The sequence below is a fragment of the Roseovarius sp. AK1035 genome (assembly GCF_003288315.1).
GTDB lineage: Bacteria > Pseudomonadota > Alphaproteobacteria > Rhodobacterales > Rhodobacteraceae > Roseovarius > Roseovarius mucosus_A.
Genome location: NZ_CP030099.1, coordinates 2,840,884 through 2,956,226, shown reverse-complemented (window position 1 = coordinate 2,956,226; position 115,343 = coordinate 2,840,884). Strand labels below are relative to the sequence as shown.

The following is a 115,343-nucleotide window of genomic DNA, read 5'->3' as shown; positions in this document are numbered from 1 at the left end:
GTGTCGGCAATCACCGTGCGCACCTGATCATAGGGAATACCCAGCTCTTCGGCGGCCATCATCGTCATCGACGCACGCGACCCGCCAATGTCGGGATTGCCCTCTGACACCGTCACCGTTCCATCCGGCGTTACATTCAGGCTGACGCACGTATCGCCACCAAAGTTGAACCAAAATCCGCAAGCCACACCGCGCCCTTGGTTTTCGCCCAAGGGGGCCGTCCAATGCGGATGCGTATGGGCCGCCTCCAAGGTCGCGATCAGGCCAATCGCCGGATAGGTCGGGCCGTAAGAGGCGCGCGTGCCCTCTTTCGCCCCATTCATCAACCGCACCGCCAGCGGATCAAGGCCAAAACCCTTGGCCAATTCGTCAATCGCGCTTTCCACCGCAAAGGCCGCCATTGGCGCGCCGGGCGCACGATAGGCCGCCGCCTTGGGCCGGTTCGTGACCACGTCCCAGCCAACGGTTTTGACATTTTCCAGATCATAAGGCGCAAAGGCCGACATCGAGCCCATATCCACCGGCGACCCCGGATAGGCCCCGCCCTGATAGCGCAATTCGGCAAAACCAGCGGTGATCCGGCCATCTTTCTTCATGCCGATGCGCACATCAATCGAGGTAGACGAGGTCGGCCCCGTGGCACGCAGCACCTCAGACCGGCTCATCACCATCTTGACCGGGCGGCCCGATTTCTTGGCCAGCATCAACGCGACCGGCTCAAGGAAAACCACCGTCTTGCCACCAAAACCGCCGCCGATTTCGCTGGCCGTCACCCGCAATTGCCCCTGCTCCATCCCAAGGATCGCGGCACAGACATTGCGCACCATGTAATGCCCTTGTGTGCAGACCCAAAGATCGGCCTGCCCATCCGCGCTCATCGTCGCCAGACAGGCGTGCGGCTCGATATAGCCCTGATGCGTGGCCCCGGTGCGATAGGTCCGCTCGACGACGCGGTCAGCCTTGGCCAAACCGGCCTCGATATCGCCATGTCCGAACTCAACCCGCGAGATGACATTGCCCGAATATCCCTCGGGCACCGTTTCCTGCTGCGCGCCCTCATGCAGCACCGGCGCGCCGGGCTTCATGGCCGCGTCCACATCCGTCACATGCGGCAGAACCTCATACTCCACCTCGATAAGCTTGAGCGCCTTTCGCGCCACCGCCGCGGAATTGGCGGCAATCGCGGCCACCGCGTGCCCATCATAAAGCGCCTTGTCGCCCGCCATGCAATTGTCGATCACATCGGCCACATGATCCGGCACATCACCGAAATCGGCGCGCGTCACCACTGCCTTGACTCCCGGCAGCGCCTCGGCCTTGCTCGTGTCAATCCGCAGAATGCGTGCATGGGCATGCGGGCTGCGCAGAACGCGCCCCGTCAACATCCCCGGTGCCACCATATCCGCGCCAAAGCGCGCCCGCCCGGTGACCTTATCAATGCCGTCAGGCCGGTTGGGCCGCGTGCCCACAACCTTGAAATCCTTGGTTTTCTTGGTGTCATCCAAAGCCATTACGACGCCCTCCGCATGTCCGCCGCCGTTTCCATCACAGCGCGGATGATCTTGTCATAGCCGGTGCAGCGGCACAGATTGCCCGCCAGCCAATAGCGCACTTCCTCTTCGCTTGGGTCCGGGTTGCGCTCCAGCAGCGATTTCGCCGCGACAAGGATGCCCGGCGTACAGATGCCACATTGCAGCGCTGCCATCTCGATGAACTTCTTTTGCAACGGGTGCAGCACCTCGCCTGCCGCCATACCCTCGATCGTGGTGATCTCGCAGCCCTCGGCCTCGGCCCCCAGCATCAGGCACGAACACACAAGCCGCCCATCCACCGTCACCGAACAGGCGCCGCAATCACCAGTGCCACAGCCCTCTTTGGTGCCCGTCAGGCCCAGTTCGTCGCGCAGCACATCCAGCAGCGTCGCCTCTGCATCACAGAGAAACTCGGTCTCGTCGCCATTGACCTTTGTCGTCACATGTATCCGGCTCATGCCTTGTCTCCTTTCGCGCGCGTCTCGGCGATCACCGCCGCCCGGCGGGCCAGAACCCCCGCCACATGGCGGCGAAACTCAACCGTGCCGCGCTTGTCCTCTATCGGGTTGGCCGCCTCGGAACAGGCCGCCGCCAAATCTGTCAGCGCCGCCTCATCAAGCGCCCGGCCGATGATGGCCTCTGCCGCCGCGTCAACCAGCATCACCTTGGGGCCAACCGCCCCCAAGGCCACCCGCGCGGCAGACACTTTGCCCTCGTCATCGAAACTCAGCGACACGCCACAGCCCACCACTGCGATATCCATCTCGGTGCGCGGGATGAACCGCAGATAGGCATCACCCGACCGCGCGCCGCGCGCAGGCAGAAAGACCGAGGCGATGAATTCGCCCGCCGCCAGCGTGGTCTTGCCCGGTGACTTCGGAATATCAATCACCGCCACGTCGCGCGGGCCCTTGGGGCCCACAACCCGCACCACAGCCCCCGCTGCCACCATAGCTGGCACCGAATCCGCCGCAGGCGAGGCGTTGCAGAGATTGCCCGCCAAAGTGGCCCGCCCCTGCACTTGGGTCGAGCCGATAAGCCCCGCCGCCTCGACCACACCGGGCCAATCCGCGACCAGCCCCGCATGCTCGCCCATCTCGGCCCCTGAAACAGCCGCGCCAATGCGCCAGCCGCCCGCCTCAGCCGTGATCGCCTTCATGCCCGCAATGCGCTTGATGTCGACCACCAGTTCCGGCTCGACCATCTCAGAGCGCAGCTTGACCAACAGGTCCGTGCCCCCCGCCAGCACATATGCCCCCTGCTCCGCCGCGAGCAGCCGCACTGCGGCCTCGACATCCTGAGGTGCCTCATAACGCATTTCGGCCATCCTTTCCTGTTCACTCTTGATCAGACCTCGGCCTGACTCGATCCCATTTGCCTCGACTATCCCGCAACTCGCGCCCAGACGCAAACCGCTTGCCGACCTTTGAGCGCCGGCGCGCGCCACATCGGCCTTGATCGAAAAGCGCCTTATCAGCGCACAATTCCCGCGCTAAAATCGCCGTAATCCTTTTGCAATCTTATCGCCGTTACAGAGTACACGCATTCACAAGAGGTTATTCATGTCCGACACCGATAAGCGCCCCAAGCTCGACCGCGCCCGCCATGCGCTTTTGTTCGAATTGATCCGGCAACGCGGCATGGCACATTCTGTCTCGCACAGACACATCAGCCAGCCGGAAACCGATCCCTCCGACCTGCACCTCTTTGTTCAGGCCGCCAGCCGCTCCATCGCGCCCGAAGACGGGAAAACCCACTGACCGCTCAGCCGCGAAACCCTGTGGCCACCACGAATTTCTCGGAACTGTCCGCACGGGACGCGGGCGGCTTGACATTGGCCACCTTGTCAAACCGCTTTTTCAGCAGCGTCTGCAACTCGCCCTCGGCCCCACCTGCCAGCACCTTGGAGACGAACGTGCCACCCACCTCCAGCACGTCAAAGGCCAGATAGGCCGCCGCCTCACACAGCGCGATGATGCGCAAATGGTCCGTCTGCTTGTGACCAGAGCTTGAGGCCGCCATGTCCGACATCACCACATCGGCCTTGCCCCCCAGCCAGTCCTTGACCTGCTGATCGGCATCATCCGCCATGAAATCCAGCTGATGGATCTCGCAGCCCATGATCGGCTCGACCTCTTGCAGGTCAACCCCGACAATGCGCCCAATCGCCTTGCCCTGTTTCTCGCCAAGCGCATTGACACGCGGCACCGCCACCTGACACCAGCCCCCCGGCGCACAGCCCAGATCAAGCACCCGCGCGCCCGGCACCAGAAACCGGAACTTGTCGTCCAATTCCATGATCTTGAACGCCGCGCGTCCGCGATAGCCCTCAACCTGCGCGCGCTTCACATAGGGATCGTTCAATTGCCGCTGCAACCAACGCGTCGACGACGATGTACGCCCGCGCGCGGTCTTGACCTTGACCGTCAGATCACGCTGGCCCCGCCCCGAGGTGTTTTTCCCATCCGGTGTCTTGGCCATCTAGCCTGCCTCACACATTTTCAATTGTCAGTCCTTCATGGGCGATCTCAATCGATTCAATCGCCACCTCATTGCCCTTGGCCTTCAGATCGGCGGCTGTCAGCTTGACCGGAAAGGCGTTTTTGACCCGCCAGATCATCGTCGGAGCACCGCTTTGATCCAGCAAGGCGATCGTCATATCTTTGCGCTTGATCACGTTCATATTGATCTCGGCGAACCAGTCAAAGATTGAGTTATCCTTGATAAGGATTCCCTTTTTCATGGTGATATTGCTCGGTTTTACTATACCCGGCATTTTTACCTGCGAAAACACGGGCGAATTGCCCGCGCGATAGGCAATCGTCTGATTGTCCGGATCCAGCCCAGAGACCTCTTGGAAATTCAGCTCCGCGGTATCCCATGTCACCCGGAAATAAAACTTCGGCAAAGGCCAGATGTTTTGCGATTGCGCCGATCCGTCATCCCCCATCTATCCGTCCCTTTCCGTCAACACGCCATCCGCCGCCATCTGGGCATACAGCATGCCTTCGCGCAGGCCCCGGTCTGCCACGCTCAACCGATCCGTAGGCCAGCACCGCAGCAGCGCCTGCAAGATCGCCGCCCCCGACATGATCAGCGCTTGGCGGTCCTGACCGATACGCGGATCACGACGCCGCCCCGCAGGCCCAAGCGCCAGATAGGACCGGATCACCCGATCAATCTCGTCGCTGGTCATGGTCAAGCCATCCACCTTGTTCCGGTCATAGCGCTTGAGGCCCAGATGACTGGCCGCAACGGTCGTCACTGTGCCAGAGGTGCCAACAATCTGAAACCCGTCCCGCGATTGCTCGTCCTTATAGGGGGCGAACTCGGCAAGGTTCTCTTCAAAGAACCAACTCATCAACGCAAACCGCGCCGCGTCATCCTCGACATCGCGAAACTGATCGCGCAAGGTCGCCACGCCTAGCGGAACACTGATCCAATCCACGACCCGCGCCGCTGGCAGGCCAACGGGGCTGGCGTGAAACCCCAGATGCATGCGCATGATCGCGCGCCGCCGCTCGGAATGCGGCACCGCCGTCAGGTCGATCCACACCAGTTCCGTGGACCCGCCGCCAATATCCACCACCAGCAATTGATCGGTGCGCTGATTGACCAGCGGCGCACAAGAGACAACCGCCAATTGCGCCTCTTCTTGCGGCGCGATGATATCCAGCCTCAGCCCCGTTTCGCGCTCCACGCGCTGCATGAAATCGGCCCCGTTGCTGGCACGCCTGCAGGCTTCGGTTGCAACCAGCCGCATCCGCGTCACCCCGTGACGCTTCAACTTTTGCTTGCAAACCCGGAGCGCCTGAATCGTCCGGTAAATCGACGCCCGCGACAAGCGGCCAGAGCCTTCCAGCCCTGCGCCCAACTGCACCGATTTCGAAAAGCTGTCCACGACTTTGAACTGATGACCCTCGGGTTGGGCAATCAGCATGCGGCAACTGTTTGTTCCCAGATCAAGTGCCGCATAGAGCGGCCCCCGATCCGGACGGGTCAGTGCGGGGCTCTCAACCGTGTTCGGGACCGCGCCCGCACTTTCGGGACGCTTGGGCGTCATCGCAACACGCCCTCCATTTCAAGTTATCCCCAAACTAGTCCGAAGCGCAGGCGCACGCAAGCGTTGCGAGGGGTCATGATGATGATGAGTATTTTTCGCAATTGCCCCCATGGCCCCTCTGGCGACGCGCCGCTACTGTGCGCAGGTCGCATGACGCGCCCGTTCTGTCGAAATCCGACCCTGCGCAACGTCGCACCTGCATTACGTAGGGACCACGAAGGAAAAAGGAATCAGCCATGGTTGACGTCACCATCGTTTACTGGCGGGACATCCCCGCTCAGGTCATCGTCGGCAAAGGCCGTCGCGGCAGCAAGGTTCAGCTGCCCGAACGGTTTGAGCAGGCCATCGACCGTGCAGCGATGAAATGCGGCGCAGCAGGCACCGATGCCTATCTCGCTGAATGGCGCAAGGCTGATCCCTATCCCATCGAAGGCGAACCCGACGCCGTCGCCCAATCCGAGGCGGCCCGGATCGACGCAGAATTCGATCAGGAGCGTATCAAGGCCCTGATCGCGAATGATGGCTGGGCGTGAATGCGCTCTGGAACTCTATGGGAGGCCGCGATGGCTCTGTTCAATTTCAAGAAGCGTGAGAAGTTCACCCCCGCCAATGGTCAGCTCGAGGCTTTCCTTGAGGGCTATTCCATAGAGGTGATGCCGCGCACCGCCGAAAAAGTCGAGAATTTCCGCGACCTGCTGCCCGCAGGCACCCGCGTCTACATCGCCCATATCGAAGGCACCCCGATCGAGGATATGGTCGCCACCGCCAAGCGTCTGGCCACCGATGGCTATCCCGTGATGCCGCACTTCCCGGCCCGCATCATCAAGGACCGCGCCACCCTCGCCGATTGGATCGCCCGCTACCAAGGCGAGGCAGGCGTCGACCAAGCACTCCTGCTCGCCGGTGGCGTCACCACCCCGCATGGCGATTTCGACAGCTCCATGCAGCTCATGGAATCCGGTGAATTCGACCGCGCAGGCTTCAAGCGCCTGCATGTCGCTGGCCACCCCGAAGGCAACAAAGATATCGACCCCGACGGCAGCATGAAGAATGTCGAGGATGCCCTTCGCTGGAAACAGAAATTCTCGGAAACCACCGACGCCAAAATGGCGCTCGCCACCCAATTCGCCTTCGAGGCCAAGCCGATCATCGCATGGGCCGACAACCTCAAGGCCGCCGGCATCAACCTGCCCATCCATATCGGCATCGCTGGCCCCGCCAAGCTGCAAACCCTGATCAAATTCGCCATCGCCTGCGGTGTCGGCCCCTCGCTCAAGGTTCTGCAGAAACGCGCCATGGATGTCTCGAAACTGCTCCTGCCCTATGAGCCGACCGAGGTTTTGACCGAACTCGCCGCCCACAAGGCCGCCAACCCCGATTTCAACATCGAGCATGTGCATTTCTTCCCGCTTGGCGGGATCAAGGCCAATGCCGAATGGGCCATCGACAACGGCGGGGCCTCCGCCACGCCCGCCAACCAGCAAGGATAAGACCAAACCATGACCCGCACCATCGTCGAGAGCAAAACCAAAACCGCCGTCATCGGCTTTGACGAGCCCTTCTGCGTCATTGGCGAACGCATCAACCCCACGGGCCGCAAGAAACTCGCCGCCGAACTTGAGGCGGGCGATTTCTCCACCGTCGAATCCGATGCGCTCGCACAGGCCGCAGCCGGGGCCACCGTGCTCGATATCAACGCAGGTGTGGTCTACAACTCCAACCCCAACCCGAACGAGACCGAACCGCCCCTCATGACCAAGATGATCGAGCTGGTTCAGGGCCTCGTTGATCTGCCCCTCTGCATCGACTCATCCGTGCCCGCCGCCCTCGAGGCCGGTCTTATGGCCGCCCATGGCCGCCCGCTCCTCAATTCGGTGACGGGCGAAGAAGACCGTCTCGAATACGTCCTGCCGCTGGTCAAGAAATACAACGTGCCGGTCGTCGCCATCTCGAACGATGACACCGGCATTTCCGAAGACCCCGATGTGCGCTTTGCCGTCGCCAAGAAAATCGTCGAACGGGCCGCCGATTTCGGCATCCCCGCCTATGACATCGTCGTCGATCCGCTGGTGATGCCCGTGGGTGCCATGGCCACGGCGGGCCGTCAGGTCTTTACCCTTGTGCGCCGCCTGCGCGAGGAATTGGGCGTCAACACCACCTGTGGCGCGTCGAACATCTCCTTTGGCCTGCCCAACCGCCACGGCATCAACAACGCCTTTCTGCCCATGGCGATGCAGTCGGGCATGACCTCTGCGATCATGAACCCGATTGCCCTGCCGGTGAAACAATCCGAGATCGAGGCGAAAAAGGCCGAAGTCGCCGCCTCTGGCCTGATCCTCCCCGATGACATGGATGACGAGACCTTCTGCCAACTCTTTGGTCTCGGCTCCACCAAGGCGCGTCCGGGCAAGGAGATGGAGGCGATCATGGCCGCCAACTTCCTGATGAACGCCGATCCGCATGGCGGCAACTGGATCAAGTTCAACAAAGCCCCGCCCAAACCCGGCGAAGAAGTCCGCGCCGGTGGCCGCGCCGGAAGCCGCAGCCGCCGCCGGGGCTAACCCCCCGCCCCGGCCCCGAGCCGGGGCCTCCCACACCATCCGCCCCGGGCTTGACCCGGGGCCCCTCCCCCCAATCACCAAAGCGCGGGCCCAAGGCGCGCAGCGCCGCCGCGCAGCAGTCATGCCAAAGGCATGCCTCCGGCATCACCCGCCCTCACAACCGTCACCCTGGGCTTGACCCGGCGTCTCTTGAGGTTTCCTTGGTCAAGGCCAGAGCAGCGTAATGCATAATGACTTCCACTCGAAGGTCATGCAAATTACCCCTAAGTTATCACGAAGGGTGCGAAGAAGGTGCGGGTAAAATCTATAGAGTTCCGAGACTACAAAACATTTTCGCGCTTTGTGATATCAGCGCGCTCAAAGAACGTTCTCGTTGGCCCCAACAACGCAGGCAAGTCCACCACCTTAGATGCATTCAGAATTGCATTTGATGCGCTGAGATATGCAGGCCGTCGTTCAGCAACCTTCCGAAGCCAAGAAAAAGATGGTGTTTGTTCGACATACGAAGTACCTCAGTCCGTTATTCAAACAGATTTAAGGTATTGCATTCACAACTTTGGTGACGGTTTCGCTCGCATCGAGATCTCAGCCGATAACGGAAATTCAGTTGTCTTGAAGATTCCCCAAGGTGGCGACATTCAACTTTATCTAAAATCTGACGTATCACCGCAGAAAAACTCGTCTTTTCTAAGAAACCAATTTCCTCTTGATATAGTAATCGTTCCAACACTTAGTCCGCTTGAGCAAAATGAAGAGCTTGTTCAGCAGGCGACAGTAGAGAAGAATAGATACAGCAGACTGGCCAGTCGAAATTTTCGGAACTTCTGGCTTCACAAAACAAACGATGAATTTCAGGATTTTGCCGATTTGGTTGAGATCGGATGGCCTGGAATCAGGCTAATGAAGCCAGAGATTGAAAGAGGTGGAGCGCGACCTGTCGTCAGAATGTATTTCCGAGATGGGCCACACGTTCGTGAAGTGCAGTGGGCAGGGTTTGGGTTTCAAGTTTGGATGCAAACTATGATGCACTTACTCCAAGCGGACCATATGGAGTAGCCCCCTGAAAGTGGTCCACCAACTGGGATAGATTGTCCCGTGAATTGGAGGATCAGCGATGGCTGGAAAACGAGAGAAGCCCGAAGAGATCGTATCGAAGCTTCGGCAGGTTGAAGTTCTGCAAGGACAAGGCGCGACGATCGCCGAGGCGGTGCGCCAGATCGGCGTGACACAGCAGACGTTCTACAGGTGGCGTAAGCTCTATGGCGGGATGGGGAGGTCTCAGCTCGCACGCCTGAAGGAGCTTGAGAAAGAGAACCAGCGATTGCGGCGGGCTGTGTCCGACCTCACCCTGGACAAGCTGATCCTGACCGAGGCAGCAAAGGGAAACTTCTGAGCCCTTCGCGTCGCCGGAAATGCATCGACCATGTGCGGCGGGAACTTGGCGTATCAGAGCGCCGGGCCTGTCGCACACTGGGGCAGCACCGATCCACGCAGCGTAAGATGCCGCAAGGCCGTGCTGACGAGCAGCGTCTGACCGACGACATCATTGAATTGGCTGATCAGTACGGGCGCTATGGATATCGCATGGTCACTGGCCTGCTCAACAATGCAGGTTGGTGTGTGAACCATAAGCGGGTCGAACGCATCTGGCGGCGTGAAGGGCTGAAGGTCCCTCAAAAGCAGAAGAGAAAGGGGCGGCTCTGGCTGAACGACGGGTCGTGCGTGCGTCTGCGGCCCGAGCGCCCCAACCATGTCTGGTCCTATGACTTCGTCCAGGATCGCACCGCAGATGGCCGTGTCTACCGGACACTGAACATTATCGACGAATACACCAGGGAGGCGCTCATGATCCGCGTCGATCGCAAGCTCAACTCAACGGACGTGCTGGATGCACTGACCGATCTGTTCATCCTCCGCGGCCCGCCTGAATACATCAGATCCGACAATGGCCCGGAATTTATCGCTCAGAAGGTGCGGGACTGGATCGCCGCCGTCGGAGCGAAGACGGCCTATATCGAGCCGGGATCACCCTGGGAGAACGGATACTGCGAAAGCTTCAACGCCCGGTTCCGTGACGAGCTGTTGAACGGCGAAATCTTTTACAGCTTGAAGGAAGCCCAAATCCTGATCGAGCAATGGCGGGTTCACTACAACACGGTCAGGCCGCACAGCGCATTGGGCTATCGCCCACCCGCGCCCGAAAGCATCGTTCCGCTGGATCAAAGGCCCACAATGCACTAACAATCAAATCGGACCACCCGATGGGGGCAGACCACGAACCTTGGAAGCTAAGCGTTCAAGGTTCGCTCATACCACGAAGACCTGAGCGCAGACATCCGAACACGTGCTCTAAAGCGCCGCGTTGTCCCGCTCTGCGGAGAGCGGTCACCTCATCCGCAGAGGCCTGCAGTGCCGCGCCTTCCCGCGGCCTTCAACGCTGCGATAAAGCGTAGAAGAGCGGCCATTCGTGTAAAGGGCGGCAATGTCGATGGTTCACAAGCGGCAAAAAAGAACCTGCGCGCGCAAGCAGGCCTCACATCGGTCGACCACTCGCGTCGCGCGTCACCCCCGGCCATCATTCTGCAGTTGGCCGAAGTGGTAGTCATAGCTCCGAGGTTCAGAGCTATTCTTACCGCCATTCAACCATCGTGCGTGTCGCCACCATGCGCGTGACTGGCAAATTGGCGAAAGTCCAAGCAACGCAGCAAGACAGCCCTGTCCGCCACGTTGCGAAACTTGCCGGCTGACAAAGGTGGTGGGCATTCGCAGTACAATCAACGCACATTCAAACACTGTGGCGACGGCTCTAGAGGCTGAGAGCGCAATACACTTGATGTGGCAGCAATATAAGACAAAAATGACACTAAGCAGCAAGTCACTTGAGCAAAGTCGGGTCGGTTGTGAAGCAATGAGTCTGAAGCCTACGGGAGCAATTTAATGTCGATATCGGATCAGCTGATCACCCAACGCCGCGCAGAACCCGCAAAAATGCGCGAAGAAATGCGCCAAGTATTGACCGAAAAGGAACAACAGACGCTAGGGATCAATATGGGTGCCGGGTCCGACCATCCCCGTGCTTGGGTCGGCCCCCCGTTTATTTACGATCTGCTGGGGGCGATGCAGTTCCAGCTGCTGATCGATCTGGGCATGCGCGAAAACCATAAGTTTCTGGATGTAGGTTGCGGCAGCCTGCGGTTGGGCCGTCTGGCGATTAACTACCTGCTTGAAAACCGGTATTTTGGTCTGGAACCCAACGTCGACATTCTGAACCGCGGATGCGAGATGCACTTTGGCGCGGATATCGAGAAATCGCAGGTCATCGCAAAGAAAAAGGCGACTTTCGCCCATAACACAGACTTTGATTTTTCGCTGACAGGTGGGCCGGTGGATTTCGTTTTTGCGCAATCCATCGCGTCGCACACTGGACCAGCCATGACCGTGAAACTGCTCAAGGCGATTGCCGACGTGTCACACGACGATACCGTCAGCATGGTGACCTATATCCGCTGCGGAATGCCTTCCAAGTCGAATACCGAAGAAGGCTGGTTCTATCCCGAATGCGTGACCTATACTGATCAGGCGTTCGGCGCCTTCGCACGGCAGGCTGGGCTGCACGCCTATCGCACGGTATGGCCCGCGACAAATATCCGCGAGGACGGTCTGGTCACCACACAGCACCCGACGATCCTAACGAAACGGCCGTGGAAACCACGCCTAAACCAACGCATGACCGCGTCGCTGTTTGAGGGCATCCAGAAAATCAACTGACCAAAGCCCCCGCCTCACAAGGTGTGGAAAATCCGGGTTAGCGAGTGTTCCGGAGACCCGCGCGTTGATCATGGTTACTGGGCGTCATTCGCAGACCACGCAACTGAGTCTTCGACCAGTTTCGATCAAACTTACCTAGCGCTCGGTTGTGTGGATCTGAAAAGCCACTTATCTCAAATCGACGGAACATCCGAACGCGTGCACAAACGACCCCGCCTCACCCCTCACGAAAATCCGCCCCGAGGTTTCACCCATTCCGGGCCCCGATCCCAAGCAGGTCGGAACCACCGGCGAACGGCCCCCCAGACCTTACAAAACCCACGTACAGACCTTACCGACCTTACACGCGAACTCTTATGTCAGCCCCATGTCTCGGGCGATCATCGCCGCGTGGGTGCGGTTTTTGGCGCCGAGTTTGCGGGATAGGGTTTTGAGGTGCAGCTTGACTGTAACCTCTTGAATATCAAGGTCTCTTGCGATTTCCTTGTTGGATTTTCCGTGCAGGATGCCGACCAACACATCGGTCTCTCTGGGCGTCAGGCGCACCGGCCCCTCCGCCTCCGACTCTCCGGTCTCCAGAAAATCTAGCGGTGTGTAGGTTTCACCCAACAACATATGGTGTACCGCGGCCACCAAAGACTGCGGATCAAGCGTCTTGGGCAAGAACCCCGCCGCCCCCGATCTCAGCGCCCTGCGCCCGATCTCCGCCGTCGCCGTCCCCGACAAAATCGCCACCGGGCATTTCGCCCGCGCTTTCATCACCCCAAGGCCTGTCAGGGAATCCATGCCCGGCATCATAAGGTCGAGCAGAACCAATTGAAAAGGCCCGTTTTTTTCTTGAACATCCAGCGCCGCCCCAAGGCTCTCTGCGACGTGCACCTCAAACCCACCCTGCGCGCGCAGGTAGGCGGCGATCATTTCCCGGACCAGATCATGGTCGTCGGCCAACAAGAGCTTGGTCATCGGCGCGTCCTTCCTTCTGCCACCTCAAAATTCCTTTTTTTCTCATTTTTCAACACGTAAGCAAGCTGCCGAACCATGACAATCCTTTGATAACCCTAAGCGGGTATGTCCCGCCTACCCTATAACCGGCAAGTTCCGTGCCAAGCCGTCAACTCCCCTATCTTTAGGGATAGGGGGGTGGTCAAACGGTGGAAAAGAAGCAAATACCAAAGATGGTATAAGAATGTGGCCTGTCCTGATGACCCCGCGTGACAAGGAACTCCTCCGGTTGATATACTCTACACACGCAAAAGCTGAAGATCACTCGGAAACTGTCTCAGCCGCGCCGCGCCGAAGGATCAGATCCACCCAAACTGCCTTTTGTCCAAGTATTCCAGTGTAAGGCCCGACATGCACGTCCCCTCCTCCCGCAGGTTCCCCCGTCTGAACAGACTGCTTGTGATCCTGCTGGGCCTGTTTGCAGTGGGGTGCATGCTGGCTGCGGTGCTTTTGACAAGCCGCGTCTATGTGCAACTGGACGAGTATCGCAGCGCCAGCCAAGACAACCTGCATTGGACCACCTCACGGCTGGAGGTAGACCAGCTTAAATTCCTCGCCTCTCTCTATGCGCTCACCGGACCCGAAGAAAATCTGGTCGACCAAGTGCGCCGCCAGTTCGATATCCTCTACAGCCGCGCAACCGCCCTCCGGGATGGCCGCGTATACCGCGAGGTGCTGGAACTGGATATTGCACATGCAGACCTTGATCGCGTGTCCGAACTCTTGGCCAGTATGGTGCCTATCATTGACGGTGATCCGGGCGATATCTTCAAGGAACGGGCACGTTTGATCCAGCTTGGAAGCCGGATGGCAGATCCGATCCGCAACATTGCCGCGCGGGGTCTTGCGGCGGATGCGCAGCGCTCGGATTCCGAACGCGCGGCGCTGACCGCCAAGATCCTGAGCCTTGCCGTTCTGATCCTGATGATGCTGGCTGCGCTGTCCTCTCTCTTGCTTTTGGTGTGGCGCGTCTACCGCAGCTACCGTATGCAGGCAGAGCAAAACATAAGCAAATCCAATAGACTAACAACCATTCTTAACACGTCACAGGATGCCGTGCTTGTGGTTGGGGTCGACGGCTGGATCGAAGACACGAATGCGCGTGCGGATGATCTTTTGGCGCTGACGGATCGGCTGACGGCACGCATAGACTTGGGCGACGTGCTGTTCTGCAAGGGAGAAGATGGGACGTTGAAGCCCCTTTCCGGTAAACTCTTGCGTGACACCTGCGCCAGTGGCCCGTCGCGGCGCGAGGACGTGATCGTACGCAATCTGGAAGGGCGAGAATTTGCGGCGGAACTTTCGGCTGATTTCGCGCGACAGGGTGAGGGCGATATCTGCATACTCTTCATCCGGGACATCTCGGAACGTCTGGCTGCCGAGGCGGAAATAGATCGCTCCCGCGAAAAGGCCCTAGCGGGAGAGCGGGCCAAGGCGCGGTTTCTGGCCATGATCAGCCACGAAATGCGCACGCCACTGAACGGCATCCTGGGCGCGCTAGAACTCTTGGGGGATACCGGGCTTACCCCGGAACAAGAGAAATTCACCCGCATCATGCGCTCCTCGGGCCAGCTCTTGCTGACGCAGATCACCGATGCGCTCGACCTGACACAGGCCGCCGCGCGTCAAATCGTGTTGCGCCCCGCCGCCTTTGACCTCGACCAACTTTTGGCAGAGCTGACGGAAACCCAACAAGGTCCAGCGCAGGCACGCGGCAACAGCCTGCGTCTGCTGGCCCCCCAAGACGGCTTCGGGCGTGTCACCGGGGACAGAGCGCGGATTTATCAGGTTCTACTCAATCTTGTCTCGAATGCGATCAAGTTCACGCGGGATGGGGAAATCACCCTAGACGTGAGCCGCCTGTCATCCAAAGACACCGAACCAGACATGATCGAGTTTCAGGTGATTGACACGGGCATCGGCATAAGCGCCGACAATCTACCAAATGTGTTTGAAGATTTTATGCGGGTTCAGGACACAACAGGCGACCGACCAGAGGGGACGGGGCTGGGTCTTGGCATCGCGCGCCAACTCGTCAAGCTGATGAAAGGCACCATTGGCGTTGAGAGCGAACTTGGCGAAGGCAGCCTTTTTTGGGTCCGCCTGCCGCTGCCCGCCGCATCGGCCGTCGTCGGACCCAAGCCCAGGGCAATCGTTGCCCCTGCCCCCGTTTCCGCCCCCCTGCGCGCGCTCGACGTTCTGGTGGTCGAGGATAATGCCACCAATCGCGTTGTGCTGGAAGGCATGCTGACAGGCGATGGCCACAAGGTGCATCTGGCCTGCGATGGGATCGAAGGTGTGGATTGCGCCCAAATAAGGCGTTTTGACCTGATTTTGATGGATATCAGCATGCCACGCATGGACGGGCGCGAAGCGACGCTCCACATCCGCGCAAGTCAGGGGCCGAATGCGCGCACGCCCATCGTGGCGCTCACAGCCCATGTGCGCGCAGAGGATCGCGGCGACCTCAAGAACATGGGCTTTGACCGGGTCGAGACCAAACCCCTGCGCCGCGAGGCGCTGCGCGCCCTGCTGATGCAGATTGGATCAGCCCCGTCGGCCCCCGTGGACCAACCCTGCCATGTTGATCCGAGTTACATGGAACAACTGCGCGTCGCCTTGCCGCAAGACCGCATCGACCGCCTCTTGGTAGAATTTGAAGCCGAAGGCGAGGCCATTCTGGACGGTCTGAACCGCGATGCTCCGCTAAGCGGAACGGATCTTGCGGATCGCATCCACAAGCTGGCGGGCACGGCGGCGGCGACGGGCGGGCTTGCCTTGCAGGCCCTTCTGGGGCGCGCGGAATCCGCCCTGCGCGGCGGCGATACAGCCGAGGCGCAGACAGCCATTCTGGCCCTGCCCGACCTCTTGCAAGAGACGCTCCGCCAACTGAACGGCCACAATCGCGCGGGCTGAAACGCGCACAATGAATTGCCTTTTTGCGGACTTACTATACGTTTGCACCAAGTCAGCCCGCGCCCACAACCCACGCGCGCCTTGGTGCCCTCTGAAAACGGATTGCCGCATACAATGCAGATATGGAAACAACTGCTTTTGCTCTGCCTCATAGTCGGCACAGCGTATGGTGGCTATTACGGCTATCAGACTTATCTCGTGACCGCGCCCGAAGCAGCAGCCGAGGCGCAGGCTGAGCGCCCTGTCACGGTTGAGATCGCTCTTGCAGAAGAGCGCACGCTGCAACAGACAATCGAAGCGGTCGGCACAACCCGCGCATTGCAATCCATCGACATCGTCCCCGAGGCGGACGGGCGGCTGACCAGCCTCAGGATCACGCCCGGCACGCGGGTCGAACAGGGCGATGTGCTGGCGCGGCTTGACGATACGATCCAGCGTGCCGACCTGAGCGAGGCCGAGGCTGTGCTGGTTGAACAGCGGCAAACCGTTGAACGCACGCGCCAATTGCGCCAAACCGCCGCCGTGTCGCAGGCCACTGAAGAAGAGGCCGTGGCGCGCCTGGCCGAAGCCGAGGCCGAAGTCGAGCGCGCACGCCGCAGGCTTGAGGATCGCACCATCACCGCGCCCTTCGGGGGCGTGGTGGGGCTTACCAACTATGACGTTGGTGCGCGCGTGATCGAAGGTCAGGTGCTTACCCGGCTGGATGACCTAAGCGAGGTCGAGGTGGAATTCTCGCTGCCTGAAACGGTGTTTTCCCAAGTGCGCCCCGGCCAGACCCTGATCGCCCGCAGCGCGGCCTTTGCAGACCGGATTTTTGAGGGCACGCTGGATGTGGTGGACAGCCGGATTGATCCGGTCGGGCGCGCCTTTCGAACCCGCGGGCGGATACCGAACACCGATGGCACACTGGCCTCGGGTATGTTTCTGGCGCTGACATTGGTGCTCTCTGAAAGCGCGCATGTCACCGTTCCCGAAGAGGCGCTGATCTTTCAAGCCGCCGAAACCTACGTCTTTGTCGTCGCTGACGGCAAAGCCAATCGCCGCATCGTGACCTCTGGGCAGCGCAAGGATGGGCAAGTTGCCATCCTGTCGGGGCTTGAGGCGGGCGAAGAGGTGATCATTCGCGGGCTGCAGCGGGTGCGTGACGGGAGCGTGGTCAAAGTTCTGGGGGCAGACGCAGACGCGACGGCGAAAACCGACCTTGCCAAGCCGGAGAGCGCGACGTGACCCTCTCGGACATCTCGATCAGACGTCCAGTTCTGGCCGCCGTGGCAAGCCTTTTGATCGTGATCTTTGGTGTGGCGGCTTTGCGCTCTATCCCCGTGCGCGAATTGCCCGATGTGGACAATGCCGTCGTGACCGTGACCACCACCTATCGCGGTGCCGCCCCCGAAGTGATAGACACCGATATTACCGAGACGGTCGAGGGGGCCATTGCCTCGATCTCGGGCATTCGAACCATCAGTTCCGAGAGCCGACAGGGCCGAAGCCGCGTCACTATCGAATTTGAAACCAGCGTTGATATTGACGTGGCCGCCAATGACGTGCGCGATGCCGTAGGCCGGGTGCGCGGCGACCTGCCGGAAGAGGCCGACGAACCGCAGGTGGTCAAGAGCGATGCCGATGCCGATCCCGTGATGCGCGTCGCCGTCACCTCGGACCGCATGACAACAGCCGAAATCACGGATTATATCGACCGGTTCGTGGTGGATCGGTTTTCAACCCTCGACGGGGTGGCCAATGTTGATGTGATCGGTGCGCAGCCCTTTGCGGTGCGGATCTGGATTGACCGCCGCGCGCTCGCCGCGCGCAACCTCACCGTCTCGGATGTCGAGGCGGCGCTCTTGCGCAACAACCTTGAACTGCCCGCAGGCGAGGTGGAATCGATCAACCGGCAAATGACCGTGCGGCTGAACAGCCGATTGCGCAGCATCGAGGATTTCCGCGACATCGTGATCGACCGCGTGGCAGGCTATCCGGTTCGGTTGGGCGATGTGGCGCGGGTCGTGCCGGGGGTGGCGGACGATTCCACAATTGTGCGCACCAATGGCACAGAGGCGGTGGGCATGTGGATCTTGCGGCAGAGCCAGTCCAACACGCTGGAAATTTCCAATGCCGTGCGCGCCGAGATCAAGACGCTGGAACCGAACTTGCCGGAAGGCATGAAGATCATCGTCGGCTCTGATGATGCGCTCTTTGTCGGGGCGTCGATCCGCGAGGTGGTGATCGCGCTCTTTATTTCTCTGGCGCTTGTCGTCGCGGTGATCCTGCTTTTCCTGCGCAGTATCCGCGCCACGCTTGTTCCTTTCATCACAATTCCTGTGTCGTTGATCGGCAGTTTCCTGTTGATCGGCATGTGGGGCTTTTCGCTCAACACGCTGACATTGCTTGCGCTTTTGCTGGCGATTGGCCTGGTGGTGGACGATGCGATTGTGGTGTTGGAAAACATCCAACGTCGGATCGAGGATGGGGAATCTCCGCTCGTGGCCAGCGTGCATGGCGCACGCCAAGTAACCTTTGCGGTCATTGCCACGTCCATCACGTTGATTGCAGTTTTTGTACCGCTGTCGTTCATGCCCGGTCAGGTGGGCCGACTTTTTGTGGAGTTTGGCTGGGTCATGGCCGGCACCGTCGCCATCTCGACCTTTGTCGCCCTTTCCGCCTGCCCGGCGCTTGCCTCCAAGGTGCTGAGCGCCCGCAAACTGCGCGCCAATGCCCCATCCGGCCCACGCCCGCCCTCATGGATTCAGCGCGCCTATCGCGCACTCCTGACCCGCGCGATTGGCATGCCACTGGTGATCCTGCCCGTGACACTCGCCATCACCGCAGGAGCAGCACTTTTCTACGTGGACCTGCCCCGCGAGCTTGCGCCGCGCGAAGATCGCGGCGTTGGGTTTGTGCCACTTACCGCGCCTCAGGGATCGACCGTCGCGCATTCCGACATGGCGGCCCGACAGGTCGAGGCCATCCTTGATCCGCTGGTGCAATCGGGTGAGGTCGAAACCGTGTTCAGCTTCACCGGCTGGGGGGGGCGTTCGTGGCGCTCTTTCGTCGTGTTCCGCCTTGCGCCATGGGAAGAGCGGGACCGCCCGGTATCCGAGATTGTCAGCGAAATCGCACCGCAGATGGGGCAAGTCACCATTGCGCGCGGCTTTCCCGTAACCCCGGCGGGTCTTGGCCTGCGCGGCAGTTCCACGCCCGTGCAGGTGGTGATCGGCGGGCCTGACTTTGAGAGTGTCAAGGAATGGGCCATAACCCTTCTAGAGCGTGCCGAAGGGGTTGAGGGGCTCGTCAATCCCGAGATCAATTTTGAACAGAACCTGCCGCAGCTTGACATCGAAATAGACCGTGCGCGCGCCGATGATCTGGGCATCTCTGCCGATGTGATCGCGGCCACGCTGCAAACGATGCTCGCGTCGCGCGAGGTCACGACCTTTGTCAGCCGGGGTCGCGAATATCCCGTGCTGGTTCAGGCCGAGGATGCGGACCGCCGCTCGCCCACGGATATCGAAAACATCTTTCTGCGGGCGGGCGACGGGGAAACGCTGGTGCCGCTTGGCGCGCTCGTGACCCTGAACGAGAATGCCGCAACCCCGTCGCTACGCCGCTTTGACCGGCTGCCGTCCATTCAACTCTCGGGCGCGCTTGCCCCGGATGCGGAATTGGGCGACGTTCTGGAACAACTCCAAGAGATCGCCGCCGACATCCTGCCGCCCGAGGCCAAGCTGGGCTATGATGGTCAATCGCGCACCTATATCGACACCTCCGCCGGGGTGGGTGTGGTGTTTCTGCTGGCGCTGCTGATCGTCTATCTCGTGCTTGCTGCGCAATTCGAGAGTTTCGTGCATCCGCTTGTCATCATGCTAACCGTGCCGATAGGGGTCGCCGGGGCGATTTATGCCATGGCGGCGGGGGGATTGTCGCTGAATGTCTACAGCCAGATCGGCATTATTCTACTGATCGGGCTCATCTCTAAAAACGGTATCCTGATCGTCGAATTTGCCAACCAGTTACGTGACGAAGGCTATGCCGTGCGTGACGCGGTGATCGAGGCCTCGGTCCTGCGCCTGCGTCCGATCATGATGACTGCCGTCTCGACCGTGTTGGGCGCGGTGCCGCTTGTCACCGCCTCTGGCGCGGGCGCCGAGAGCCGGATCGCTGTGGGCACTGTGATCATCGCAGGGCTGGCCATGGCCACGGCGCTCATGCTCTTTGTCACACCCATCCTGTATGACTTGATGGCGCGGTTCACCCGCCCGCGCGGAGCAATTGAGAAAACGCTCGACGCAGCCCTCGGCAAAAACGGCCAGCCCGCTGAGTAAGCTCTTGCCGATGACACCGCCTGACCCCGCTTTTGTAGCCCCACAAGGGTGGCATTCCCGTGATCGGGATGGCATAAAAGACCAGCAGTCTGGGAGGGTCGTTGCGGTGTTGAAATCCAGTGTCAGGGTCGCCTCGCTTGCCGCGCTGTGCCTCTGGATTCTGCCCGATCTGGCGCAGGCGGCTGAGGTCCGGCTGACCGCGCCTGACGCGAGGGATGGGTTTACAGACCGCTTGCGCAGCGCCTCGCTCACGATCACCACTGCCGCCCAACAAGAGGCCACCGCACAAGACCTATTGGCTGCGGCCCAATCGGATTACGGGCGTCTGATCGGTGTGCTTTATGCCGAGGGGTTTTATGGCGGCGTGATCCGCATCCTCGTGGATGGCCAAGAGGCCGCCAGCATCCCGCCCCTGCGCGCGCCAAGTGACATCAGACAGATTGACATCACCGTCGAGCGCAACGCGCCTTTCGTCTTTTCAACCGCGCGCGTCGCACCGCTTGCCCCAAAAACCAAGCTGCCGCCTGAATTTGTCACCGGCAACCGGGCCAAGGGCGATCTTATCGGCGATGCGACGCGCAGCAGCATCGCCGCATGGCGCACCACCGGACACGCCAAGGCGCTTGTGTCAGAGCAAACCATTATTGCCGATCACGCGGCCTCGACCTTGTCCGCTGACATCCAGCTTGATCCCGGACCGCGTCTGCACTTTGGAGAGCTGTTGCTGGCCGAAGAAAGCCGCGAAAGCCGTGTGCGCCCGGACCGTATCCGCGACATTGCGGGCCTGCCGACGGGCCGCAAATTCTCGCCCGAAGAATTGGACAACGCCGCCACCCGCCTGCGCCGCAGCGGTGCCTTTCGCTCGGTTGTGATGATCGAGGCAGACAGGCCCAATCCCGATGGCAGCCTTGATATCACGGCCCGCGTCACCGATGCCCCGCCCCGGCGTCTTGGCTTTGGCGTGGAACTGGCCTCGCTCGAAGGGCTGACACTTTCAGGCTTTTGGCTGCATCGCAACCTCTTTGGCGGTGCCGAGCGACTGCGGCTTGATGCCATGATCGGTGGTATCGGCGGGGATTCAGGGGGCGAGGATTATCGCCTTGGCGCGCGCTATGACCGGCCCGCAACCTTTCACCCCGACACCGGGCTGTTTCTTGAGGCCCGGATCGAGGGAAATGACGAGCCAGATTATACGGAATCAAAGGTCGAAATCGGCGGCGGCTTTACCCGGGTATTCTCGGACGAGCTGCGCGGCGAGGCGGGCATTGCCTATCGCTATTCCGACATCGACGACGATCTTGGACGGCGCGAATTGCAGCATCTGCTGTTTCCGGCCAGCCTGACTTGGGACAAGCGCGATGATGCGCTCAACGCAACCTCGGGTCTTTTCCTTGAGGTGTCGCTCACGCCCTTTATCGGCCTCGACCAAAGATCGGGGGACGGCGCGCGCATTTTTGCCGATGCTCGGCACTACCGTAGCTTCGGCGCGGGCGACCGTTACACCCTTGCAGGGCGCGCGCAGATCGGATCGGTTGCGGGCCCCTCAATCGGCGAAATCCCGGCTGACATGCTGTTTTATTCCGGGGGAGCAGGCACTGTGCGCGGACAGGATTATCAATCTTTGGGCGTTGATATCGCCCCCGGCGTGCGCGTGGGCGGGCGTGCCTTTGTCGGATTCTCGGGCGAATTCCGCACCAGCGTCACAGACAAGATCCAAGGCGTAGCCTTTGTCGACACAGGCTTTGTCGGTCAGGATGCGCTTGGCACAGGACGCGGAGATTGGCACAGCGGTGCCGGGATCGGTGCCCGCTACTTCACCCCTGTGGGCCCGATCCGCGTGGATATAGCCACCCCCTTGGGTGACAGGGCCGGGGAAGACCTCGAACTTTACATCGGTATTGGGCAGGCATTCTGATGGCCCGGCTGGTCCTTTTCCTGTCGTTGCTGCTGACGACGCTTGCAACGCCACTCTTGGCGCAAACCACGGATGAGGATCGCGGCTATCTGCAAGCCTTGCTTGAAGATAACCTCTCTGGTGCTGGACGCGAGGTGCGGATCACAGGCTTTGCCGGGGCGCTCTCGTCACAGGCGACTATCGCAGAACTGACCATCGCTGATCGCGACGGCATCTGGCTCACGCTGCGCGATGTAACGCTCGATTGGACGCGCACGGCGCTTTTGCGGGGCCGGGTCGAAGTCAATCGCCTGACCGCGCGAGAAATCACGGTGGCGCGTGCGCCAATTGCCGAAGAACCGCTTTCGCCAGACATGGCAGAGGCCACGCCCTTTCGCCTGCCAGAGCTGCCAGTCTCCGTCAACATCGGCGAGATCAGCGCCGAGACACTTACTCTTGGCGCCCCGCTTTTGGGTGAGGAGGTCGCTCTTCGCCTGCTTGGGCGGCTGTCACTTGGAAGTGGTGAAGGGGCGGCAGAGATCGAGGTGACCCGCCTTGACGGGCGCGGTGCCGTATCGCTGAACGCAAGTTTTGTGAATGCGACCCAGGTTCTCGCCCTTGATCTGTCACTTCAAGAGGACGCGGGCGGCATCGCCGCCACTTTGCTGCAACTGCCAGATCGGCCCGCTCTTTCGCTCGGGATCAGCGGTACGGCCCCCTTGAACGACTATACGGCCGACATTCGCCTTGCCTCGGACGGCACCCCCCGCCTGACCGGAGAGGTTACGATCCGCGACGCGGAGGCCGAGGGCGTTACGTCAAAAGCCTTTGGCGCGACGATTTCGGGCGATCTCACACCGCTTTTTGCTGCTGACTACCGCCCCTTCTTTGGGACAGAAAGCGCGCTCAAACTGACCGGCACGCGCCAGCCAAACGGGGCCTTGGACATCGCGGATTTCACACTTTCGGCGGCACAGGTCACGCTGTCCGGCGCGTTGTCGCTCGATGCGGCGGGGTGGCCTCAGCGATTTAGGCTGACCGGCGAATTGGGCGATGGTGACAGCCGCGTGCGTTTGCCCATCAGCGGCCCCGCAACCCACATTCGTGGCGCTACGATTGACGCTGCCTTTGATGCCGCGCGCGGCGATCGTTGGCGCACACAGCTGGGCCTGACCGGGTTCGAGCGCCCTGATATCGGCCTTGCCACGGCCACGCTCTCGGGGCGTGGGGCGTTAGAACGCACCGCACCGCGCGGTGTGACGGCGCTTGTTGAATTTGACCTTGCCGGGCTGCGCGTTGACGATCCGGCACTGGCTGAGGCCGTCGGAACAGAACTGTCCGGCCTTGCCTCGCTCGATTTCACCGAAGATCGCCCACTTGTCCTGAGGGCCCTACGGCTTGTGTCCGGCGCTGCGCAGCTTTCGGGCAATGGACGGATCGCGGCCTTGGCCGAAGGGTTTCCTGTCTCTGGCACCGCAACGCTGGAGGCACCCAACCTCGCACGCTTTGCCGCGCTCTCCGGGCAGAGCATTGCAGGGGCAGCCAAGGCGACCATCGCAGGCTCTGGCAGCCTGCTTGGGGGCGATTTCGACATCACACTTGATGCGGAAACGGATCAACTTGCGGTCGGCATTGCCCAGGTTGATCCCCTGATCGCAAGCGCGGGCACGCTCTCGATGGCTGCACGCCGCGATACCACCGGCATCGCGCTCGACCGCCTTCAGATCGAAAATGACGTGATCCGCGCCACTGCTTCGGGGCGCCTCAGCGGCGAGAGCGGCGCGCTCAGCCTTGCGGCGCGGTTGACCGATCTGGCGCTTTCAGATCCGCGCCTCTCCGGTCCGGCAGAAATCAGCAGCAACGTGGCGTGGCAAACCGGGGGCGATGTCACCCTGACGGGACTGGATGCAGCGCTCATGGGAAGCCGCCTGCGCGCCAATGCAACCCTCTCGCCCGAGGTCGAGGGCCTGCCCCTGAGCGGGGAACTCAGGGCAGAGATCAGCGATCTGGCACGGTTCAGCGCCCTGGCGGGCCTTCCCCTGCGCGGTGCCCTTGACCTGACGCTTGACGGCAAAGCCAAGGATCGTGGACAGGATGTAGAGATCAGCGCCACGCTCGATGGGCGCAATCTTGGAACCGGGATCGCCGATCTCGACAAGCTCATCGCCGGGCAACTCTCTCTCAGGGCAGACGTTGCGCGCCGCCTTGACGGGATCGAGATTGGTACGCTCCGGCTTGAGACACCACAACTCGCGCTCTCCGCAGGGTCGCCCAACCCGGATGCTCCCGTAGATTTCAACATACGTCTGGCCAATTTGGGCCTGTTCGCCCCTGATTTCGCGGGCCCCGTGACCGCAACGGGCCGCGCCACCCTGTCGGGCGCTCTTGCTGAACGGGTGGCCGTGACGCTTTCAGCTGAGGGCCCGGGGGGCACCACGGCGCAGGTCTCGGGCGATATCGTGGATCACGGCGCGCGCCTTGATCTTAGTGCCAGTGGCGCGCTGCCGCTGGCGCTTGCCAACAGCTATATCCGACCAAACGCAATTCAGGGAACGGCGCGCTACGACCTGCGGATCAACGGTGCCCCCGCCCTGCCCGCCGTCTCGGGCACGATCAGCACCTCTGACACACGCATTGCCCTGCCCGCAACCGGCCTCACGGTCGAAACCCTGAGCGGCACGGCAACGCTCGGTCAAAGCCGCGTGCAGACAGATTTCACCGCGCAGATGCGCGATGGCGGACAGATACGGGTGACCGGGCCGGTTGGCCTGACCCCCGGCTTCACAGGCGATCTGTCGGTGGGGCTTGATGGCCTCGTGCTGAGCGACCAGTTGATCTATACCACGACGGTGAACGGCAACATTGGCGTCAACGGCCCGTTGACAGGCGGCGCGCGGATCAGCGGGGCGCTGACACTCGAGGAAACCAATATCCGCATCCCCTCGGGCTTGGGCGCGGCATCGGTCTCGTTGCCAGATCTTCAGCATCGCAACGAACCCGCCGCAGTGCGCACCACCCGAGAGCGCGCAGGCCTGATCCAGACCGAAACAGCCGGGCGCGCGCGGCCCTACGCGCTCAACCTGTCGATCAATGCCCCAAACCGGATATTCGTTCGTGGGCGGGGGCTTGATGCCGAACTGGGCGGCAGCCTGCGCCTTGCCGGAACCACCGATGCCGTTGCCCCGGACGGGTTTTTTGAATTGATCCGGGGACGGATCGACATTCTGGGTCAAAGGCTTACTATGACCGAAGGCCGCATCACGATGCAGGGCTCTCTTGATCCCTACCTGCGCTTTGTGGCCACCACCGATGCGGGCGACGTCGCTGTGCAAGTGATCGTAGAAGGCGTGGCAAGCGCCCCCGAAGTGCGCTTTGCCTCTGATCCTGATCTTCCGCAAGAAGAGGTGGTCTCTCGGCTTATCTTTGGGCGCGGCTTGGATAACATCTCTGCCTTTCAGGCCGCGCAAATGGCCTCGGCGGTGGCGACGCTGTCCGGCAATAGCAACGGCGATGTGGTTGGTAAGCTGCGGGGTGCCATCGGCCTTTCGGATCTCGACGTCACACAAACCGAGGATGGCGGCACCGAGGTGAGTGCCGGTGCCTATATCTCGGACAAGGTCTATACCGAAGTCACAGCCGACAGCGAAGGCAAGCAACGCATCAATCTGAACTTTGATCTTAGCGACAGTGTCACGCTCAAGGGCGGGGCCTCTAACGATGGCTCCTCTGGGGTTGGCGTGTTTTTTGAACGCGATTATTGAGGGAATCGCGAAAACTTTTACAGGTTGCTCAGAATTCGGGCATAAAAGACTGACCTAACGCTCTGCTGCTTGGAATGATTTGTGCAGGCACAGAGCAAAAGGGAGGATCGCATGCGTTATATTCCATGGTTGATCAGTATTCTGCTCGTGCCCATTGGTGGGGCGATTGCCATTTGGCTGCCATTCTGGGGCGGGATGCTGGCGGGGCTTGCGGGCTTGGCCGCAACCATCGGGCTCTACGATGTTTACCAAAGCAAGCGCGCAGTTCTCAAAAACTATCCGCTCTCTGCCCGTCTGCGATTTCTCTTTGAACATTTCCGCCCCGAGATACGGCAATACTTCCTCGAAAGTGATCATGACGAGACCCCCTTTTCGCGCGAACAGCGCGCGCTTGTCTATCGCAGGTCCAAGGGGATCGAGGGCTTGCGCCCTTTTGGCACGTTGCGCAATGTCAATGCCGTCGGGCATGAGTGGATCAATCACTCCATTTCGCCAAGCCACCTGGGTGACATCGCATTTCGCCAGCCCATCGGTGGCCCGGACTGCACACAGCCCTACGACAGTTCTGCGCTCAACATTTCGGGCATGTCCTATGGCGCGCTGTCGCCAACGGCGATTGAGGCGCTGAACTGGGGCGCAAAACTGGGCGGCTTTGCCCATACCACCGGCGAAGGCTCGATCTCGCGGTTTCATCGCAAACACGGTGGCGATCTGATCTGGCAGATCGGATCAGGCTATTTTGGCTGCCGCACCGCCACAGGCGCATTTGACCCAGAGATGTTCGTCACCAATGCCTCTGACCCTCAGGTCAAGATGATTGAGATTAAGCTCAGCCAAGGGGCCAAGCCCGGACACGGCGGCATCCTGCCCGGCGCAAAGGTGACAGAGGCGATTGCAGAGGCGCGCGGCGTTCTGGTGGGTCAGGATTGCATCAGCCCTGCCGCCCATTCTGAATTTTCCTCGCCCGATGGCCTTTGCCGCTTTATCGCCCGCCTGCGGCATCTCTCGGGCGGGAAACCTGTGGGGCTCAAACTCTGCGTGGGTCACCCGTGGGAGGTGTTCGCCATGGTCAAAGCCTTTCATGAAACCGGCATCACGCCAGATTTCATCACCATCGACGGGGCCGAAGGCGGCACCGGCGCGGCCCCGGTGGAATTCGCCGATCACAAAGGTGCCCCCATCCGCGAGGGGCTCATGCTTGTGCATAACAGCCTCGTTGGCATGGGGCTGCGCGACCGCGTTCGCCTGATTGCCTCGGGCAAGATTATCAGCGCCTTCGATATGTGCCGCATGTTCGCCCTTGGTGCCGATGGCTGCAATATCGCGCGCGGTTTCATGTTCGCGGTTGGCTGCATTCAGGCGCAAGTCTGTCACTCGGGCAAATGCCCAACTGGCGTCACCTCGCAGGATCCCGGCCGTTACCGCGCGATCGTGGTTGCGGAAAAGCATCTGCGCGTGGCCAGTTATCACCGCAACACGCTCTTCGCCCTCAAGGAAGCGGTGGAATCCTCTGGCCTTCAGCGACCACAGGAATTCACGCCACATCACCTGATGATCCGCGTCAACAGCCGCGAAGTGCGTTCCGCCGCAAGCCAGTATCTCTGGCTCGAACCCGGCGAATTGCTCGGCGGTCATGTCAGCCATCCCGCCTTTGCCAAATACTGGGATCACGCCCGCCCAGACACATTCGCCTTCGCCCCCTGACCAAGGACCGCGAAGAACCGGGATAAGCCGGTTCTGATCAGAGGAAAACAAATGGTGCCCAAGGTGGGATTCGAACCCACACACCCGTAAAGGCGGCGGATTTTGAATCCGCTGCGTCTACCGTTCCGCCACTTGGGCACTGTTCTTTCTCTAGCCAAGCACGCGACCGACGTCCAGTGCCGAAACGGCGTATTGTGGCGGAATTTGTATGTGGCCGCGCTCGAGACTTGACCCCAGCCATCGGGCGTGGTGTCTCGCGTCAGGCAACGTAAGAGACCCGCAATGATCCGCGCCCTTTATGACTGGACGATCCGAATGGCCGACCATCGCCATGCGCTTTGGGTTCTGGCCGCGGTGTCCTTTGTCGAAAGCTCGGTGTTTCCGATTCCCCCAGATGTTTTGATGATCCCGATGATCCTCGCGCGGCCTTCGCGGGCGTGGTTGATCGCGCTTGTGGCGCTTGTATCTTCGGTTCTCGGTGGGTTGCTGGGCTATGCCATTGGGGCCTTTGCGTTTCAGGAAATTGGCCAACCCATCCTCGCAGCCCTTGGCAAGGGCGACGCAATGACCGAATTCAGCACAAGGTTCAACGATTTCGGGTTCTGGGCGGTGCTGACCGCTGGCATCACGCCCTTTCCCTACAAGGTCATCACCATCATGTCGGGCTGGACGGCCATGCCGCTGGGGGTGTTCATCGCCAGCTCCATTCTGGCGCGCGGCATCCGGTTCTTTCTTGTTGCGGCATTGCTCTGGAAATACGGGCCCTCGGTGCGCGATTTCATCGAACGCCGTCTCGGGCTTGTAACCATCGTCTTCGTAGTTCTGCTTTTTGGTGGCTTTTACGCAACGAGGTTCTTTTGATGCAGCTGAGCCAGAAACATCTCATCCTCCTTGCGGCGGGCGGTTCTGCCGCGCTGATGCTGGGGGCGCTCGGGTTTCAGCACTTGGGCGGCATGGCCCCCTGCAAGCTCTGCATCTGGCAGCGTTGGCCACATGTAATCGCGATAGCCTTTGGCGCTGCTGCGCTCGTCGCCCTGCCCCGCCTGCTCTGCCTCGGGGGTCTTTTGGCTGCGCTCACCACGGCCGGTATCGGCGGATATCACACCGGGGTCGAGCGTGGCTGGTGGCAAGGTCCGACCAGTTGCTCGTCGTCCGGCACGGATGGGATCAGCGCCGACGCACTCTTTGAACAGATCATGGCGGCGCCCCTTGTGCGCTGCGATCAGGTGCCATGGGAGATGCTGGGCCTGTCGATGGCCAGTTGGAACATGCTGGCCTCTCTGGGCCTTGCCACACTCTGGCTGATGGCATTGCGCAAGCGCTGAACCATTGCTTAGGCCCCCGATTTCCACGTGTTGAGCAACAGGCTCGTCTCGGATTGCGCTATCCCCTCGAACCGCCGGATCTGCGCCAGCACCTTGTCCAGCTCTTCAAGCGTTTCGGTCCCAATCTCGACAATCACATCCCACCGGCCATTGGTGGTATGGGTCGCGCGCACGGCGCTCAGACCGTTGAGTTGGCGCAATATCCGGTCTGTGCCGCGCCCTTCAATCCCCAGCATCATGAGGCCCCGCACCGGATCACGGGCCGCGTCCCCGCGCAACACCACGGTAAAGCCAACAATCGCGCCACTTGCCCGCAACCGCTCAATCCGCGCCCGCACCGTGGTGCGCGACATGCCAAGCCCGATCGCCAGATCTGACAGAGAGGCGCGCGCATCATGCCGCAGCATGGAAAACAACCTCTGATCGGCATCGTCCATTTCGCAGCTTCCTTGATCCAATTTGCACAAATACTACCCTATTTGCGCAAAATAGCCGCTTCATTTCAACTCAATTCGGCGGCATCCTGATCCCAAAGCGCAAACGTGAGAGCCTCTGATGACCCCACAAACCATCCTTCTGATCGGTGCCCCGGTTGATAGCGGCAAGGACAGGCGCGGCTGTCTGATGGGCCCTGACGCCTATCGTACCGCCGGCTTGGCAGAGGCGCTTGGCGATCTTGGGCATGGCTTGCGCGACCTTGGCAATCTCTGCCCTGCCCCGGCGACGGTCGATCCCGCCCTGCCCGCGCATCTGCACGCGCCTGCCGAAACGGCCGGCTGGACGGCAACCTTGATGCAGGCCGCAGAGGAAGCCATGCAAGAGGGGCTGCCGATCTTTTTGGGGGGCGACCACAGCCTTTCGCTTGGGTCCGTCGCAGGCGTGGCCAATCATGCCGCTGCCATGAGGCGCCCGCAATTCGTGCTCTGGCTTGATGCCCATAGCGATTTTCACACACCGCAAACCACTGCGTCGGGCAATCTGCACGGCACGCCGCTCGGCTATGTCACGGGCCGCGCCGGATTTCACGGCTTTCCAGAGGTTGCCAATCCGGTGCCCGAAGAAAACATCTGCATTCTCGGCCTGCGGTCCGTAGACCGTGCGGAACGCGAGGCGCTGCAATCCAGCCGCATCCGCTATCACGATATGCGCGTGATCGACGAACAGGGGATTTCCCGCCCTCTTGCCGCCTTTCTGGATCGCGTGGCCGCTGCGGGTGGCGCGCTGCATGTCAGCCTTGATGTCGATTTCATCGACCCGCTCTTTGCCCCCGCCGTGGGCACGACCGTGCCCGGCGGCGTCACGATCCGCGAGGCGCATCTGACGATGGAAATGATCTGCGACAGTGGTCTTATGACCTCGCTCGATCTGGTGGAACTGAACCCTTTTCTAGATGAACGCGGGCGCACCGCGCAGGTGATGGTCGATCTCGCGGCCTCTGCCCTTGGCCGCCGCGTGTTTGATCGCCCCACCCAGGCCTATAGCTGAGGACCCAAAGATGACGCTTGCCCCCTCCCACAAGGCGCTGGTGCCTTTTGTATCTGTCGATAACATGATGAAACTGGTGCATCACATCGGGATCGAGCCGATGTTGCGCGGGCTGGCCGACTATATCGAGGCCGATTTCCGCCGGTGGGAGCTGTTCGACAAGACCCCGCGCATCGCCAGCCATTCCGAGGAAGGCGTGATCGAGCTCATGCCCACTTCGGATGGCGAGGTTTATGGCTTCAAATATGTCAACGGCCACCCCAAGAATACCCGTCAGGGGTTGCAAACCGTCACCGCCTTTGGCCTCTTGGCGAATGTGGGGAACGGCTATCCTGTGCTCTTGTCCGAAATGACCGTGCTCACGGCGCTGCGCACGGCGGCCACCTCGGCGATGGTGGCCAAGTATCTTGCCCCCAAAGGCGCACACACGATGGCGATGATCGGCAATGGCGCGCAATCAGAGTTTCAAACGCTGGCGATGAAGGCGATTTGTGACCTCAAATCCGTGCGCCTCTACGACATTGACCCCGCCGCAACCGCCAAGGCCGCCCGCAATCTGCGCGGTCTGGGGCTGGAGGTGGTCAGTTGCTCCACCCCCGAGGAAAGCATGGAAGGCGCGCAGATCATCACCACCTGCACAGCGGACAAGCAATATGCGACGATCCTGAGCGACAACATGGTTGGGGCCGGCGTGCATATCAACGCCATCGGTGGCGATTGCCCGGGCAAGACAGAGCTGGCACCCGGCGTGCTTCAGCGCTCGACCATCTTTGTAGAATATCCCGAGCAAACCCGGATTGAGGGCGAAATACAGCAACTTTCGCCCGATCACCCCGTGACCGAGATGTGGCAGGTGATCAACGGCACCGCCAAGGGGCGCAGCCACGCTGATGAAATTACGCTTTTTGACAGCGTGGGCTTTGCCATCGAGGATTTTTCGGCCCTTCGCTATGTCCGCGACCATATCGCGGGCACCGACCTTTTCCTTGATCTCGACCTATTGGCCGACCCGGACGATCCCCGCGACCTGTTCGGGATGCTGCAACGTGCGAGCACCCCATAGCCGCCCCCGTTTAACGCCCTTTAAACAGCCCGCCCAAGATGCCACGCACGATGCGGCGGCCCGTGGTGCCGGTCAATTCCTTCATCACGGCTGAGGCAAGCGCGTCGCCAAAGCCCTCGGGTTCGCGCGCGCGGCGGCTCTGCCCCGAGGTGGCCCCACCTGAATACCGCCGTGCCGCTTTGAATTCGCGGGCGCGCTCGGCTTCGGCCTCTTCGGCGGCGGCCTCTGCGGCACTCTTGGCCTCGGCGTCTTCGGCCTCTTTCGCCGCAGCGGCGGCGCGGGCGGCCAAAATCTCATGAGCGGACTGCCGATCAATCGCCGTCTCGTATTTCCCCGCAACGGGCGAGCCTGCGATGACCGCGCGCCGGGTGGCCGCATCGCAAGGGCCAAGCTGTGTCGCGGGCGGGCGTACAAGCGTGCGTTCAACCACCCCCGGCACACCTTTGTTTTGCAGCATCGACGTCACCGCCTCGCCCACGCCCACATCCCGGATCGCCTCTACCGTGTCAAAGCGCGGATTGGGGCGATAGGTCTCGGCGGCGCGGCTCAGCGCCTTTTGATCCCGCGCGGTAAAGGCGCGCAGCGCGTGCTGAAACCGGTTGCCAAGCTGGCCCAGAATATCCTCGGGCACGTCATCCGGGTTCTGAGTGATGAAATAAACACCAACCCCCTTGGACCGGATCAGGCGCGCCACCTGCTCGACCTTGTCGACCAGAGCCTTGGGCGCATCCTCAAACAGCAAATGCGCCTCGTCAAAGAAGAACACCAGCTTGGGTTTATCGACATCGCCCACTTCGGGGAGTGTCTCAAAGAGCTCGCTCAAAAGCCACAAGAGGAAAGTCGCATAGAGGCGCGGCGAATTGATCAGCCGGTCGGCGGCAAGGATATTGACATAGCCACGCCCCTCGGGCGTTACGCGCATCAAATCCTCTAGCGCCAAGGCTGGCTCGCCAAAGAAATGCGCGCCCCCCTGATTTTCCAGCACCAAGAGCGCACGTTGAATGGCCCCGACCGAGGATACACCCACATTGCCATAGCGCAGCGACAGATCGGCGCTGTTCTGGCCCACCCATGTCAGCAGCGCTTGCAGATCCTTGAGGTCGAGTAGCGGCAGCCCCTCTTCATCCGACACGCGAAACGCGATGTTGAGCACACCCTCTTGTGCATCCGAAAGCCCCATCAGCCGCGACAGCAAGAGCGGCCCCATCTCGGCCAGCGTGGTGCGCACCGGGTGCCCTTGCTCGCCAAAGAGATCCCAAAAAATCACCGGAAAAGTATCATAGCGAAAGGCGTCAAAGCCAATTTTCTGGGCACGCTCGGTGAAGGGTCCGTGCAGCTTGTTTTCGGGGCTGCCTGCGACGGCCATGCCCGATACATCGCCCTTGATGTCCGACAGGATCACAGGCACGCCCGCATCCGAGAACCCCTCGGCCAATACTTGCAACGTCACCGTCTTGCCGGTGCCTGTGGCCCCCGCGACAAGACCATGCCGATTGCCGTATTTGAGCAAGAGTTCCTGAGGCTCGGAATAATCCGCACCGCCGCCGCCCACGAAAATCGAAGTCTGCACCCCAACACCCCCTATCCAGAAAAGGTCACGGGCTGACCATACTTAATTAACCCTTTCATGCCAGTCTGAATTCATGCCCGGAACCGATTGTCCTCTGGTTGCGGGTGACTTCCTCCCTGTCAGACTGGCCGCGCCCCTCGGGTGCGGCCTTTTTTCGCGATTTTGCGACCTTCCCTGTTGACGGGTGCGCGCATCTGTCCTAGCGTCCGTTTCAATAACTAAGTCGGCCAGTCCGACGGGGAGAAACGTAGGAAGAGGCCGAAAGGCCTCTTTCTTTTTTGCTGACCTCATAATCACAGCGTATTACAAGATGGCGTAAAGCTGCTGGCGACGCGACATTGCGACGTATTTCATCCTGACTCTCCCGGCACACCATGCTAAAGCGCGGCGGAAACATAGACCGATATGGGGAAATGATGCCTAGACTCCTTACAAGCCTTTCGATTGTGGCGCTTCTCGCAATGGGCGGAGCCCTCAGCGCACAGGAAGCAACACAGCCGGCCCCCGAAGCCCCGGTAGAGGCCGCAGAACCGGACGCCGAGACCCCGGCGATCGGTCTCGACACCGGACGCCCTGTGCAAGAGGATCCGTCCTATATCAAATCCACCCATGACGATTGGCAGATCAAATGCTTTCGCACCGGGGTGGAAGGGCAAGAAGACCTCTGCCAGATGTATCAGCTGATGACCGAGAGCGCCGGGAATCCGGTGGCGGAATTCACCATTTACCGCCTGCCCGAAGGTGGTCCGGTGATCGCAGGCGCCACGATTGCTGCCCCTCTGGGCACGCTTTTGACCGAAGAAATCAAGCTCTCGGTCGATGGCGCCAATGCCAAGAGTTATGCCTATTCGTTCTGCACCATGGCGGGCTGTTTCGCGCGCATCGGTCTGACGCAACAGGACATCGACACGATGAAGCGCGGCGTGAAGGTGACGCTTGAAATTGTCCCGGCTCAGGCGCCGGATCAAAAGGTAAAGATTGACGCCTCGCTCAAGGGCTTTACCGCTGCCTTCGAAGAAGCCTCAATTCTTCAGCAGTAATTAAAGTATCACTCCTAATGCCAACGCCGCCCTATGGGGCGGCGTTTTGCGTTCCAACCTCAGGCAAAGCGCTTGAGCGCCAGCACAGCGTTGAGCCCACCAAAGGCAAAGGCATTGCTCAGCGCCACATTCACTCGCGCCTCGCGCGCCACGTTCGGCACCACGTCCAGTGCGCATTCCGGGTCCGGTTCCTCATAGCCGATTGTGGGCGCAATGATCCCGTCGCGCAGCGCCATGATACAGGCCAAAAGCTCGACCGCGCCAGTTCCACCGATCAGATGCGCATGCATGGATTTGGTCGAGGAAATCATCAGACGATCCGCGTGATGCCCGAACACATCCGCCACCGCCGCACTCTCGGTCTTATCATTCGCCGCAGTGCCAGTGCCATGCGCGTTGATATAGCCCACCTCTTCGCGGTTGATCCGCGCATCATTGAGCGCGCCGGTGATGGCACGTGCGGCCCCCTGTTTGGAGGGCATGACAATGTCGGAGGCATCCGACGTCATGGCAAAGCCTGCGACCTCGGCCAAAATCTCGGCTCCGCGCCTTTTGGCATGCTCCATCTCTTCAAAGACGAAAATCGCGGCCCCCTCGCCCTGAACCATACCGTTGCGATTGGCCGAGAATGGGCGGCAGGCATCCCGGCTCATGACCCGCAACCCCTCCCACGCCTTGACGCCGCCAAAACACAGCATCGATTCAGATCCCCCCGTGACCATCACCGGGGTAATGCCGCCATGCACCATCTGAAATGCCTGCGCCATCGCGTGATTGGACGACGCGCAAGCGGTCGAGACGGTAAAGGTCGGCCCCTTGAGATTGAATTCCATCGACAGATGCGAAGCAGCGGCGTTATTCATCAGCTTGGGCACGACAAAGGGATGCACCCGGTTCTTGCCCTCTTCGTAGACAGAGCGGTAATTCTCGTCGAGCGTGGTCATGCCCCCGCCTGAATTGCCAAGAATCACGCCCGCCCGCGCGGCCAACTCGCCCGAAAACTCCAACCCGGCCTGCGCCATGGCCTGCCGCGCCGCGATCAGTGTGAATTGGGTAAACCGGTCATAGAGCGCCAGTTGCTGACGGTTGAACTGCGCCTCGGGATCGTAGTTCTTGACCTGGCCACCAATGCGAATCGACAACCGCTCGACGTCCTGAAATTCCAGATCGGAAATGCCGCAACGCCCTTCGCGCATCGCCTCAAGCGTGCTGGGCACATCGGCCCCAAGCGCGTTGATCGTGCCCGCGCCAGTAATGACCACCCGTTTCACGACTGCGCGGCCACCAGCCGCTCGATGCCGGCGATGATCGAACGCACAGTGGAAATGTCGAAATCGCTCTCTGACGGGTTGTTGGCGTTGAAGGGCACGGAAATGTCAAACGCCTCTTCGATGGCAAAGATACTCTCGACCAATCCGAGACTGTCGATACCCAGATCTTCGGGCGTGCTGTCAAGAGTGACATCCGCAGGTTCGAGCACGGCCTGTTCGGCGATGATGGCGATGACACGGTCCTGAATGGTGCTCATGGCAAGGTCTTTCATTCTGACGCCCGGGGGCCGGGCGGATGCTGGTCTTCTGCGTCGGTTTGGTAACAGTTTATTTAAGATCGGTCCCGCGCGCAGACAATCTTTTCAAGACAGCCGCGCAGTGTGCCGCACCTGAAACCCTGCGCTATCACAGGCAGGCGCATGGCAAAAGGCCCGCACCTCGCGGCACGGGCCCTGAACCGACGAAAAACTCAAATCTCAGCCCCGTGGCGTATCCAATGACACCCCGGCCTTTTCCAGCGCTTCCCAGATCCGCGCATCGCGCCCGTAGACATCGCCACGATACTGCGGACGCCCCTGTGCTTGGGTAAAGGCCGTGCGATAGATGATATGCACCGGCACATGCTGCTCCAGTTGCACATAGGTTTCGCGCCCTGTGCCCAGCACGGAATGAAAGAAGGCCTTGGGATCGCTTTCCTGCCGCCCCAAGAGCGCATAGGCGAAATCGAACGGTTGATGCAGGCGGATACAGCCATGGCTGAAATCGCGCTTCTCCAGATCGAACAGCGCTTTTTGCGGCGTGTCGTGCAGGTAGATATTGTACTTGTTGGGGAACATGAACTTGACCAGCCCAAGCGCGTTGCGCTCTGACGGTGGTTGCTTGATCGCAAAAGGGAAATTGCGCGCATTATACGCGCCGAAATTGACCGCCCCCCGGCTCACCTCGCGGCCATTGCGATTGTAAAGCTTGAGATGCGACGCCGCACCCGGATTGCGCTGCATCTGCGGCAGGTATTCGTTGACTGCGATCGAATAGGGCACATGCCATGTCGGATTGATGACCATATACTCCATCTCATCCGAGAATTCGGGGCTCCGGCGGTTCTGGTCATTCTTGCCAATCACGGCTCTGGTTGCAAAGGTCACCGAGTCATTGTCGAGAATGCGCGCGCTGAAATCGGTCAGGTTAACAAGTATGTGGCGCTGTCCGCGCTCCTCGCTTAGCCAGCGCTCCCGCTCCATCGCGACAATCACCGATTTGAGCCGCTCTGTCGCAGGGGTATTCACCGCCGCAAGCGTCGTCGACCCCGCAATGCCGTCGGTCTCAAGCCCGTGATCCCCTTGAAAGGCCTGAACCGCCTGTTGCAGCCTCATATCATAGGTCTGCGCCGCACTCCGATCCAGATAGCCCATTGCAATCAGCCGGTTGCGCAGGGCGATTACAGCCGGGCCGCTGTCGCCGGGCCGCAGCTTTTCAGCAGAAACCGCAGCCCCCCATCCGCCTTCTGCGACCAACTGCTCTAGCCGCAGTTTTTGTTTGAGGAGGCGCGCGTATTCATTGCTTCGCGGCGCAAGGTTCCGCATCACACGGCTAGGTTCTTTTGCAAGAATCTCATTCAAGAGCGCGCCAGATTCCTGCCGCACAACCTCACGCTTGATGTCACCAATAACCTTTGAGGGCACCAAAACCCCAGATTGCACATCATGCGCATAGCGCAGATAGGTGCGGCTGAGTGCGACCTCTACCTGCCCCAGATCGCGCTGTGACCGCGCGGCGGTCATCGACGCAATCAACCCGTCAAGATCATAACGCTCCGCAGGCAGGCCATGCACCCCGGCCCGCGCCAGCACCTGAACCAAGGCCTGACGGCGCGCGAGATGCTCGGCCCCCGCACCGGTCCAGACCGGACGATAGCTCTGATCCTGATAAAAGGCCGCAAGGTCACGATCCTCGGCTGCGGCCTCGGCCACCGCTTGCCGAAACGCCGCCTCTTGCGCCGCGGCTGGCATGATCCATGCAAACAGAACAAGTGCGGCGGTCAGCATGACCGGGACAATTCGGAGCAAATCGCGAGAGCGCGGGTGGCAAGACGCCAAAATCATTCTTTTACCTCTAAGTCACGGGGTCGCTTTGAGAAACTATATGCGGGATTTCCCATCGTTCTCAATTTTTTACTAAGGATTCCGTGTCAGTTTCGACGACAAGCGCATGACTGCGACGAAAATGCAGCGGCGGATGCGTATTCTGGCCACATCAGGAAAATTATGCGCGAAATCCCGCCGAAAGGACTTGAATATTGAACGACACAGCAAATCAGGGCTTGGTCATTGATTCCCGCTGTGCCATAAATTCCGCACATCTGGGGATGATTGAGAATGTTGCGGGACAGCAACAACAGGTAGGCTACGGGACAGGCGATTGAAACAATGACAGAAATCAGTTCAACTGGCATCTCGCGGCGTGGCGTATTGCTTGCGTTCGCGGCAACAGCTGTGGCAGCAGCCCCGACATTTTCCAATGCAGCTGGCTTTCTACGCGGTGCTGGCGATATCCGCCGCATTCGTCTTGTTTCGCCGCGCACCGGTGAACGGCTCGACACAATCTATTGGATCGAAGGCGATTACCTCAAGGAAGCCGTGCGCGAGATATCGTTGTTTATGCGCGACTGGCGTACCAATCAGGTGAAAAACATTGATATTCGCACCATCGACATCATGGCCGCCAGCCATAACCTGCTCGACGTATCCGAGCCCTACACGCTTTTGAGCGGCTACCGAAGCGCCCAGACCAACGCGATGCTGCGCAGCCGCTCCAATGGTGTTGCCCGCAATTCCCTTCACATGGTCGGCGAGGCCGCCGACCTGCGTCTTGGAAGCCGCTCTGTCAGCCAGATTTACCGTGCCGGCGTGGCCTGTGGCGGCGGTGGCGTTGGGCGCTATTCCGGCAGCAACTTCGTACATATGGATTGCGGCCCGGTGCGGACCTGGGGGCGTTAACCCTCAATCACTCACAGTACCAAGAAACCAAAAAACCGGCCCATTGGCCGGTTTTTCTTTACATCATGACCTGTCAAAGCGCACCCAAGGCACGATCAGGCGAATTTTGCATTCCGTGCCGCCTGCAACCGCGCGAAATCATCGCCCGCATGATAGCTGGACCGCGTCAGCGGGCTGGCAGAGACCATCAAAAAGCCCTTGCCATAGGCCGCCTTTTCATAGGCTGCGAACTCATCAGGATGCACAAAACGATCAACCGCGTGATGTTTCGGCGTGGGTTGCAAGTATTGGCCAATAGTCAGGAAATCTATTCCGGCGGCGCGCATATCATCCATCACCTGATGCACGGCCTGCCGATCCTCGCCCAAGCCCACCATAATGCCCGATTTTGTGAACATCGTCGGATCAAGTTCCTTGACCCGCTGCAAAAGCCGCAGGGAATGGAAATACCGCGCGCCGGGGCGCACGGTGGGATAGAGTCCGGGCACAGTTTCAAGGTTATGATTGAACACATCCGGCTTGGCCGCCACCACGGTTTCCAGCGCACCATCCTCGCAATGCAGGAAATCCGGCGTCAAAATCTCGATCGTGGTTCCGGGTGCCCGGTGGCGAATGGCGCGAATGGTCTGCGCAAAATGCTCAGCCCCGCCATCCGACAGATCATCGCGATCCACGCTCGTCACAACCACATGCTTCAAGCCCAGCTTGGACACAGCATCAGCCACGCGCCCCGGCTCGAACGCATCAAGGGTTTGCGGCTTGCCGGTGGCCACGTTGCAAAAGGTGCAGCCGCGCGTGCAAATCTCGCCCATGATCATCATGGTCGCGTGTCCCTGGCTCCAGCATTCGCCGGCATTCGGGCAACCCGCCTCTTCACAGACCGTTACCAGCTTGTGCTCGCGCATGATCCGATGGGTTTCGAAATAGGCCTTGCTCGTCGGGGCCTTGACCCGAATCCAGTCAGGCTTGCGTGGTTGGGCGTTATCGGGGCGATGCGCCTTTTCAGGATGACGTTGGTCCGGCAGTTTGAGATCGCGCACGAATTTTTCCCCGCGAATGATTTGGTAAGGCTTGGATAGTATAAATCATAGCGATGGAGAGTGCCAGTCACGCAGCGTTACATCCTGACGACTGCACCATGGGTAACGAGTGTCCATCGCGCTTAGTGAGTGTCCCTGTAAATGTCGACCTGCGCTGCGTGCGGCGCAGGTCGCATCGCGGCTGTGGGTTCCGGCACCTGCGCGCGCGCAAGAGCGATAAGCGCGGCACCGGCAGTTTCCAACACCTCGGCCAGTTTCTCGAACCACACCTCGTCTTGCGTGCTCTGACGACGCACCAGAACGATCTGGCGGGCGGGCTCTGGCGGGCCAAACCGGCGCAGGTTTATCCCCGGTGCCGCCCTCACTTCGGTCGCCGCCGCAATCTCGGGCATGAGGGTCAGGCCGAATCCCGCCGCCACCAGCCGCGACAGCGTGCCAAGCGAAGAGGCGCCCATATCAATCTGTGCGTGCCCACGCCCACGTCCGCAAACCTCAAGCGCTTGATCCGTCAGGCAATGCCCCTCTTCCAGCAACAACAGCGGGCTATGCACCAGCGAGGTCGGGCGCAGCGCCTCTGCCCCTTGCCCAAGCGCCGCCAACCGAACCGAGGTGCCCGCCAACAAGAACCGATCCTCGAACAGCAGTCGCTCGCGCAGCCCCTCAGCCCCGACCGGCCGCGCCAGTATCGCGGCGTCCAGTTGACCGCCTTGAATGTCGGCGATCAATTGGTCAGTCTTGGCCTCGCGCACTTGCACATCAAGCGAGATATCGCGGCTGCGCAGCGCCTCTAGCACGCCGGGTAGAATATAGGGCGCAATGGTTGGGATAATCCCAAGCGATAGCCGCCCCGCCAGCCCGCCTTGCCACCGCGCCGCCTCGCTCAGCGCCTGCATCTCGTCCAAAACCCGCAGGGCATGCGCCAGAATCAGGCGGCCAAACGGGGTCAGCACCACATCCCGCGCACGCCGCTCGACCAGCTTTTGGCCAAGCGTTGTCTCCATCTCTTTGATTTGAACAGAGAGCGCCGGTTGCGAAATATTGACCACCTCTGCCGCACGCCCGAAATTGCGCTGTTCGGCAAGCGCCTTGAAATAGCCAAGCTGTCGAAGGGTGATGTTCATATCCATAGCTTATGGGTCACCACCTAAATGACAAGCCTGAATTATAGCATGGCGGCTTTGCAGCCTGCGCGTTCAACCGATCAAGCTGCCCGCTTCTCCCAACCCCTCGTAATGCCGTTTGAGCCGTTGCAGGGCGATGCGTAACACGATCTTGCCCGACCGCGCCGACCAGCCCATTTTCTTCTCGGCGCGTTCCAGCCCCTCCATGTAACAGCAGCAGCGCAGCACCACATCGCCCAAGCCCGGCCCAAGATCCCGCAACGCCGCCAAGACCCGCAGGCGTGCCGCCTCGGCATCATACCCACGAGAGACCACGGGGCTGCTATGCTCATCGACATGACTGAGAAAATGGTCCCAGTTCTGCGCGACACGCGGGGCCATCTGGGCCAGTTCGAAATCCTCGCGCAGCCGTTCGCCCGCGCGCACAAGATCCGAGGTCAGAAACCGGCTGCCGTCCTTGTCACGTCGTCGGGCCAGCGCCACAAGGGGCGAGTCCACCAGACCGTAGCGTGCGCGTCGTCCGCTGGCATCTGGCGTGGGGTGGGATGCGGCCTGCTCCGACAAAAACGGCCCGTCTCTAAGACCGCTTGCCTGATTTTCGGCCTCAGCCAACATCAGGCTAAGCGCGTTGCGCCCTGTGGCGGTGATATGATACCGCGCGATGCGCCCCGGTCCGTCACAGGCCACCCATCCCTTGAGCGCCATAGCCTCGGCCACTTCGCGCTCGACGACCGCCGTGCGCAGGGTCTGGCCGCTACCGGTGTCACGCACCACTACGGCCTTGTCCATATCGGCAGAGACGGCCAACAGGGCCCCCGGCTCACAGAGGCGGCGCAAAACGCGCCGTGCCTCTGATTTCAAGCGGTTTTCCGTCAATTCAGGCGTCTGATTGTGTCGCGTGATGGTGTGGGATGTCATCGCAGCCTCCTTGGCAGGAGAACCGGAAATCTTGTCATGGTTAACCCTTTGTCCAAGCCGCCGCAGCGCCTCGTCCACCAAAAGATCATCGCGGCGGGTCTCATAGGCACGGATTTGGCGCATCACGGTCGAAGCGTGCCGCCCCGCATGCCGCGCCAAGGCCCTGATCGGCGTGCCGGATTCGGTATGGGCCAGATAGTGCAGCGCCGCCTCGGGCACCCAAGAGGGTACGTCATGCAAAATGGTCTTGAATGCATACCCCTCGTGCATCGCCCGTCCCCCAAATTTTCGGCCTTCCGGCACCAGATCGCAACCTGGCAACTTACCCACAGAGTTATCCACAACTTAAGAGTGCAAAGATTACCGGTTCGTTAATTGTTTCCAGAAATGCAACCTTCATTGACAAATCGTAAACAAATCCAAAGCCCTGCGCGCGGCGCAGCGCCTGAAAACGCAACAGCCACCGAACCTGTGCGACGAAGCATTTGCACGATCACAGGAGCCTCTTATGCACGATATACTTGGAACTCTGCGGGCGTTACGCCGCCCCCCACTTTTGATCCGCGCGGCGCGGATTGGTCTGCAAGACTACCGCCGCGAGGTGCATTTGCGGCGGCTACTGCGCGATGGCCCCCTACCCCAGAGCCCTACCGCGCTTGTGCGCCTGCTTGAAACCGAGGCTGCCTTGGATCAGGAACGCCGCCTTGCGTCCACAGGTTACTCACCGGCCCGCCATGTCGAGGTATTGATCGCCATGATGGCAGAGGCACGGGACATAACCCCGTCATTGCTCGAGACCTGACATAAAAAAGCGCGCCGCAAGTCGGTGCGGCGCGCGTTCTTTAGGCAAGTCTCGATGATCTTAGCTAAAGGCATCCGGCATTTCAGCCTTGCGCTTGGCGACATAGGCGGCAAGTGCCTCGGCAATTTCCGGATCAAGCGGCGGCTGCTGATAATCCGCCAAAAGCTTGTGAACCCGCGCATTGGCCAGAACCATCGTGTCGCGCTCGCCCTCATCTGCCCACGTCTCGAACGGCTTGTAGTCGAACAGGTCAGAGCGCCAAAAGGCGGATTTGAAATTCGCCTGCGTATGCGCACAGCCAAGATAATGGCCACCCGGCCCAACCTCACGAATGGCGTCCATCGCCTGCGCCTCTTCATCCACCTGCACGCCGCGCGCCAAATGGTGAAGCGTGCCCAGTTGATCGGCATCCATGACGAATTTCTCAAAGGATGACACAAGCCCGCCTTCAAGCCAGCCACAAGAGTGCAACATAAAGTTCACCCCTGCCAGAAGCCCGACGTTCAGGCTATTTGCCGTCTCATACGCCGCCTGCGCATCCGGCAGTTTGGAACCGTTGAACGACCCGGAAGACCGGAACGGCAGCCCCATCCGCCGCGCCAACTGACCCGCCCCATAGGTGATATGTGCGGCCTCCGGAGTGCCAAAGGTCGGCGCGCCCGAGTTCATGTCGATCGAGGTAACGAAGGCCCCAAAGATCATCGGCGCGCCGGGGCGCACAAGCTGACTATAGGCAATGCCCGCCAGAACCTCGGCCAGAACCTGCGTCAGCGTACCCGCCACAGACACCGGTGCCATCGCACCGCCAACGATAAAGGGCGACAGGATACAGGCCTGATTGTTCGCGGCATAGATTTCCAGCGACCCCATCATGACATCGTCAAACGTCATCGGCGAGTTCACGTTGATGAGCGATGTCATGACAGTGTTGTTCTGCACGAACTCCTCTCCAAAGAGGATGTTGCACATATCAACGCTGTCTTGCGCGCGGCTAGGCTCTGTCACCGATCCCATAAAGGGCTTGTCCGACAGGGTCATATGCGCCAGCAGCATATCAAGATGGCGTTTGTTCACCGGAATATCGGTGGGTTCACACACCGTGCCGCCGGAATGGTGCAACCATTTCGACATATAGCCCAGCTTCACGAATTTTCGGAAATCCTCCATCGTTGCATAGCGGCGGCCGCCTTCCATGTCGCGCACGAAGGGCGGGCCATAGACCGGTGCCAGAACAAGGGACTTGCCGCCGATTTCCACCGTGCGCTCGGGATTGCGGGCATGCTGGATGATCCGCGACGGGGCGGTGGCACAGAGTTGCCGCGCCAAACCACGCGGAATGCGCACCCGCTCGCCCTGCACATCGGCCCCGGCCTGGCGCCAGCGTTCCAGCGCGGCTGGATTCTGGACAAAATTCACGCCCACCTCGGCCAGCACCGTTTCGGCATTGGCCTCGATGATTTCAAGCGCCTCTTCTGTCAGAACCTCGAAATTCGGAATGTTGCGCTCGATATAGCGCGCGGTCTCGATGCTGACGGCGGTGCGTTCGGCACGGCGTGCTGCCCCGCCGCCGCCACGGGACCGTCTGCTGCTCAGTGCTGCTTCTGACATGGATGCACCCTTCGTATATGGTCAATTGCAATAGCCAAGGCTCCCGCCACAGGGCAGGTCTGCTCTGGTCATACCTGTTTGTCGGCGTGTATCAGGCGAAGATTCCGGCGATTGCGGGGAAAAAGCGACACGCGCCCCTTGTTGATTTCAGGACAGGATAAAATGAATGACAAAATATATTCAAAAACCATAATGCTTTGATCTCGGCCTGATCTATTTACCATGATGAGCGTCAGTCTCTAAAAGCGCAGGACAAACTGACAGATCTGGGCTAACCGCACCGCAGTAAGAGGTATGTTACGATGAAGACGTGTTTGCGCCACTTGGCGAAACTATCTGCGCTGATGAGTGCCCTCGCGCTGGCAGGCCCCGCAACAGCCACAAATGGCTATTTCTCCAATGGCTATGGTGGCCAGTCCAAGGGCATGGCGGGCGCAGGTGTTGCGGTGCCAACGGGTGTCCTCGGCATGGCGCAAAATCCGGCCACGGGCGTCAAGCTGGGCAATCAAGCGGGCCTTTGTCTAACCACCTTTGCCCCGAACCGCGACGTGGAAATCGCCCCCGGCGGGCCACTGACCCCCGGCACCCACAAAAGCCAGAATGACGTGTTCTTCATTCCCTGCGGCGGTGCCAACTGGAAACTCGATGACCGCTCATCGCTTGGCGCCTTTGTCTTTGGCAATGGCGGCATGAACACCGAGTTTGACACCAATTTCTTTGCCGGGCTTGGCGCGGGCTCCGCCCCGGTCGGGGTCAATCTCGAACAGGCCTTCATTACGCTGAACTATGCCCGCAAGGTGAATGATCGCCTGACCTTGGGCGTATCTCCTATTCTTGCGGTGCAGCGGTTCAAGGCACAGGGGCTGCAAGCCTTCTCTGCCCTGTCGATCAGTCCCGGCGATGTCACCAACCGCGGCCACGATTGGTCCACCGGCTTTGGCGTAAACCTTGGCCTGCTGTATGAGGCCAATCCGGAATGGACCTTTGGCGCGGCCTATCGCAACGAAATCCAGATGTCCAAGTTCAGCCGCTACAAGGGCCTCTTTGCCGACGGCGAATTCGACGTGCCCGCAATGCTGACCCTTGGGGCGGCCTATACCCCCGCCGCTGCCCCCCAGTGGACACTCACGGGCGAGTATCAACGCATCTTCTACGGCAATGTAAAATCCATCGCCAATTCCAGCGCACCTCCGGGCGGCCCGCTGGGGGCGTCCAATGGCGTAGGATTCGGCTGGCAGGATGTCGATGTCTGGCGTCTGGCCGCCATCTGGCAGAAGTCTGACAAGCTGACGTTGCGCACCGGCGTTAGCTATTCGACCGAGTTCATCAAGAACGACGGCAACGTGGTGATCAACACCATCGCCCCCGGCACGCCCCAATGGCATCTCTCGGCGGGCGGCACCTATGAGATCAACGACCGCTGGGCCTTTACCTTTGCCTACACCCATGCCTTCTCCAACAGCTTTTCGGGGTCCAACCCGGCGCTTACCGGCGTGGCACAACCGGTGAAAATCCGCATGCATCAACACGAGATCGCAACCGGCATCAGCTATCGCTGGTAAGGCGCGCTGCTTTCTCTTGCGCCGGAGCGGGACGCCAATTACTAGGCGAGATATGAGCCAGATATCCCATGACCGCCTCCTGATCATCGACTTTGGCAGCCAGGTAACGCAGCTTATTGCGCGTCGCCTGCGCGAGCTGAATGTTTATTGCGAAATCCATCCCTACCAAAAGGTGACGGACGCATTCCTGCAAGAGATGGCGCCGCGCGCGATCATCTTTTCGGGTGGCCCCGATAGCGTGATGCGCGAGGGCAGCCCAAGGCCGCCTCAGGCCGCCTATGATCTGGGCGTGCCGATCTTGGGCATCTGCTATGGCCAGCAGGTCATGATGCAGGACTTGGGCGGTCGCGTCGAGGCGGGCGAACATGCCACCGCCGAATTCGGCCGCGCCTACGTGACGTCGACGGGTGTTGCAAGCGGCTTTGTCGATGGCTGGTTCGCCGGGGATTCGCGCGAACAGGTCTGGATGAGCCACGGCGATCATGTCTCTGAAATCGCACCTGGATTCGAGGTTCTGGGCACCTCGCCCGGCGCGCCCTTTGCCATCACGGCAGACCGCGCCCGCAACTTCTACGCCGTGCAATTCCACCCCGAGGTGCATCACACGCCGAACGGGGCGCGGCTCTATGAGAATTTCATCCGGCAGGCGGGCTTCAAGGGCGACTGGACCATGGGCGCCTACCGGGAAGAGGCGATTGCCAAGATCCGCGCTCAAGTGGGCGACAAACAGGTGATTTGCGGCCTCTCGGGGGGTGTCGATTCCTCTGTCGCCGCCGTGCTGATCCATGAGGCCATTGGCGACCAACTGACGTGCGTCTTTGTCGATCATGGCCTCTTGCGTCAGGGCGAGGCCGACGAGGTCGTGGCCATGTTCCGCGACAATTACAACATCCCCCTCATTCATGCCGATGAGGCAGAGCTGTTTCTAGGTGAGCTTGAGGGCGTAAGTGACCCTGAAACAAAGAGAAAAACCATTGGCCGCCTGTTCATCGACGTGTTCCAGAAATACGCGAGCCAGATTGAAGGGGCCGAGTTTCTCGCCCAAGGCACGCTCTACCCCGACGTGATCGAGAGCGTCAGCTTTTCGGGTGGCCCCTCTGTCACCATCAAGTCGCATCACAATGTCGGCGGCCTGCCCGAGAAAATGGGCCTCAAACTGGTCGAACCCCTGCGCGAACTCTTCAAGGACGAGGTGCGCGCTTTGGGGCGCGAACTGGGCCTTCCCCAGAGCTTTATCGGGCGTCATCCCTTTCCCGGCCCCGGTCTTGCCATCCGTTGCCCCGGCGAGATCACCCGCGAAAAACTCGACATCCTACGCAAGGCCGATACCGTCTATATCGACCAGATTCGCCGCCACGGGCTCTATGATGACATCTGGCAGGCGTTCGTTGCCATCCTGCCGGTACGAACCGTGGGGGTCATGGGCGATGGGCGGACCTATGATTTTGCCTGCGCCCTTCGCGCCGTGACGAGCGTTGATGGCATGACCGCCGATTACTATCCCTTTACCCACGAGTTTCTCGGTGAAACCGCGACGCGCATCATCAACGAGGTCAAAGGCATCAACCGCGTGACCTATGACATCACCTCGAAGCCGCCGGGAACGATCGAGTGGGAATGATTTCTCTCACCGGCCAAATGATTTGTCCCTCCGAAGACCTCGAGGTCACGCGCGCCGCCCTGACGGAGCATATCCGCCTTAGCCGTGCCGAACAGGGCTGTCTGTCGTTTGACGTGACCGAAACCGCGCCCGGAGAATTCAGCGTGTCAGAGCGCTTTGTTGACCGTGCCGCCTTTGATGCGCATCAGACCCGGACGCGCGCCAGCGAATGGTGGCGTGTCACCTCTCATATGCCCCGTCACTTCGAGATCACCGAGGAATGAGCCTGGCGGCCCCCGCCCCGGCCCCACAGACCTTGCGCGCAGGGCTCTGGATGCTGGGCGCGGTCGCCTCTTTCTCATCTATGGCGGTAGCGGGGCGCGCGGTCAGCTTTGAACTCGATACGTTCGAGATCATGATGTATCGCAGCATTGTGGGCTTTATCCTTGTGCTCAGCGTGGCCCGCCTGACCGGCCAGATTGCCACCGTCACCACGCGCAGCCCCGGCACGCATCTTGTCCGCAACCTCTGCCATTTTACCGGCCAAAACCTATGGTTCTATGCGATCACCGTCATTCCGCTGGCACAGGTCTTTGCCCTCGAATTCACGGCCCCGCTCTGGGTTCTGATCCTGTCACCGCTGGTGTTGGGCGAGCGGTTGACAGGCACTCGCGCCCTCGCCGCCGTAATCGGCTTTGCCGGCATCCTCATCGTCGCGCGCCCCAGTCCCGAGACAATCAACCTGGGCACAATCGCTGCGGCGGCAGCCGCCATCGGCTTTGCCGGTTCAATCCTGATGACCAAGCGCCTGACACGCACGGAATCCCTGACTTGCATCCTCTTCTGGATGACACTGCTGCAAATCGGTTTTGGCCTGGCCTGCGCAGGGTATGATGGCGACATCGCCCTCCCCTCGCTCACCTCTGCCCCATGGCTCGTGCTGATCGGATGCGCGGGGCTTTTGGCCCATTTCTGCCTCACCACCGCGCTCTCGCTGGCTCCGGCCACCTTGGTCACTCCGGTTGATTTTTTACGACTGCCCGTAATCGCCATTGTCGGCCTTTTGGTTTATGGTGAGGCAGTTGACGTGTTTGTACTCGTGGGCGCGGCTGTGATCTTTGGTGCGAATTACCTGAATCTTTGGCGCGAAACGCGCAAAAGTGTATGAATTTACACTTTTTTCCTTAGAAAGTGTGTCCGCTGCGCCACCTGCCGCCACGTCGCAATTTGTGACGCCGCGTCAAAGATTGACCGGTTTCGGCGTAAAGGTAATGTGATCCAAATATTTCTGGAGGAGAGGGACACATGAAGAAAACTTGGCTCGCAGCGACCGTGATCGCCGCAACGGCATCGTCAGCCTTTGGTGGTGAAATCGAACGACGGGGCGACCCTTCGATGATCCTGTTCGAAAAAGGCAAGAACTATCTCGAGTTCTCGGCCGCAACCGTGGACCCATCCGTCTCGGGCGTTGCGCGCCCCGGCGTGCCCACGGCCCCCACTGGCAACATCCAGAACCGCTATCAATCCTTTGCAGGCGGCTACAAGCATGAACTGAATGATCGTGTGGCGCTCGCGTTTGTCATCGACGAACCGGTTGGCGCTTCGGTCAATTATCGCACGCCCCCGGCGGCCTTGGGTGGCGCGTTCTTTGGCGGATCAAGCGCCGAAGTCAGCTCTGTCGCGTTCACTGCCCTTGCAAAATACAAGGCAACTGATCGCTTCAGCATCTATGGTGGTCTGCGCTATGTCGGCCTGTCGGGCAATATCACGGTGATTTCGCCCGCCACCCTTGGCAGCGCGGTTCCTGCACCCAACTCACCCTATACTCTGGGCGTAAACAAGGATTTCCAAGTCGGCTACCTGTTGGGTGCCGCCTATGAAATTCCCGACATCGCCCTGCGCGTTGCCCTGACCTATGAGTCCAAAACAGAGCACGATTTCAAGGACAACACCGGCGCAGGTTTCAAAGTGGAAATCCCGCAGGCGTTCACCCTTCATGCCCAATCAGGTATTGCCAAAGACACCTTGCTCTTTGGCTCTGTGAAATGGCGGGAATGGTCGAAATTCGCCGTTCAGCCCGGCGACTTCTTCTCTGTCGCCACGGGTGTTCCGGTCAACGTTCCTATCGCCAGCGGCCCAAGCGACATCTGGACCTATGAGCTGGGCATCGGTCGCCGGTTCAACGAAAACTGGAGCGGCGCTGTCCTCCTTGGCTATGAAAAGGATGAAGGGGACGTCGTTGGCAACCTTTCGGGCAAAGACGGTTACTTCAGCTACGGTCTGGCCGCCACATACGAAACCGAGGCATGGGAAATCACCGCTGGTATCAAGTATTTCGATGTCGGCGACGCGAACTCGAACGTCACGGCCTTCTCTGGCAGCGATGCCATCGCCATCGGCACCAAGGTCGCCTTCCGCTTCTAAGCGGTCCTAGAACCAAAAATAAGGCCCCGCCCCTCACCCGGGCGGGGCTTTTGCATGATTGCATTTGACCCCGCGCCGCGCGCTTTGTACCAAACCCGCGAGAGGGAGCAGCGATGATCTACACTTCGGCACAAGACTGGCGCGAGGCCACACATAAACGGGTGCTGTTCTACGGCATGTCAGGCTTGGGCAAGACGCATGTGTCGAACACGCTGCGGGATGCCGGGAACTGGTTTCACTACTCGATAGATTACCGCATCGGCACGCGCTACATGGGCGAACTTATCGCCGACAATGCCAAGGCGCATGCAATGCAGGTGCCCTTCCTGCGTGACCTTCTGCTAAGCGACTCGATCTATATCGGCTCCAACATCACGTTTCACAACCTCACCCCGGTTTCGACCTATCTGGGCAAGCCGGGCAATCCCGCCAAAGGCGGGCTGCCGATCGAAGAATACCGCATCCGACAAGAACAGTTTCGGCAAGCCGAGATCCACGCGCTGATGGATACGGCCTATTTCATCCGCCGCGCAGACGCACTTTATGGATATCCACATTTCATCTGCGACACCGGTGGGTCGATCTGTGAATGGGTAGACGGCGACGATCCCGAGGACACGATCCTAAAGGAACTTTCGGCACATTGTCTGCTGATCTATATTGAAGGCTCCGAGGCGCATACGGCTGAATTGATCCGCCGCTTTGATCGCGCGCCCAAGCCGATGGCGTATCAGCCTGCCTTTCTCGATGCGGCATGGGCCGAATACCTCAAAGAAAACAACTGCGAAGAGGACGAAGTTGATCCAGACAGCTTTATCCGCTGGACCTATGCCCGCGCCCTTGCGCACCGTCAGCCCCGCTATGAGGCGATGGTAAAATGGGGCGTCAGCGTCACCGCCAACGAGGTGGCGACCGTCAAAACGGCACAGGAGTTTGAGGCGTTGATCGCCACCGCCCTTGAGCGCCGCGCCGCCACGCCTATCTAAGGCCCGACAGCCAAGGAACCCCACCTGATGCCCATCAAGATCCCAGCCGACCTGCCAGCCTATGACGTGCTTACGCGCGAAGGGGTGATGGTGGTGGACCCGGATCAAGCCGCGCGGCAGGATATCCGCCCCTTGCGCATCGGCCTTCTCAACCTCATGCCGAAAAAGATCCAGACCGAGAACCAGTTTGCCCGGCTGATCGGGGCAACCCCGTTGCAGATCGACTTTGACCTGATCCGCATGAGCGAACATCAGACCAAGAACACCGCCGCCGAACATATGGAGAGCTTTTACCGTCCCTTTGAAGAGGTTGCCGCCTCGGGTGACAAATACGATGGCCTCATCATCACCGGCGCGCCGATTGAGCATCTCGATTTCGACGCCGTGACCTATTGGGCAGAGTTGGCGCGCGTCTTTGACTGGACCCAAACCCATGTGCATTCGACCTTTGGCGTCTGCTGGGGCGGGATGGCGATGATCAATCATTTCCACGGGGTGCAGAAACACATGTTGCCCGCCAAGGCCTTTGGCTGCTTTCGGCATCGCAACATGGTCCCCGCGTCACCCTATCTGCGCGGATTTTCCGATGATTGCGTGATCCCCGTCAGCCGCTGGACCGAGATGAAGCGCGCCGAGATCGAGGCGGTCGAGGGGCTTACGATCCTTCTGGACAGCGATGATGTCGGACCCTGTCTGGTCGAGGATACCGCGCGTCGTGCGCTCTACATCTTCAACCATTTTGAATATGACAGCGACACGCTGAAACAGGAATATGACCGCGATATAGCCAACGGCACGCCGATCAATGTGCCCTGCAACTACTATCCCGGCGATGATCCGTCGCGCCCGCCGCAGAACCGCTGGCGCAGTCACGCGCATCTTCTTTATGGCAACTGGGTGAACCAGATCTATCAGACGACCCCGTTCGATATGAATGCCATTGGCTGTTAAATCCCTGATCCTTGTTGCGGTATGTCTGGTCGCTTTTTGGGGCTGGACCCAGCAACGTGCCCGCACCCACGAGGCGCGCGCCGAAGCCTCCTTTCCCCCAGAGGGCCAGATCATCGACGTGAGCGGCCACCGCGTGCATGCCGTCGTGATGGGCAATGGGCCTGATCTGGTGCTGATCCACGGGGCCTCGGGCAATACCCGCGATCTGACCTTTGAACTCGCCCCGCGATTGGCAGAGCGCTACCGTGTCATCGTGATTGATCGCCCCGGTCTGGGTTATACCGCCCGCATCAACCGCACCGGGGCCACGATCACCCAACAAGCGGCGCTGCTGCAAGAGGCGGCAGCCCAGCTTGGGGCCGACAAGCCTATCGTGCTCGGCCATAGCTATGGCGGCGCGGTAGCGCTTGCTTGGGCGGTGACGCGACCTGATCATATCGCAGCCCTCGTGGATGTGGCCGGTGCCGCCAAACCCTGGGATACCGGCCTCTCGACCTATTACCGCGTGCTCTCGCATCCGGTGCTTGGCCCGCTCGTGATCCCGCTGCTTACCGCCTTTGTCCATGACACCCGCGTCGAACAGGCGGTGCGGGAAATTTTCACGCCGCAAGAACCACCCGAAGGTTATCTCGAACATATTGGTGCCGGCCTCACGCTGCGCCGCCATTCTTTGCGGGCCAATGCCTTGCAGCGCGCCAATCTACTGGCCGAGATCGAGGCACTGCACACCCTTTACGGCACCATCACCGTGCCGGTCGAAATCGTACACGGCACGGCTGATACCACCGTGGGCGTCTCGATCCATTCCGAACCGCTGGCGGCCCAAATTCCCGGTGCCCATCTGGCCGTGCTCGACGGCGTCGGGCACATGCCCCACCACAGCGATCCAGAGGCGGTGATTGCAGCCATAGATCGCGCCGCTACCCGCGCCGGATTGCGCCCCGTCGATTGAGCCGCCATACTGACGGAAACCATAGCGAGAGGCCCCATGGACCTGCCCTTTGACGGCGCGATCAGCGCCTTTTTCGAGACGGAAGCCCCCGAAGCCATCCGCAAGGAAATCCGCCGCGCCGATAAGGATGATATCTTGGGGGCAGATTTCCCCTATTCCGAAGGCCTGTCAAAAAAGACCTATGAGAAAGATATCGAAAAGCTGCAAATCGAACTGGTCAAGCTCCAGCATTGGGCCAAGGAAAGCGGTGCGCGCATCGCCATCGTCTTTGAGGGGCGCGATGCGGCGGGTAAGGGCGGCACGATCAAGCGGTTCCGCGAGTATCTGAATCCGCGCGGCGCGCGGGTTGTCGCGCTTAGCAAACCGTCGGATGTCGAGGCAACACAATGGTATTTCCAGCGCTATATCGACTATCTGCCCGCCGGGGGCGAGATCGTATTCTATGACCGCAGTTGGTATAACCGCGCGGTTGTGGAAAAAGTGTTCGGCTTTTGCACCGACGCGCAGCGCGAGCATTTCTTTGCCCAAGTCCCGGATTTCGAGCGGATGATCGTCGACGAGGGTATCCATCTCTTCAAAGTCTGGCTCAATGTTGGCCGTGCCGAGCAACTCCGCCGCTTTCTCGACCGCGAGCAAGATCCCCTCAAGCAATGGAAACTCAGCTGGATCGATGTCGAGGGTCTCAAGAAATGGGACAGTTACACCGCCGCCATCGCCGAAACTCTCACACGCAGCCATAGCGACCATGCGCCGTGGACTGTCGTGCGCTCGGACGACAAGCGGCGCGCGCGGATTGAAACCATCCGTCATGTCCTCAGCCAACTGGATTATGCCCGCAAGGATGCCCGCGCGGTGGGCAGCGCTGATCCCGGCATAGTCGGCGGCCCTGAAATTTGGCATGGGTAAGCAGGGCTATCACCACGGCAATTTGCGGCAGGCTCTGGTCGAGGCCACGCTGACCCTGATTGCCGAAAAGGGGCCGCAGGGCTTTACCATGGCCGAGGCCGCAAAATTGGCCGGTGTCTCGACCGCCGCGCCCTACCGGCATTTTTCAGGCCGCGAGGCGCTGATTGCCGAGGCCGCGCGCCAAGGATTTGAAATCTTTGTCACCCGGATGGAAGCCGCGTTCAATGACGCACGCCCCAATCCCTTGACGGCGTTTATGGCAACGGGGCGCGCCTATTTGGCCTTTGCCCGCTCGAATGCCGGGCATTACGTGGCGATGTTCGAATCTGGCCTCTCGGTAAACTCCAACCCGGAATTGGCCGATGCCGCCGCGCGGGCCCAAGCGATCCTCACCCGCGCCGCCGCCGCGCTCTCGGCGCATTTGCCGCCTGACCGCCGCCCACCTGCGGCGATGTTCGCCGCCCATGTCTGGGCGATGAGCCATGGGGTGGTCGAACTTTACGCGCGTGGCACCCCCGGTGCCCGCGCCCCCTTTCCGCCCGAAGACCTGCTTGAATCCGGCATAAGCGTCTATCTGCGCGGTCTGGGCCTCATCCCGCCCGACAGCACCCCCTGACCCGAAAATTCAAAGCACACCTCTTGCGTGCAGCACTGGGCATCTTACATATGTAAATGTAAGTAACATTCACACACGACAAGGAGACGTCATGTCCGCCATTACCACCTGGCCCGCACAGGCCGAATCTTGGCTCGACCGCCAAGGCAAGCCCGCTTGGATCATCGCCATGGTCTTGGGTCTTATCGTTTTTTGGCCCCTCGGCCTCGCCCTACTGGCCTATATGATCTGGAGCAATCGCATGACCGTACGCAGCCTTCCCTCTCGCTTTCACCGCCAAAACGCCACGCGCAGCACTGGCAATGCCGCCTTTGACGCCTACAAGGCCGACACGCTGCGCCGTCTCGAGGAAGAGCAGGAACAATTCGAAGCCTTCCTTCAGCGCCTGCGCGACGCGCGCGACAAGGCCGAATTCGACCAATTCATCGACGAACGCCGCAAACCCACACAGGCGCAAACCACCGCCTGAGCCCTACCGCAAAACCAAAAAGGGCCGCCCTCTGGGCGGCCCTTTGACTGTGTAATCCGAAATGGATCAGCGCTTGGAGAACTGGAAGCTGCGGCGCGCTTTGCGCTTACCATATTTCTTCCGCTCAACGACGCGGCTGTCACGGGTCAGGAACCCTGCAGCCTTGAGCGCGCCACGCAGGCTGGGATCGTAAAGCTGCAGCGCCTTCGACACGCCGTGCTTGACCGCACCGGCCTGACCCGACAGACCACCACCGGCGACTGTTGCCATCACATCGAACTGGCCTTCGGTGCCAGAAATCGTGAACGGCTGTTTCAGGATCATCTGAAGCACGGGACGCGCGAAATACTCGTTCATCGGCTTGCCATTGACCACGACCTTACCCGAACCGGGCTTGATCCAGACGCGGGCAACCGCATCCTTCCGCTTGCCGGTTGCATAAGAGCGACCAAGCGCATCACGCTCGGGCTCACGCGGGGCTTTGATGGCCACGGCTGCAGCGCTGACACCGCCAGCGACGGCTTCGAGACCTTCGAGGGATTTGATTTCGTCAGCCATCAGTGAGCCACCCGCGTATTCTTGGAGTTCATGGATTTGACGTCCAACACCTCAGGGCTCTGCGCCTCATGAGGATGCTCGCCGCCAGCATAGACGCGCAGGTTGGTCATCTGCGTGCGGCTCAGGCGGTTGCCCGGCAGCATGCGCTTGACCGCCTGCATCACGACGCGCTCAGGGTACTTGCCCTCGAGGATCTCGCCGGTGGTGCGCGATTTGATGCCGCCCGGATGGCCGGTGTGCCAGTAGTTGGGCTTGTTGCGCTTGTTGCCGGTCAGCTGCACCTTGTCGGCATTGATGACAATCACGTTGTCGCCCATGTCCATGTGGGGGGTAAAGCTGGCCTTGTGCTTGCCGCGCAGGCGCATGGCGATGATCGACGCAAGACGGCCCAGAACCACGCCTTCGGCGTCGATCAGGATCCATTTCTTGTCGATATCTGCCGGGGTAGCAGAGAATGTTTTCATTTCAGGCAGAACCTTGTGCTTGGTCTTTGGTCTTGATCAGTTTGGGCCACCCTACGGGCGGCTCTGATGCGATGGGCGGGTTATAATCAGTTCAATGCGCAGGTCAACTGCCATATGTTCAAAATAAGCAAGCTAAATCAGTGACTTAAAAAATAGGTATTATTTTACCCCAAATAATCCACCCCGTCACCGTTCTTGAAATACGCCCGGGGGGTCCGGGGAGTGAACAGCGCCCCGTCTAGGGCTTCATTTGGGGGGGATCGAATAGGTCAGGCTCGCGCGCGCCACCGGCGCGCTCATCCCTTCGGAATAGATCAGAACATCCCCCACCGCCAGCACCCGCCCCAGCTTGAGCAACCGACACTCCGCGATCAAATCCACCCCTGCCATGGGCTTGCGCATGAAATCAATGCTGCAATTTGTCGTCACGGCCAGCCCCTCAGGCCCGATCATCGCCAGAATGCCCAAGTAAACCGACACATCCGCAAGCGCAAAGATCGACGGGCCAGACACCGTGCCGCCGGGCCGCAAATGCCGCTCTCCCACCAAGAGCCGCGTGCGGATGTGCATCTCGCCCACCTCCTCGATGGCAAACTCCCCCGAGACTTGTGGAAACTCCCGGTCGAGAAAACTCATCAAATCCGCCGCCGTCATCTTGACGCTCATGCTTTGCCCCCCGCGCTGTTCCGCGCTAGAATGGCCATAACGCACAAGGGGTTACAAGATGGCAATTCTCGACCGCACCGACCAGGGCGCAATCGCGCGGCTTACTCTCAATTCGCCCGGCAATCTCAACGCGCTTTCGGATGCCATGCTGGCTGCGCTTCAGTCCGAGTTTGACAGGCTGGCACAGGATCGCCACATCCGCGTGATCACCCTCATGGGTGCTGGCAAAGCGTTTTGCGCCGGGCATGATCTCAAGGAAATGACCGCCGGACGACAGGCCGAAGATGGCGGGCGCGCCTATTTCGCCGATCTCTTTGCACGTTGCGCCCAGATGATGACCACTATCCTTACCCTGCCCCAACCGGTGATTGCCGCACCGCATGGCATCGCCACCGCGGCAGGCTGTCAATTGGTGGCAAGCTGCGACATGGCCGTGGCCGCGCATGGCACGCGCTTTGGCGTAAATGGCGTCAATATCGGTCTGTTTTGTTCTACCCCGATGGTGGCGCTCAGCCGCAATATCCCGCGCAAACAGGCGTTCGAGATGCTGACCACCGGCCAGTTCATCGACACCGCCCGCGCCGCAGAGCTTGGCCTGATCAACCGCGCCGTGCCGCCCGAGGATCTGGAGTCTGAGACCATGGCCCTTGCCGAAACCGTCGCCAGCAAACTTGGCTCTGCCGTGCGCATCGGCAAACGCGCCTTTTACGACCAACTCGACATGGGGTTAGAGGCCGCCTATGCCCATACTGGCGCGGTGATGGTCGAAAATATGCTCGACCGCGACACCGCCGAAGGCATCGCCGCCTTCATCGACAAACGCGCCCCCGATTGGGATCAGTGACGCCCCTTTCCAAACACCCCTCAATGGCCTAAATCGCAGCCCATGGATAACGTATTACACATCATCGGCGGCGGCATGGCCGGGTCAGAGGCAGCATGGCAAGCCGCGAATATGGGCGTGCATGTGGTCATCCACGAAATGCGCCCAAGCGTCAAAACCTTTGCCCATCGAACGGGTGATCTGGCCGAAATGGTCTGTTCCAACTCGTTCCGTTCGGATGATGATGAACAAAACGCCGTGGGCCTCCTGCATTGGGAAATGCGCGCGGCGAATGGCCTGATCATGGCCATGGCCCACGAAAACCGCCTGCCTGCGGGCGGTGCCTTGGCGGTGGATCGCGATCGCTTTGCCCAATCGGTCACGGCGCGGCTGTTGGATCACCCGAATATCACCGTGCAACATGATGAAATCACGCAACTTCCTGACAGTGGCCATTGGATCATCGCCACCGGCCCGCTAACCTCTGAGGGGCTGGGACAGGCCATTGCCGCCGAGACCGGCACCGAGGCGCTCGCCTTTTTTGACGCCATCGCGCCGATTGTCTATCACGACAGCATCGACATGTCGCGCGCCTGGATGCAATCGCGCTATGACAAGGGCGAAACCGAGGCCGAGCGCACCGCCTACCTCAATTGCCCGATGGACCGCGATCAATACGAGGCGTTCATCGACGCGCTGCTGGCCGCCGACAAGACCGAATTTCACGAAGGCGAAGCAGAGTCTTCCCCCAACCCCACCCCTTATTTCGACGGCTGCCTGCCTATCGAGGTCATGGCCGAACGCGGCCGCGAGACCCTGCGCCACGGCCCGATGAAGCCTGTGGGCCTGACCAACCCACATGCGCCGGATGTCAAACCGCATGCCGTGGTGCAACTGCGCCGCGACAATGCGCTAGGCACGCTCTACAATATCGTGGGATTCCAGACCAAGATGAAGTATGGCGCACAAGCCACTGTTTTCAAAATGATTCCCGGCCTTGAGAACGCGCAGTTTGCCCGCCTTGGCGGCATCCATCGCAACACGTTCCTCAATTCCCCTACGCTGCTTGATGCGCAGATGCGCCTGCGCTCGCGCCCGCACATCCGCTTTTCCGGGCAGATCACCGGGGTCGAGGGCTATGTCGAATCCGCCGCCATGGGCCTTTTGGCCGGGCGTCTGGCGGCAGCGGAAATCCTGGGCCAGAGCCTGCCCCCCGTGCCACAGGACAGTGCCATGGGCGCGCTTATCCATCACATCACCGGCGGGGCCGAGGCGAAAACCTTTCAGCCGATGAATGTCAATTTCGGGCTCTTTCGCCCGATTGATGGGTTCAAGGGCGGCCGGCGTGGGCGCATCGACCGCTACAAGGGCTATACCGACCGCGCCAAGGCAGCTTGGGGCGAATGGCTGGCGGCTCAAAACATGAGCATTGCCTCATAACGCATTGAATATATGTTCATAACGCGCTTCGCCCCCTCGCCGACTGGCCCGCTCCATCTGGGGCATGCCTATTCTGCGCTGCTGGCCCATGACCGGGCGCGGGCTGAGGGCGGAACCTTTCTTTTGCGCATCGACGATCTGGATCACAGCCGCTGCCGCCCGGAATGGGAGGCGCAGATTTTTGATGATCTGACATGGCTGGGGCTCGACTGGCCCCGCCCCGTGTTGCGCCAATCAACCCACCTCTCCCGCTATCGCGCGGCCTTGAATATACTTTGGGATCAAGGGCTTTTGTACCACTGTTCCTGTAGCCGTGCCGATATTCGCGCCGCCGCCTCTGCCCCGCAAGAAGGCGCGCCGCTCTTGGGGCCAGATGGCGTGATCTATCCCGGCACCTGCCGCCCCACAGCCCCGCCAAACGGGCCGATGCCCGAGGGCTGCGCGCTGCGCCTTGATATGGCCCGCGCCTGCGCAACGCTCAACACCCGTCTGATTTATCGGGAAAAAGACGAACTCGTTGCCCCCCATGATTTGCCTCACACCGTCGGCGACGTGGTGCTGGCCCGCCGCGAGATGGGGGCCTCTTATCATCTGTCGGTTGTTGTGGACGATGCCGATCAGGGCATCACCCATGTCATTCGCGGCGAAGACCTGCAAGAGGCCACGCAAATCCACGTGCTCTTGCAACACCTCTTGGGCCTGCCCACGCCTGCCTATCACCATCATGCGCTGATCCGCGATGACGCTGGCAAGCGGCTGGCCAAACGCGATGACGCACGTGCTATCGCCACCTACCGCGCCCAAGGGGCGAGCCCGCAAGACATCCGGGCCATGGTCGGGCTCTAGCCTTACAGCGTTCCGAAAATGCTCAATCCAATGGTGCCATAGGGGCCATGATCTCGGTCTCTTCCCCGGCACGCACCGCCGTGTAAAAGCACGACCGCCGGTTGGTGTGACAGGCGGGGCCACTCTGGCGCACCTGCACCAACAGGCAGTCACGGTCGCAATCGACACGCATCTCAACCAACTCTTGCACATGCCCCGAGGTTTCGCCCTTGATCCAGAACGCCTGCCGCGAGCGGCTCCAATAGGTCACACGGCCCGTGTCGAGCGTGCGCGCGACCGACTCGGCGTTCATCCAGGCCATCATCAGCACCTCGCCGGTCTCGGCCTCTTGGGCGATGGCTGGGATCAACCCGTTCGCGTCATACTTTAGTGTCGCCGGATCGAAGGGCATGGCGGATTTCCTTTTGCATCTGCGCGCTCCACGCCTATTTATGGGGCAACACACGAAAGGGAAAGCCATGAGCGGCGAAACCGACCTGATCAAGCTTTATTCAGCGCGCATTCTGGAACTGGCCGCGGACATCCCGCATCACGGGCGCTTGGCCAGCCCACAGGCCAGCGTCAAGCGGCGCGCACCGCTTTGTGGCTCGACCGTGACCGTCGATATTCGCTGCGAGGGTGGCCGGATCACCGACTACGCCGCCGAGGTTAAGGCCTGCGCGCTTGGTCAGGCCGCCGCCAGCGTCGTGGGGCGCGCCATCATCGGTTGCGATCTGGCACAGGTGACAGCAGCGCGCGACGCGCTGCGCGAGATGCTGAAATCCGACGGCCCCACACCGCCCGCGCCCTTTGACGGGCTCGAGGTGCTGCGCCCCGCGCGGGATTACAAGAACCGCCACGCCTCTATCCTACTCACGATTGAGGCCGCGGTTGAGGCAATGGAAACCGTGCGCGCCCAAACGTCCTGCGCCTGACGGTGCTGTCGCGGCAAAGCGACAGCTTGTGAACAGGCCGCCCCTTACCTTCGGTAAATTGCGCGCTATCTCTCTCAGAGATATCCGGGGACAGCGCCATGACAGGGCAGAAACTCGACCAGAATAGCCCGCTGATCGGGCGATTTGATCAGTCCTTTTTGATCCATATGATCCGTGACTTTTTCATCATCCTATTGATGGTGACGGTGCTGGAATTCGCGCTCAAGGCGGGGATGGTCTATTACAAATTCCGCGTGCATGGTGCCACTGATGCCACCGAGGCGGCTCAGGATCTCGCCGATAATGTGCGCTCCATCATGCGCAACGAAGGCGGGCCGGTCGCCGCGCGCACGGTCTATCCGATCCTTCAGGACAATTGGGACGGGCTTGGTTACCGCATCGCGATCATCCCCTCCGATGTCACGATCCGTTCCATTGAACAGGGGTTCGATTTTACCCCCGAGGGCTTGCCCCGCGGCGATTGGCCCGACACCGCCCATGCAAGCGCCACCCTGCCCATCACCGCCGAGCCTTTTTGCCTTGCCTGTCACTCCGAGGCGCAGGTGGGGGATGTGCTGGGCGAGGTGACGGTGCGGCGGGATCTTGCGACGGATTTCGCACAATGGATCGAGGATATGCGCCTAACCGGCCTTTTGGCTCTGGCCAAAATCGTGCTGCATTCGGTGCTCTTGTTTCTGATCCTGCGCGCGCGGCTTGAACCGCTGTTGGGCCTGCGCACGGTGGTCAGCAATCTTGCCCGCGCCTATGGCGGGCTGAACCACCGCGCCGAAATTCGCAGTGCCGATGAGTTCGGTGTGCTGGCACGCGATCTCAACCTCTTTCTAGACCGCATCACCCGGCTGATGGGCGAACTCGATGAGGTGCTGCAACGGGTGGTCACGGTCAATGATGACATCGTCACCATCCAAGCCGATCTTCGCGACCGGATCGACACCCTGACCGGACGCATCCGGCGACTGGAGCGCGCCGCGATGCTCAGCGCTAAGTCAGAGCCGCGCCTCTCGAAAGCGTGGTTTGATACGGCACGCCGCGCTGTCTCTGACCTGCGCAGCCAGACCCCTGAGGATGCAGGGGCTCTGATCGAGGATCTACGCGCCGTCGTCGCCAATGCCGAGGCGCAGATTGCCGGAAGCGAAGCGCTCTTTGCTGATCTGGGTGCTTTGGGCGATGAAAGCGAACGCCTGCGCCATGTCATGTCCGAGATGATCCGCCTTGAGGAGCGGATGAAGGGCATCGTCGACACCGGCAGCGTTCTGGTGCAGCGCCTGCGCCCCGGCCCTGTGCCCTCGGAATGAAAAAACCGCCGCACGCTCGGATGAGCGGCGGCGGCAGAGTTGAGCGGGTCACAGGCCCCGGACATTCGGGAGGATTGAGGCAAATCCCGAAAACCGGATGGGACAGGTGGTGTGGCGCATCCCCAAAGTTGGGACAGGAGGGATGCAGCCAAAGCCGGGGCAAACCCGCAGGCAGAAACTCAGGCAGAAATCAGAGAAAACCGGGCAGATAAAGCGCACCGACCAGCGTCACCATCAGCGCAAGCGCGCCAACCGCATCGCCGACAATCGTATCCTGCGCACGGGTCGCAGTCGTCTTGATCTGGTGCAACATCTGGGGGCTCCTTCTGAAAACCTCTGTGTTGCTACTTTGTTCTCATATCGCAAACACCAAGTAAAGAACTTTTTAAGAACATATGTGAACAAAAATTCTAACCCACGGAAATTAAACGAATTGCCTGATCCTGCTCCATCAACCACAAGAGCACGCGCGCCGCACGTCCCCGCTCTGACACAAGGTCCGGATCGTCGTGAAGCAGTTTGCGCGCATCCGATTGCGCCACTGCCATCAGCGCCGATTGCGATTCGAGATCGGCAATGCGAAATCGCGGCAGGCCAGATTGCGCCGTTCCGATCAGATCGCCCGCGCCGCGCATCTCCAGATCAACCTCGCTGATGCGAAACCCGTCCTCTGTGTCACGCATCGTGGTCAATCGTCGCTCGCCGCTCTCACTCAGCGGGGCCTGATACATCAAGAGACAGGTCGACGCCGCCTGCCCCCGTCCAACGCGCCCGCGCAACTGATGCAATTGCGCCAGCCCGAAACTCTCGGCGCGCTCGATCACCATGATCGAGGCATTGGGCACATCCACCCCAACCTCAATCACCGTGGTCGAGACCAGAACGCTTGTGTCGCCCCGTTGAAACGCGGCCATCGCGGCATCCTTGTCCTCGGGCGGCATCTGTCCGTGCACCAGCCCCACAACGCCCTCCCCAAGGGCTGCGCGCAACCGCTTGAACCGCTCCTCGGCGCTGCTCAGGTCTACCACCTCGCTTTCCTCGACCAGTGGGCAAACCCAATAGGCCTGACGCCCCTCGGCCAAGGCGCGGCGCAGGTGATCGACCACCTCATCAATCCGCCCCATACTGATCAGCGCCGTCTTGATTGGCTGGCGGCCGGGCGGCTTTTCATCCAGCACCGACACATCCATATCGCCATATTGCGCCAAGGCCAGTGAGCGCGGGATTGGCGTGGCGGTCATCACCAGCACATCGGCCTGTGCGCCCTTTTTGCCCAGTTCAAGACGTTGACGCACACCAAAACGGTGTTGCTCATCGACAATGGCCAGACGCAAATCGGAAAACTCCACATCCTTTTGAAACACCGCATGGGTGCCCACGAGGATCTGAATATCGCCCCGCGCAAGCGCCGCCAGCTTGGCGCGTCGCTCGGTGCCCTTGTCGCGGCCCGTCAGGATTTCGAGCACCACGCCAGCACTCTCGGCCAAGGGGCGCAAGCCCTGCAAATGTTGCCGCGCGAGGATTTCGGTGGGGGCCATCATCACCCCTTGCCCGCCCGCTTCGACCGCGATGAGCAGCGCCTTGAACGCCACCAGCGTCTTGCCCGCGCCGACATCGCCCTGAAGCAGCCGGTTCATCCGTTGTGGGGCGGCCATATCGGCGGCAATCTCGGCAATGGCCCGCGTTTGCGCCCCGGTCAGCGCATAGGGCAGCGCCATGAGCACCCGTGCCTGCAAAACCCCTGTTCCCACGGTCGCGCGCCCCTTGGCGCGGCGCAGTTTTGAGCGGGCCAAGGCCAATGTCATCTGATGCGCCATCAACTCATCATAGGCCAAGCGCTCGCGTGCCGGATGCGCAGGCGAAAGATCCCGCGCCTCTTGCGGCCTATGGGCGGCACGCACCGCAGCGGCCCAATCGGGCCAGCCGGCCTGCGCCTTTTGCACCGGGTCGATCCATTCGGTAAGGTCTGGCAGGCGCATCAACGCCGAGTGCACCCCTTTGGTCATCACGCGCTGCGTGACGCCTGCGGTCAACGGATAGACCGGTTCAAAATCAGGGATGTCCGATGCCTCCTCAAGAGGCAACATATGATCGGGATGCACGATTTGCGCGATTCCGTCGAAAAGCTCTGCCTTGCCCGACACGATCCGCCGCGCGCCGGTGGGCAGCATTTTGCGCAGATACTCATCGCGGGCATGAAAGAAGACGAGATGAAAGCTGGTGGCAGCATCCTCGACCACCACGCGATACGGCCCGCCTTTGCGCGAGGGCGGACGGTGCTGTCCCACAGTCACCTCGACCGTCACGATCCCGGGCATCTCTGCCCCCTGCACCGTGGCGCGGCGGCGGCGATCCACGCCGGAATGCGGCAGTGTCAGGATCAGGTCGCGCGGTCGCGTGATCTCGAGCGCAGCGAGGGCTTGCGCGGTCTTCGGCCCGATCCCCTCGAGCGTTTCCAGCCCGGCAAAAAGCGGAAATAGGATTTCCGGCCGCCCGCTCATGCGTCCCCGATCAGGGTCAGCCAACCATCCTCGTCAATTGTCTCGATCCCCAAGTCTTGTGCCTTCTTGGCCTTGGACCCGGCCCCCGGCCCTGCCACCAAAAGGTCGGTCTTGGCACTGACCGATCCCGCAACCTTGGCCCCCAGCCCTTCGGCCCGCGCCTTGGCCTCGGCCCGCGTCATCTTTTCGAGACTGCCGGTGAAGACGACGGTCTTACCCGCAACCGGGCTGCCATCGGTTCTGGGGCGCGCGGCCTCTTGCACGGTCAGATACTCGGTCAGCCGGTCAATGCTGCCGCGTTCATGCGGCTCTGCAAAGGCCCCGACAAGGGCGCGCGCCATGACCGTGCCCACCCCGTCGATCCCCAACAGACGCTCCCACTCCGGCCCTTCATAATCCTTGGCCCCGTCCATCGCCGCGATGAACTCATCCCAAGTGCCGTAATTGCGCGCAATCAGGGTACTGGCCTGCTCGCCCACATGCCGGATCCCAAGCGCAAAGAGCAACCGACCAAAGGGTATTTTTCTTTTTTCTTCAATAGCTTCAAAGAGGTTCTTCGCGCTCTTTTCGCCCCAGCCCTCGCGGTTCTTCAACTGCTGCAGGCCAGAGCCATAGCGCTCTTGCAGCAGGAAAATATCTGCCGGTTCCTTGATCCAGCCATCGCGGTAGAATTGCTCTACCTGCTTGGCCCCCAGCCCTTCGATGTCAAAGGCGGCGCGGGATACGAAATGCTTGAGCTTTTCCACCGCCTGCGCCGGACAGATAAGACCGCCCACACAGCGCCGCACTGCATCGCCTTCTTCGCGCACCGCATCCGATCCACATTCGGGACAAGTCGCGGGAAAGACATAGGGTGTGGCCCCCTCCGCCCGCTTGCTCAGGTCTACATCGGCCACTTTTGGGATCACATCGCCCGCGCGGTAAACCTGCACCCAGTCGCCCACGCGAATATCCTTGCCGCCGCGAATGACCTCGCCTTTGCTGTCACGCCCGGCGATGTAATCCTCATTATGCAGCGTGGCATTGCTGACCACCACGCCGCCCACCGTGACCGGCGTCAGCCGTGCGACGGGGCTCAGCGCGCCGGTGCGCCCAACCTGAATGTCGATCGCCTCCAGCCGTGTCCAGGCCAGTTCGGCGGGAAACTTATGCGCAATCGCCCAACGCGGCGTGGTCGAGCGAAAGCCAAGACGCGCCTGCAGGCCCAGATCATCGACCTTGTAGACCACGCCGTCGATGTCATAGCCCAAGGTCGCGCGCGCCTGTTCGATCCGCGCGTAATGCTCAAGCAGCGCCTCCACCCCATCACAGAGCACTGTCAGCGGGTTGGTCTGAAACCCGAGCGCCTTCAGACGCGCAATCGCGCCCATCTGCGTCTCGGCCAAGGGCGCGCTCACCTCGCCCCAGCTATAGGCAAAGAACCGCAGCGGCCGCGCGGCCGTGATCTTGGCATCCAGCTGCCGCAACGATCCCGCCGCGGCATTGCGCGGATTGGCAAATTGTTTGTCCGATTTCTCGGCTTGCCGCGCGTTCAGTGCGGCGAAATCGGCATGGCTCATATAGACTTCGCCGCGCACTTCCAGAATTTCGGGCGCACCGGTCAAACTCTCGGGAATATCGGTGATGGTGCGGGCGTTGGCGGTGACATTCTCACCCACCTCGCCATCGCCGCGCGTCGCGGCCTGCACCAACCGGCCCTGCACATATCGCAAGCTCAGGCTTAGCCCGTCGATCTTTGGCTCAGCGGTATAGGCCAGCGGCGCATCGTCCGGCAGGCCCAGATAGCGGCGAATACGGCTGTCGAACTCGGCCACATCCTCTGGCTCGAACGCATTGCCCAGGCTCAGCATGCGGATGCTGTGCGCCACCTTGGCAAAGCCATCCAGCGGCGCGGCGCCTACCTGATCCGATGCGCTGTCGTCGCGCTTGAGCGTAGGAAAGCGCGCCTCGATCGCCGCATTGCGCGCCTTGAGCGCGTCATAGGCCGCGTCGGTGATTTCGGGCGCATCCTCGGTGTGATAGGCCCGGTTTGCCGCCGCCAAGAGCGCCGCAAGCCGCCCCAATTCGGCCTGCGCCTCGCTTTCGGTCAGATCCTCAACGGCAAGTTTGTCGGTCATCGGCCCCTCGCTGATCCTGGATGCGGCGGCCATTCCCTGCCCGCCTCTCCCTGATCAGAGTGATAGTGCCCGACCCGCCCAGCGTCCAGAGCCTGTGCTGCCCTCAGGCCCCAATGGCCAGAGGCCGCCCGCCCAGCGTCGCTTGCTCAGGATCCCGCAGCACATAGCCGCGCCCCCAGACCGTCTCGATGTAATTGACACCATCGGTGGCCTCGCAGAGTTTCTTGCGCAGCTTGCAGATAAACACGTCGATGATCTTGAGTTCCGGTTCATCCATGCCGCCGTAGAGGTGGTTCAGGAACATCTCTTTGGTCAGGGTTGTGCCTTTGCGCAGGCTCAACAGCTCCAGCATCTGGTATTCCTTGCCGGTCAGATGCACCGGCTTGCCGCCCGCATCCACCGTCTTGGCATCAAGGTTCACATTGATCTTGCCGGTGCGGATCACCGATTGCGAATGCCCCTTGGACCGCCGGATGATGGCGTGGATACGCGCCACCAACTCATCGCGGTGGAATGGCTTGGTCAGATAATCATCCGCGCCAAATCCGAACCCTTTGATCTTGCTTTCGGTGTCATCCGCCCCTGACAGGATCAGGATCGGCGTGGCAATGCGCGCCAGCCGCAATTGGCGCAACACCTCGTGCCCGTTCATATCCGGCAGGCCCAGATCCAGCAAGATCAGGTCGTAATCATAGAGCTTTGCCAGATCTATGCCCTCTTCCCCCAGATCGGTGGTGTAGACATTGAGATTGGCATGGGTGAGCATCAACTCGATGCTTTTCGAGGTTGTCGGATCATCCTCGACCAAAAGTACGCGCATTGGGGACTCCATGGATCATTGTTTTGATACCGATCACACTGCTCAAAAATGGTTAACTACCCGTTACCATTGTTTCAACATCTCAAATGCTCAACCTGCAGTTATCGATACACCCCCAATGCCGTGACCTTGAGCGCACCCTCCCCATGCTTGGCCACCGCGGCAATCCAGCCGTCAAACTCCTCTTCGCTCAGCCCATAGGTTTCAAGCGCCTCACGCCGCGAGATCAGCCCATAGGCGACCCCGCGCACCACCGCCAACTTGCGCGATGCAACCCATCGCGCCGTATCGGCGGGCGGCAAATCCGCCCGGCTGAACACCGTTCCATCCGCCAAGGTAACAGCCCTTGGCCCTTCCACTTTCTTGAGATACATGACGCTCACCCCTTTGGTCTGGTGCACCCAGAATGGCGCTTTCAGGCTTAATGCGGTGTGAAACCGGGTCTTGAGAGTGTTTAGGATTTTCCTATATTCTGAAACACCCGAGCGGAGGCCGCCATGGCATTGGACATAAATAAACCATTGAACTCCCTTGGGTTTCCGAAATCCCCGGCCGAAACCCGTGTGGTTGTCGCCATGTCGGGCGGCGTTGACAGCTCGGTTGTGGCCGCACATCTGGCCGCCGAGGGCTATGATGTGGTGGGCGTCACCCTGCAACTTTACGACCATGGCGCGGCTCTGGCCAAGAAGGGCGCCTGCTGTGCCGGGGTGGATATCCACGACGCCCGCCGCGTTGCCGAGGAAATGGGCTTTCCGCATTACGTGCTGGATTACGAGAATATCTTTCGCGATGCCGTGATCGACGAATTCGCTGATAGCTATCTTGCCGGGGCCACGCCCGTGCCCTGCATCCGCTGCAATGAACGGGTCAAGTTCAAGGACCTCTTGGAAACCGCCCGCGATCTTGAGGCGGATTGCATGGCGACCGGCCATTATATTCAGCGCAAGATGGGCGTGCAGGGGCCGGAATTGCACAGCGCCACTGATTCGGCGCGCGACCAGTCCTATTTTCTGTTCTCGACCACGCCCGAGCAGCTCGAATTCCTGCGCTTCCCGCTGGGGCATCTGCCCTCGAAACAGGCGACGCGTGAATTGGCTGCGCAATATGGCCTGCAAGTCGCGGACAAACCCGACAGTCAGGACATCTGCTTTGTCCCCAACGGCAATTACGCCAGCGTGATCGAAAAACTGCGCCCCGGTGCCGCCGAACCCGGTGAGATTGTCCATGCCGATGGCCGCATCCTTGGCACGCATGAGGGCGTCATCCATTACACCATCGGTCAGCGTCGCGGCCTTGGCATCGGCGGGCTGGAAGAGCCGCTCTATGTCGTGCGCCTTGACGTCGACACGCGCCGTGTGATCGTCGGCCCCAAGGACATGCTCTCGACCCGCACCGTACCGCTGCGCGAAATCAACTGGCTGGGTGATGCCCCCCTCACCTCTCAGGCGGAATGGCATATCTCGGTCAAGGTCCGCTCCACCCGCCCCCCGCGCGAGGCGGTGCTGCGCCCCATTTCCGCCACCGAGGCGACGGTTGAATTGCTGACACCAGAGGAAGGCGTCTCGCCCGGTCAGGCCTGCGTTTTCTATGAAACCACCGGCACCCGCGTTCTGGGCGGCGGCTGGATCTGGCGCGGCGCGACAGTCTGAGGCGTTAAAACGCCCCGCTCAGGTGTTGAAGAGAAAGTGCAAAACGTCGCCATCCTTGACGACATAGCTCTTGCCCTCAGACCGCATCTTGCCCGCGTCCTTGGCCTTTTGCTCGCCGCCAAGTGTCACGAAATCGTCATAGGCAATCGTCTCGGCCCGGATGAATCCGCGCTCAAAATCGCCGTGGATCACGCCCGCCGCCTTGGGCGCGGGCGTGCCTGCCGGAATGGTCCAGGCGCGCGCCTCTTTGGGCCCGACAGTGAAATACGTCTCAAGATGCAAGAGACCATAGCCCGCCCGGATCAGCCGATCCAGCCCTGCCTCTTCCAGCCCCATCTCGGTTAGAAACATCTCCGCTTCTTCCGGCTCGAGCTTGGAGATTTCCTCTTCGATCTGCGCAGAAATCACGACTGAGGCCGCGCCCTGTTCAGCAGCCATCTTTGCCACCGCCTCAGAATGGGTATTGCCGGTCGCGGCATTCCCCTCATCCACGTTGCAGACATAGAGCACCGGCTTGGCGGTCAAAAGTTGCAGCATTTTCCATGCTTTAATGTCTTCGGCATCCACCTCAACCGTGCGCGCTGGGCGTCCCTCTTCCAGCGCGGCCTGCGCTGCGGCCAAGAGCCGCTCGGCCTGTGCCGCCTCTTTATCGCCGCCCTTGAGCTTGCGTTGCAGGCCTGCGCGCCGCTTTTCAACCGACTCAAGATCAGACAGCATCAATTCGGTCTCGATCGTATCGGCATCCGCCACCGGATCAACGCGCCCCTCGACATGGGTCACATCGCCATCCTCAAAGCAGCGCAGCACATGCGCAATCGCATCCGTCTCGCGGATATTGGCCAGAAACTGATTGCCCAGGCCCTCGCCCTTAGACGCCCCTTTGACCAGCCCGGCAATGTCGACAAAGGTCATGCGCGTCGGGATGATCTGCTTGGATCCGGCAATCTGCGCCAATTTGTCCAGCCGCGCATCGGGCACGGCCACCTCGCCCACATTCGGCTCGATCGTGCAAAAAGGAAAGTTCGCCGCCTGCGCCGCAGCCGTGCGGGTGAGCGCATTAAAGAGCGTGGATTTGCCAACATTGGGCAGGCCCACGATTCCCATTTTAAAGCCCATCTCAGACCCTCCATGCGGTGAATTGCGCGCATCTACGGGTTTGCGCCCCCCAAGGTCAAGCCGGGCATTGATTTCCCGCGCGCTTTGCGCCAAACCCGCACGGACCCATTCGAAGGACAGACCAACATGACACGTATCGACGCCAAATTCGCAGAGTTGAAGGCCGCCGGTAAAAAGGCGTTCGTTTCCTACATCATGGCGGGCGATCCGGATTATGACACCTCGCTCGCGGTGATGCAGGGGCTGCCTGCTGCGGGGGTGGATATCATCGAATTGGGCGTGCCCTTTACCGATCCGATGGCGGACGGGCCGACCATCCAACTGGCCGGTCAGAGGGCGCTGGCGGCGGGCATGACGCTCGAAAAAACGCTGGCCATGGCGCGCGAGTTTCGTAAAGGCGATGACAGCACGCCCATCGTGCTCATGGGCTATTACAACCCGATCTACAATCGTGGCGTGGACAAGTTCCTGACCGATGCCAAGGCCGCCGGGATCGACGGGCTGATCGTGGTTGATCTGCCTCCCGAAGAGGATGACGAACTCTGCATTCCGGCCAGCAAGGCGGGGATGAACTTCATCCGCCTCGCCACCCCCACCACCGATGACAAACGCCTGCCCAAGGTGCTCGAAAACACCTCTGGCTTTGTTTATTACGTCTCGATCACCGGCATCACCGGGGCAGCGGCGGCAGAGGCGGCGGATGTCGCCCCCGAGGTGGCACGCATCAAGGCTCAGACCGATCTACCGGTGATCGTGGGCTTTGGCATCCGCACGCCGGAAACTGCGCAGACGATTGCCAGCGTTGCCGATGGCTGCGTCGTGGGCTCGGCCATCGTGGGCGAGATTGCCAAGGGCAAAGCGGTCACAGAGGTTTTGGCCTTTGTAAAAGGTCTGGCCGACGGGGCACACCGCGCCTGAGTGCCATGCCGAATAGTTAATAAAACGTAAATATAACGGATAGTTGCGGGTCGAAGCTATAGCGCTCTGACTTGACTCACCGCGCGGCCTCACGTATAGGTTGTGACATGCTGGACGAAATGGGCAACGGCCCCGGGGGAAACCTCGGAGGCCGTTTTTTCATGTCGAGCAGACAGAGGGGCCCACCGAAACACACCACTCATGAGGCAAGAGCACGCATGGTTTTGATCACCCCCGACGAGGGGCCCACCGGCCTGACCACCTCGATCAACGCGCTGGAACAGCAATTGGCCGACATGCGCGTCGATCTGGCAGAGATCTATCAACGGATCAGAGCCGGTGATCTGGATGAATTGAAAAACGCGACCAAGGCCACCGCCGAGATCCGGCAATGGCTCAAAATCGCTCTGGAAGCGGAGGCACAACTTGAACGACGCAGAAAAGAAGACCTTGGTATTGTCCATGGATACGCCCTCGATTTCGACGACGCCCGGCATCAGATCGGGTGCCGATTGGATCGTCTCAAACGGGCAAGCTGTCCGGGACGACTTTCTCGATGCCCTGAGTGATGGCGAGCTCATGGCCCTGCCCTATCTCTTCGAGTTCTGGGCGTTGCCGCATCAACTGCCGCCCTCGGGCGACTGGCGGACATGGGTGATCATGGGCGGGCGGGGTGCGGGCAAGACGCGCGCTGGGGCAGAATGGGTGCGGTCCGAGGTCGAAGGCGCGCGCCCCATGGATTCAGGCCGCTGCAAGCGGATCGCCCTTGTGGGCGAGACCATTGATCAGGTGCGCGAAGTGATGATCTTTGGCGAAAGCGGCATTCTCGCCTGTTCGCCCCCCGACCGCCGCCCCGAATGGCAGGCTACACGCAAGCGGCTGATCTGGCCCAATGGCGCGGTGGCACAGGCCTTTTCCGCCCATGATCCCGAGGGGCTGCGCGGCCCGCAATTCGACGGGGCCTGGGTGGATGAGCTGGCCAAGTGGAAACGCGCGCGCGAAACTTGGGACATGCTGCAATTCGGTCTGCGGTTGGGCGAAGCGCCGCGCGTCTGCGTCACCACCACGCCGCGCAATGTGGGCGTGCTCAAGGATATCCTTGCCACCCCCAGCACTGTGACCAGCTCCGCCCCCACCGAGGCCAACCGCGCCCATCTCGCCGAGAGCTTCCTTGACGAGGTGCGCGCACGCTATGCAGGCACGCGACTTGGGCGGCAGGAACTGGATGGCCTGCTGATTGACGAGGCCGAGGATGCGCTCTGGAGCCCCGCCATGCTAGAGGCCGCGCGCGTCGACACCTTGCCCGAATTTGATCGCGTTGTGGTGGCGGTTGATCCGCCGGTTTCGGGCCATGCCGCATCGGATGAATGCGGGATCATTGTGGTCGGGGCCATCACGCGCGGCCCGGTGCAGGACTGGCGCGCCTATGTTCTGGCCGATGCCAGCGTCAGCGCCGCCAGTCCCGCCCGCTGGGCCCGCGCCGTGATCCGCGCACGCGAGCTTTGGGGGGCAGAACGGGTGGTGGCCGAGGTCAATCAGGGCGGCGATCTGGTGGAACAGGTGATCCGGCAGGTCGACCCCCTCGTGCCCCTGCGCAAGGTCCACGCCAGCCGGGGCAAGGTGGCACGGGCAGAGCCGGTGGCAGCGCTTTATGAACAGGGCCGGGTGCATCACGCGCGCGGGCTTGGCACGTTGGAGGATCAGATGTGCGCCATGACCGCGCGCGGCTATGAGGGCCGTGGCAGCCCCGACCGCGTCGATGCGTTGGTTTGGGCGCTCACCGATCTCATCGTGGAACCCGCCTCGAAATGGGTCCGCCCAAGGGTGCGCGGGGTCTAAAGCGCACCGCCGACGGGGGCCTAACGTCCCGGGCCTGACCCGGGACATCGGCGCCGCCCCCCGTGCTATGCCGGGCACGATAGCTTAACGCTGCCATGGGTCTTTTGATCCATGCGGGGGGCATGCAGGCTCAATTCAACGGATACAGGCGCAAGATACACGGCTCTGTGCAATGTTCAGACGTAGACGATATCGCTGACCCAAGTCCGGTTCGGCATGTCTGGCGCAAAGACCCGGTTCACCTTGTCATCGGCTTAGGGTGCTGAATGGTCATAAGGCCCCGATTTCCAATAATCGACAGGAGCCCAAAGATCCGGTAGTGCGGCCCTGACATTTTGTTTTTAAGGGATTTCTTGGCATGGGCTGATTGGTAGATGCTAAATCCAAAGCATCATCCCAGTCTGAACCATCGGGCCAAGCGTAGATTCCAAAAGCAGAGATAAAGAGACAGACAAACCCACATTCAGTTGAAAAATATAGCCCTTTTTCTTGACAATACCTCCTCTGGACGCCCAAGTCTCTTCCGCGTACCGCCCAACCCAAGGACCCTGCCATGATCCCCACCACCTACCCGCCCAAGGATGAGATCGCCCGTCTGACCGCCCGCATGCTGCTGGAAATCGGCGCAGTGCATTTCAACGCGGACACGCCCTTTACGCTGGCCTCTGGCCTGCCCTCACCCACCTATATCGACTGCCGCAAGTTGATCTCCTATCCGCGCATCCGCAGCACCCTTATGGATTTTCTCTCGATCACCGTGATGCGGGAAGCCGGGTTTGAGGCGTTCGACAATATCGCGGGCGGCGAAACCGCGGGTATTCCCTTTGCGGCCCTTGTCGCCGAGCGTATGGCCCTGCCCATGACCTATGTGCGCAAGAAACCGAAAGGCTATGGGCGCAACGCTCGCATCGAAGGGGCCATGACCGAGGGGCAGCGCGTGCTCTTGGTTGAGGATCTCACCACGGATGGCGGCTCAAAGCTCAGCTTTGTGGATGCCATCCGCGAAACCGGGGCCACCTGCGGCCATACGGCGGTGATCTTTTACTACGGCATTTTCCCCGAGACCGAGAAAACCCTTGGCGATCACGGCGTGGCCCTGCATCACCTCTGCACGTGGTGGGATGTGTTGGCCGAGGCGCGCACGCAAGCGATTTTCGAGACCGCTACCCTTGACGCGGTCGAAGATTTCTTGCGCGATCCCCGTAAGTGGCAGGCGGCACACAAGAAATAAATTTGTCCTCAGGGGATGGGGATAAACCACCTCTCGAATCGTAAAATGCTTCGATATGTGGTAGGCTAGGAAAATCCTAATACAGGATATGGGCGGCGCTTCTCTGGCGCGGCCCTATCCACCGACTTATCCCGCCAAATGCCCACAGGTTTATACAAGTGGCGAGCGCGCAAGGATTGGCCTAGAACTCTCGAACCAAGACTACCGACACGATACCGATAAAACACCGAACACACGGGGACCGCAGGCATGAACGAGATCAGCGCTTTCAATCCGACTGGGGCAGAGATTCAATCCGCTGAAAGCGTGCCGCATTCGATCGAGGCTGAGCAGCAACTCCTCGGTGCGATCCTGACAAATAACGATGTCTATGACCGCATCGCCGCCATTATCGGCCCACAGCATTTCTACGACCCCGTCCATGCCCGTATTTTCGAAACCGCCGCCGCCCGCATCGCCAAGAACAACCTCGCCTCGCCCGTAACCTTGCGCGCGTTCCTCGAAAATGATGAGGGGTTAAAAGAGCTTGGCGGGCCTGCGTATCTTGCCAAACTGGCCGGTGCCGCGATCTCGACCTTCGCCGTGCGCGACTATGCGCAAATGATCTATGATCTGGCGATCCGCCGCGCGCTTATTGCCTTGGGTCATGACATCGCCGGCAAGGCGGCCCGCGTCAATGTCGATAGCGAACCCAAGGATCAAATCGTCGAGGCCGAACAAAAGCTCTACCAATTGGCTGAGCAAGGTCAGTCCGAGAGCGGATTTCAAAGCTTTCTCAAGGCTGTAACAGACGCTGTTAATGTGGCCAACGCCGCCTATCAGCGCGAAGGCGGGTTGGCAGGCATCTCAACCGGGCTGGTCGATCTTGATGGGAAACTGGGCGGGCTGCACAAATCCGACCTTCTGATCCTTGCGGGTCGCCCCTCGATGGGCAAAACCTCGCTCGCGACCAATATCGCCTTTAACGTAGCCAAGGCCTATCGCCGAGGCACGCTGCCCGATGGGTCAGAGGGGGCTGTGGATGGCGGCGTCGTGGGCTTCTTCTCGCTTGAAATGAGCGCCGAACAATTGGCCGGTCGGGTGCTGGCCGAAGCCTCGGAAATCTCTTCGCACAAGATCCGTCAGGGCGACATGGACGAAAGCGAGTTCCGCCGCTTTGTCGAAGCCGCCAAGACACTGGAATCCTGTCCGCTCTATATCGACGATACTGCCGCGATCCCGATTTCACAACTTGCCGCGCGCGCGCGGCGGTTAAAGCGCACGCATGGTCTTGATCTCTTGATCGTCGACTACCTGCAGCTTGTGCGCGGGTCCTCTGACAACCGGGTGCAGGAGATTGGCGAAATTTCCATGGGGCTCAAGGCAATAGCCAAGGAACTTAACATCCCCGTCGTGGCCCTTTCGCAGTTGTCGCGCCAAGTCGAAAGCCGCGAGGACAAGCGCCCGCAACTCTCGGACCTGCGCGAATCCGGCTCGATCGAACAGGACGCCGATGTCGTGATGTTCGTGTTCCGCGAAGAGTATTACAAGGAACGCGAAAAGCCGGGCGATCACGAGATGGATAAGATGGCCGAATGGCAAGAGGCGATGTCGCGCCTGCATGGCAAGGCCGAAGTCATCATCGGCAAACAGCGCCACGGCCCCATCGGTACGGTTGAATTGAGCTTTGAGGCGCAGTTCACCCGCTTTGGCAATCTGGTCAAGCCCTGGCAACAAGGCGGAAACGCCGACTACTGAAACCTGCAATGGACGGGGGCGCTGCCCCCGAACCCCCGAGGTATTTCGGGCCAGATGAACCGCAATTGATAGCAAGACACGCCGACCATGCCCCGATATGCCCTCCGGATCGAATATGATGGCGCGCCCTTTGCCGGATGGCAGCGGCAGGTCGATCACCCCTCTGTGCAAGGTGCCGTCGAGGCGGCGCTCGCGCGGATTGAACCGGGGTCCCATACCATCGCCGCCGCCGGGCGCACGGATGCAGGCGTGCACGCGATTGCCCAGGTGGCGCATTGCGACCTGACACGGGAATGGGGCACGTTTCGCCTGTCAGAGGCGCTCAACTATCACCTCAAACCTTTGCCCGTGGCGATTACGGCCTGCGTGCGTGTCGCTGAAGACTGGCACGCAAGGTTTTCCGCAAACGAGCGGCGCTATCTTTTTCGCGTCATGTCGCGGCGCGCCCCTGTTACGTTGGACCGAGGCCGGGTTTGGCATGTGCGCCCAAAGCTCGATATCGACGCGATGCGCGCAGGTGCACAACATCTGATCGGGATGCATGATTTCACCACTTTCCGCTCGACCATTTGTCAGGCGGCAAGCCCAATCAAGACATTGGACGCCATTGAGATCTCAGAGCACGAGAGCGCCATGGGCCCCGAGATCCATTTCCGCCTGCGCGCCCGGTCGTTTCTGCACAATCAAGTCCGCAGTATCGTGGGCACGTTGGAGCGTGTGGGCGCGGGGTCTTGGCATCCCGATGAGGTGCGCGCCGCACTGAACGCACGCGACCGCGCCGCCTGTGGCCCGGTGTGCCCCCCTCATGGCCTCTATCTGGCTGGGGTCAGCTATCCGCAAGACCCGTTCGCCGCGCAAGATTAGGCTTTGATCTTGCGTCCTTGCCACGCTAAGACCCTGCCCAGCGGTCCCGTAGCTCAACCGGATAGAGCACCTGACTTCTAATCAGGATGTTGGGGGTTCGAGTCCTCCCGGGATCGCCAGATATTGTGAATCCGCTGTCTTATATGCGCCGGCCACCTGTGTTTGTGCGCGATGCAGGCGATAACGCAAATCTGACTTGGCCTCTTGCCACGCCAGTAGTTAGCGCGTTGACGCCCGTTTCAGGATATCCGCCGCATTCGGGTGATTGAGCAGCGCTTGCCCCACCTCGAATTGCAGGTGGCTGGGGGCGTTCTGGCCTGCAATCTGTCGGCTCAGCGCCTCTTTGAGATCGGCGGGCAGTGCAGCAGAGGTGCGCGGATCGACCAGCAGGGTTTCGGCAGCAATCCCTTCGGCATAGATGATTTGATGCCGGTCAAAGAGCAGTTGCACGTAATCTATGAAACCGCCGCTCTCGCGGCGCACGGTATCCCCGTTGACCAGATGCCGGGCGCGCACCAATACTTCGGCCCGGCCAGCACCAAGGGCATCCGAGCGCTGGTAGATAAAGAGCCGGTGATCGGGGCTGACCAACAGGTCGTTTTCATTGTGCAACGCCCCCGCAGAAATCCGAATGGGGGCGAAATCCCCGACCGCGCGAACGGTCGAATGCCCGACCCACCGAATTGGCCGCACCCCGTCATCGCGGGTAAGGACCATATCGCCGCGCACCAAGGTTTCGACCGGGCGCTGTTCCCCCGTTGCCATGGTGATGTGGGTGCCCCGCGAGAACGACACGCACGCCACCTGAGCAAAACGTTGAAGCACGTTCTCCGTGTCAATGCCCACAAGCGCATAGCCGGTCTTGGGCCGCATCTGCGCCAGCGGCATGGCAAAAATCTCGACCATGTTTCCGGCATCATCCACCTCGACCAGCACGATCATTTCGGTTGTGCGCCCGGTGCCCGACATCAACGTCAGGCAACAGTCGAGATGGATTTGCGCACCGGGTCGACCAACCTCGGAGCCGCGAGCGATTTTAAATGGTGCCCCCCCTGCCAGAGAAAGCGAGAGGCGAAGCTGCCGCGCTTGCGGCTGCAACTCATAGACATCGTCGAGGTCGAGCTCTGCCGCAAAAGACAGCGCATCCCCCATGTTCGCCCCGTTGACGACGCGAAAATCCAATCCCGTATACACGGGCAGGATGTGGTCGGACGGGGCAAGATCAGAGGTCATGGGTGCAGTTGGTCCTGATATGGCTGGGGTCACAATTCTCTATCGGGCAGCGTAGTTTAGAATTGTGGTATCATGGCGTCAATGTGATGGACATGACCTCGTGGACGAGGCCCGCCACACGCCCGCTTGCAATCATCTGGCCATTCTTGCCGACAGCGTGTTAATTTCGCGTTGATTAAGCAGGAGAGTGGATGATGGATCTGGGGATCAAGGGGAAACGGGCGTTGGTCTGCGCCGCGTCCAAAGGCTTGGGATTGGGCTCTGCGCGCGCATTGGCCGAGGCAGGGGTCGATCTCGTGATCAACGCACGCGGCGGCGAGGCGCTCGAGGCGGCAGCAACGGCCATTCGTGCGGATTTCGACGTTACCGTTCAGACGGTCGCGGCCGACATTACCTCAGAGGCCGGTCGCGCAGCAGTGCTTGCCGTGGCGCAAGACGTGGACATTCTCGTCAACAATGCCGGAGGACCGCCGCCGGGTCTGTGGTCTGATTGGGACCGCGAGGATTTTATCCGAGCACTCGACGCCAATATGCTGACCCCTATCGCGCTGATAAAAGCCTTGGTCCCCGGAATGATGGCGCGCGGCTGGGGCCGTGTGGTCAACATCACCTCGCAATCGGTCAAGGCGCCGATCCCGGCGCTAGGTCTTAGCAATTCGGCGCGCGCAGGCCTGACAGGCTATGTCGCGGGCACGTCACGGCAAGTGGCTGGCAGCGGCGTCACGATCAACAACCTGCTACCGGGTATCCATGCCACGGATCGCGCCACAGTACTGGATGAAGGCGTGGCCAAAGCACAAGGGATCAGCATGGAGGAGGCAAAGGCGCGCCGCTGTGCCAGCATTCCCGCTGGGCGCTATGGCACGGCGCAGGAATTTGGCGCGGCTTGTGCCTTTCTCTGTAGCCAGCATGCGGGTTTTATCGTGGGACAAAACATCCTGCTGGATGGCGGCGGCGTCAACGCAACGCTCTGATCGCGGGCATCACGAAAGCGGGATCAGGCTACATAAACTCTGGTGCTGGAACGCTCCGGTCATTAGCACTGAAGCAACCATTCCACGGAGGAAACACACGTCATGCAAGCATTGGCAATTATTGGCCTTTTTGGCCTCGTCATTCTGGGCAGCCTGTTCGTCGCACCGCGTCGCGCCACGATTGAAGGTTTTTTCAACGGCACCGGCACGGATGGCCGAGCGCCAGGTCTTTGGGTGCTGGTCCTAAGCCAGGTCACTACCTGGATTTTCGCTCGTTCTTTGATGAATTCGGCCATTCTGGGGTATTTCTTCGGGATTTGGGGCACGCTGGCCTATGCTGCTTACTACGGCTCTTTCCTGAGCGGCGGCTATATCGTAGGCCGATTGCGTGCAGGTGGCGCGGGCTCTGTGCAGGATTGGCTGGGCACACATTTTGGCGCAATGGGCAAGGCCTGCTACAACTTCGTCATTGCTCTGCGGCTCTTGTCCGAGGTTTTTGCCAATCTGCTGGTGGTGGGGCTGATCTTTGCCGCAGCCCTGCCTGAAATGGGCATCGCGCGCGACGCCTCTATCCTGATCGTCGCGGTGCTTGGGTTGGCCTATAGCGCTTGGGGCGGGCTAAGCGCGGCGCTGCGCACCGATGTGTTGCAGATGGTGGTATTCTTGGGCGTTTTCGCGGTTGCCTTTGTAGCGCTCGTGATCAGCCCCGGCTTTGACCTTGGGGCCGTGCTGACCGCGCCGGGCACTTCCGGTGCCTGGAGTGGCCAAGTTCTTTTGCTGGTGGCGCTGTTGCAGGTGTTCTCTTACCCCGCACATGACCCGGTGATGATGGATCGTGGCTTTATCGCCGATCCCGAGACAACGCGCCGCTCTTTCCTGCATGCCTTCTGGATCTCTACGCTCTGCATCATTGGCTTTGGCTTTTTCGGCATTCAGGCTGGATTGGTCGGGGCGGAATATGAGGGCGAGTTGATTGGCACTTGGGCCACGATGTTCCCGGCATGGCTTTTTGTGGCGTTGCTCGTGTCACTGCTTATTTCAGCTCTCAGCACGCTCGATTCCGCACTGGCCAGTGCCGCGCGGCTTGTGGTGGACGAGCTGAAACTGGGGCAGCGGTCGCTTGCGGGTGGGCGCATGGCAATGATCGCGTTCATGGTGGTTGGCACCGGTCTGACCCTATGGGGCAATCAGACGCTGTTCGACGCTGTGGCCATCAGCGGCACGGCCAGCATGTTTCTGACACCTATTCTGATCATTGGGCTGGTGATGGGGCGTGACATCGCACTCTGGTCCTATCTGGTGGCCTTTGGTGCGGCGATGTTCGGTGCCGTGCTCTACTTCGCGCGCGAAGCCGACTGGGCCGTTGCGCTACTGCCAGAGGCCCATAAATACGAGCAGCTGTTGGTCATCTGCGTGGGGGTGTTGATCGCTGGCTTTGCCGCGGTGATGATGGGCGCTCGACGCAGCTGAGCAGGGCGTGTTCCAAAAGAACAGGGGGCAGGCCAACACCGGCCTGCCCCCTTTTTCGTTTTCAGTGCTCTTGCCCGTTCAGGCGCGCTCGGAATATTCCATCGTCTCGGTGTTGACGACGATATCCTCGTCAGGTCCGACAAAGGGCGGCACCATGACCTTGACCCCATTATCGAGGATCGCAGGCTTAAAGCTATTGGCCGCCGTCTGTCCCTTCACGACGGGCTCAGTCTCGACGATGCGGCAAATCACCTTTTGCGGCAGCGCGGCGTGCAGCGCCTCGCTCTCGTGGAATTCAACCGTGATGGTCATACCGTCCTGAAGAAACGGACGACGTTCCCCCAAAAGGTCAGCGGGCAATTCGATCTGCTCATAGGTCTCGGCATCCATGAACACCAGCTTGCCATTCTCTTCATAGAGAAACTGCTGATCCTTTTGCTCAAGGCGCACACGCTCGACCTTGTCGGCGCTGCGAAAGCGTTCGTTCAGTTTGGAGCCGTTGCGCAGGTTCTTCATTTCGACCTGAGCAAAGGCACCGCCCTTGCCGGGCTTTACGTGATCGACCTTCACCGCGGCCCAGAGGTGGCCATTATGCTCCAGCACATTACCGGGGCGAATTTCGTTTCCATTGATCTTGGGCATTGCGTTCAAACCGTGACAAAAGGTTGATGTGAGATTGATGCTTCCTATATCTGGAGGGATGATGGGTGGCAAGACAACGAAATGTCGTTATGCATCGTGGCGAGGTATGCAAAATTCGCATAGAAGTTATGCAACTGTGCTCTATCCGAATCGCAAAAACTCCGCCATAAGGTCCGTCACGCCCAAAACGCAAGAGCAATAAGAACAAGGACGAATGATGAAGGATTTCGTTGACGGTACGGCTTTCAACGCCGAACAGGGCAACCGTGCTCGTAAACTCTTTGCGGCCGTTGTGCTGGCCGCTCTGGATGACGCCATTTCCGATGACAAGAAATATGGCAATGGCCCCGAGCAGATCGCCCGCTGGGCGCGGTCGCGTGATGGCCGCGAAGTATTGTCCTGCGCCGGGATCGACCCGAATGAGCGGGTTGTTGCCGGCCTGATGGATTTCGTATCCAAGGGCGTGCGCACCTCTGTGGCCCTCTCGCGCGAAGAAAGTGAACGCCGCAATGCTGCGGCGCAGGCCGAAGCCGCCTGAGCACTGCTGCCTGACCACGTATCAAAGCCCTGCCCTTGCGGCAGGGCTTTTGCGTTGCGGTCGGGAAAACAGGCCTTTGTGACGGAAACCGGCCTTTCCCCCTGCACGCTCAGACGGTATCAGCACAGAGCGGCAAAAGGGGCATCGCAATGACACGCGCGATCATGATTCAGGGGGCAGGCTCGAATGTGGGCAAGTCCATGCTCGTGGCAGGTATGGCGCGCGCCTATGCCCGACGTGGCCTGTCAGTGGCCCCGTTCAAGCCGCAAAACATGTCAAACAATGCCGCTGTCACCGTGGATGGCGGCGAAATCGGTCGCGCGCAGGCGCTTCAGGCGCTGGCCGCGTACCGCGCGCCACACACCGATATGAATCCCGTACTGCTCAAACCCGAGAGCGATATTGGCGCCCAAGTGATCGTGCAGGGCCGCCGCTTTGCCACGCTGCGCGCCCGCGACTATGCCCGCGCCAAACCGCAGTTGCTGGCCCCCACGCTTGAGAGTTTTCACCGCCTTGCCGCCACCGCAGATCTCGTGCTGGTCGAGGGGGCGGGCAGCCCCGCGGAAATCAACCTTCGCGCCGGAGACATCGCCAATATGGGCTTTGCCGAGGCCGCAGGCGTGCCCGTGATCCTTGTGGGTGATATCGACCGGGGTGGGGTCATCGCGCAGGTTGTCGGCACCCAAGCGGTGTTGCCGCCCCAAGATGCCGCCCGGATCAAGGCTTTTGCCATCAACAAGTTTCGTGGCGATGTCAGCCTCTTTGACGACGGCTTGCGCGAAATTGTGGCGCGCACAGGCTGGCCCTCTTTGGGCGTCGTGCCATGGTTTTCAGACGCATGGCGCCTTCCGGCTGAGGATGTGATGGATATCGCCTCGACCAAGGGCGGCGCTTTCAAGGTGGTCGTGCCGCGTCTTGGCAGGATTGCCAATTTCGACGATCTTGATCCCCTCAGCAACGAACCGGATCTGAGTGTCGAGATCATCGGGGCAGGCAGCCCCCTGCCCGGCGATGCCGATTTGGTGCTTATCCCCGGAAGCAAATCCACTATCGCCGATCTGGCACATTTCCGCGCGCAAGGATGGGATATTGACCTTGCCGCCCACATCCGGCGCGGCGGGCATGTGCTGGGCATCTGTGGCGGCTATCAGATGCTGGGGCAGCGGATCGAAGACCCGGACGGCATCGAGGGCCCTCCCGCTTCGGTGCCCGGCCTGGGGCATCTCGACGTCGTGACGGTGATGAAGCCGGAAAAGCGACTTGCCCTGACACAGGCCACCTATCTCGAAACTGGCGATGCCGTAGAAGGATATGAAATCCATTTGGGTGAAACCATCGGCCCGGATTGCGCGCACGCATGGCTGCGTGTCGGGGATCGCCCTGAGGGGGCCGCTTCGGCCAGTGGCCGGGTGCGCGGCGCTTATCTGCACGGGCTCTTCGCGTCCGACGCGTTTCGTGCGGCGTTTCTGGCGGGGCTAGGTGCGCGATCAGACCTGAGCTATGGGGCAGATGTCGAGGCCACGCTCGACGCTCTCGCGGCGCATCTGGAAGCGTATATGGATTTAGATCTGCTCTTTTCGCTCAGTGCAGACATTCCGACTCAGTCGAAATCCTGACTGGTCAGCGCGCGGTGAATCTCGCGGCGCACAAGTTTGCGCACGTTGCGGGTGATCCGCTCGCCCAAGGCACCTTGCAATTCTTGCCGAACAATCTCGGCCACCAAATCACGCAGGGCCTCTTCATCCAGCACGGCGTCATCCATCAGCAGACCCTCACCGCGATCCGCATCGGCATCCGGTGCCGGGCGCAAATCCGCCGCATCCGCATCCTGCCAATCCTGAACATGGCGTTCCGAGGCCAGATCGTCCGACTCATCCCAGTCGGGATCAACTGAGGGGGCCGTCTCGGCCTCGTCCAGCTCTGCCTCTTCGTCACCCTCTGGCTCATCCGTCTCGGACCAACTCAGCACCGATTCAGCGGCTCCCCCGGCGTAATCGTCGTCAGAGGCGCCATCCGGCTCCCACTGATCGTCGCGCCCGGCGATCATCGCTTCAAATTCTGCAGCCTGCGCGCTCAGTTCCGACGGAAGATCAGGCGTCTGATCGGTTTCACTGAACTCTGTCTCTATCCCCTCAGGCGCACTTTCGTCCTGAATATCTGTCTCATGCTCAGACAGATCCATGCCTGTCCAAACGCTATGCGCATCCGGATCTTCGGCATCCACAGCCTCGGCAGGCGGCTCTGCTACGGGTTCATCCACCCGCAAGGCCGGTGTCAGGACAAGCCGGTCCGCCGCCGGCATCCCAGCCTCGCGCGGCGCGGCCACGGTTGTGCTCAGGCGTTCGGCTTGGCCATTCGAGACCAGCCGCCTTATCGACGACAGGACATCCTCGATTTCCACATTGGTCACGGGGTCGGACATGCTCTTGTACCATTCTTGCCTATGCAGAGCTTACCGCTGCAGGCGGTGCCACACAACCGTTTCAAAAACTTTTCAGTTTTTTCCCAAAGCCCGCAACACCCGGTCGAGCTTCTGGCCCTGCGGACTGCTTTCGATCGGCGCATCTTTGACCAGTTCGTAATAGGCGGCCGGATCATAGGTCTGCACCCCAAGGTTCAGATCCCGCGCCGTCAACTCGCCAATCGACGCCAGCACCGAATAGGCGGCAATCACCACATCGGCATTGGCCGAGATCAGATTGGCCCGCGCATCAAGCAGGTCCTGTTCGGCATCCAAGACATCCAGCGTGGTGCGAGCGCCCAGTGTCGCCTCTTCGCGGGTGCCGTCAAAGGCAACTTGGGCAGCACGCACCGCCTCGCGGCTGGCCGTGCGGCTGGCGCGGGCGGCGCGCAGATTGGCATAGGAATCGCCCACATCCTGCTTGACCTGAAGCCCCGCCAGATGCAGCAGCGCCAATTGCGCATCGCGCTGCGCCATGGCTTGGCGTTGCTGCGACGTGAGGCGGCCACCGCGATAAATCGGGCCGCGCATTTCGACGCCCAGACTGCCGGTGCGCGACATGTCTGACCCGTCGAGTTCTTCGGATGCCCCGACGCGCGCCGTCAGATTCAGGGTGGGCAACAGCGCTGCCTCAGCGGCGCGGATGTTCAACTCGGCGGCGGCAACATTGTGCTGCGCCTGCAAAAGATCCGGGTGACGCCGCAGAGCTGCGGCTTTGGCGGCATCGACATTCTCACCCAGTTGCGGCAATTCGCTCGGTGTCTGCAAACTGCCCGGATCACGTCCGATTGCCTCGCGGAACTCCTCGATTGCGCGCGTAAGGTCGCCCTGCGCCGCAGCCAATCCGCTTTGCGCCAATGCCACAGCGGATTCCGCCTGCGCCACATCGGTGCGGGTCACCTCGCCTACCTCGAACCGGTCCTGCGCCGCGCGCAGTTCCTCGCGCAGCAAACGCAGGTTGTTCTGCCGCAGATCCACGAATTCCTGATTGCGGATCACGTTCATATAGGCCTGCACGCCCGTCAGCAGCACGAATTGCTCAACACTGATCAGGGTCTGGCGCGTGGCCAACACGGTCTCTTTGGCGGATTCGGTCAAAAAATCGCTGCGCCCGAAATCATAGACCAGCAGGCTTCCGGTAATCCCAAGATTGAGCGATGTTGACGTGTTGTTACGATTGGCCCCTTGGGACCGCGTATCCGATGAATCGAGGGTGATCCCCGAAGTCCAATCAATGATTGGCCGAAGACTGGCCACCGCCTGCGCCACATTCTCATCAGCCGAGCGCAGCAAGGCGCGGTTCTGTTCCAGAAGGCCACTGTTGACATAGGCGCTCTTGAGCGCATCGGCGAGTGTTTCAGCCTTGGCTGTAACCGGCGCAAGGCCCAGAATTGCCAGCCCGAAAACACCGCCCAAGGTCCGCAACTTGTTCGTTCTCATGCGCTCGCCATCCCTCTTTTGCCGCGCCGCTCCCCTCACAGGGTAAAGGCCGCGTGCCGTTCAAATCCGCGCAGCACCGGCGCACCCGCATTAAATGCGTAGCGCCAATTGATCCGCCCGTCGATCTTGTAACCGATCCGCACCACCCCAAGCGCACCCTCCATGAAAAGGCAAGCCATGCGGCCCCCTTCCTTGAGTTGCGCCGCCAGAACCTCGGGCAGATGCTCGACCGCGCCCTGCACCGTTATTACGTCATAGGGCCCGTGTTCCGGCGCACCGTCGGCCAAAGGCCCCTCGTGCAGAACCACATTGTCAGCCCCCTGCTCAGACAGGGTGCGCTGCGCCTCAGCGACCACAGATGCCTTATCCTCGACCGCAACGACCGCTTCGGCCATGCGCGCGATCACAGCCGCAGAATATCCATAGCCCGAACCGATATCGAGCACGAGATCGTCATTCTCGATCTCAAGCGCGTCAAGCATCTTGGCCAATGTGCGCGGATCAAGCATCACCCGCCCTTCGCCCAGATCAAGGTTTTCGCCCATATAGGCCGCCTCGCGCAGGCCGGTGGGAACAAACGCCTCACGCGGGACCGACAGCATGGCGTCGATGATCGGAAATTTGGTCACATCGGACGGGCGAACTTGCGTGTCCACCATCATCGTGCGCCGCGCGGCATAGTCTGTCATGATCGAAGCTCTTACGTTCGGAATCCTATCGATTGCGGTTTTCGCACAGAACCCGTTCCGCGGCAACGGCTATAGGTCCCAGAGGCGCGGGACAATTCGACCTTGCAAATTGACCCTGCTCAGCCTGCATTGCCCACTTGCACCACCCGGCCCGATCAGATAATTCATCCCAACCACACGGAATGGCGAGTTGGCGGAGTGGTGACGCAGCGGATTGCAAATCCGTGTACAGGAGTTCGATTCTCCTACTCGCCTCCATTTAAAATCAATCGCAGATATGATTTATGACGAACAGAGCTTCGCGTGTCTGAACACCGTGTTTTTGTTCAGTTCGCAAATCTCTGTCGCAGATCAGGCAAACGGCTGTCTCGACACGCCTGAAATCAGCGTTGGCGGGTGGTCAGCATGCCTCGGTCTTTGCTCTGCCCTCGCACCCGATCACCGCAATAGCCGGTCAAAACCGCGCCCCCGCTGGCGGTGGCGCGCCATTGGACGGTCAGGGCAACGTCAGACGCGCTTGACTGACGCGCGCGAATTTTGGCGCGGGCGCGAGGCCATCCCTCGCGTCTTCACTGCCTAATCGATCATCCTTGCGGCCTTGAGCGCGATATCATCGAGCCCCTCGCCGCCGGTGGCAACAAACTCGCGCAGTTGCTGGCGCATGCGCGGCTCCCAGAAATCCCGGATATGCGCAGCAACGCGGGCCGCTTGATCAGTGCCCGGCTGTGTTTTGAAAAACGTAGCGATCTGGTTGACCATATGGACCATTTTCTCAGGCGACATCGGGAACCTCATGGGGAATGCGATGGGGATGGGAATACAGATCGAAGCCGCCGCCGCGTGCAAAGGCGGCAAGGGTAAGCCCTGCGCTCTCGGCTAACCGTAGCGCATGGGCCGTGGGCGCAGAGACCGCGACCAGCAGGCCGCAACCCGCGACCGCGCATTTCTGCACAAGCTCAACAGACAGGCGGCTGGTCATCACGATGCCACCCTCTGCCGGGTCGATGCCCGCCCGCCAGAGAGCGCCAATGAGTTTGTCGAGCGCATTGTGCCGCCCCACGTCCTCGCGCGCCATGACCACACCGGCACCGGGCAGGATAAACCCCGCAGCATGAGTAGCGCGGGTCAGATCATGAAGCGGCTGGCACGCACTCAGGGCATCGGTCGCGCGGGCAATCTCTTGCGCGGTAAACGCAGGAGAGACATGGGCAACCGACGGCACCGGGCGCACCGCCTGTTCAAGGCTGTCGATACCGCACAGCCCACAGCCCACCGGCCCGGCCATATAGCGCCGCCGCGCTGCAAGCGCCTCTTGCCGGTCTCCTCGCAACCAGAACCGGGCCTCGATCCCGTTACCATGCTCGGCGATTTCAAAGCCTTCGATGTCCGCCTGAGTGGTCACGATCCCCTCGGTTACCGCGAAGCCATAGGCGAAATCGGCGATATCGGCAGGCGTCGCCATCATCACGGCTTGTGTCGTGCCATCGAATACAAAGGCCACCGGCACCTCATCGGGCAGAGCGCGGATGACGCGACGCGCCCCCTCGCCCTGCACCGAGAGGCCCGGACGGCTTTGGGTGGGAGAAAAGCCCATCGCCGTCACTCCGCCGCAGGCAGGATGCGCCGCGCCTGTGCGGCCTGCGCGGCGTAATCCTCTTGCCAATCACTTGGCCCGTTCGACAGGCTGACCTGAACCGCCGTCACCTTGTATTCCGGACAGTTGGTGGCCCAGTCCGAGTAATCGGTGGTTATGACATTGGCCTGCGTATCCGGATGGTGAAAGGTGGTGTAGACCACGCCGGGGCTGACGCGATCTGTCAGCATGGCCCGCAGGGTGGTTTCGCCTGCGCGACTGGCCAATCGAACCCAATCGCCCTCTTTCAAACCCCGCACCTCGGCATCATGCGGATGGATTTCCAAGAGATCCTCTTCGTGCCAGACCACATTCGCGGTGCGCCGTGTCTGCGCGCCGACGTTATACTGACTGAGGATGCGCCCGGTGGTCAGCAACAGCGGAAACCGCGGGCCGGTTTTCTCATCAGTCGCCACATATTCGGTGACGATGAACCGCCCCTTGCCGCGCATGAACCCATCTACATGCATCAGCGGCGTGCCCTCGGGATGTGCTTCGTTACAGGGCCATTGCACGCTGCCCTTTTCTTCTAGCAGGGCATAGTCGACCCCGGCAAAGCTTGGCGTCGTTGCAGCGATTTCCTCCATGATCCGCGCCGGGTGGCTATACGTCCACCCTGCCCCCATGGCGTTTGCAAGCATTTGGGTAATTTCCCAATCCGCATAGCCGTTGAGTGGCGGGATCACCTTGCGCACGCGGTTGATGCGGCGCTCGGCATTGGTGAAGGTGCCGTCTTTCTCCAAGAAGGTCGAACCGGGCAGGAAGACATGCGCGTAATTGGCAGTCTCGTTGAGGAAGAGGTCATGCACGATGACACAGTCCATCGCAGCCAGACCCGCCGCCACATGCTTGGTGTCGGGGTCCGATTGCAGGATATCCTCGCCTTGGCAATACAGCCCCTTGAACGTCCCATCGACGGCAGCATCGAGCATGTTGGGAATGCGCAAACCCGGCTCGGCGTCAATCTCTACGCCCCAAGCCTCTTCAAAGACTGCGCGCACTTCTGGCCCTTTGACATGGCGATAGCCGGGCAATTCATGCGGGAAAGACCCCATGTCGCAAGAGCCCTGCACGTTGTTTTGCCCGCGCAGAGGGTTCACGCCCACGCCGGGCCGCCCGATATTGCCAGTCAGCATCGCGAGGTTGGCAATGCCCATGACCGTGGTCGAACCTTGGGAATGTTCGGTTACGCCAAGACCATAGTAAATCGCCCCGTTCCCACCATGCGCGAAAAGCCGGGCCGCGGCGCGCAGTTCCGCCGGGTCGACCCCGGTCAACATCGCTGTCGCTTCTGGCGAATGGCGCGGGTTGCTGATGAATTCGGCGTAATGCTGAAATTCATCCCAATCACACCGCGCGCGGATGAAGTCCTCATCCATCAGCCCCTCGGTCACGATGACATGCGCAAGTGCGCTGACCACCGCCACATTGGTGCCGGGGCGAAGCGGCAGGTGATGCGCCGCCGAAATATGCGGTGATTTCACAAGGTCAATCCGGCGCGGGTCAATCACGATCAGCTTGGCACCGGCACGCAACCGCTTTTTGAGGCGGCTTGCAAAAACCGGGTGCCCATCGGTCGGATTTGCGCCGATCACAACCACCACATCGGTATGTTCGACAGAGTCGAAATCCTGCGTGCCGGCAGAGGTGCCAAACGTCTGGCCCAAGCCATATCCTGTAGGGGAATGACAAACGCGCGCGCAGGTGTCGGTATTGTTGTTACCAAAGACTGCGCGCGCCAGTTTCTGCACCAAATAGGTTTCTTCGTTGGTGCAGCGGCTTGAGGTAATCACGCCGATAGATTTCTTGCCATATTGCGCCTGCAAGCTGCGCAGACGGGTGGCTGCAAAGCTGAGCGCCTCGTCCCAACTGACCTCTTGCCAGGGATCAGTGATCCGCTCGCGGATCATAGGCTTTAGGATGCGGTCGTTGTGATGGGCATACCCATAGGCAAATCGCCCTTTGACGCAGGAATGCCCGCGATTGGCCTTGCCGTGTTTATATGGCACCATACGCACCAGCGTGTCGCCGTTCATCTCGGCCTTGAACGAACAGCCAACGCCGCAATAGGCACAGGTCGTGACAACCGAGCGATCAGGCGTGCCCAGCTCGATGATGGATTTCTCCTGCAAAGTCGCCGTCGGGCAGGCCTGCACGCAGGCCCCGCAACTCACACAGTCAGAGGCGAGGAAATCATCATCCGCATTACCCGCCGATACGCGGCTGTCAAAGCCACGGCCCTGAATGGTCAGGGCAAATGTGCCCTGCACTTCTTCGCAGGCACGCACACAGCGGTTACAGACGATGCATTTGCTGGGGTCATAGCTGAAATACGGGTTACTGTCGTCCTTTGGCAACCATTCCGGATTGGCCTCGCCACTCGTGTTCCGAGCCTCGAAATGGTTGACCATGCCGCCATCCTTGGGGGCCTCGTAGCGCACATCACGCAGACCGACCGCACCGGCCATATCCTGCAACTCGCAATCGCCATTGGCAGAGCAAGTCAGGCAATCGAGAGGGTGATCAGAGATATAGAGCTCCATCACCCCTTTGCGGATCTTGCGCACCTTTGACGATCCGGTATGCACCACCATGCCCGGCGTCACAGGCGTTGTGCAGGACGCAGGCGTGCCACGCCGCCCCTCGATTTCCACCACACAGAGGCGGCAAGAACCAAAAGCTTCAAGATTATCAGAGGCGCAGAGCTTGGGGATGGAAATCCCCGCCTCGGCCGCTGCGCGCAACACCGATGTGCCCTCGGGTACGGTTACGGCAACACCGTCGATCTCCAACGTCACCGGGGCTCCCACTTTGGCGGGCGTGCCCATGTCGCGGTCTTTGGGAATAATGAAATCTTTCATTCGGCGGCCTCCTGCTGGGTGGCGAAGTCATTCGGAAAATGCGTGAGTGCGGACATGACCGGAAAGGGTGTGAACCCGCCAAGTGCGCAAAGCGAGCCGTCTTTCATCGTCTCGCACAGATCGGTCAAAAGCGGGATCGCCGTTCCGTCGCCCGCCGCGATACGGTCGATGGTCTCTACGCCCCGCACGGCCCCAATCCGGCAAGGGGTGCATTTGCCGCAGCTTTCCACAGCGCAGAATTCCATCGCGAAGCGGGCCATTTGCAGCATGTCGGCGCTATCGTCGAACACAACCAGCCCGGCATGCCCCAAGAGGCCGCCTTTTGCGTCTAACTCTTCATAGCCAAGCGGGGCATCAAAATTGCTGACCGGGATATAGGCGCCAAGCGGCCCGCCCACCTGCACCGCCTTGACCGGACGGCCCGTCATGGTGCCGCCGCCCAAGTCATTGACCACCTCACCCAAGGTGATGCCAAAGGCGGTTTCGAATAGCCCCCCGCGCGCCACATTGCCCGCGATTTGCAGGGTCACAGTGCCACGCGACCGGCCAAGCCCGAAATCGGCATAATGCTGCGCGCCCCTCTCGAAGATCACCGGCACAGTGGCCAGGCTGATGACATTGTTCACCACCGTGGGCCGCCCCAGGAACCCTTCAAGCGCGGGCAGTGGCGGCTTGGCGCGCACCACGCCGCGCTTACCTTCGAGCGAGTTCAACAGCGCGGTTTCCTCGCCACAGACATAGGCCCCGGCCCCAACTCGGATTTCCATGTCAAACGCGTGGCCAGACCCCAGCACATCAGAACCAAGCACCCCTGCCCCACGCGCAATCTCGACCGCACGGCACATCACCGCGATGGCATCGGGATATTCCGACCTCAGGTAGACATAGCCGCGTGTGGCCCCCACACCGATCCCCGCAATCGCCATGCCTTCGACAAGGCTGAACGGGTCTCCTTCCATGATCATCCGGTCGGCAAATGTGCCGCTGTCACCTTCGTCGGCATTGCAGACGATGTATTTCTGCGGCGCTTGCGCCTCCTGCACCGTTTTCCATTTGATCCCGGTCGGAAAGCCCGCTCCGCCGCGTCCACGCAGGCCGGATTTTGTGACTTCGGCGACGATGTCATGGGCGTCCATCGCGATAGCCCGGCGCAGACCAACCAAGCCCCCATGGGCCGCGTAATCCTCCAGATCGAGCGGGTCGATCACCCCTGTGCGGGCAAAGGTCAGCCGCGTCTGACGTTTCATCCAGTCGAGGTGTTCGACCGGGCCAAGAGCTTTGGGGCTCGTCCCATCAAGAATACCTCCAACATCGCCAACTGTCGCCGGGCCATAGCCATGGCGCACGCCATCAATCTCGATCTCGACAAGTGGCTCTAGCCAGATCATGCCACGCGTGCCGGTGCGAATGATTTGCGCCTCGGGCGCTGTAGCGCGCAGCGCGGCGACCACGTCTTCGGCACCAAGCGCCTTGGCGGCGCTATCCATCGGAACATAAATCTTCATGCGCCCGCCTCCGCCAAAAGGGCATCGATCCGGGCGGCATCCACCCGGCCCACCACGCGGTCATCCAGCATGGCCGCAGGTGCGCAGGCACAAAGGCCAAGGCAATACACCGGCTCGACCGTGACTGCGCCATTGGCCGTAGTGCCATGCCACGCAAGCCCCAGCTTGGCCAAGGTCGCCTCGGCCAGCACAGCACCACCCACCGCCTGACAGGCCTCGGCGCGGCAGATTTTCAGCACATGCCGTCCAGCGGGGTTGGCACGGAAATCGTGGTAGAAACTGATCACACCATGCAGCTCTGCGCGGCTGATGTTCAGCGCTTCGGCGATTGGGCGATGCGCCGCCTCGGGGATATATCCAAAGGCAGCCTGCATCGCATGCAGGATCGGCAAAAGCGGCCCTTCCAGATCACGATGCGCGGCTAGGATCGAGGTGATGTCGTCGGGGGCGGGTGTGGTCATGGCTGGCCTCTTTCGATTGCTGATGCCAGTCAATCAGGTTTCACCATGCCATATCAATATCGTTATACGGTGGATTGATAGCTATTGCCTATCAAGAATCCCCTCCTAACCGCCGCGCCTCGCGCAATAGGCTTTCCAGAACGGGCGTATGCGGTTCGCGCCATGGCGCAACGAGACCAACCGAATGCGCCGGTTCCGAGCCGATCAATGGGATCAAGTCCACGTTTTTTCCGCTGGCATGGAAGCGTGCGGCATCCTCGGGCAAGACTGTCATCCAGCCGCCCGCCTCGACCGTTGCCATCAGAACAACGGTGGAATTCGACTCGATCCACGCCTCGGGTGTCACCTCGACCGCCGCGAAATTGCGGTTGATGATGCGGCGGTTTTGCATGTCGGGCGTCAGCAGACAGAGCGGCTCTCCCGCCAGTTCAGCCCAGCCCACATGCTCGCGCCCGGCAAGACGTGCGCCTTTGGCACAGACCAAAAGGTAACGCTCTTCATAGAGCGGTTCCATGCTGACCCGCCCCATCGGCTCGTTGTCGAGATAGGAAATGCCCGCGTCGATCTCGAGATTATCTAGCATCGACAGGATCTCGATCGAGGTACGCGACAGGATCGTGAACCGCACCTTGGGATGCTTGGCATTGAACCGATGACAGAGCCGCGCCGCCCATGTCAGCGCAGTGGGAATGGCCGCAATCCGCAACTGGCCGGACAAGCCATGCCGCTTGGCGCGCATCTCTTCGCGCAATTGTCGGGCGTCGCCAACGATCCGGCGCGCCCAGACCAGCGTGGCTTGCCCCTCTGGCGTCAGCCCACCATAGCGTGAGCCCCGAAAAATGAGCTGCACGCCCAATTGTTCCTCAAGCTGCTTGATCCCGGCTGAGAGCGACGGTTGTGTGATCCCGATCCGAACCGCCGCACGGCCGAAATGCCCCTCTTGCGCGACCGCGATGAACATTTCCAGCTTGTCGATCATGATTGCCCCAGCGAATGAAATGCAGGAGATTCGATAGAAACCACAAATGGACGCACACCCGCAAGCCTGCACTAGCGGCCTGTGATCCCTCCTGGCAGAAGGCCAGCCGGGGCTAAAGATGCGCATGGGAAGCACTTCGGCAACGTCATCAAAGTCGCGCCGCAGATTGCGTTCAGAAAAAACCCGCCAGCTTGGGCTGGCGGGTTTGTATAGTCGTCATAGGAACGTGAAATCATCCACCGTCAGTTGCGCGGCGGTGACCCCTTCGACGAGGATCGTGTTGCCATTCACCGTCATCTGCGCGCCGCCCGTCACGTCGACGATATTCATCGCCGTGACGAACCCCGCCAGACCGTTGCCGCCGTTGTTGATGTTTTCAACGCCAGTATCGGGATCGAAACGGCGGATGAAGAAGCTATCCAAACCGTCCTCGAAATCGGTGATGACATCGGCCTCGCCGTCGAAGAAGGCGCTAAACACGAACTGATCAGCCCCCGTTCCGCCGGTGATCACGTCATTGCCAGCGCCTGCATTGATCGTGTCATTGCCCGCGCCACCGTCGATCGTATCGTTACGCCCGCCGCCCGCGAGGAAATCATTGCCCTCGCCGCCAAGGATGCTGTCGTCGCCTTCACCGCCGCCGACGCTGTCATTGCCCGCACCTGCGTCAATCGTGTCGCGCCCGGTGCCGCCGCCGATATCGTCCGCGCCCTCACCACCGTCGATGAGGTCATTGCCAAAGCTGCCCGACATGCTGTCGTTGCCGTCGCCGCCTTCGAGCGTGTCGTCGCCCGCACCGCCTGCGACCACGTCATTGCCTGCGCCGCCGGTCACGGAGTCGTCTCCGAACCCGGCCCCGATGATGTCATCGCCCTCACCGCCATCAATGGTATCATTGCCAAGGCCACCGCCGATGTTGTCGTTGCCAAGGCCGCCCGAAATTAGGTCATTGCCATCCGCCCCGGCGATCGAGTCATTGCCCGCCCCGCCGTCGAGAATGTCATTGCCTGACTGTCCGAAGACACCGTCATCGCCGCCCTCACCGCGTAGCACGTCATCGCCCGAATTCCCGATCAAGGTATCCGCCAATTCTGTGCCGACGCTGGCCAAAGGCACATCCAGCGCTGAGGTCAGGAAACTTTCGTCATTGGTCAGCGCGAAATCCAGCACGGCATTCTCGAAGGCTTCGCTGCCCTCTTGCAATCCCGCAGCCAGTGCCGCCTCGCGCGCGGTGGCAAGCACCTCCGGATCAAGCGTATCGAGCGAAACAATCGCGCCGGGGAAATCCGATTGGTAAAACCCATTCGGGCTCTCGCCGGACTCGTAAGAAAAAAGGGTATCCCCAAGACTGCTGATCCGCCAATCATCGCGATACGCGCCATAGAGCTCTGAAAAGACCAAAGGCCGCGCCAAGACGGTGCCATCGGCCCGCGCAATATCATTGTCCGGGTTGCCATCCCCATCCCCAAGCAGCCCCTCAAGCGATCCGAGCAGTTCGGCGTTCAGGCGCACATCAAGGTCAAGCCGCCCTTCTCGCACCCGCACGACAACCTGACTGTCGCCATTGCCGATCGCACCATCCGCGCCGGGATAAACAATGGTGTAAACATCGCCGCGCCGGTAAATGCGCCCCTCGCCCACATCAAGAGAGGACCCATCCGCAAGCGCCACAACCGCACCATTCACGTGCAACGGATCAGGATCTGCAGCGTCAATCATCACTGCCGTGCCGTCGAGATTGGTGGCAATGGCCTGATTGACGCTGACATTCGCGGCCACCGGCACCATGCGCGCCTGCAAGGCAAAGCCCTGCGCATCGGTCGATTGCAACAGGACGAACTCACCTGCTGCCTGAAAATCGTAATCCACGCCATCCAAAGTCTTGAGATGCGGATCGCCAGAGACCCAAGCCGGGAAAGCATCGGTTGAGAACTGAGGCAAGAGATCCAAAAAGGCGTCAATGATATCAGGATTGCCCGGCCCCGTGAAACCGAACGCATCCAGCAGCAAGGTTTCGGGCGGCACCCCCTCGAGCGCCGTACGGATCGCGTCAAAGCCAACAGTCAGCAGGCCAAAATCGCCTGCCGCGATGTCTTCCAGAACTCCAATGGACTGGTCGATCACCTGCTGCACGCTCAGCCCATCCGGCACATTATCTGGCGTCAGGATCGCCTCGAGTTGCGCGCGGATTGTCGGAATTGAGAACGCAAGAAAGCTGAAGTCGGTTGTGATCAAGCTCGCCTCGGCCGCGTCGATCAAGGCAAGGTAGTCTCCGACCGTGATGGCCTCGGGGTTGATGGTGAAGGCGTTGTTCAGATCCTGATCGCCGAGAAAGGTCAGTGCCGTTAGCAATTGTCCGTTCAGCGCTGTCAGATCGTCGACGCTGGTTATGTCAAATGTGTCGGGAAACATTCATAGCTCCATTTCAATACTTGGGCATTATTGCAAAATCTTGTTCAGAGAGGCCCATAAGAGGGCCAAGCCGAACATACACACTCCACCAATCAACCAGCGGGCGCTCGATACCATCCCATTTATGTCTGCGTTCACTGCAGGCAGCCGGGAGGATGGCGTGAAACAACTCACAAAAGCACCCGGTGAGATGCTGGTTGATCTTATGAGAAAATCTTAGTCTTCACGAAACCGTGAAATCAAGAGGCGCGTGTCCAAACCTGGTGTGAAAATTCCGCCACCTGCCCCCCGGGTGATGCCGGTCGCGCTGCCAACCCGCACCGGGGTGTTGACCCCGTATTAGCGGCGTGAGCGCGCGCTTGGCGTCACCTGCGCGCCGCTTCGTAATCCCGCGTATGCTGATGCGTCCGAAACGGCTGTAATTTGGGGCTTTTATCCTAAAATCGCAAAATTCACGTGGCACAGAAAATCAGCAAGGATTTGTCTCATGTGCTTTGCAAATACCCGCGCGGGTTGTTTTTTTTGAGTTTTAGTGTAGGTAGACATCCTTCACACCAGCAAGGAGTTAGGATGACCGATAAAAATTCGGACAAAGGGTTTGTTGCAATTTTAGGTTGGAGTTTGCGTTACATTGACGCGCTCGAAAAATTTGATCGTAGGTATGTAATCGTCGCTCCCGCTTGGGCTGAGTCCTATGCAGTCGAGCATGACTTACCGTTTGTTTCCTGGGATTTTGAGCGGCTCAACGACCGTTCCTTCGAACTTGCCACGACACTGAAAGACATGGGGGTCGACGTGGCGATTCCCCTTTTCGAGGAAACGGTCGAGTGGGCAGGTGCTGTCAACTCCGTGTTGATGAAAAACCCGCGCTTGTTGGGTCAATCCATGTTGTTCCGCGATAAATCACTTATGAAACGCCGCGCGCAGTTGGGTGGCATCCGTGTTGGCATCTTTGAGGAAGCCATGGATCAGACGGATGTGATCCGCTTTCTCAGACGCGTGAACCAGACACTGCTGAAACTGGATGGCGACCCGAATGATCCGATCCATTTCAAGGCATTCGACAAGGCGGGGTGTCTGGGGCACCGCGTGATCCGCACTGCTGACGATGTGGCCTCCATCTCGGACGATGAATTTCCGGCGCTTCTGGAAAGCCATCTGGATGGTTGGGAATTCGCAGTCGAGGCGTGGATCAAGGATGGTAAGATCCAGTTTTTGAACATTTCAGAGTATGTCACCCTGGGCTATTCCGTTTTCGTCCCGGCAACCCCTGAATTGGAGCAGTGGCGCGGTCGTATCACGCAGGAAATTGAAAAACTAATTGACGTGTTCGATATCGATTTCGGTTTCATCCACCCAGAGTATTTCGTCACCTCTGACGGCACCATGTACTTCGGCGAAGTGGCCTATCGCCCGCCGGGCTTCAACGTGTTCGAACTGCTCGAACGCGCCTACGGGTTCAACGCCTATCAGGCGCTGGTTCTGGTGTTCGATCCCAAGACAACGCAGGACGAGCTTGATGCCTTCTTTCCGACCCCAGTCACGGATGCGACAGGCCATGCCGGGTGCTTTGGCGTCTATCCCCGCCGCCGTGTGGTCAGCAATCTGGAAATCCCCCCACAGACCGAGAGCCATCCCTATTTTGACTTTCACGAACTCAACCCGCCACATGCGCAAAAGGTAACCAAGCGGACGGCGTTCGGCACGCATTGGGGCCTTGTGTATTTTTATGGCGAGGATGCTGTCGAAATGCGTGACTTGCTAAAGGCGCAAGAAGAGCTGGATTACTATCTGTGACGATCGCTGCGGGCCCCGCCGACGGCTGTGGCACCCATGATGTCGCGCATTTTCGTTGTTGACCCCTTGGGGTTGCCGCATCCTTGAAGTGACGGTTGGCAGCATAAACAGTGCCCCGGCCAATTGAATAAGGGCGACGCTATGGTCGAAGCCGATATGACAGCCCATTTGAACGCCGCTGGACAGCTTGCAACGCTTCTTGACCGGCTCGACCGGCAGATTTGTGGTCTGCAAAGCGCGTCGCGTATTGGCAAGAACAACCATGCGCTGCGCGTGTTGGATGCGGCGCGCCCGGTGCTGCAGCATGAGGACGGATTGCCAGCCTTGCGGCAGCGCGCCGGCCTCATGGACCAGGCTGGGCTGTTCTCTGGCACGGATTGGGGACGTCCGACGCACCTGCTGCCGAACCTTGTCAAACATACCCTGACACAGGCCAGCCAGCAGACGATCACATTAGAAGCGATGAGCCTGCTACGCTTTCTTGTGGTTGCCACAGGCGAACATGCGACGCCTGATCTGTCGCCTGCGCAGGCCGAACAATTTCTTACGCAGGTTCTGTCGTTCAATCTCGACCGGCTGCTCGGACAGGGCCTGAACGAGGCGCAACGCCACGCGCAAAATGCGCTCACACCGGCTATTGACCGGCTGATGCGGTATCTGTTGCAAGAGGTTGGGACTGACGGTGTCTTGGATCACCTGACAGACGAGATCTGGCGCATCATGGCGCAGCGACCTTTGCAGGTTGATCACGTCAAGGCGATGATCCTGCAGATCGCAAGCGCCCTACAAACCGGAACCGCCCTCACCGCCGACGCCCATCGGGGGGCCGACAGGTTGATCAGCGCCTTATTTGGTCCGACCGCCCTGAACCGAGAGGACCCGGGCATTCCAGCTTATATCGACAGACTGTCACGAGCGGACGAGCGCACGGTTCAGGAAGAGGCCTATGCCTTTGCCCGCGCCATGCACGACACGGGGTTGGTATCAGATTATCACGCCAGCTTCTTGCGTTGGGCAATTGAGGCCGATCAGACCAAGGTGCTCCCCGATGCCTTGGGCCTGTCGAGCACCGGGCTTGATGCCCTGCGCTGCTATGAGCCGCTGGTGCGCGCCTTGGTCGATGTCGCCATTCAGCCCGGTACAGCGCAGGCGGTCTATGGGCTGGCGCTTATGTTGGAACGGGGCATTCTGTATTCCCCTCCCGTTGCGCCGTCCCTGTGGCGCCTGTTGGAAACACCACTAACCGAAGAGTGCATCTGCGCATTGGAGGCAACCTGCGGTACGGCGCTCCCTGCGCGAACGCATCTGATTGCAGGGCTCATCATGTTCTTGGGCCAACCCCTTGGTGTCGGTCAGGGCAACAATCCGACCTGCCAATCTGCCCGGGCCTTGTCGATGTGGGCGTTGAACGATCCTGATTACCTGCTCTGGCTGATCGCACAGGTGGCACGCAGGGACAGGCTGGTGCTGCATTTCGAGGGCGAACCACTCGACACCGCGACCCTACCGCCCGGCCTTGCGACGTCGGCGCTGCTGGATGCCGATCCCATCTCTGTCCTGCTGGTACCGCATCTGGACCGCGCCTATGCCGAAATGGGCCGCCGATGTCTCGGCCGCCCCGAAGACCCACATCGCTGGATCAATCCCGGACTGCACGGCTGGTGGGTTGGGCGCGAGTTTCACATAGCCGTCGATGTCGCCACAGGCGCATTGAAACACTATGAGGATTTCCTGCGCCACTTTCACGCCTGTTACCACCCGCAATACAATGGCAACCAACCAGTCATCCACCCGCAACCTGCCGGGATCGCCGTGACAGACTCGGGCGCGACCTTTGTAGGCTGGCACGCGATCACACTAATCCGGGTAGGTCTGGACCCAACAGGGCAGATGCGCGTTTACTTCTTCAATCCCAACAATGACAGCGGACAAGATTGGGGCCACGGTCTCGTTGTCTCGACACAGGGCAGCGGAGAGCGGTTCGGTGAAGGTTCACTACCTTTCGAGGATTTCGCCGCGCGGCTCTACTTGTTCCACGATGACGGGCTGACGCCCCGTCCAACAGTGCCGGTGCCGGACGATCAGATTGCGAGTATCGCAGCCAAAGGCCGGAAAAGCTGGGCCGCTGGCCGTGGCGATCTGTGTCCCACACCGCCAGACTGAAGGGCCAGAAAGGCCCAAGTTTGCGCTGCGCGCTGGCTCGATGAAATCCCCCACGTTATTGCCCGCACCAGCCTGAACCCCCCTGACGTCCGATGGAGTTTTCGAGGGCGTCGCGCTCGAACGAGCCATTCCTTGGCGTTGAAAGCGACCTGAACCTTGTTACGGACAAGAACGTCGTTGCTTGCCCGGTTGGCTTAAAAGGTGTGTTCTTTGAGGACCCGGAGATTTTACAAAATCGCCGAGCCTAGCTTGGACCGACGGAACCGCAGTGAACCTATTGTGCTTTTCAGGTCCATCCAGTTGCAGTGGTTCGGCAGGTGACAAAGGCGATTTACCTCCCGCACGCCAGCGCATTAGCAAGCACGCGACCACATATAGGCGTGCATCTCGACATTCCCGCCAGCCGAAACCGGCGGGGTTTATCCATTACAGGAACTGAAAATCCTCTACCGTCAGTTGCGCCGCCGTGATGCCTTCGACGAGGATCGTGTTGCCATTCACCGTCATCTGCGCGCCACCCGCCACGTCGACGATGTTCATCGCTGCCACGAACCCAGCAAGCCCATTACCGCCGTTGCTGATATTCTCAACGCCGGTATCGGGATCGAAACGGCGGATGAAGAAGCTGTCCAAACCGTCCTCGAAATCGGTGATCACATCTGCCTCACCGTCGAAGAAGGCGCTGAACACGAACTGATCCGCATCTGCACCCCCGGTCATCACGTCATTGCCTGCGCCGCCGTTGATCGTGTCATTACCCGTGCCGCCGTCGATGATGTCGTCCCGTCCACCACCGGCAAGAAAGTCATTGCCGTTGCCACCCGAGATAGTGTCATCCCCCTCGCCGCCGCCCACACGGTCATTGCCCGCACCGGCGTTGATGGCATCGCGACCGGTGCCGCCGCCGATGTCATCCGCCCCCGAACCTGCGTCGATCAGATCGTTGCCAAAGCTCCCGGACATGCTGTCATTTCCGTCGCCGCCCGAGAGCGTGTCGTTCCCGGCGCCGCCTGCCAGCACATCATTGCCAAGGCCGCCTGAGACGCTGTCGTCGCCAAAACCGGCCCCCATCACATCATCGCCATCGCCGCCGTCGATGGTGTCATTTCCGACCCCTCCGCCGATGTTGTCATTGCCAGAACCACCCAGCACAACGTCATCGCCATCCGAGGCAGAGATACGGTCATTCCCGGCGCCACCGTCAATCGTATCGTTGCCCGCATCACCGGCGAGCGTGTCGTCGGTGTCACCGCCAGTAATCGTGTCACCGCCCTCAGGCACCTCTGGTGATGAGTCAGAAAGTGTCGCCGCACGGGCAAAGTCGATTTCTCTTGAATCGTCAGAAGTTGAAATCCAGCCGGTAGGATTAGAGTAGAAATCAACCAGCCGAATGCTGGATTGACCAAGAGTGCCGATCACAAGGTCATTCCCAAGCCGTTCCAGCAAATTTGTGTTGAAGTCAACGCTCATCCATGGAGCGAATTCCAGGATACCGCCAGTATCAACAATGAGCTTATCCCCAAAGCTGCGAGAGACATCCGATCCCTCAAATCCGCCGTTTCCAACGCTCATTGAATAAGTATCAAGACCCGCCCCGCCATGGACAACGTCATCCCCAAGAAGAGGCAAGATATAGTCGTCTCCATCACCTCCATGGAGAGTGTCAGCACCGTTGCCGCCAAAGAGGGTGTCATTGCCCGCGTCACCATGAAACAGGTTTGCGACGTCGGAGTAAATGTTTGCGCCCAGTGAGAAGTTGAAGAATGACCCTGCACCGATGTTGTCATCACCGGCCCCGCCGTGGATCGTATCCGCGGAGTCAAATCCACCTATCAACAGATCATTATCATTTCCGCCAAAGAACAGATTTGCACCGTTATTAAGCCCTTGGAATTGATCTTCGCCATCTCCGCCATGCGCTTCGAAAAAGGCGGCAAGACCGTCTGAAGGACTGGACCCGAAGATCGTGTCATTGCCTGCGCCCCCATCAACAAATCCAGAGACCTTTACGACAAAGGAGATACTGTCGTTGCCCTCGCCGCCGTCAACGGACACAATCGACGGCACTGTCAGGGCGAAGGGCAAGACACCGCTCGTCGCGTCGCCTCTCATGTCGATGATGTCATCGCCCCCGCCAGCGTTGATCATGACGCGCCGCGCGGCAAAACCTCCGCCTGCGTCACTAAGAGAATCGTCGAAATCCGTCAGAATAACTTCAACATCCTCATTTGAGAAAAGGCTGCGCGTATCAACAAGCTGCGCGCCATAGGCATCGTTAAAGCCCGATGGATCTAGTCCGATCCAATCGGCAAAGGTCAGGCTGGTGGTCACATCGGGTGTATAGACGAGGCGGACAGTCCCCGCAGCCGGGTCGGGGCCGAAATTCTCTGCAACAATCCGTATGGCCGTGGCTAATGACGCGGGTTGCAACGCCTGCAAGCTCGCGAGATGTTCCGCATTTGCCAGCGTCGCCGCTGAGACAGCAAATGCTGTCGCATCGTTAAAATCCGCAAACGGCGCTGAGGGCAGCGGCCCAAAACTCCGCTCAAGTGTCGGCAACCCTTCGAAGCGCAAATAGCTCTGGCTGCTCAAACCAAAGAGCGTCAACTGTGCCTCTCCGGTGAAAAAATCTTCGGACGCGAAAAACTCGGGATCGTCGGCGTAGAAAATGGGGGAAAAAACATCCCCAGAACCAGACACTTGCTGTGAAAATGTTCCGAACGCATCGATGTTAAATCGGAAACTGCCGGTTCTTACTTCATCGAACTCCACGAAATTGTAGCTTAACACACCTGAAAGAGCGCCCAGAGGGTCCCAGAACTCAGCAGGCAGAAAAGTGCCATCAACGGTGCCAAACAAGTTACTTATGCTATAGCCCGTGAACTGATCGATCCCGACAGAGGACGAGGAATAGTCAAACACATGCGTCATAATGTTTCCTCTCGGGCATAAAATTCAAATTCCGGAACGCCTTGGAGTGAGTTTAGATTTACAAATTCTCTGGTCAATCTTTGCCTGCTGAAGTCGGGCGAAAACAATGACCTGCCAGTGAAAAGCTTTGCCGCTCAGAAACGGTTCTTCAAAATGAGCAGTCTGATCTTGATCAACGCGGTGGGAGAATACCAAGACTGCTCCCCCCGCAGATGCCGCAAAATCGGCATCAAAAATGGTGGCTCGGGTGGTTAAAAGATGGCATCGCGCTTAGCCCGAATTATTCCTCCAGCTTTGATGGGGCTTCTTGCTTCCCTTGTAAGCCAAGCTCTTACTTAGGGCAGCAAAGCGCCTATTTTTCGCGCAACCGAAGACGTGAACGGTGGTGGTGGCATTCATTCACGACACTCAAGAATATATCTAAAATGCAATCACAAGAAAATGAAATGGCCGAGCCAATGCAAACCGAAAACTGGATCAACGGCAATATAAATTATTAATAATCAATCGCTTATTAATTCCCTTTGGGGCTGCTTATGTAGTAAAAACAGTGCAGTATTTTCAAAGTAAGTTGGTTGCGGGAGCTCGCTTTCAGAAATACTTGCTTTTGTATTCCACGCCTAAGGTAGATCATTTTCACTACGCCACTTCTTAACTGGGGACACGCAGAATGGCGGACTCCAGACTTTCGTTGCGGCCGCGAGTGCATATTTGCGCAAATCAAAGAACAGGCATTCATCCGCCGCTCAAGGAAGGTCGGCGGTGTGCGGGCAAACTGCCGCCGATTTTCTAACCCGGCAGAGCATGCAGCCGCTCACATTCGCGCAATTGCAGCAATAAACATTCCGAAGGCCGGGATGTGACTGGCCAAGGGCTCCGTATACATTTCAAATACGGCGGATTCCCGAATGACAGCACCTCTTCAGATAGACGCAACAACCCTTCTGACGCCGGGCGATCCGGCACCCAGCTTTATTCAGCGCAGCGTCGCCAACCCGCGCTATTCCTTTGACAGCGCGGCGGGGCGCTATCTGGTTCTGTGCTTCTTTGGCAGCGCGGCGGATGGCCATGCGCAGGCGGCCCTCAAGGCTGCATATGAACGGGCTGACATCTTCAACGATGATCAAGCCTGCTTTTTTGGTGTCACCATCGACCCAGAGGACGAGGCGATTGGCCGGGTCAAGAACCGTCTGCCAGGCTATCGCCATTTCTGGGACATGGACCTGCTGATCTCGCGCCTCTACGGCGTGGCGGCTAAGGATAGGTCTCCGGGCAGCGGTCCGGCCGCAATGGCTCGGCAATGGGTGGTCATCGATCCAACAATGCGCGTCTTGGCGGCGATTCCGTTCCGGCCGGATCGGGGCGATCTTGGCGAGGTCATGGCGCTTTTGGACAGCCTGCCGCCACCGGGCCGGCATGCCGGGATCGATGTCATGGCGCCGATCCTGTTCCTGCCGCGCGTGTTCGAGCCAGAGCTCTGTCGTCACCTGATCGGGCTGTATGAAGCGCAAGGTGGGGAAGAGAGCGGCTTCATGCGCGAGATCGGGGGCAAGACGATGGGAATTACCGATCCGGGCTTCAAACGTCGCAAGGATTACAACATCGAAGATCGCGATCTGATCTCGGCGTTGCAGGCGCGGTTCCTGCGGCGGGTCGTGCCCGAAATTGCCAAGGTCCACCAGTTCAAGGTGACGCGGATGGAGCGCTACATCGTCTCCTGTTACGCGGCTGAGGATGGTGGGCATTTTTCGGCACACCGCGACAACACGACAAAGGGCACGGCGCATCGGCGCTTTGCCGTATCGGTCAATCTCAACGACGATTTCGAAGGTGGAGAGGTGAACTTTCCGGAATACGGGCCGCGCAGTTTCAAGGCACCGCCGGGCGGGGCGGTGGTGTTCTCTTGCTCGCTTTTACACAAGGTCAGCAAAGTCACGAAGGGCCGGCGCTTTGCCTTTCTTCCATTTCTATATGACGATGCAGCGGCACGCCTACGCCAAGAGAATGCGCGCTATATTGGCGAGACTGGCTCGAATTACCGTGCGAGCGACCAGACTTCGGCAGAACAAAGCGCATGACCCCTGCCCGAAAGGAGACGTGAATCGCCATGGCCCATCACAACCTCGAGATTGTCGGGCAACTTGAGCCCCTTCGACGCTATGCAAGAGTTCTCACGCGTGACGCAGAGGCGGCCGACGACCTTGTTCAAGCAACCTTTCTGCGGGCGCAGGAGCGGCGCGGGACCTTTCGCGACGGTGCGGATGTGCGGGTCTGGCTGATGGCGATATTGCACAATCTTTTCATCGATGGCCGTCGCAGTGCGCAGGCTTCCGAAGCGCGCGAACAGGCCTGGGCGGAAAGTCGGCCAACCTTCGTTGAGGCGTCCGGCGAGATAGCGGCGCGGCTGGCGCAGCTGCGCACCGCCTTTCTGTCGCTCAACGCCGAGCAGCGCGAAGCCCTGCACCTTGTGGCGGTGGAGGGGCTCGGTCCGGCCGAGGCGGCGCAGGTTCTGGGCGTGCCGGTGGGCACAGTGATGTCGCGCGTGGGCCGGGCGCGTGCGGCACTCCGGGCATTTGAAGACGGGCGGGGAGAGGTGGCGACCGTGAAACCACTCAGGATCGTAGGAGGATGCGATGAGCGACAAGACTGAGACCGATCCGGAGCTTGAGGCTGATCTTCTTGCGCTTCTCGAGGGGCGCCTTGACCCCGACCGAACTCTTGCGATTGCGGATCACCTCGCAGAACGGCCAGAGCGGGTGGCGGACCTCCTTGCCGATGCGCGAAACACTGCCGCGCTGCGGATGGCCCTTTCCGGATCAGACGATACCGCGCCGCCCGGTCTTGTGGCAGAGGCGCGCCGCTTGCAGGACCGTCTGCGCGGACAGCGTCTGCTGCGCCGCGCCGCCCCTTTCGTAGCCGCTGTTGTTCTGTTCACGGCGGGCTGGACTGGCCATGTCGCGTGGCAAGCAGCCGGACACAAAAGCGCGCCCCCGCTTGTCGAAGCAGCGCTCGATGCGCAGGCGGCGTTAGAGCTTCGGCATTGGATGGTGTCCCAGCCCGAAAGCGCGGAACTGAACGCGCAGGAAGTCGTTGCCGCGCTCGGAGTGGACCTGCCGGTCTTGCCGAAGGACTGGATCGTGCGCGATGTGCAAATCGTTGCAACACCTGACCGACCTGCAATTGCCATTGTGGTGGACGCGCCAGAACTCGGGCGGCTCATGCTTTTGGCTGTCGCCCGCAACGCCGGAGACTCCAAGGATCCGCCGACCGCTTTCGAGTATCGGGGACGCACAATCGCACTCTTCGAGCGTGGTCGATCCTCCTTCGTCCTCGTCGATGAGTCTGGGCATCCCGAGCAGTTGGCGCTCAGCGCAGAGAGGTTACTGTCGCCAAGCAACTGAGCCGACGCAGCTTAAGCGCAATGAGATGCCGATGCGGATTGAAACATCAGAGTCAACTCCGTCATGATGCACTCGAGAAACGAAAAGAAGGATCACATGTCTTCACCGACACGGCCCAACGATGTCACACCGAAATCCGAGCGCCGGCATACCTCAAAACCAGTGCGACTTGGCAAACCACTGCCAAGCATGCTGGTGCGTGGCAGACGCCGCAACTCGAACGCATCAATCTGGATTCTCGCGATCTGCATTGCGATTGCCCTGATTTTGCGCACCATCCCAGAGGCGGATTCACGGGAGGTTCCGCAGAGCTACTTGCCCGGGATGATCGAGTATCTGGAGGATGCGGACATCGTCGAGTATCGCGCCATTGGCGCTCCAGCGTTTGCGTTTTCTGGCGAGCGGCTCTGAGGGGTTTATGGTGTATCACCGGCTTGGCAGAGCGTTTGAAGGGCTCCCTGGTCCTCTTCAAAACTATGGTTTGGAGACAACAGGAGAACCAGCTCTATCCCATATTGTGTAAATTAGGTTGTTGATTTTCGTCTCGGATTGACCCACTTTTCCATTTGGTGCTGCCCCCTCTGAAACATGATAGTCTCATGAAAAGTCAGCGGAATTCTTGATACAAGTAGGTCACCGCATTTCGGAAAACTGGGTCAATTCCGCGCAGAATTCAACACGCGCGAGCCTATACACAAGTAAAACGATCTGGGCTTAAGTATTTGTTTTATTTTTTTTGGTTGCGGGAGGGCGCAGCCGCCGTAACCTACCTGTTTTGACCTGTGCGGTCTGACCAAAAAAATCGCAATCGGGGCGGACAGCGGCCGCTCGCGGGTAGAGCGGCACCAAGGCGAAGTCGGCAGAACCCGCAAGTCGATGGTGTCACATTGTTGACAGAAACACCACATAAGTTCCCCGTTCATGTTGGAATGCAGTGTCCGAAAATGATCCATATCCTTGTATCTGGCCTTGTGCTATTCATCTCGATCTTTCTTTCATGGGCTCTTTTCCTAACACTGCGCCAATCGAAGGCGGAGGCGGTGCTTAAGCGCGAGCTGAAATCTCTTGAATTGGCGCCGCGTCAGATCTACGCCGACAGCGTGATTGTTATAACAAATAGAATTCCGGTATTCGCAGGCGGTCGCCTGAAGACGAGGGTCGGATCTGAAACGAGCCTGGAAGCGGACCCTCTGGTGGCGCTCTTCTTGTTTGTGAACGAGTTGGGGGCCGATGCTCTTGATGGACTGACACTGGATGTGTTCCTGCGCGACCACATGAAGTCCCTGACGATCAAAAAACTGGGTCGCTTGGAGTTTTTCGTGGCAGCTGCCGAATTCGGGGACGTCGAATTCCAAAAAGCACGCCGCATCATGATCCGCAAACAGCGGGAGGCGGCCGATGCAATCCGGTCGAACTGGCGAGGGCGGCTTTCTCGGCGAGTCGAGACGGTTGCGCAAGCCGCCACAGAACGGGACAGCATGATAGATCAGAAGCAAAGATGGTCGCAAGAGCGCGTTAGCCCGGTGGCAGATGCCGCTTTGACGGATTGGCTGCGCGTGCAAGGCCCTGACATGTGGCATGAGGTCTGCATCACTGTCGTGTGGTCGGAAAGCGGCGCGGCCGGGCTTGTGCCGTTTGTGGAATGGCTTGTGGAACAACCCGACCTTGACCGCGCGTCAGCGCTTTTGCTGCTGGCCAAGGCGGTTCTCGATGCGATCGATAGCGAAACCTATGAACAACATAACTGCGCGCGGAACCAAGCCTGGATGAAGATAATTCACGATAGGATTCTAGCGCAAAGCGACAGCCCCATGCGTTTTTCAATACCCCAAGCGGCAAAAGCTGATGTGGAGGCATTTTTCAGTTGTGGGACTAAGCTCGGATGGCCAGTCCCGGAGACCGATCTCGCCCCGGCCGGGGTAACAGCGCATCAAGCCGCATATACGCTTGTCAAAAATAGGCCGGTAGAGAGCTTTGCAGCATGGAAGGCGCGCGTTTTGACTTGAAGTGAAACAACTGTCCTGCTGCCGCATAGGTGAAGAGCGGAGTTAGTCAGAATAACGTCGGCTATTGACGCGCGATACTGTGGAAAACCTGGGCGCCAGTAGCCAGTTCAGTGGCGCTGCAATGCGACATGCTACCGGCGATGAACGGCCGCTCAGGGCCGGGCACGTCGAACCACAGGTCGCCTTCACAAGGGGCGGAAACTGGTCATTCGCTACGTCAGACACGAACGGCAGAGAAGCGCGAAGGGTGGATTGCAGTCGTGCGCTTGAATCGCAATCTAACATTGGACGGCGGGAAGAGCGGCCCTTGACGCAGCAACAGTGAAAAGCCTTGAACCACGACCGCGATCATTTGGGATTTGCCGGGGCGGAGTGCAGGCTAGATATGCGCCATCGGAATTCTACGCTCATGCCTGAACGGCGCTCAATCAGCGTTAGCATTTCTAACGTAGCAGCAATTCCTTCGCCAATTCCGCTGCCCGCGCATAACCGATCTCTGGAACCATTGCGGTCACGCGGGCCGTCGACCGGTCAAGATGGGCGCGGCAAGTTTCGGGGTTGGCTGTCAGTCCATCGACACAAAGCTGGGCCAGCGCCGTGGCACCCCGGGGAAGAAGGGTCAGCGCCGTGAGCAGGTTATAGGCGATGACCGGCTCAAAGGCATTGAGTTGCAACTGTCCGGCTTCGGCGGCCATTGTCACTGTCAGATCAGCCCCAATCACCTGAAAGGCGATCTGATTGACCATCTCGGGGATGACTGGGTTCACCTTGCCGGGCATGATCGAGGATCCCGGCTGCATCGCGGGCAAGCTGATCTCTCCCAGCCCACCTCGCGGGCCCGACGACAGCAGCCGAAGGTCATTGGCGATCTTCGACAGCTTTGTCGCCGTGCGTTTCAAGAGACCCGAGAAGAGAACGAAAGCGCCGGTGTCCCACGAGCTTTCGATCAGGTCCTGAGCCGGGGTCAGCGGCAGGCCCGTCAGCCGCGCCAATTCAGGAACCACCGCAGCGCGATAGGACTCCGGCGCCAACAGGCCGGTGCCTATGGCCGTGCCGCCGAGATTGACCTCTGCGAACAACCGAGGAATTTCGTCCAGCCGCTCGACATCTTCGCGCAGCGTGTTGGCAAAGGCGTTGAACTCTTGTCCAAGGGTCATTTGGACGGCATCCTGTAACTGGGTGCGGCCCAGCTTTTCGATCCCCGCAAATTCGGTGCCCTTGGCCGCGAACGCCGTTGCAAGACCGGTCAGCGCAGCTTGTAGGCCGACCGTCTCAGCCATCAACGCCAGCCTGATCGCTGTCGGATAAACGTCGTTGGTGGATTGGCACAGGTTCACATGGTCATTCGGGTGCAAGACATGATACGCGCCGCGCGGATGCCCCAGGATTTCCAAAGCCCGGTTGGCCAGAACTTCGTTCATATTCATGTTCGATGACGTCCCGGCACCTCCCTGCAGGACATCGACGGGAAAATGCGCCACATGCGTGCCCTCGATCACCTCATCGGCGGCCTGCATGATGGCGCGGGCAAGCGCCGGGTCCAGCCGCCTCTGAGACCCGTTTACGGCTGCCGCAGCCCGCTTTACCTGTGCAAGCGCCCGGATCAGCGACGGGAAATGGCTGATGGGAATGCCGCTGGCGCGAAAGTTCTCGACTGCGCGCTGGGTTTGTGCGCCCCAGAGCGCGTGATCGGGGATATTGATACTCCCCAGCGAATCCTTGTCCTGCCGCATCATGCGCCTTTCGAATGGTGGAGCCAGAGCCGGACAAAGGCTGCCTCTGCAGTGTCCAGACCGCCATTCTGTACACCAGCCCCCCAAAGGGCGGCCCCTGCCGCATAGGCACCGGGGACAAGGCCCCCGGCCTCACAGACAGAAACGGCCCGTAAGGCACATCCACGTTGATGGGCCTCTGACAACGCCCGATAAAGCGCCGGATCGGGCGGTGCGGTTCCCGCGCCAAAAACCCGCAGCACACAGCCGTCAAGTTCGGACAAGGCAGCTGCGACCATCGCTGCCGGAATGCCCGGCGTCAGGGTCAGGATGCCAATTCGGGCCGCGCTGAACCTGCGGGCTGGAGGCAGAGACAGGGGTGCCTGCGGCACGGCGCGAAAGCTGTCGGCTCCATGGCTGTCATGTTTCACCAAGCCCGCAGCAGGGATCAAGCGGTCGGCAAAGGCCAACCAGACGCCGGGGCCGGGTTGTGCCGACAATGCCAAATCAAGGTTCGCTTCGGCATCGCCGCCGGTTCCCAGCGGGGCCATCGCACCGCACAGGATGACCGGCGCATCCCGACCGGCCAGCGCTTGGGACAGCGCCGCGCCGGTATAGGCCATGGTGTCGGTGCCATGGGTCACGATGACTGGGTCGTCAGCGGTCTCAATCAGGTCAAGCAGGCGGTTCCAGTCTGCCGCGCCAATGGCTGCGCTGTCGACCAGCGGATCAAGGACCGTGACCCGCGCCCGTTCGCCCACAGCCGCCTCGACCAGCTTCATTGCGGGGACAAGGCCTTGCGGCGACGGCACCATGCCGATCGTGCCGCCGGTGTGTATCAAACGCATCAGCCCACCCAGAATGCTTTTTGCAGGTCGCCGAATTCGGATGGCGGGCCTTCGAATTTGTTGCGCCCCAGTTCGAGGACATAGACGTAATCGGCGATGCGCAGGGCGTGGCGGATTTCCTGATCGACAAGCAGGATACCCAGATTGTCGCGGTCGCGCAGATCGCGCAGCATTTGGTAAACCTCTTCGGCATAGGTCTTGGACAGGCCCGCAGTGGGTTCGTCGACCAAAAGCACCTTGGGATTGCCCATCAGGGTGCGGCCGATCTCGATCATACGTTGCTGCCCACCCGAAAGCTGCCCCGACGGCTGGCGGCGCTTTTCCTTCAGCACCGGAAAGCGGCTGTATTGTTCGTCCAGCTTTTCCGCAATCCGGGCCTTGTCGCGGCGAAAGGTCCATGCGCCCAGCAGCAGGTTTTCCTCGACCGTCATTTCGCGGAAGATGCCGGGGTGCTGCGGGATATAGGCAAGGCCAAGGTTGATCCGCTCATGCGTCGGCACATTGATCAGCGGCTGACCATTCAGATGGATTGTGCCGCCATTGGGGAGCAGAAAGCCGTAGATCGCCTTGAGCGAGGTGGATTTGCCCACACCATTCGCGCCAAGGATGGTGACGATCTGCCCCGGTTTCACATCAAGGTTCAGCGATGACAGGATGTTGAGGTCGCTGTAATAGCCCACGTCCATATTGCGCACTTCAAGCATGGGTTGCCTCCTGCGTCAGCAGGCCGGTGCCCGACATGTCTTCCTCGACCCCCAGATAGGCGTCGATCACGGCGGGATCATTCTTGACGATGGCGGGTGGCCCATCGGCGATCAGGTCGCCGAAGTTGAGCACCAGCAAGCGACGGCAGAGGGTAAAGATCGATTCCATCTGGTGCGAGATCAGGATGATCGCCTTGCCCTCGCCATTCACCCGCTCGATCCATTTGTAGATCGTGGCCATCAGGCTGGGATGCACCCCGGCAAAGGGTTCGTCCAGGATGTAGACATCCGGGTTCAGCATCAGCAGGCGTCCCAGTTCCAGCAGCTTCTGCTGCCCGCCCGATAGCGCGCGGCCATATTCGTTGCGCAGGTGGTCGATCGTCAGAAAGGCAAGGATTTCGTTGGCCTTTTCCTCCATCTCCTTGTGGTTTACCCGCGCATCCATGGCCATGGCGGGAACGTACAGATTTTCCAGCACGGTCATCCGCCGAAAGGCGCGCGTCACCTGAAAGGTACGCCCCAGCCCGGCGCGGGCGATTTCATAGGGGTGCAGCGGATCGATCCTTGTGCCGTTCAGGCGGATCGTGCCGCCGTCAGGCTTGATCGCGCCGTCCAGCACATTGGTCAGCGTCGTCTTGCCCGCACCGTTGGGGCCAATCAGGCCGACCAGTTCCGGCCCTTCGATGCGAAAGCTGACGCCTTTCAACACCTCGTGGCTCCCGAACTTCTTGCGGATGTCTTTGACGTCAAGGGTGATCATTTCGCCTCCTCCACCGCGCGCCGCTTGGCGACGGTTTCTGCGCCCACACCGCGCCTTTCGATCCACATCAACGCCCCTTGGATCACGCCATTGCGCAAGAACCGCAGCGTCAGCATCAACAGCAGGCCAAAGAACACCAGCCGCCATGTCGTCATGTCGATTTCAACTCCCAAGATGGTAAAATCCGTTCGTAGAAACTCCAGCGCAAAGGAAATCAGGATCGCGCCGATGGCGGCGGCCACGACGTTTTCGAGGCCGCCGATAACCGCCATGGCGATGACCAGCGACATTTGCAAAAGGACGATGGTGTTTGGGGTGATGAGGCCAACATAATGCCCCTGCACCGCCCCCGCCGTGGCCGCGATGGCGGCGGTCAGGACAAAGACCGCGCGTTTCCATTTGACCGTATCGACGCCAAGCGCCTCGGCCGCATCTTCATCCTCGCGCAGCGAGCGCAGGAACAGCCCGATGCGCGACCGCGCGACCCATAAAAGCAGCGCAAGCGTCCCAAGGAACAGTGCCAGCATGACGTAATAGGCGGGCAGCTTGGCCGCGGGGCCATAGGTCGTGCCAAGGATAGTGATGCCATCGGGGAACAGCGGCGACATCGGCATGCCGGCCTGCCCACGGGTCAGCCAGATTTCCGCCGACAGGACCGCACGCAGGATTTCAGACAGCCCCACGGTGAACAGCGCCAGATAGGCCGCCCGCAGGCGCAGCACCAACGTGCCGATCAACCAACCCGCCCCACCACCGACGATGGCACCAAAGGCGATTTGCAGGATCAGGGGAAAGCGGCTGACGGTTGCGCCCTCGGGCCATGTCGCGCGGGCGGCGGTCAGGCAGGCCGCAGCATCGCCGGTGCCCGATGGGGGTAGAAAAACGATGTTGGTGCCCAGAAAGCCGAACTCGGTGCAGGTGCCGGTCGGCAGGGATGTCAGAAAGACGTAGTTGTCCAGAATGCCCGCGCCGTAAGCCCCCAATGCCATGAAAGCGAGATGGGCAAAGGAAAACTGGCCGCCATAGCCCGCCAGCAAGGCCCAACTAGACGCAAGGACGGCGTAGTAAAAGGCCGTGATCCACAGATGCATCACGAAGTCATAATTGCCTGCGGAATAGACCAGCGGGAACAGCACCAGAAGGGCCGCCGCGACATATCCGGCAATTTTGGGGGCATGGGAAATCATGCTTTCCTCCCGAAAAGACCCTGCGGGCGCAAAAGAAGGACAAGGGTCAGGATGATCATGCCATAGGCTGGCAGGTAGGCCGCGGCCCGGGTCGGGTCAGGCACGCAGCCCGCGCCTGCCGCCTCGACCAGACCAAGGATCAACCCGCCGATAAAGGCTCCGGGCAAAGATCCAAGACCGCCCAGCACGATGATGACAAAGGCGCGCAACGCCGGGATGGCACCCGTTTGGGGCAGCCAGGAAAAGGCCTGCACCAGCACCGCACCCGCCAGCCCCGCCAGCATGCAACCCAACCCGAAGGCCAGCATGTTCATGCGCCCCGGATTGATGCCCGCGACCGCCGCCGCTTGCCTGTCCTGCGCGGTTGCCCGCAAGGCGCGGCCCGTCCAAGTGTTGTACAAGAACCAGATCAGCGCCAGCAGCATCACGACCGACAGGATCGCCGCCGTCAGGCGCGGAGTGGAAATCGAGATGGTGTCGAACAGCTCGATGTTGGAGCGGGTGGTTTCGATAATCGGCGCGCCTGCGGGCCATTCGCTGCGCGGCAGTTCGAAAAAGGGCGAGGCCTTGACAGGGTTTGCCCCCGAAAGCCCCTGCACCAGATATTGCAGGAAAAAGGCCAGACCGAATGTGACTAGGATCGCGTATTCATTCGGGCGCTCGACCTTTCCTGCATAGATCGGCGTGAAAAAGGCCCGCTCGAACGCCGCACCGATGCCAAAGGTGACCGCACAGGCCGCAATCACGGCGGCAATAGGTCCAAGGCCGGGTGCCCAGACTTCGGTCATGTAGTAGACCACCATGCCGCCGATCATGTAGAATTCGCCATGCGAAAAGCTGACGATGCCGATGATCGAAAAGATCAGCGCCAGACCCAAGGCCATCAGCCCATAGATCGTGCCCATGATCAGCCCGTTCACCAATTGCGAGGTGACAAAGGCCCCCGAGGTGAAACAGACATTATCGGGGTCAGCCGCCCGAAAGGCGAACAGAAACACCGCTACCACTGCGATCCATGGCAGCGCCTGCCACGCGCGGGTTAGTGTCGGGGTCCGCAGGTAAAGCGGGACAAGGCCGAAAGGCCCCGTCGCCGCCCCGACCGCCACGCCGACCGTGCGGGCGGCGGTCACATCCAGATCGCGGGCCAGATAGGCGCGGTGGATGACCGCCCCGCCGATTGCGCCCCAAAGGACCATCCAGAGAATGGCCAAGGAAAAGAACCCCGGATGGTCCATCTGCTCGCCCCTTTTACTGCTGCACAGAGGCAGGCCAGATCGGCTCGCCCGTCTTGTAGACTGGTGGGAAGACATTGGGCGCATCGGCGGCCAGTTGTCCCGGTGCTTGGTATTGAACCATGGTTACGGCCGGGTTCGGGAACTGATGCCAGAAATAGTCTGGAACTCCGGCAGTGGCGGGCGGGTTGGCCGAGTTGTAGGGGAAGGTAATCTCGCCCAGAACGCCCTGATAGGTTATGTTCTCTAGCGCGGTGACGATGGCGTCGCCCTCTGTGGACCCGGCAATCTTCATGGCCTCTGCAAGGATCATGATCGAGTCATACGCCTCCATCGCGTAGGACTCGGCTGCCGATTTGCCGGTCTTGGCGGTGTAGGCCGCGACAAAGGCATTGGTCTTGTCATTGTACAGTGCGCGCGGCAGACCAACGGCATTTACAAAGCACAGGTTGCCATCAGGCACGTTCTGCCAGAAGGCCCCGGATTCCAGCGCCGCCTGATCGCAGGTGGTGGGCAGATCCTGCGGGCCAATCCCGGCCTCGGCGGATTGTTGGGTAAAGTTGTAGCTTGCCTCGCCCGTCAAGAGCTGGATGATCATATCCGGGTCTTCGGCCTTGATTCGCTGGATGATCCCGGAAAAATCCTGCGTCCCGATATCGACGGTATAGACCGACGAGGCGATGCCCGCCTTGTCCAGCCCCGCTTTGGTCTGTTCCGACGCGGGCAGGCCGTAGTCGGTGTTTTCGGCCACCATCACCACTTTTTTCACCCCAGGCACCGTGGCGGCAAAGCTCGAGAAGATTGCGGCGACTTCGGATGACAAGGGCGCAATGCGGAAGATGTGTTTCAGTCCGGCGCCGGTGATCCCGTCGTTCCAGGTCTCGGCATAGACCACGGGAATGCCCGCAGCATCGGCCACTTCCATATTCGCAAGCCCGACAGACGAATGATAACCGCCGCCCACGGCGACAACCTGATCTTGGGCAATCAGGCGTTCCATCACGGCGCGACCACGTTCGGGCAACCCTTCGTCATCGGCCACGACAACCTGCACCTCGCACCCCAGCACGCCCCCGGCTGCATTGATGTCGGCTTCGGCGATAGCCATGGCATCCCGCATCGCCTCGCCGCCAGTGACAGCACCAGGTGCCGACAAAGGAGCGGTGGCACCGATCTTGATTGGGCAGGCGGCCTGGGCGCTTGCGGCGCCCGCTGCAAGCGCAAGAGCGCTTGCCGTCAGAAGCAGTTTCTTCATAC

100 protein-coding genes and 3 tRNA genes (1 of these 103 running past the window's edge) are annotated in these 115,343 nt (G+C 60.4%); 56 read left to right on the top strand and 47 right to left on the bottom strand.

Annotation, left to right across the window (positions count from 1 at the left end; translation table 11 throughout):
• The 3 genes in view from RAK1035_RS14085 to RAK1035_RS14075 are tightly spaced (each overlapping or abutting the next) and all read right to left on the bottom strand, a layout consistent with a single transcriptional unit that may run on beyond the window.
• On the bottom strand, positions 1–1,511 hold the 5' portion of the coding sequence (locus tag RAK1035_RS14085; RefSeq protein ID WP_008280775.1) for a xanthine dehydrogenase family protein molybdopterin-binding subunit. Its footprint begins 736 nt before the window's first position; the window shows 1,511 of its 2,247 coding nt (coding positions 1–1,511); its start codon is at positions 1,509–1,511; its stop codon lies beyond the left edge, outside the window.
• Positions 1,511–1,990 (bottom strand): (2Fe-2S)-binding protein, encoded by a 480-nt coding sequence (locus RAK1035_RS14080; RefSeq protein WP_008280774.1) that lies wholly within the window; start codon positions 1,988–1,990, stop codon positions 1,511–1,513. Before RAK1035_RS14080 ends, RAK1035_RS14085 begins: the two co-directional genes overlap by 1 nt.
• On the bottom strand, positions 1,987–2,850 hold the full coding sequence (locus RAK1035_RS14075; protein WP_037297587.1) for an FAD binding domain-containing protein: 864 nt from the start codon (positions 2,848–2,850) through the stop codon (positions 1,987–1,989). Before RAK1035_RS14075 ends, RAK1035_RS14080 begins: the two co-directional genes overlap by 4 nt.
• A 244-nt stretch (positions 2,851–3,094) precedes the next feature.
• On the opposite strand from RAK1035_RS14075, the gene RAK1035_RS14070 reads away from it, so the two are divergent.
• Positions 3,095–3,292, top strand: coding sequence for a hypothetical protein (locus RAK1035_RS14070; RefSeq protein ID WP_008280772.1), 198 nt, complete (start codon positions 3,095–3,097; stop codon positions 3,290–3,292).
• A gap of 4 nt (positions 3,293–3,296) precedes the next feature.
• Here RAK1035_RS14070 and RAK1035_RS14065 read toward each other — a convergent pair whose 3' ends face one another.
• Genes RAK1035_RS14065 through RAK1035_RS14055 form a run of 3 tightly spaced genes read right to left on the bottom strand, consistent with a single transcriptional unit; the run spans position 3,297 to position 5,595 of the window.
• Complete coding sequence (locus tag RAK1035_RS14065; RefSeq protein WP_008280771.1) at positions 3,297–4,013, bottom strand: RlmE family RNA methyltransferase; 717 nt, start codon at positions 4,011–4,013, stop codon at positions 3,297–3,299.
• 10 nt (positions 4,014–4,023) lie between these two features.
• A complete protein-coding gene (locus RAK1035_RS14060) occupies positions 4,024–4,440 on the bottom strand; it encodes a phage tail protein (RefSeq protein ID WP_254683681.1) in 417 nt (138 codons plus the stop codon).
• 42 nt (positions 4,441–4,482) lie between these two features.
• Positions 4,483–5,595 (bottom strand): Ppx/GppA phosphatase family protein, encoded by a 1,113-nt coding sequence (locus RAK1035_RS14055; RefSeq protein ID WP_008280769.1) that lies wholly within the window; start codon positions 5,593–5,595, stop codon positions 4,483–4,485.
• Positions 5,596–5,831: 236 nt separating this feature from the next.
• Here RAK1035_RS14055 and RAK1035_RS14050 point away from each other — a divergent pair, with 236 nt between their 5' ends.
• The 6 genes from RAK1035_RS14050 to RAK1035_RS14025 all read left to right on the top strand — a co-directional run bounded on the left by RAK1035_RS14050 (position 5,832) and on the right by RAK1035_RS14025 (position 11,924).
• Positions 5,832–6,128: a virulence factor gene (locus tag RAK1035_RS14050; protein WP_008280768.1), complete on the top strand. Its 297-nt coding sequence runs from the start codon at positions 5,832–5,834 to the stop codon at positions 6,126–6,128.
• A gap of 30 nt (positions 6,129–6,158) precedes the next feature.
• Complete coding sequence (locus RAK1035_RS14045; RefSeq protein WP_112303166.1) at positions 6,159–7,085, top strand: methylenetetrahydrofolate reductase; 927 nt, start codon at positions 6,159–6,161, stop codon at positions 7,083–7,085.
• A gap of 9 nt (positions 7,086–7,094) precedes the next feature.
• Positions 7,095–8,156, top strand: coding sequence for a dihydropteroate synthase (locus tag RAK1035_RS14040; RefSeq protein WP_081506056.1), 1,062 nt, complete (start codon positions 7,095–7,097; stop codon positions 8,154–8,156).
• Between the two features lie 291 nt (positions 8,157–8,447).
• The gene (locus tag RAK1035_RS14035) at positions 8,448–9,212 is read left to right on the top strand and encodes an AAA family ATPase (protein ID WP_157132422.1); all 765 of its coding nucleotides are present in this window, start codon (positions 8,448–8,450) and stop codon (positions 9,210–9,212) included.
• Positions 9,213–9,270: 58 nt separating this feature from the next.
• A protein-coding gene (locus tag RAK1035_RS14030; RefSeq protein ID WP_085976969.1) for an IS3 family transposase occupies positions 9,271–10,397 on the top strand; the annotation gives its coding sequence in 2 pieces (ribosomal slippage) (positions 9,271–9,535 and positions 9,535–10,397; 1,128 coding nt in all).
• A 747-nt stretch (positions 10,398–11,144) separates the two neighbouring features.
• Positions 11,145–11,924 (top strand): class I SAM-dependent methyltransferase, encoded by a 780-nt coding sequence (locus RAK1035_RS14025; RefSeq protein ID WP_157132421.1) that lies wholly within the window; start codon positions 11,145–11,147, stop codon positions 11,922–11,924.
• 354 nt (positions 11,925–12,278) lie between these two features.
• Here the strand turns inward: RAK1035_RS14025 and RAK1035_RS14020 are convergent, their stop codons facing one another.
• Complete coding sequence (locus tag RAK1035_RS14020) at positions 12,279–12,887, bottom strand: response regulator transcription factor (RefSeq protein ID WP_008282245.1); 609 nt, start codon at positions 12,885–12,887, stop codon at positions 12,279–12,281.
• Positions 12,888–13,325: 438 nt separating this feature from the next.
• On the opposite strand from RAK1035_RS14020, the gene RAK1035_RS14015 reads away from it, so the two are divergent.
• From RAK1035_RS14015 to RAK1035_RS13990, 6 genes are all read left to right on the top strand, one after another.
• Complete coding sequence (locus RAK1035_RS14015) at positions 13,326–15,842, top strand: ATP-binding protein (RefSeq protein WP_232279234.1); 2,517 nt, start codon at positions 13,326–13,328, stop codon at positions 15,840–15,842.
• Positions 15,843–15,956: 114 nt separating this feature from the next.
• Positions 15,957–17,069, top strand: coding sequence for an efflux RND transporter periplasmic adaptor subunit (locus tag RAK1035_RS14010; protein WP_037298330.1), 1,113 nt, complete (start codon positions 15,957–15,959; stop codon positions 17,067–17,069).
• Positions 17,066–20,164, top strand: a complete 3,099-nt coding sequence (locus tag RAK1035_RS14005) for an efflux RND transporter permease subunit (RefSeq protein WP_008282242.1) — start codon at positions 17,066–17,068, stop codon at positions 20,162–20,164. The genes RAK1035_RS14010 and RAK1035_RS14005 overlap by 4 nt, the downstream gene beginning before the upstream one ends.
• A gap of 106 nt (positions 20,165–20,270) precedes the next feature.
• Entirely contained in the window at positions 20,271–22,079 is a 1,809-nt protein-coding gene (locus RAK1035_RS14000) for an autotransporter assembly complex protein TamA (protein WP_008282241.1), read from the top strand.
• Positions 22,079–25,819, top strand: a complete 3,741-nt coding sequence (locus RAK1035_RS13995) for a translocation/assembly module TamB domain-containing protein (RefSeq protein ID WP_008282240.1) — start codon at positions 22,079–22,081, stop codon at positions 25,817–25,819. The genes RAK1035_RS14000 and RAK1035_RS13995 overlap by 1 nt, the downstream gene beginning before the upstream one ends.
• A 111-nt stretch (positions 25,820–25,930) precedes the next feature.
• Positions 25,931–27,523: an FMN-binding glutamate synthase family protein gene (locus RAK1035_RS13990; protein WP_008282239.1), complete on the top strand. Its 1,593-nt coding sequence runs from the start codon at positions 25,931–25,933 to the stop codon at positions 27,521–27,523.
• A 52-nt stretch (positions 27,524–27,575) separates the two neighbouring features.
• On the opposite strand, the gene RAK1035_RS13985 is transcribed toward RAK1035_RS13990, so the two are convergent.
• A tRNA-Leu gene (locus RAK1035_RS13985) sits at positions 27,576–27,661 on the bottom strand.
• A gap of 144 nt (positions 27,662–27,805) precedes the next feature.
• Between RAK1035_RS13985 and RAK1035_RS13980 the strand changes: the two genes are divergently transcribed.
• Both RAK1035_RS13980 and RAK1035_RS13975 read left to right on the top strand, forming a co-directional pair.
• Positions 27,806–28,384 (top strand): YqaA family protein, encoded by a 579-nt coding sequence (locus tag RAK1035_RS13980; protein WP_008282238.1) that lies wholly within the window; start codon positions 27,806–27,808, stop codon positions 28,382–28,384.
• Positions 28,384–28,848 (top strand): disulfide bond formation protein B, encoded by a 465-nt coding sequence (locus tag RAK1035_RS13975; RefSeq protein WP_008282237.1) that lies wholly within the window; start codon positions 28,384–28,386, stop codon positions 28,846–28,848. Before RAK1035_RS13980 ends, RAK1035_RS13975 begins: the two co-directional genes overlap by 1 nt.
• Before the next feature lie 8 nt (positions 28,849–28,856).
• Here the strand turns inward: RAK1035_RS13975 and RAK1035_RS13970 are convergent, their stop codons facing one another.
• Positions 28,857–29,285 carry an Lrp/AsnC family transcriptional regulator gene (locus RAK1035_RS13970; RefSeq protein WP_008282236.1) on the bottom strand — a complete coding sequence of 143 codons (429 nt, stop codon included), beginning with the start codon at positions 29,283–29,285 and terminating at the stop codon, positions 28,857–28,859.
• A 118-nt stretch (positions 29,286–29,403) separates the two neighbouring features.
• Between RAK1035_RS13970 and rocF the strand changes: the two genes are divergently transcribed.
• Both rocF and RAK1035_RS13960 read left to right on the top strand, forming a co-directional pair.
• On the top strand, positions 29,404–30,333 hold the full coding sequence (gene rocF / locus RAK1035_RS13965) for an arginase (RefSeq protein WP_008282235.1): 930 nt from the start codon (positions 29,404–29,406) through the stop codon (positions 30,331–30,333).
• Between the two features lie 10 nt (positions 30,334–30,343).
• Positions 30,344–31,396, top strand: a complete 1,053-nt coding sequence (locus RAK1035_RS13960; protein WP_008282234.1) for an ornithine cyclodeaminase — start codon at positions 30,344–30,346, stop codon at positions 31,394–31,396.
• A gap of 10 nt (positions 31,397–31,406) precedes the next feature.
• Here the strand turns inward: RAK1035_RS13960 and RAK1035_RS13955 are convergent, their stop codons facing one another.
• The gene (locus RAK1035_RS13955; RefSeq protein ID WP_008282233.1) at positions 31,407–32,966 is read right to left on the bottom strand and encodes a helicase HerA-like domain-containing protein; all 1,560 of its coding nucleotides are present in this window, start codon (positions 32,964–32,966) and stop codon (positions 31,407–31,409) included.
• A 413-nt stretch (positions 32,967–33,379) separates the two neighbouring features.
• On the opposite strand from RAK1035_RS13955, the gene RAK1035_RS13950 reads away from it, so the two are divergent.
• Complete coding sequence (locus RAK1035_RS13950) at positions 33,380–34,006, top strand: invasion associated locus B family protein (RefSeq protein WP_232279233.1); 627 nt, start codon at positions 33,380–33,382, stop codon at positions 34,004–34,006.
• Positions 34,007–34,065: 59 nt separating this feature from the next.
• On the opposite strand, the gene RAK1035_RS13945 is transcribed toward RAK1035_RS13950, so the two are convergent.
• The 3 genes from RAK1035_RS13945 to RAK1035_RS13935 form a co-directional block, all read right to left on the bottom strand.
• Positions 34,066–35,277, bottom strand: coding sequence for a beta-ketoacyl-[acyl-carrier-protein] synthase family protein (locus RAK1035_RS13945; RefSeq protein ID WP_008282231.1), 1,212 nt, complete (start codon positions 35,275–35,277; stop codon positions 34,066–34,068).
• Positions 35,274–35,534 carry an acyl carrier protein gene (locus tag RAK1035_RS13940; RefSeq protein ID WP_037298430.1) on the bottom strand — a complete coding sequence of 87 codons (261 nt, stop codon included), beginning with the start codon at positions 35,532–35,534 and terminating at the stop codon, positions 35,274–35,276. Before RAK1035_RS13940 ends, RAK1035_RS13945 begins: the two co-directional genes overlap by 4 nt.
• A 219-nt stretch (positions 35,535–35,753) precedes the next feature.
• Positions 35,754–37,322: a L,D-transpeptidase family protein gene (locus RAK1035_RS13935; RefSeq protein WP_008282229.1), complete on the bottom strand. Its 1,569-nt coding sequence runs from the start codon at positions 37,320–37,322 to the stop codon at positions 35,754–35,756.
• Between the two features lie 381 nt (positions 37,323–37,703).
• On the opposite strand from RAK1035_RS13935, the gene RAK1035_RS13930 reads away from it, so the two are divergent.
• Complete coding sequence (locus RAK1035_RS13930; protein WP_008282228.1) at positions 37,704–38,273, top strand: YcbK family protein; 570 nt, start codon at positions 37,704–37,706, stop codon at positions 38,271–38,273.
• Positions 38,274–38,368: 95 nt separating this feature from the next.
• Here the strand turns inward: RAK1035_RS13930 and lipA are convergent, their stop codons facing one another.
• The 3 genes from lipA to RAK1035_RS13915 form a co-directional block, all read right to left on the bottom strand.
• A complete protein-coding gene (gene lipA, locus RAK1035_RS13925) occupies positions 38,369–39,313 on the bottom strand; it encodes a lipoyl synthase (RefSeq protein ID WP_008282227.1) in 945 nt (314 codons plus the stop codon).
• Between the two features lie 122 nt (positions 39,314–39,435).
• Positions 39,436–40,434 carry a hydrogen peroxide-inducible genes activator gene (locus RAK1035_RS13920; protein ID WP_112303092.1) on the bottom strand — a complete coding sequence of 333 codons (999 nt, stop codon included), beginning with the start codon at positions 40,432–40,434 and terminating at the stop codon, positions 39,436–39,438.
• A 72-nt stretch (positions 40,435–40,506) separates the two neighbouring features.
• Positions 40,507–41,622: a DUF6456 domain-containing protein gene (locus RAK1035_RS13915; protein ID WP_050775779.1), complete on the bottom strand. Its 1,116-nt coding sequence runs from the start codon at positions 41,620–41,622 to the stop codon at positions 40,507–40,509.
• Between the two features lie 238 nt (positions 41,623–41,860).
• On the opposite strand from RAK1035_RS13915, the gene RAK1035_RS13910 reads away from it, so the two are divergent.
• Complete coding sequence (locus RAK1035_RS13910) at positions 41,861–42,154, top strand: DUF6477 family protein (RefSeq protein ID WP_037298324.1); 294 nt, start codon at positions 41,861–41,863, stop codon at positions 42,152–42,154.
• A 60-nt stretch (positions 42,155–42,214) separates the two neighbouring features.
• Here RAK1035_RS13910 and RAK1035_RS13905 read toward each other — a convergent pair whose 3' ends face one another.
• Positions 42,215–43,762: a trimethylamine methyltransferase family protein gene (locus RAK1035_RS13905; protein ID WP_008282223.1), complete on the bottom strand. Its 1,548-nt coding sequence runs from the start codon at positions 43,760–43,762 to the stop codon at positions 42,215–42,217.
• Between the two features lie 302 nt (positions 43,763–44,064).
• Between RAK1035_RS13905 and RAK1035_RS13900 the strand changes: the two genes are divergently transcribed.
• The 11 genes from RAK1035_RS13900 (at position 44,065) to RAK1035_RS13850 (ending at position 54,228) form a co-directional block, all read left to right on the top strand.
• Positions 44,065–45,324, top strand: a complete 1,260-nt coding sequence (locus RAK1035_RS13900; protein WP_037298321.1) for an OmpP1/FadL family transporter — start codon at positions 44,065–44,067, stop codon at positions 45,322–45,324.
• 52 nt (positions 45,325–45,376) lie between these two features.
• Positions 45,377–46,945 (top strand): glutamine-hydrolyzing GMP synthase, encoded by a 1,569-nt coding sequence (gene guaA, locus RAK1035_RS13895; RefSeq protein ID WP_008282221.1) that lies wholly within the window; start codon positions 45,377–45,379, stop codon positions 46,943–46,945.
• A complete protein-coding gene (locus RAK1035_RS13890) occupies positions 46,942–47,208 on the top strand; it encodes a putative quinol monooxygenase (RefSeq protein WP_008282220.1) in 267 nt (88 codons plus the stop codon). The genes guaA and RAK1035_RS13890 overlap by 4 nt, the downstream gene beginning before the upstream one ends.
• The gene (locus tag RAK1035_RS13885) at positions 47,205–48,092 is read left to right on the top strand and encodes a DMT family transporter (RefSeq protein WP_008282219.1); all 888 of its coding nucleotides are present in this window, start codon (positions 47,205–47,207) and stop codon (positions 48,090–48,092) included. The genes RAK1035_RS13890 and RAK1035_RS13885 overlap by 4 nt, the downstream gene beginning before the upstream one ends.
• A 137-nt stretch (positions 48,093–48,229) precedes the next feature.
• Positions 48,230–49,348, top strand: coding sequence for an OmpP1/FadL family transporter (locus RAK1035_RS13880; RefSeq protein ID WP_008282218.1), 1,119 nt, complete (start codon positions 48,230–48,232; stop codon positions 49,346–49,348).
• A 113-nt stretch (positions 49,349–49,461) separates the two neighbouring features.
• Entirely contained in the window at positions 49,462–50,334 is an 873-nt protein-coding gene (locus RAK1035_RS13875) for a hypothetical protein (RefSeq protein ID WP_008282217.1), read from the top strand.
• A gap of 27 nt (positions 50,335–50,361) precedes the next feature.
• Positions 50,362–51,285 (top strand): homoserine O-acetyltransferase MetA, encoded by a 924-nt coding sequence (gene metA, locus RAK1035_RS13870; RefSeq protein ID WP_008282216.1) that lies wholly within the window; start codon positions 50,362–50,364, stop codon positions 51,283–51,285.
• Positions 51,269–52,237, top strand: a complete 969-nt coding sequence (locus RAK1035_RS13865; protein ID WP_008282215.1) for an alpha/beta fold hydrolase — start codon at positions 51,269–51,271, stop codon at positions 52,235–52,237. The genes metA and RAK1035_RS13865 overlap by 17 nt, the downstream gene beginning before the upstream one ends.
• A gap of 36 nt (positions 52,238–52,273) precedes the next feature.
• On the top strand, positions 52,274–53,143 hold the full coding sequence (gene ppk2, locus RAK1035_RS13860) for a polyphosphate kinase 2 (protein WP_008282214.1): 870 nt from the start codon (positions 52,274–52,276) through the stop codon (positions 53,141–53,143).
• Complete coding sequence (locus RAK1035_RS13855) at positions 53,136–53,759, top strand: TetR/AcrR family transcriptional regulator (RefSeq protein WP_008282213.1); 624 nt, start codon at positions 53,136–53,138, stop codon at positions 53,757–53,759. The genes ppk2 and RAK1035_RS13855 overlap by 8 nt, the downstream gene beginning before the upstream one ends.
• Positions 53,760–53,850: 91 nt before the next feature.
• Positions 53,851–54,228, top strand: a complete 378-nt coding sequence (locus RAK1035_RS13850) for a DUF2852 domain-containing protein (protein WP_008282212.1) — start codon at positions 53,851–53,853, stop codon at positions 54,226–54,228.
• A gap of 66 nt (positions 54,229–54,294) precedes the next feature.
• On the opposite strand, the gene rpsI is transcribed toward RAK1035_RS13850, so the two are convergent.
• From rpsI to RAK1035_RS13835, 3 genes are all read right to left on the bottom strand, one after another.
• Positions 54,295–54,786: a 30S ribosomal protein S9 gene (gene rpsI / locus RAK1035_RS13845; protein WP_008282211.1), complete on the bottom strand. Its 492-nt coding sequence runs from the start codon at positions 54,784–54,786 to the stop codon at positions 54,295–54,297.
• Positions 54,786–55,250 (bottom strand): 50S ribosomal protein L13, encoded by a 465-nt coding sequence (gene rplM / locus RAK1035_RS13840; protein WP_008282210.1) that lies wholly within the window; start codon positions 55,248–55,250, stop codon positions 54,786–54,788. The genes rpsI and rplM overlap by 1 nt, the downstream gene beginning before the upstream one ends.
• Before the next feature lie 246 nt (positions 55,251–55,496).
• Entirely contained in the window at positions 55,497–55,916 is a 420-nt protein-coding gene (locus RAK1035_RS13835) for a PaaI family thioesterase (protein WP_008282209.1), read from the bottom strand.
• Between the two features lie 58 nt (positions 55,917–55,974).
• Between RAK1035_RS13835 and RAK1035_RS13830 the strand changes: the two genes are divergently transcribed.
• From RAK1035_RS13830 to gluQRS, 3 genes are read left to right on the top strand one after another with little or no spacing between them, the layout of a single operon-like run.
• Positions 55,975–56,760, top strand: coding sequence for an enoyl-CoA hydratase (locus RAK1035_RS13830; RefSeq protein ID WP_008282208.1), 786 nt, complete (start codon positions 55,975–55,977; stop codon positions 56,758–56,760).
• 42 nt (positions 56,761–56,802) lie between these two features.
• Complete coding sequence (trmFO, locus tag RAK1035_RS13825; RefSeq protein WP_008282207.1) at positions 56,803–58,179, top strand: methylenetetrahydrofolate--tRNA-(uracil(54)-C(5))-methyltransferase (FADH(2)-oxidizing) TrmFO; 1,377 nt, start codon at positions 56,803–56,805, stop codon at positions 58,177–58,179.
• Between the two features lie 12 nt (positions 58,180–58,191).
• Positions 58,192–59,025, top strand: coding sequence for a tRNA glutamyl-Q(34) synthetase GluQRS (gluQRS, locus tag RAK1035_RS13820; RefSeq protein WP_008282206.1), 834 nt, complete (start codon positions 58,192–58,194; stop codon positions 59,023–59,025).
• Positions 59,026–59,047: 22 nt separating this feature from the next.
• On the opposite strand, the gene hisI is transcribed toward gluQRS, so the two are convergent.
• Complete coding sequence (gene hisI / locus RAK1035_RS13815) at positions 59,048–59,416, bottom strand: phosphoribosyl-AMP cyclohydrolase (protein ID WP_008282205.1); 369 nt, start codon at positions 59,414–59,416, stop codon at positions 59,048–59,050.
• Between the two features lie 67 nt (positions 59,417–59,483).
• Between hisI and RAK1035_RS13810 the strand changes: the two genes are divergently transcribed.
• Positions 59,484–59,939 carry an iron-sulfur cluster assembly scaffold protein gene (locus RAK1035_RS13810; protein ID WP_037298318.1) on the top strand — a complete coding sequence of 152 codons (456 nt, stop codon included), beginning with the start codon at positions 59,484–59,486 and terminating at the stop codon, positions 59,937–59,939.
• 98 nt (positions 59,940–60,037) lie between these two features.
• Complete coding sequence (locus RAK1035_RS13805; protein ID WP_008282203.1) at positions 60,038–61,255, top strand: HAMP domain-containing protein; 1,218 nt, start codon at positions 60,038–60,040, stop codon at positions 61,253–61,255.
• Positions 61,256–61,445: 190 nt separating this feature from the next.
• On the opposite strand, the gene RAK1035_RS20655 is transcribed toward RAK1035_RS13805, so the two are convergent.
• The 5 genes from RAK1035_RS20655 to sciP all read right to left on the bottom strand — a co-directional run bounded on the left by RAK1035_RS20655 (position 61,446) and on the right by sciP (position 67,067).
• Positions 61,446–61,568 carry a hypothetical protein gene (locus RAK1035_RS20655; protein ID WP_008282202.1) on the bottom strand — a complete coding sequence of 41 codons (123 nt, stop codon included), beginning with the start codon at positions 61,566–61,568 and terminating at the stop codon, positions 61,446–61,448.
• A 97-nt stretch (positions 61,569–61,665) separates the two neighbouring features.
• Complete coding sequence (recG, locus tag RAK1035_RS13800; protein WP_008282201.1) at positions 61,666–63,756, bottom strand: ATP-dependent DNA helicase RecG; 2,091 nt, start codon at positions 63,754–63,756, stop codon at positions 61,666–61,668.
• Entirely contained in the window at positions 63,753–65,873 is a 2,121-nt protein-coding gene (gene ligA, locus RAK1035_RS13795) for an NAD-dependent DNA ligase LigA (RefSeq protein ID WP_037298422.1), read from the bottom strand. The genes recG and ligA overlap by 4 nt, the downstream gene beginning before the upstream one ends.
• Positions 65,874–65,976: 103 nt before the next feature.
• A complete protein-coding gene (gene ctrA, locus RAK1035_RS13790) occupies positions 65,977–66,693 on the bottom strand; it encodes a response regulator transcription factor CtrA (protein ID WP_008282199.1) in 717 nt (238 codons plus the stop codon).
• Between the two features lie 101 nt (positions 66,694–66,794).
• Complete coding sequence (gene sciP / locus RAK1035_RS13785) at positions 66,795–67,067, bottom strand: CtrA inhibitor SciP (protein ID WP_008282198.1); 273 nt, start codon at positions 67,065–67,067, stop codon at positions 66,795–66,797.
• A gap of 123 nt (positions 67,068–67,190) precedes the next feature.
• Between sciP and mnmA the strand changes: the two genes are divergently transcribed.
• Positions 67,191–68,342, top strand: a complete 1,152-nt coding sequence (gene mnmA / locus RAK1035_RS13780; protein WP_008282197.1) for a tRNA 2-thiouridine(34) synthase MnmA — start codon at positions 67,191–67,193, stop codon at positions 68,340–68,342.
• A gap of 18 nt (positions 68,343–68,360) precedes the next feature.
• Here the strand turns inward: mnmA and ychF are convergent, their stop codons facing one another.
• Positions 68,361–69,458: a redox-regulated ATPase YchF gene (gene ychF / locus RAK1035_RS13775; RefSeq protein WP_008282196.1), complete on the bottom strand. Its 1,098-nt coding sequence runs from the start codon at positions 69,456–69,458 to the stop codon at positions 68,361–68,363.
• Positions 69,459–69,584: 126 nt separating this feature from the next.
• Between ychF and trpA the strand changes: the two genes are divergently transcribed.
• The 7 genes from trpA to RAK1035_RS13740 all read left to right on the top strand — a co-directional run bounded on the left by trpA (position 69,585) and on the right by RAK1035_RS13740 (position 76,166).
• Entirely contained in the window at positions 69,585–70,376 is a 792-nt protein-coding gene (gene trpA / locus RAK1035_RS13770; protein WP_008282195.1) for a tryptophan synthase subunit alpha, read from the top strand.
• Between the two features lie 107 nt (positions 70,377–70,483).
• On the top strand, positions 70,484–70,945 hold the full coding sequence (locus RAK1035_RS13765) for a hypothetical protein (RefSeq protein ID WP_112303091.1): 462 nt from the start codon (positions 70,484–70,486) through the stop codon (positions 70,943–70,945).
• A complete protein-coding gene (locus RAK1035_RS13760) occupies positions 70,839–72,215 on the top strand; it encodes a DNA-packaging protein (protein WP_232279230.1) in 1,377 nt (458 codons plus the stop codon). Before RAK1035_RS13765 ends, RAK1035_RS13760 begins: the two co-directional genes overlap by 107 nt.
• Before the next feature lie 553 nt (positions 72,216–72,768).
• On the top strand, positions 72,769–73,446 hold the full coding sequence (locus RAK1035_RS13755; RefSeq protein ID WP_008282192.1) for an orotate phosphoribosyltransferase: 678 nt from the start codon (positions 72,769–72,771) through the stop codon (positions 73,444–73,446).
• 249 nt (positions 73,447–73,695) lie between these two features.
• Positions 73,696–75,183: a replicative DNA helicase gene (locus tag RAK1035_RS13750; protein ID WP_008282191.1), complete on the top strand. Its 1,488-nt coding sequence runs from the start codon at positions 73,696–73,698 to the stop codon at positions 75,181–75,183.
• An 87-nt stretch (positions 75,184–75,270) separates the two neighbouring features.
• Positions 75,271–76,047 carry a tRNA pseudouridine(38-40) synthase TruA gene (gene truA, locus RAK1035_RS13745; protein ID WP_008282190.1) on the top strand — a complete coding sequence of 259 codons (777 nt, stop codon included), beginning with the start codon at positions 75,271–75,273 and terminating at the stop codon, positions 76,045–76,047.
• Positions 76,048–76,089: 42 nt separating this feature from the next.
• Positions 76,090–76,166: transfer RNA gene (locus RAK1035_RS13740), tRNA-Arg, on the top strand.
• Positions 76,167–76,266: 100 nt separating this feature from the next.
• Here the strand turns inward: RAK1035_RS13740 and RAK1035_RS13735 are convergent.
• Positions 76,267–77,280, bottom strand: a complete 1,014-nt coding sequence (locus RAK1035_RS13735; protein ID WP_008282189.1) for a Hint domain-containing protein — start codon at positions 77,278–77,280, stop codon at positions 76,267–76,269.
• Positions 77,281–77,474: 194 nt separating this feature from the next.
• On the opposite strand from RAK1035_RS13735, the gene RAK1035_RS13730 reads away from it, so the two are divergent.
• Both RAK1035_RS13730 and RAK1035_RS13725 read left to right on the top strand, forming a co-directional pair.
• A complete protein-coding gene (locus RAK1035_RS13730; RefSeq protein WP_037298416.1) occupies positions 77,475–78,254 on the top strand; it encodes an SDR family oxidoreductase in 780 nt (259 codons plus the stop codon).
• Between the two features lie 102 nt (positions 78,255–78,356).
• Entirely contained in the window at positions 78,357–79,724 is a 1,368-nt protein-coding gene (locus RAK1035_RS13725) for a sodium:proline symporter (RefSeq protein ID WP_008282187.1), read from the top strand.
• A gap of 78 nt (positions 79,725–79,802) precedes the next feature.
• Here RAK1035_RS13725 and efp read toward each other — a convergent pair whose 3' ends face one another.
• Positions 79,803–80,366, bottom strand: a complete 564-nt coding sequence (gene efp, locus RAK1035_RS13720; protein ID WP_008282186.1) for an elongation factor P — start codon at positions 80,364–80,366, stop codon at positions 79,803–79,805.
• Positions 80,367–80,583: 217 nt separating this feature from the next.
• Here efp and RAK1035_RS13715 point away from each other — a divergent pair, with 217 nt between their 5' ends.
• Both RAK1035_RS13715 and RAK1035_RS13710 read left to right on the top strand, forming a co-directional pair.
• Complete coding sequence (locus tag RAK1035_RS13715) at positions 80,584–80,904, top strand: DUF6280 family protein (RefSeq protein ID WP_037271076.1); 321 nt, start codon at positions 80,584–80,586, stop codon at positions 80,902–80,904.
• A 149-nt stretch (positions 80,905–81,053) separates the two neighbouring features.
• Positions 81,054–82,520 (top strand): cobyric acid synthase, encoded by a 1,467-nt coding sequence (locus RAK1035_RS13710; protein ID WP_008282184.1) that lies wholly within the window; start codon positions 81,054–81,056, stop codon positions 82,518–82,520.
• Here the strand turns inward: RAK1035_RS13710 and RAK1035_RS13705 are convergent.
• From RAK1035_RS13705 to RAK1035_RS13695, 3 genes are all read right to left on the bottom strand, one after another.
• Positions 82,505–83,326, bottom strand: coding sequence for a hypothetical protein (locus RAK1035_RS13705; protein ID WP_008282183.1), 822 nt, complete (start codon positions 83,324–83,326; stop codon positions 82,505–82,507). The genes RAK1035_RS13710 and RAK1035_RS13705 overlap by 16 nt on opposite strands.
• A 72-nt stretch (positions 83,327–83,398) precedes the next feature.
• Entirely contained in the window at positions 83,399–84,805 is a 1,407-nt protein-coding gene (locus RAK1035_RS13700; protein ID WP_008282182.1) for a TolC family outer membrane protein, read from the bottom strand.
• A 35-nt stretch (positions 84,806–84,840) separates the two neighbouring features.
• Positions 84,841–85,494 carry a protein-L-isoaspartate O-methyltransferase family protein gene (locus RAK1035_RS13695; protein ID WP_008282181.1) on the bottom strand — a complete coding sequence of 218 codons (654 nt, stop codon included), beginning with the start codon at positions 85,492–85,494 and terminating at the stop codon, positions 84,841–84,843.
• A 184-nt stretch (positions 85,495–85,678) separates the two neighbouring features.
• On the opposite strand from RAK1035_RS13695, the gene RAK1035_RS13690 reads away from it, so the two are divergent.
• Positions 85,679–85,752 (top strand) — tRNA-Cys (locus tag RAK1035_RS13690).
• A gap of 318 nt (positions 85,753–86,070) precedes the next feature.
• Here the strand turns inward: RAK1035_RS13690 and RAK1035_RS13680 are convergent.
• The 7 genes from RAK1035_RS13680 to RAK1035_RS13650 all read right to left on the bottom strand — a co-directional run bounded on the left by RAK1035_RS13680 (position 86,071) and on the right by RAK1035_RS13650 (position 95,345).
• Complete coding sequence (locus RAK1035_RS13680; RefSeq protein ID WP_008282178.1) at positions 86,071–86,277, bottom strand: formate dehydrogenase subunit delta; 207 nt, start codon at positions 86,275–86,277, stop codon at positions 86,071–86,073.
• A complete protein-coding gene (gene fdhD, locus RAK1035_RS13675; protein WP_037298310.1) occupies positions 86,267–87,088 on the bottom strand; it encodes a formate dehydrogenase accessory sulfurtransferase FdhD in 822 nt (273 codons plus the stop codon). The genes RAK1035_RS13680 and fdhD overlap by 11 nt, the downstream gene beginning before the upstream one ends.
• Before the next feature lie 5 nt (positions 87,089–87,093).
• The gene (fdhF, locus tag RAK1035_RS13670) at positions 87,094–89,988 is read right to left on the bottom strand and encodes a formate dehydrogenase subunit alpha (RefSeq protein ID WP_008282176.1); all 2,895 of its coding nucleotides are present in this window, start codon (positions 89,986–89,988) and stop codon (positions 87,094–87,096) included.
• On the bottom strand, positions 89,985–91,493 hold the full coding sequence (locus RAK1035_RS13665) for a formate dehydrogenase beta subunit (protein ID WP_008282175.1): 1,509 nt from the start codon (positions 91,491–91,493) through the stop codon (positions 89,985–89,987). The genes fdhF and RAK1035_RS13665 overlap by 4 nt, the downstream gene beginning before the upstream one ends.
• A complete protein-coding gene (locus RAK1035_RS13660; RefSeq protein WP_008282174.1) occupies positions 91,490–91,954 on the bottom strand; it encodes a formate dehydrogenase subunit gamma in 465 nt (154 codons plus the stop codon). Before RAK1035_RS13660 ends, RAK1035_RS13665 begins: the two co-directional genes overlap by 4 nt.
• A 91-nt stretch (positions 91,955–92,045) precedes the next feature.
• Entirely contained in the window at positions 92,046–92,933 is an 888-nt protein-coding gene (locus RAK1035_RS13655; protein ID WP_008282173.1) for a LysR family transcriptional regulator, read from the bottom strand.
• Positions 92,934–93,149: 216 nt separating this feature from the next.
• Positions 93,150–95,345: a VWD domain-containing protein gene (locus RAK1035_RS13650; protein WP_008282172.1), complete on the bottom strand. Its 2,196-nt coding sequence runs from the start codon at positions 95,343–95,345 to the stop codon at positions 93,150–93,152.
• Positions 95,346–95,915: 570 nt separating this feature from the next.
• Here RAK1035_RS13650 and RAK1035_RS13645 point away from each other — a divergent pair.
• Positions 95,916–97,142: an ATP-grasp domain-containing protein gene (locus RAK1035_RS13645; RefSeq protein ID WP_008282171.1), complete on the top strand. Its 1,227-nt coding sequence runs from the start codon at positions 95,916–95,918 to the stop codon at positions 97,140–97,142.
• Positions 97,143–97,283: 141 nt separating this feature from the next.
• Positions 97,284–99,305: a hypothetical protein gene (locus tag RAK1035_RS13640; RefSeq protein ID WP_008282170.1), complete on the top strand. Its 2,022-nt coding sequence runs from the start codon at positions 97,284–97,286 to the stop codon at positions 99,303–99,305.
• Between the two features lie 426 nt (positions 99,306–99,731).
• On the opposite strand, the gene RAK1035_RS20530 is transcribed toward RAK1035_RS13640, so the two are convergent.
• Positions 99,732–102,236 carry a calcium-binding protein gene (locus RAK1035_RS20530; RefSeq protein ID WP_008282168.1) on the bottom strand — a complete coding sequence of 835 codons (2,505 nt, stop codon included), beginning with the start codon at positions 102,234–102,236 and terminating at the stop codon, positions 99,732–99,734.
• A gap of 908 nt (positions 102,237–103,144) precedes the next feature.
• Here RAK1035_RS20530 and RAK1035_RS13630 point away from each other — a divergent pair.
• The 5 genes from RAK1035_RS13630 to RAK1035_RS13610 all read left to right on the top strand — a co-directional run bounded on the left by RAK1035_RS13630 (position 103,145) and on the right by RAK1035_RS13610 (position 107,643).
• On the top strand, positions 103,145–104,314 hold the full coding sequence (locus RAK1035_RS13630) for a 2OG-Fe(II) oxygenase (protein WP_008282165.1): 1,170 nt from the start codon (positions 103,145–103,147) through the stop codon (positions 104,312–104,314).
• A gap of 29 nt (positions 104,315–104,343) precedes the next feature.
• Complete coding sequence (locus tag RAK1035_RS13625) at positions 104,344–104,886, top strand: sigma-70 family RNA polymerase sigma factor (RefSeq protein WP_008282164.1); 543 nt, start codon at positions 104,344–104,346, stop codon at positions 104,884–104,886.
• Positions 104,870–105,637, top strand: coding sequence for an anti-sigma factor (locus RAK1035_RS13620; protein WP_008282163.1), 768 nt, complete (start codon positions 104,870–104,872; stop codon positions 105,635–105,637). The genes RAK1035_RS13625 and RAK1035_RS13620 overlap by 17 nt, the downstream gene beginning before the upstream one ends.
• Before the next feature lie 96 nt (positions 105,638–105,733).
• On the top strand, positions 105,734–106,048 hold the full coding sequence (locus RAK1035_RS13615; protein ID WP_037298307.1) for a hypothetical protein: 315 nt from the start codon (positions 105,734–105,736) through the stop codon (positions 106,046–106,048).
• 533 nt (positions 106,049–106,581) lie between these two features.
• Positions 106,582–107,643, top strand: coding sequence for a hypothetical protein (locus RAK1035_RS13610; protein WP_008282161.1), 1,062 nt, complete (start codon positions 106,582–106,584; stop codon positions 107,641–107,643).
• Positions 107,644–108,086: 443 nt separating this feature from the next.
• Here the strand turns inward: RAK1035_RS13610 and RAK1035_RS13605 are convergent, their stop codons facing one another.
• The 7 genes from RAK1035_RS13605 to RAK1035_RS13575 are packed head-to-tail and all read right to left on the bottom strand — an operon-like array spanning position 108,087 to position 115,341.
• A complete protein-coding gene (locus RAK1035_RS13605) occupies positions 108,087–109,379 on the bottom strand; it encodes an aspartate ammonia-lyase (RefSeq protein WP_008282160.1) in 1,293 nt (430 codons plus the stop codon).
• Positions 109,376–110,203 (bottom strand): asparaginase, encoded by an 828-nt coding sequence (locus tag RAK1035_RS13600; RefSeq protein ID WP_008282159.1) that lies wholly within the window; start codon positions 110,201–110,203, stop codon positions 109,376–109,378. Before RAK1035_RS13600 ends, RAK1035_RS13605 begins: the two co-directional genes overlap by 4 nt.
• Positions 110,203–110,907: an ABC transporter ATP-binding protein gene (locus RAK1035_RS13595; RefSeq protein ID WP_008282158.1), complete on the bottom strand. Its 705-nt coding sequence runs from the start codon at positions 110,905–110,907 to the stop codon at positions 110,203–110,205. Before RAK1035_RS13595 ends, RAK1035_RS13600 begins: the two co-directional genes overlap by 1 nt.
• On the bottom strand, positions 110,900–111,667 hold the full coding sequence (locus RAK1035_RS13590) for an ABC transporter ATP-binding protein (RefSeq protein ID WP_008282157.1): 768 nt from the start codon (positions 111,665–111,667) through the stop codon (positions 110,900–110,902). Before RAK1035_RS13590 ends, RAK1035_RS13595 begins: the two co-directional genes overlap by 8 nt.
• Entirely contained in the window at positions 111,664–112,854 is a 1,191-nt protein-coding gene (locus RAK1035_RS13585; RefSeq protein WP_008282156.1) for a branched-chain amino acid ABC transporter permease, read from the bottom strand. The genes RAK1035_RS13590 and RAK1035_RS13585 overlap by 4 nt, the downstream gene beginning before the upstream one ends.
• Complete coding sequence (locus tag RAK1035_RS13580; RefSeq protein ID WP_008282155.1) at positions 112,851–114,089, bottom strand: branched-chain amino acid ABC transporter permease; 1,239 nt, start codon at positions 114,087–114,089, stop codon at positions 112,851–112,853. The genes RAK1035_RS13585 and RAK1035_RS13580 overlap by 4 nt, the downstream gene beginning before the upstream one ends.
• A gap of 13 nt (positions 114,090–114,102) precedes the next feature.
• Positions 114,103–115,341: an ABC transporter substrate-binding protein gene (locus RAK1035_RS13575; RefSeq protein ID WP_008282154.1), complete on the bottom strand. Its 1,239-nt coding sequence runs from the start codon at positions 115,339–115,341 to the stop codon at positions 114,103–114,105.
• Positions 115,342–115,343: the final 2 nt, after the last annotated feature.

Coding starts and splice junctions, on each gene's coding strand:
- sciP (WP_008282198.1), bottom strand. CDS start 67,067: ATGTATCTCAAGAAAGTGGAAGGGCCAAGGGCTGTTACCTTGGCGGAT.
- RAK1035_RS13640 (WP_008282170.1), top strand. CDS start 97,284: ATGGTCGAAGCCGATATGACAGCCCATTTGAACGCCGCTGGACAGCTT.
- ychF (WP_008282196.1), bottom strand. CDS start 69,458: ATGGGCTTTAAAATGGGAATCGTGGGCCTGCCCAATGTTGGCAAATCC.
- RAK1035_RS13760 (WP_232279230.1), top strand. CDS start 70,839: ATGGATACGCCCTCGATTTCGACGACGCCCGGCATCAGATCGGGTGCC.
- RAK1035_RS13805 (WP_008282203.1), top strand. CDS start 60,038: ATGACAGGGCAGAAACTCGACCAGAATAGCCCGCTGATCGGGCGATTT.
- RAK1035_RS13950 (WP_232279233.1), top strand. CDS start 33,380: ATGATGCCTAGACTCCTTACAAGCCTTTCGATTGTGGCGCTTCTCGCA.
- RAK1035_RS14045 (WP_112303166.1), top strand. CDS start 6,159: ATGGCTCTGTTCAATTTCAAGAAGCGTGAGAAGTTCACCCCCGCCAAT.
- RAK1035_RS14020 (WP_008282245.1), bottom strand. CDS start 12,887: ATGACCAAGCTCTTGTTGGCCGACGACCATGATCTGGTCCGGGAAATG.
- RAK1035_RS13575 (WP_008282154.1), bottom strand. CDS start 115,341: ATGAAGAAACTGCTTCTGACGGCAAGCGCTCTTGCGCTTGCAGCGGGC.
- RAK1035_RS13730 (WP_037298416.1), top strand. CDS start 77,475: ATGGATCTGGGGATCAAGGGGAAACGGGCGTTGGTCTGCGCCGCGTCC.
- RAK1035_RS13910 (WP_037298324.1), top strand. CDS start 41,861: ATGCACGATATACTTGGAACTCTGCGGGCGTTACGCCGCCCCCCACTT.
- RAK1035_RS13940 (WP_037298430.1), bottom strand. CDS start 35,534: ATGAGCACCATTCAGGACCGTGTCATCGCCATCATCGCCGAACAGGCC.
- RAK1035_RS20655 (WP_008282202.1), bottom strand. CDS start 61,568: ATGTTGCACCAGATCAAGACGACTGCGACCCGTGCGCAGGATACGATT.
- RAK1035_RS13580 (WP_008282155.1), bottom strand. CDS start 114,089: ATGGACCATCCGGGGTTCTTTTCCTTGGCCATTCTCTGGATGGTCCTT.
- RAK1035_RS13930 (WP_008282228.1), top strand. CDS start 37,704: ATGACAGAAATCAGTTCAACTGGCATCTCGCGGCGTGGCGTATTGCTT.
- RAK1035_RS14010 (WP_037298330.1), top strand. CDS start 15,957: ATGCAGATATGGAAACAACTGCTTTTGCTCTGCCTCATAGTCGGCACA.
- RAK1035_RS13875 (WP_008282217.1), top strand. CDS start 49,462: ATGATCTACACTTCGGCACAAGACTGGCGCGAGGCCACACATAAACGG.
- RAK1035_RS13600 (WP_008282159.1), bottom strand. CDS start 110,203: ATGCGTTTGATACACACCGGCGGCACGATCGGCATGGTGCCGTCGCCG.
- gluQRS (WP_008282206.1), top strand. CDS start 58,192: ATGTTCATAACGCGCTTCGCCCCCTCGCCGACTGGCCCGCTCCATCTG.
- RAK1035_RS13890 (WP_008282220.1), top strand. CDS start 46,942: ATGATTTCTCTCACCGGCCAAATGATTTGTCCCTCCGAAGACCTCGAG.
- RAK1035_RS13610 (WP_008282161.1), top strand. CDS start 106,582: ATGATCCATATCCTTGTATCTGGCCTTGTGCTATTCATCTCGATCTTT.
- RAK1035_RS13645 (WP_008282171.1), top strand. CDS start 95,916: ATGACCGATAAAAATTCGGACAAAGGGTTTGTTGCAATTTTAGGTTGG.
- RAK1035_RS13905 (WP_008282223.1), bottom strand. CDS start 43,762: ATGTCAGAAGCAGCACTGAGCAGCAGACGGTCCCGTGGCGGCGGCGGG.
- RAK1035_RS13835 (WP_008282209.1), bottom strand. CDS start 55,916: ATGAGCGTCAAGATGACGGCGGCGGATTTGATGAGTTTTCTCGACCGG.
- RAK1035_RS13755 (WP_008282192.1), top strand. CDS start 72,769: ATGATCCCCACCACCTACCCGCCCAAGGATGAGATCGCCCGTCTGACC.
- trpA (WP_008282195.1), top strand. CDS start 69,585: ATGACACGTATCGACGCCAAATTCGCAGAGTTGAAGGCCGCCGGTAAA.
- RAK1035_RS14065 (WP_008280771.1), bottom strand. CDS start 4,013: ATGGCCAAGACACCGGATGGGAAAAACACCTCGGGGCGGGGCCAGCGT.
- RAK1035_RS13595 (WP_008282158.1), bottom strand. CDS start 110,907: ATGCTTGAAGTGCGCAATATGGACGTGGGCTATTACAGCGACCTCAAC.
- RAK1035_RS13980 (WP_008282238.1), top strand. CDS start 27,806: ATGATCCGCGCCCTTTATGACTGGACGATCCGAATGGCCGACCATCGC.
- RAK1035_RS13995 (WP_008282240.1), top strand. CDS start 22,079: ATGGCCCGGCTGGTCCTTTTCCTGTCGTTGCTGCTGACGACGCTTGCA.
- RAK1035_RS13585 (WP_008282156.1), bottom strand. CDS start 112,854: ATGATTTCCCATGCCCCCAAAATTGCCGGATATGTCGCGGCGGCCCTT.
- guaA (WP_008282221.1), top strand. CDS start 45,377: ATGAGCCAGATATCCCATGACCGCCTCCTGATCATCGACTTTGGCAGC.
- efp (WP_008282186.1), bottom strand. CDS start 80,366: ATGCCCAAGATCAATGGAAACGAAATTCGCCCCGGTAATGTGCTGGAG.
- rocF (WP_008282235.1), top strand. CDS start 29,404: ATGACCCCACAAACCATCCTTCTGATCGGTGCCCCGGTTGATAGCGGC.
- RAK1035_RS14070 (WP_008280772.1), top strand. CDS start 3,095: ATGTCCGACACCGATAAGCGCCCCAAGCTCGACCGCGCCCGCCATGCG.
- RAK1035_RS13625 (WP_008282164.1), top strand. CDS start 104,344: ATGGCCCATCACAACCTCGAGATTGTCGGGCAACTTGAGCCCCTTCGA.
- trmFO (WP_008282207.1), top strand. CDS start 56,803: ATGGATAACGTATTACACATCATCGGCGGCGGCATGGCCGGGTCAGAG.
- RAK1035_RS13810 (WP_037298318.1), top strand. CDS start 59,484: ATGAGCGGCGAAACCGACCTGATCAAGCTTTATTCAGCGCGCATTCTG.
- RAK1035_RS20530 (WP_008282168.1), bottom strand. CDS start 102,236: ATGACGCATGTGTTTGACTATTCCTCGTCCTCTGTCGGGATCGATCAG.
- RAK1035_RS13705 (WP_008282183.1), bottom strand. CDS start 83,326: ATGTCCGACCCCGTGACCAATGTGGAAATCGAGGATGTCCTGTCGTCG.
- RAK1035_RS13990 (WP_008282239.1), top strand. CDS start 25,931: ATGCGTTATATTCCATGGTTGATCAGTATTCTGCTCGTGCCCATTGGT.
- RAK1035_RS13975 (WP_008282237.1), top strand. CDS start 28,384: ATGCAGCTGAGCCAGAAACATCTCATCCTCCTTGCGGCGGGCGGTTCT.
- RAK1035_RS14055 (WP_008280769.1), bottom strand. CDS start 5,595: ATGACGCCCAAGCGTCCCGAAAGTGCGGGCGCGGTCCCGAACACGGTT.
- ligA (WP_037298422.1), bottom strand. CDS start 65,873: ATGACCGACAAACTTGCCGTTGAGGATCTGACCGAAAGCGAGGCGCAG.
- RAK1035_RS13590 (WP_008282157.1), bottom strand. CDS start 111,667: ATGATCACCCTTGACGTCAAAGACATCCGCAAGAAGTTCGGGAGCCAC.
- RAK1035_RS13880 (WP_008282218.1), top strand. CDS start 48,230: ATGAAGAAAACTTGGCTCGCAGCGACCGTGATCGCCGCAACGGCATCG.
- RAK1035_RS13695 (WP_008282181.1), bottom strand. CDS start 85,494: ATGACAGACTATGCCGCGCGGCGCACGATGATGGTGGACACGCAAGTT.
- fdhF (WP_008282176.1), bottom strand. CDS start 89,988: ATGAAAGATTTCATTATTCCCAAAGACCGCGACATGGGCACGCCCGCC.
- mnmA (WP_008282197.1), top strand. CDS start 67,191: ATGGCATTGGACATAAATAAACCATTGAACTCCCTTGGGTTTCCGAAA.
- RAK1035_RS13665 (WP_008282175.1), bottom strand. CDS start 91,493: ATGAAGATTTATGTTCCGATGGATAGCGCCGCCAAGGCGCTTGGTGCC.
- RAK1035_RS13655 (WP_008282173.1), bottom strand. CDS start 92,933: ATGATCGACAAGCTGGAAATGTTCATCGCGGTCGCGCAAGAGGGGCAT.
- RAK1035_RS13885 (WP_008282219.1), top strand. CDS start 47,205: ATGAGCCTGGCGGCCCCCGCCCCGGCCCCACAGACCTTGCGCGCAGGG.
- RAK1035_RS13900 (WP_037298321.1), top strand. CDS start 44,065: ATGAAGACGTGTTTGCGCCACTTGGCGAAACTATCTGCGCTGATGAGT.
- recG (WP_008282201.1), bottom strand. CDS start 63,756: ATGAGCGGGCGGCCGGAAATCCTATTTCCGCTTTTTGCCGGGCTGGAA.
- RAK1035_RS13630 (WP_008282165.1), top strand. CDS start 103,145: ATGACAGCACCTCTTCAGATAGACGCAACAACCCTTCTGACGCCGGGC.
- fdhD (WP_037298310.1), bottom strand. CDS start 87,088: ATGGGCTTTTCTCCCACCCAAAGCCGTCCGGGCCTCTCGGTGCAGGGC.
- RAK1035_RS13700 (WP_008282182.1), bottom strand. CDS start 84,805: ATGAGAACGAACAAGTTGCGGACCTTGGGCGGTGTTTTCGGGCTGGCA.
- RAK1035_RS13715 (WP_037271076.1), top strand. CDS start 80,584: ATGAAGGATTTCGTTGACGGTACGGCTTTCAACGCCGAACAGGGCAAC.
- RAK1035_RS13660 (WP_008282174.1), bottom strand. CDS start 91,954: ATGACCACACCCGCCCCCGACGACATCACCTCGATCCTAGCCGCGCAT.
- RAK1035_RS14075 (WP_037297587.1), bottom strand. CDS start 2,850: ATGCGTTATGAGGCACCTCAGGATGTCGAGGCCGCAGTGCGGCTGCTC.
- RAK1035_RS13915 (WP_050775779.1), bottom strand. CDS start 41,622: ATGCACGAGGGGTATGCATTCAAGACCATTTTGCATGACGTACCCTCT.
- ppk2 (WP_008282214.1), top strand. CDS start 52,274: ATGGACCTGCCCTTTGACGGCGCGATCAGCGCCTTTTTCGAGACGGAA.
- RAK1035_RS13680 (WP_008282178.1), bottom strand. CDS start 86,277: ATGTCGCCTGAGAAAATGGTCCATATGGTCAACCAGATCGCTACGTTT.
- RAK1035_RS13855 (WP_008282213.1), top strand. CDS start 53,136: ATGGGTAAGCAGGGCTATCACCACGGCAATTTGCGGCAGGCTCTGGTC.
- metA (WP_008282216.1), top strand. CDS start 50,362: ATGCCCATCAAGATCCCAGCCGACCTGCCAGCCTATGACGTGCTTACG.
- RAK1035_RS14080 (WP_008280774.1), bottom strand. CDS start 1,990: ATGAGCCGGATACATGTGACGACAAAGGTCAATGGCGACGAGACCGAG.
- RAK1035_RS13935 (WP_008282229.1), bottom strand. CDS start 37,322: ATGCTGACCGCCGCACTTGTTCTGTTTGCATGGATCATGCCAGCCGCG.
- RAK1035_RS13960 (WP_008282234.1), top strand. CDS start 30,344: ATGACGCTTGCCCCCTCCCACAAGGCGCTGGTGCCTTTTGTATCTGTC.
- RAK1035_RS13830 (WP_008282208.1), top strand. CDS start 55,975: ATGGCAATTCTCGACCGCACCGACCAGGGCGCAATCGCGCGGCTTACT.
- RAK1035_RS13725 (WP_008282187.1), top strand. CDS start 78,357: ATGCAAGCATTGGCAATTATTGGCCTTTTTGGCCTCGTCATTCTGGGC.
- RAK1035_RS13865 (WP_008282215.1), top strand. CDS start 51,269: ATGCCATTGGCTGTTAAATCCCTGATCCTTGTTGCGGTATGTCTGGTC.
- RAK1035_RS13710 (WP_008282184.1), top strand. CDS start 81,054: ATGACACGCGCGATCATGATTCAGGGGGCAGGCTCGAATGTGGGCAAG.
- rpsI (WP_008282211.1), bottom strand. CDS start 54,786: ATGGCTGACGAAATCAAATCCCTCGAAGGTCTCGAAGCCGTCGCTGGC.
- RAK1035_RS13615 (WP_037298307.1), top strand. CDS start 105,734: ATGTCTTCACCGACACGGCCCAACGATGTCACACCGAAATCCGAGCGC.
- RAK1035_RS14050 (WP_008280768.1), top strand. CDS start 5,832: ATGGTTGACGTCACCATCGTTTACTGGCGGGACATCCCCGCTCAGGTC.
- RAK1035_RS14040 (WP_081506056.1), top strand. CDS start 7,095: ATGACCCGCACCATCGTCGAGAGCAAAACCAAAACCGCCGTCATCGGC.
- ctrA (WP_008282199.1), bottom strand. CDS start 66,693: ATGCGCGTACTTTTGGTCGAGGATGATCCGACAACCTCGAAAAGCATC.
- RAK1035_RS13620 (WP_008282163.1), top strand. CDS start 104,870: ATGAGCGACAAGACTGAGACCGATCCGGAGCTTGAGGCTGATCTTCTT.
- RAK1035_RS13650 (WP_008282172.1), bottom strand. CDS start 95,345: ATGTTTCCCGACACATTTGACATAACCAGCGTCGACGATCTGACAGCG.
- RAK1035_RS13735 (WP_008282189.1), bottom strand. CDS start 77,280: ATGACCTCTGATCTTGCCCCGTCCGACCACATCCTGCCCGTGTATACG.
- RAK1035_RS14025 (WP_157132421.1), top strand. CDS start 11,145: ATGCGCGAAGAAATGCGCCAAGTATTGACCGAAAAGGAACAACAGACG.
- RAK1035_RS13750 (WP_008282191.1), top strand. CDS start 73,696: ATGAACGAGATCAGCGCTTTCAATCCGACTGGGGCAGAGATTCAATCC.
- RAK1035_RS13605 (WP_008282160.1), bottom strand. CDS start 109,379: ATGATGCGGCAGGACAAGGATTCGCTGGGGAGTATCAATATCCCCGAT.
- RAK1035_RS13920 (WP_112303092.1), bottom strand. CDS start 40,434: ATGAACATCACCCTTCGACAGCTTGGCTATTTCAAGGCGCTTGCCGAA.
- truA (WP_008282190.1), top strand. CDS start 75,271: ATGCCCCGATATGCCCTCCGGATCGAATATGATGGCGCGCCCTTTGCC.
- hisI (WP_008282205.1), bottom strand. CDS start 59,416: ATGCCCTTCGATCCGGCGACACTAAAGTATGACGCGAACGGGTTGATC.
- RAK1035_RS13850 (WP_008282212.1), top strand. CDS start 53,851: ATGTCCGCCATTACCACCTGGCCCGCACAGGCCGAATCTTGGCTCGAC.
- RAK1035_RS13765 (WP_112303091.1), top strand. CDS start 70,484: ATGCTGGACGAAATGGGCAACGGCCCCGGGGGAAACCTCGGAGGCCGT.
- rplM (WP_008282210.1), bottom strand. CDS start 55,250: ATGAAAACATTCTCTGCTACCCCGGCAGATATCGACAAGAAATGGATC.
- RAK1035_RS13970 (WP_008282236.1), bottom strand. CDS start 29,285: ATGGACGATGCCGATCAGAGGTTGTTTTCCATGCTGCGGCATGATGCG.